The sequence below is a fragment of the Gordonia jinhuaensis genome (assembly GCF_014639795.1).
GTDB lineage: Bacteria > Actinomycetota > Actinomycetes > Mycobacteriales > Mycobacteriaceae > Gordonia_B > Gordonia_B jinhuaensis.
Genome location: NZ_BMGC01000001.1, coordinates 173,015 through 288,357 on the forward strand (window position 1 = coordinate 173,015; position 115,343 = coordinate 288,357).

104 protein-coding genes and 1 riboswitch (1 of these 105 cut by a window edge) are annotated in these 115,343 nt (G+C 66.8%); of the genes, 41 read left to right on the forward strand and 63 right to left on the reverse strand.

The genetic code is table 11. From position 1 onward, the window contains the following. From IEW22_RS00735 to metX, 4 genes are all read left to right on the forward strand, one after another. Positions 1 to 397: the 3' portion of a MarR family winged helix-turn-helix transcriptional regulator gene (locus tag IEW22_RS00735; RefSeq protein ID WP_188584657.1), read on the forward strand. The gene continues 95 nt to the left of window position 1, outside the view; the window shows 397 of its 492 coding nt (coding positions 96-492); the start codon falls outside the window, past its left edge; it ends in the stop codon at positions 395 to 397. Next, on the forward strand, positions 394 to 1,836 hold the full coding sequence (locus IEW22_RS00740) for an MFS transporter (protein WP_188584658.1): 1,443 nt from the start codon (positions 394 to 396) through the stop codon (positions 1,834 to 1,836). The genes IEW22_RS00735 and IEW22_RS00740 overlap by 4 nt, the downstream gene beginning before the upstream one ends. A gap of 155 nt (positions 1,837 to 1,991) precedes the next feature. Further along, positions 1,992 to 2,109: riboswitch (SAM riboswitch) on the forward strand. A gap of 67 nt (positions 2,110 to 2,176) precedes the next feature. Further along, a complete protein-coding gene (locus tag IEW22_RS00745; protein WP_188584659.1) occupies positions 2,177 to 3,505 on the forward strand; it encodes a bifunctional o-acetylhomoserine/o-acetylserine sulfhydrylase in 1,329 nt (442 codons plus the stop codon). A 2-nt stretch (positions 3,506 to 3,507) separates the two neighbouring features. Continuing rightward, positions 3,508 to 4,650 carry a homoserine O-acetyltransferase MetX gene (metX, locus tag IEW22_RS00750; protein ID WP_373284109.1) on the forward strand — a complete coding sequence of 381 codons (1,143 nt, stop codon included), beginning with the start codon at positions 3,508 to 3,510 and terminating at the stop codon, positions 4,648 to 4,650. Positions 4,651 to 4,696: 46 nt separating this feature from the next. Here the strand turns inward: metX and IEW22_RS00755 are convergent, their stop codons facing one another. The 4 genes from IEW22_RS00755 to IEW22_RS00770 all read right to left on the reverse strand — a co-directional run bounded on the left by IEW22_RS00755 (position 4,697) and on the right by IEW22_RS00770 (position 8,704). Further along, positions 4,697 to 6,292, reverse strand: coding sequence for an Hsp70 family protein (locus IEW22_RS00755; RefSeq protein WP_188584661.1), 1,596 nt, complete (start codon positions 6,290 to 6,292; stop codon positions 4,697 to 4,699). Between the two features lie 308 nt (positions 6,293 to 6,600). Then, entirely contained in the window at positions 6,601 to 6,864 is a 264-nt protein-coding gene (locus IEW22_RS20440) for a DUF3017 domain-containing protein (protein WP_373284110.1), read from the reverse strand. 243 nt (positions 6,865 to 7,107) lie between these two features. After that, positions 7,108 to 7,977 carry a bifunctional methylenetetrahydrofolate dehydrogenase/methenyltetrahydrofolate cyclohydrolase gene (locus tag IEW22_RS00765; protein WP_188584662.1) on the reverse strand — a complete coding sequence of 290 codons (870 nt, stop codon included), beginning with the start codon at positions 7,975 to 7,977 and terminating at the stop codon, positions 7,108 to 7,110. A 109-nt stretch (positions 7,978 to 8,086) separates the two neighbouring features. Further along, positions 8,087 to 8,704 carry a pentapeptide repeat-containing protein gene (locus IEW22_RS00770; RefSeq protein ID WP_188584663.1) on the reverse strand — a complete coding sequence of 206 codons (618 nt, stop codon included), beginning with the start codon at positions 8,702 to 8,704 and terminating at the stop codon, positions 8,087 to 8,089. Positions 8,705 to 8,846: 142 nt separating this feature from the next. On the opposite strand from IEW22_RS00770, the gene IEW22_RS00775 reads away from it, so the two are divergent. Then, on the forward strand, positions 8,847 to 9,302 hold the full coding sequence (locus IEW22_RS00775; RefSeq protein WP_373284111.1) for a tRNA (cytidine(34)-2'-O)-methyltransferase: 456 nt from the start codon (positions 8,847 to 8,849) through the stop codon (positions 9,300 to 9,302). Between the two features lie 71 nt (positions 9,303 to 9,373). Here IEW22_RS00775 and IEW22_RS00780 read toward each other — a convergent pair whose 3' ends face one another. Continuing rightward, positions 9,374 to 9,589: a DUF167 domain-containing protein gene (locus tag IEW22_RS00780; protein WP_373284115.1), complete on the reverse strand. Its 216-nt coding sequence runs from the start codon at positions 9,587 to 9,589 to the stop codon at positions 9,374 to 9,376. A 91-nt stretch (positions 9,590 to 9,680) separates the two neighbouring features. Next, a complete protein-coding gene (locus tag IEW22_RS00785; protein ID WP_188584664.1) occupies positions 9,681 to 12,977 on the reverse strand; it encodes an error-prone DNA polymerase in 3,297 nt (1,098 codons plus the stop codon). A gap of 87 nt (positions 12,978 to 13,064) precedes the next feature. On the opposite strand from IEW22_RS00785, the gene IEW22_RS00790 reads away from it, so the two are divergent. The 3 genes from IEW22_RS00790 (at position 13,065) to IEW22_RS00800 (ending at position 15,999) form a co-directional block, all read left to right on the forward strand. Beyond that, positions 13,065 to 14,354: a low temperature requirement protein A gene (locus tag IEW22_RS00790; protein WP_188584665.1), complete on the forward strand. Its 1,290-nt coding sequence runs from the start codon at positions 13,065 to 13,067 to the stop codon at positions 14,352 to 14,354. A gap of 249 nt (positions 14,355 to 14,603) precedes the next feature. Continuing rightward, a complete protein-coding gene (locus IEW22_RS00795; RefSeq protein WP_188584666.1) occupies positions 14,604 to 14,879 on the forward strand; it encodes a GlsB/YeaQ/YmgE family stress response membrane protein in 276 nt (91 codons plus the stop codon). A 37-nt stretch (positions 14,880 to 14,916) separates the two neighbouring features. Next, entirely contained in the window at positions 14,917 to 15,999 is a 1,083-nt protein-coding gene (locus IEW22_RS00800) for an alanine racemase (RefSeq protein ID WP_188584667.1), read from the forward strand. Between the two features lie 33 nt (positions 16,000 to 16,032). Here IEW22_RS00800 and IEW22_RS00805 read toward each other — a convergent pair whose 3' ends face one another. The 5 genes from IEW22_RS00805 to IEW22_RS00825 form a co-directional block, all read right to left on the reverse strand. Next, positions 16,033 to 16,788 (reverse strand): DUF998 domain-containing protein, encoded by a 756-nt coding sequence (locus IEW22_RS00805; protein ID WP_188584668.1) that lies wholly within the window; start codon positions 16,786 to 16,788, stop codon positions 16,033 to 16,035. A gap of 155 nt (positions 16,789 to 16,943) precedes the next feature. Then, positions 16,944 to 18,128 (reverse strand): serpin family protein, encoded by a 1,185-nt coding sequence (locus IEW22_RS00810; protein WP_188584669.1) that lies wholly within the window; start codon positions 18,126 to 18,128, stop codon positions 16,944 to 16,946. A gap of 256 nt (positions 18,129 to 18,384) precedes the next feature. Further along, positions 18,385 to 19,905 carry a flavin-containing monooxygenase gene (locus IEW22_RS00815; RefSeq protein ID WP_229742051.1) on the reverse strand — a complete coding sequence of 507 codons (1,521 nt, stop codon included), beginning with the start codon at positions 19,903 to 19,905 and terminating at the stop codon, positions 18,385 to 18,387. Between the two features lie 86 nt (positions 19,906 to 19,991). Beyond that, the gene (locus IEW22_RS00820) at positions 19,992 to 21,584 is read right to left on the reverse strand and encodes a DNA polymerase Y family protein (RefSeq protein WP_188584670.1); all 1,593 of its coding nucleotides are present in this window, start codon (positions 21,582 to 21,584) and stop codon (positions 19,992 to 19,994) included. Next, entirely contained in the window at positions 21,584 to 22,615 is a 1,032-nt protein-coding gene (locus IEW22_RS00825) for a hypothetical protein (RefSeq protein ID WP_188584671.1), read from the reverse strand. The genes IEW22_RS00820 and IEW22_RS00825 overlap by 1 nt, the downstream gene beginning before the upstream one ends. 277 nt (positions 22,616 to 22,892) lie before the next feature. Between IEW22_RS00825 and IEW22_RS00830 the strand changes: the two genes are divergently transcribed. Then, entirely contained in the window at positions 22,893 to 25,595 is a 2,703-nt protein-coding gene (locus IEW22_RS00830) for a LuxR C-terminal-related transcriptional regulator (RefSeq protein ID WP_188584672.1), read from the forward strand. 67 nt (positions 25,596 to 25,662) lie between these two features. Here IEW22_RS00830 and IEW22_RS00835 read toward each other — a convergent pair whose 3' ends face one another. Continuing rightward, positions 25,663 to 26,379 (reverse strand): CPBP family intramembrane glutamic endopeptidase, encoded by a 717-nt coding sequence (locus IEW22_RS00835; RefSeq protein WP_188584673.1) that lies wholly within the window; start codon positions 26,377 to 26,379, stop codon positions 25,663 to 25,665. Positions 26,380 to 26,468: 89 nt separating this feature from the next. Between IEW22_RS00835 and IEW22_RS00840 the strand changes: the two genes are divergently transcribed. Further along, the gene (locus tag IEW22_RS00840) at positions 26,469 to 27,827 is read left to right on the forward strand and encodes a serine/threonine-protein kinase (RefSeq protein WP_188584674.1); all 1,359 of its coding nucleotides are present in this window, start codon (positions 26,469 to 26,471) and stop codon (positions 27,825 to 27,827) included. A 30-nt stretch (positions 27,828 to 27,857) separates the two neighbouring features. On the opposite strand, the gene IEW22_RS00845 is transcribed toward IEW22_RS00840, so the two are convergent. The 3 genes from IEW22_RS00845 to IEW22_RS00855 form a co-directional block, all read right to left on the reverse strand. Beyond that, on the reverse strand, positions 27,858 to 28,628 hold the full coding sequence (locus IEW22_RS00845; RefSeq protein ID WP_188584675.1) for a LuxR C-terminal-related transcriptional regulator: 771 nt from the start codon (positions 28,626 to 28,628) through the stop codon (positions 27,858 to 27,860). After that, on the reverse strand, positions 28,625 to 29,899 hold the full coding sequence (locus IEW22_RS00850) for a PspC domain-containing protein (RefSeq protein WP_373284116.1): 1,275 nt from the start codon (positions 29,897 to 29,899) through the stop codon (positions 28,625 to 28,627). The genes IEW22_RS00845 and IEW22_RS00850 overlap by 4 nt, the downstream gene beginning before the upstream one ends. Positions 29,900 to 29,969: 70 nt before the next feature. After that, a complete protein-coding gene (locus tag IEW22_RS00855) occupies positions 29,970 to 30,332 on the reverse strand; it encodes a hypothetical protein (RefSeq protein WP_188584677.1) in 363 nt (120 codons plus the stop codon). 205 nt (positions 30,333 to 30,537) lie between these two features. Here IEW22_RS00855 and IEW22_RS00860 point away from each other — a divergent pair, with 205 nt between their 5' ends. Beyond that, positions 30,538 to 31,914, forward strand: a complete 1,377-nt coding sequence (locus tag IEW22_RS00860; protein ID WP_188584678.1) for a PspC domain-containing protein — start codon at positions 30,538 to 30,540, stop codon at positions 31,912 to 31,914. Continuing rightward, entirely contained in the window at positions 31,907 to 32,131 is a 225-nt protein-coding gene (locus IEW22_RS00865) for a hypothetical protein (RefSeq protein WP_188584793.1), read from the forward strand. Before IEW22_RS00860 ends, IEW22_RS00865 begins: the two co-directional genes overlap by 8 nt. 21 nt (positions 32,132 to 32,152) lie before the next feature. Here IEW22_RS00865 and guaA read toward each other — a convergent pair whose 3' ends face one another. After that, complete coding sequence (gene guaA, locus IEW22_RS00870) at positions 32,153 to 33,751, reverse strand: glutamine-hydrolyzing GMP synthase (protein ID WP_188584679.1); 1,599 nt, start codon at positions 33,749 to 33,751, stop codon at positions 32,153 to 32,155. Positions 33,752 to 34,174: 423 nt separating this feature from the next. Here guaA and IEW22_RS00875 point away from each other — a divergent pair, with 423 nt between their 5' ends. From IEW22_RS00875 to IEW22_RS00885, 3 genes are all read left to right on the forward strand, one after another. Next, entirely contained in the window at positions 34,175 to 35,413 is a 1,239-nt protein-coding gene (locus IEW22_RS00875) for an MFS transporter (protein WP_229742053.1), read from the forward strand. 74 nt (positions 35,414 to 35,487) lie between these two features. After that, the gene (locus IEW22_RS00880; protein ID WP_229742054.1) at positions 35,488 to 36,726 is read left to right on the forward strand and encodes an aminopeptidase P family protein; all 1,239 of its coding nucleotides are present in this window, start codon (positions 35,488 to 35,490) and stop codon (positions 36,724 to 36,726) included. A 15-nt stretch (positions 36,727 to 36,741) separates the two neighbouring features. Continuing rightward, the gene (locus IEW22_RS00885; RefSeq protein WP_188584680.1) at positions 36,742 to 37,533 is read left to right on the forward strand and encodes an IclR family transcriptional regulator; all 792 of its coding nucleotides are present in this window, start codon (positions 36,742 to 36,744) and stop codon (positions 37,531 to 37,533) included. A 28-nt stretch (positions 37,534 to 37,561) separates the two neighbouring features. On the opposite strand, the gene IEW22_RS00890 is transcribed toward IEW22_RS00885, so the two are convergent. The 3 genes from IEW22_RS00890 to guaB form a co-directional block, all read right to left on the reverse strand. Beyond that, positions 37,562 to 39,367, reverse strand: coding sequence for a GMC family oxidoreductase (locus IEW22_RS00890; RefSeq protein WP_188584681.1), 1,806 nt, complete (start codon positions 39,365 to 39,367; stop codon positions 37,562 to 37,564). Positions 39,368 to 39,436: 69 nt separating this feature from the next. Further along, positions 39,437 to 40,579, reverse strand: coding sequence for a GuaB3 family IMP dehydrogenase-related protein (locus IEW22_RS00895; RefSeq protein ID WP_188584682.1), 1,143 nt, complete (start codon positions 40,577 to 40,579; stop codon positions 39,437 to 39,439). Positions 40,580 to 40,651: 72 nt separating this feature from the next. Then, the gene (guaB, locus tag IEW22_RS00900) at positions 40,652 to 42,163 is read right to left on the reverse strand and encodes an IMP dehydrogenase (protein ID WP_188584781.1); all 1,512 of its coding nucleotides are present in this window, start codon (positions 42,161 to 42,163) and stop codon (positions 40,652 to 40,654) included. A gap of 367 nt (positions 42,164 to 42,530) precedes the next feature. Between guaB and IEW22_RS00905 the strand changes: the two genes are divergently transcribed. Continuing rightward, positions 42,531 to 42,920, forward strand: coding sequence for a DUF5319 domain-containing protein (locus IEW22_RS00905; RefSeq protein WP_188584683.1), 390 nt, complete (start codon positions 42,531 to 42,533; stop codon positions 42,918 to 42,920). 121 nt (positions 42,921 to 43,041) lie between these two features. Here IEW22_RS00905 and IEW22_RS00910 read toward each other — a convergent pair whose 3' ends face one another. The 3 genes from IEW22_RS00910 to IEW22_RS00920 form a co-directional block, all read right to left on the reverse strand. After that, positions 43,042 to 44,055, reverse strand: coding sequence for an anti-sigma-D factor RsdA (locus tag IEW22_RS00910; protein ID WP_188584684.1), 1,014 nt, complete (start codon positions 44,053 to 44,055; stop codon positions 43,042 to 43,044). Then, positions 44,042 to 44,626, reverse strand: coding sequence for a sigma-70 family RNA polymerase sigma factor (locus tag IEW22_RS00915; protein ID WP_188584782.1), 585 nt, complete (start codon positions 44,624 to 44,626; stop codon positions 44,042 to 44,044). Before IEW22_RS00915 ends, IEW22_RS00910 begins: the two co-directional genes overlap by 14 nt. Positions 44,627 to 44,783: 157 nt before the next feature. Then, entirely contained in the window at positions 44,784 to 45,641 is an 858-nt protein-coding gene (locus IEW22_RS00920) for a hypothetical protein (protein WP_188584685.1), read from the reverse strand. A gap of 542 nt (positions 45,642 to 46,183) precedes the next feature. Here IEW22_RS00920 and IEW22_RS00925 point away from each other — a divergent pair. Next, a complete protein-coding gene (locus IEW22_RS00925) occupies positions 46,184 to 46,480 on the forward strand; it encodes a WhiB family transcriptional regulator (protein ID WP_188584686.1) in 297 nt (98 codons plus the stop codon). 152 nt (positions 46,481 to 46,632) lie between these two features. Here the strand turns inward: IEW22_RS00925 and IEW22_RS00930 are convergent, their stop codons facing one another. The 4 genes from IEW22_RS00930 to IEW22_RS00945 all read right to left on the reverse strand — a co-directional run bounded on the left by IEW22_RS00930 (position 46,633) and on the right by IEW22_RS00945 (position 51,716). After that, on the reverse strand, positions 46,633 to 47,682 hold the full coding sequence (locus tag IEW22_RS00930; protein WP_188584687.1) for a lipoyl protein ligase domain-containing protein: 1,050 nt from the start codon (positions 47,680 to 47,682) through the stop codon (positions 46,633 to 46,635). Positions 47,683 to 47,784: 102 nt separating this feature from the next. Further along, entirely contained in the window at positions 47,785 to 49,398 is a 1,614-nt protein-coding gene (gene groL / locus IEW22_RS00935; RefSeq protein ID WP_188584688.1) for a chaperonin GroEL, read from the reverse strand. Positions 49,399 to 49,539: 141 nt separating this feature from the next. Further along, on the reverse strand, positions 49,540 to 49,842 hold the full coding sequence (groES, locus tag IEW22_RS00940) for a co-chaperone GroES (protein ID WP_188584689.1): 303 nt from the start codon (positions 49,840 to 49,842) through the stop codon (positions 49,540 to 49,542). 224 nt (positions 49,843 to 50,066) lie between these two features. Beyond that, positions 50,067 to 51,716, reverse strand: a complete 1,650-nt coding sequence (locus IEW22_RS00945) for an MFS transporter (protein ID WP_229742055.1) — start codon at positions 51,714 to 51,716, stop codon at positions 50,067 to 50,069. Positions 51,717 to 52,011: 295 nt separating this feature from the next. On the opposite strand from IEW22_RS00945, the gene IEW22_RS19905 reads away from it, so the two are divergent. Together IEW22_RS19905 and IEW22_RS00955 are read left to right on the forward strand one after the other, a co-directional pair. Next, positions 52,012 to 52,374, forward strand: coding sequence for a MarR family winged helix-turn-helix transcriptional regulator (locus IEW22_RS19905; RefSeq protein WP_229742074.1), 363 nt, complete (start codon positions 52,012 to 52,014; stop codon positions 52,372 to 52,374). Between the two features lie 161 nt (positions 52,375 to 52,535). After that, positions 52,536 to 53,828: an MFS transporter gene (locus IEW22_RS00955; RefSeq protein ID WP_188584692.1), complete on the forward strand. Its 1,293-nt coding sequence runs from the start codon at positions 52,536 to 52,538 to the stop codon at positions 53,826 to 53,828. A 116-nt stretch (positions 53,829 to 53,944) separates the two neighbouring features. On the opposite strand, the gene tsaD is transcribed toward IEW22_RS00955, so the two are convergent. From tsaD to IEW22_RS01000, 9 genes are all read right to left on the reverse strand, one after another. Next, positions 53,945 to 54,976, reverse strand: coding sequence for a tRNA (adenosine(37)-N6)-threonylcarbamoyltransferase complex transferase subunit TsaD (tsaD, locus tag IEW22_RS00960; RefSeq protein ID WP_188584693.1), 1,032 nt, complete (start codon positions 54,974 to 54,976; stop codon positions 53,945 to 53,947). Next, on the reverse strand, positions 54,973 to 55,461 hold the full coding sequence (gene rimI / locus IEW22_RS00965; RefSeq protein WP_373284112.1) for a ribosomal protein S18-alanine N-acetyltransferase: 489 nt from the start codon (positions 55,459 to 55,461) through the stop codon (positions 54,973 to 54,975). The genes tsaD and rimI overlap by 4 nt, the downstream gene beginning before the upstream one ends. Continuing rightward, a complete protein-coding gene (gene tsaB / locus IEW22_RS00970; RefSeq protein ID WP_188584694.1) occupies positions 55,458 to 56,141 on the reverse strand; it encodes a tRNA (adenosine(37)-N6)-threonylcarbamoyltransferase complex dimerization subunit type 1 TsaB in 684 nt (227 codons plus the stop codon). Before tsaB ends, rimI begins: the two co-directional genes overlap by 4 nt. An 80-nt stretch (positions 56,142 to 56,221) precedes the next feature. Continuing rightward, positions 56,222 to 56,674 (reverse strand): tRNA (adenosine(37)-N6)-threonylcarbamoyltransferase complex ATPase subunit type 1 TsaE, encoded by a 453-nt coding sequence (gene tsaE / locus IEW22_RS00975; protein WP_188584695.1) that lies wholly within the window; start codon positions 56,672 to 56,674, stop codon positions 56,222 to 56,224. Between the two features lie 64 nt (positions 56,675 to 56,738). Continuing rightward, positions 56,739 to 57,866: an alpha/beta fold hydrolase gene (locus IEW22_RS00980; protein ID WP_188584696.1), complete on the reverse strand. Its 1,128-nt coding sequence runs from the start codon at positions 57,864 to 57,866 to the stop codon at positions 56,739 to 56,741. Beyond that, positions 57,863 to 59,038: an alanine racemase gene (alr, locus tag IEW22_RS00985; protein WP_229742056.1), complete on the reverse strand. Its 1,176-nt coding sequence runs from the start codon at positions 59,036 to 59,038 to the stop codon at positions 57,863 to 57,865. Before alr ends, IEW22_RS00980 begins: the two co-directional genes overlap by 4 nt. Positions 59,039 to 59,306: 268 nt before the next feature. After that, a complete protein-coding gene (locus tag IEW22_RS00990; RefSeq protein ID WP_188584784.1) occupies positions 59,307 to 60,764 on the reverse strand; it encodes an NAD(P)H-hydrate dehydratase in 1,458 nt (485 codons plus the stop codon). 120 nt (positions 60,765 to 60,884) lie between these two features. Further along, positions 60,885 to 62,747: a glutamine--fructose-6-phosphate transaminase (isomerizing) gene (gene glmS / locus IEW22_RS00995; protein ID WP_188584698.1), complete on the reverse strand. Its 1,863-nt coding sequence runs from the start codon at positions 62,745 to 62,747 to the stop codon at positions 60,885 to 60,887. A 176-nt stretch (positions 62,748 to 62,923) separates the two neighbouring features. Further along, entirely contained in the window at positions 62,924 to 64,843 is a 1,920-nt protein-coding gene (locus tag IEW22_RS01000; protein ID WP_188584785.1) for an APC family permease, read from the reverse strand. Positions 64,844 to 65,002: 159 nt separating this feature from the next. Here IEW22_RS01000 and IEW22_RS01005 point away from each other — a divergent pair, with 159 nt between their 5' ends. Then, positions 65,003 to 65,848 (forward strand): dienelactone hydrolase family protein, encoded by an 846-nt coding sequence (locus IEW22_RS01005; RefSeq protein ID WP_188584699.1) that lies wholly within the window; start codon positions 65,003 to 65,005, stop codon positions 65,846 to 65,848. Between the two features lie 21 nt (positions 65,849 to 65,869). On the opposite strand, the gene IEW22_RS01010 is transcribed toward IEW22_RS01005, so the two are convergent. From IEW22_RS01010 to IEW22_RS01045, 8 genes are all read right to left on the reverse strand, one after another. Next, the gene (locus IEW22_RS01010; protein ID WP_188584700.1) at positions 65,870 to 66,073 is read right to left on the reverse strand and encodes a hypothetical protein; all 204 of its coding nucleotides are present in this window, start codon (positions 66,071 to 66,073) and stop codon (positions 65,870 to 65,872) included. Then, entirely contained in the window at positions 66,070 to 67,578 is a 1,509-nt protein-coding gene (locus IEW22_RS01015; RefSeq protein ID WP_188584701.1) for a hypothetical protein, read from the reverse strand. Before IEW22_RS01015 ends, IEW22_RS01010 begins: the two co-directional genes overlap by 4 nt. Beyond that, positions 67,578 to 67,940, reverse strand: coding sequence for a hypothetical protein (locus IEW22_RS01020; RefSeq protein WP_188584702.1), 363 nt, complete (start codon positions 67,938 to 67,940; stop codon positions 67,578 to 67,580). The genes IEW22_RS01015 and IEW22_RS01020 overlap by 1 nt, the downstream gene beginning before the upstream one ends. A 212-nt stretch (positions 67,941 to 68,152) precedes the next feature. Then, on the reverse strand, positions 68,153 to 68,977 hold the full coding sequence (locus IEW22_RS01025) for an HAD family hydrolase (RefSeq protein WP_188584703.1): 825 nt from the start codon (positions 68,975 to 68,977) through the stop codon (positions 68,153 to 68,155). Continuing rightward, complete coding sequence (glmM, locus tag IEW22_RS01030; protein WP_188584704.1) at positions 68,974 to 70,326, reverse strand: phosphoglucosamine mutase; 1,353 nt, start codon at positions 70,324 to 70,326, stop codon at positions 68,974 to 68,976. The genes IEW22_RS01025 and glmM overlap by 4 nt, the downstream gene beginning before the upstream one ends. 268 nt (positions 70,327 to 70,594) lie before the next feature. After that, entirely contained in the window at positions 70,595 to 71,113 is a 519-nt protein-coding gene (rpsI, locus tag IEW22_RS01035) for a 30S ribosomal protein S9 (RefSeq protein WP_188584705.1), read from the reverse strand. Further along, a complete protein-coding gene (gene rplM / locus IEW22_RS01040) occupies positions 71,110 to 71,553 on the reverse strand; it encodes a 50S ribosomal protein L13 (RefSeq protein WP_188584706.1) in 444 nt (147 codons plus the stop codon). Before rplM ends, rpsI begins: the two co-directional genes overlap by 4 nt. A 213-nt stretch (positions 71,554 to 71,766) precedes the next feature. Continuing rightward, positions 71,767 to 73,188 carry a type VII secretion-associated protein gene (locus IEW22_RS01045; RefSeq protein WP_188584707.1) on the reverse strand — a complete coding sequence of 474 codons (1,422 nt, stop codon included), beginning with the start codon at positions 73,186 to 73,188 and terminating at the stop codon, positions 71,767 to 71,769. A gap of 300 nt (positions 73,189 to 73,488) precedes the next feature. On the opposite strand from IEW22_RS01045, the gene IEW22_RS01050 reads away from it, so the two are divergent. After that, complete coding sequence (locus IEW22_RS01050; protein ID WP_229742057.1) at positions 73,489 to 74,214, forward strand: glycoside hydrolase family 25 protein; 726 nt, start codon at positions 73,489 to 73,491, stop codon at positions 74,212 to 74,214. A 75-nt stretch (positions 74,215 to 74,289) separates the two neighbouring features. On the opposite strand, the gene IEW22_RS01055 is transcribed toward IEW22_RS01050, so the two are convergent. Next, complete coding sequence (locus IEW22_RS01055; RefSeq protein ID WP_188584709.1) at positions 74,290 to 75,234, reverse strand: 4-hydroxy-3-methylbut-2-enyl diphosphate reductase; 945 nt, start codon at positions 75,232 to 75,234, stop codon at positions 74,290 to 74,292. Between the two features lie 160 nt (positions 75,235 to 75,394). Here IEW22_RS01055 and IEW22_RS19910 point away from each other — a divergent pair, with 160 nt between their 5' ends. From IEW22_RS19910 to IEW22_RS01070, 3 genes are read left to right on the forward strand one after another with little or no spacing between them, the layout of a single operon-like run. Continuing rightward, the gene (locus IEW22_RS19910; RefSeq protein ID WP_229742058.1) at positions 75,395 to 76,387 is read left to right on the forward strand and encodes a lipid droplet-associated protein; all 993 of its coding nucleotides are present in this window, start codon (positions 75,395 to 75,397) and stop codon (positions 76,385 to 76,387) included. Further along, complete coding sequence (gene xseA / locus IEW22_RS01065) at positions 76,384 to 77,631, forward strand: exodeoxyribonuclease VII large subunit (protein ID WP_188584710.1); 1,248 nt, start codon at positions 76,384 to 76,386, stop codon at positions 77,629 to 77,631. The genes IEW22_RS19910 and xseA overlap by 4 nt, the downstream gene beginning before the upstream one ends. After that, on the forward strand, positions 77,628 to 77,951 hold the full coding sequence (locus IEW22_RS01070; protein WP_188584711.1) for an exodeoxyribonuclease VII small subunit: 324 nt from the start codon (positions 77,628 to 77,630) through the stop codon (positions 77,949 to 77,951). The genes xseA and IEW22_RS01070 overlap by 4 nt, the downstream gene beginning before the upstream one ends. 32 nt (positions 77,952 to 77,983) lie before the next feature. Here the strand turns inward: IEW22_RS01070 and IEW22_RS01075 are convergent, their stop codons facing one another. Then, complete coding sequence (locus tag IEW22_RS01075; RefSeq protein WP_188584712.1) at positions 77,984 to 78,550, reverse strand: DUF4245 domain-containing protein; 567 nt, start codon at positions 78,548 to 78,550, stop codon at positions 77,984 to 77,986. Positions 78,551 to 78,669: 119 nt separating this feature from the next. Between IEW22_RS01075 and glpX the strand changes: the two genes are divergently transcribed. From glpX to IEW22_RS01090, 3 genes are all read left to right on the forward strand, one after another. Further along, a complete protein-coding gene (gene glpX / locus IEW22_RS01080; protein ID WP_188584713.1) occupies positions 78,670 to 79,674 on the forward strand; it encodes a class II fructose-bisphosphatase in 1,005 nt (334 codons plus the stop codon). A 293-nt stretch (positions 79,675 to 79,967) separates the two neighbouring features. Next, positions 79,968 to 81,368: a class II fumarate hydratase gene (locus tag IEW22_RS01085; RefSeq protein ID WP_188584714.1), complete on the forward strand. Its 1,401-nt coding sequence runs from the start codon at positions 79,968 to 79,970 to the stop codon at positions 81,366 to 81,368. A gap of 141 nt (positions 81,369 to 81,509) precedes the next feature. Next, a complete protein-coding gene (locus IEW22_RS01090) occupies positions 81,510 to 82,193 on the forward strand; it encodes a PIG-L deacetylase family protein (RefSeq protein WP_188584715.1) in 684 nt (227 codons plus the stop codon). Between the two features lie 154 nt (positions 82,194 to 82,347). On the opposite strand, the gene IEW22_RS01095 is transcribed toward IEW22_RS01090, so the two are convergent. The 4 genes from IEW22_RS01095 to IEW22_RS01110 are packed head-to-tail and all read right to left on the reverse strand — an operon-like array spanning position 82,348 to position 88,146. Next, positions 82,348 to 84,201, reverse strand: a complete 1,854-nt coding sequence (locus IEW22_RS01095) for an ABC transporter permease subunit (RefSeq protein ID WP_188584716.1) — start codon at positions 84,199 to 84,201, stop codon at positions 82,348 to 82,350. Further along, on the reverse strand, positions 84,198 to 85,382 hold the full coding sequence (locus IEW22_RS01100) for an extracellular solute-binding protein (RefSeq protein WP_188584717.1): 1,185 nt from the start codon (positions 85,380 to 85,382) through the stop codon (positions 84,198 to 84,200). Before IEW22_RS01100 ends, IEW22_RS01095 begins: the two co-directional genes overlap by 4 nt. Further along, on the reverse strand, positions 85,379 to 86,494 hold the full coding sequence (locus IEW22_RS01105; protein ID WP_188584718.1) for an ABC transporter ATP-binding protein: 1,116 nt from the start codon (positions 86,492 to 86,494) through the stop codon (positions 85,379 to 85,381). Before IEW22_RS01105 ends, IEW22_RS01100 begins: the two co-directional genes overlap by 4 nt. Continuing rightward, on the reverse strand, positions 86,491 to 88,146 hold the full coding sequence (locus tag IEW22_RS01110; RefSeq protein WP_188584719.1) for an amidohydrolase: 1,656 nt from the start codon (positions 88,144 to 88,146) through the stop codon (positions 86,491 to 86,493). Before IEW22_RS01110 ends, IEW22_RS01105 begins: the two co-directional genes overlap by 4 nt. 184 nt (positions 88,147 to 88,330) lie before the next feature. Between IEW22_RS01110 and IEW22_RS01115 the strand changes: the two genes are divergently transcribed. Beyond that, complete coding sequence (locus IEW22_RS01115; RefSeq protein ID WP_188584720.1) at positions 88,331 to 89,722, forward strand: NAD(P)/FAD-dependent oxidoreductase; 1,392 nt, start codon at positions 88,331 to 88,333, stop codon at positions 89,720 to 89,722. 74 nt (positions 89,723 to 89,796) lie between these two features. After that, a complete protein-coding gene (locus tag IEW22_RS01120; protein WP_188584721.1) occupies positions 89,797 to 90,231 on the forward strand; it encodes a VOC family protein in 435 nt (144 codons plus the stop codon). 11 nt (positions 90,232 to 90,242) lie between these two features. Here IEW22_RS01120 and IEW22_RS01125 read toward each other — a convergent pair whose 3' ends face one another. From IEW22_RS01125 to IEW22_RS01145, 5 genes are all read right to left on the reverse strand, one after another. Next, positions 90,243 to 90,929, reverse strand: coding sequence for a L,D-transpeptidase family protein (locus tag IEW22_RS01125; protein ID WP_308421340.1), 687 nt, complete (start codon positions 90,927 to 90,929; stop codon positions 90,243 to 90,245). Positions 90,930 to 90,936: 7 nt separating this feature from the next. Continuing rightward, a complete protein-coding gene (locus IEW22_RS01130; protein ID WP_188584722.1) occupies positions 90,937 to 92,241 on the reverse strand; it encodes a PhoH family protein in 1,305 nt (434 codons plus the stop codon). Between the two features lie 274 nt (positions 92,242 to 92,515). Beyond that, positions 92,516 to 93,379 carry an acyl-ACP desaturase gene (locus IEW22_RS01135; RefSeq protein ID WP_188584723.1) on the reverse strand — a complete coding sequence of 288 codons (864 nt, stop codon included), beginning with the start codon at positions 93,377 to 93,379 and terminating at the stop codon, positions 92,516 to 92,518. A gap of 127 nt (positions 93,380 to 93,506) precedes the next feature. Beyond that, positions 93,507 to 94,832, reverse strand: a complete 1,326-nt coding sequence (gene glyA, locus IEW22_RS01140) for a serine hydroxymethyltransferase (RefSeq protein WP_188584724.1) — start codon at positions 94,830 to 94,832, stop codon at positions 93,507 to 93,509. 47 nt (positions 94,833 to 94,879) lie between these two features. After that, positions 94,880 to 96,085: a DUF885 domain-containing protein gene (locus tag IEW22_RS01145; protein ID WP_188584725.1), complete on the reverse strand. Its 1,206-nt coding sequence runs from the start codon at positions 96,083 to 96,085 to the stop codon at positions 94,880 to 94,882. A 217-nt stretch (positions 96,086 to 96,302) separates the two neighbouring features. Between IEW22_RS01145 and coaA the strand changes: the two genes are divergently transcribed. Further along, on the forward strand, positions 96,303 to 97,226 hold the full coding sequence (coaA, locus tag IEW22_RS01150; RefSeq protein ID WP_188584726.1) for a type I pantothenate kinase: 924 nt from the start codon (positions 96,303 to 96,305) through the stop codon (positions 97,224 to 97,226). A 51-nt stretch (positions 97,227 to 97,277) separates the two neighbouring features. Here the strand turns inward: coaA and IEW22_RS01155 are convergent, their stop codons facing one another. Beyond that, positions 97,278 to 98,045: an NmrA family NAD(P)-binding protein gene (locus tag IEW22_RS01155; RefSeq protein WP_188584727.1), complete on the reverse strand. Its 768-nt coding sequence runs from the start codon at positions 98,043 to 98,045 to the stop codon at positions 97,278 to 97,280. A gap of 59 nt (positions 98,046 to 98,104) precedes the next feature. Continuing rightward, positions 98,105 to 98,887 (reverse strand): isoprenyl transferase, encoded by a 783-nt coding sequence (locus IEW22_RS01160; protein ID WP_188584728.1) that lies wholly within the window; start codon positions 98,885 to 98,887, stop codon positions 98,105 to 98,107. Between the two features lie 127 nt (positions 98,888 to 99,014). Between IEW22_RS01160 and trhA the strand changes: the two genes are divergently transcribed. Continuing rightward, positions 99,015 to 99,713: a PAQR family membrane homeostasis protein TrhA gene (gene trhA, locus IEW22_RS01165; RefSeq protein ID WP_188584729.1), complete on the forward strand. Its 699-nt coding sequence runs from the start codon at positions 99,015 to 99,017 to the stop codon at positions 99,711 to 99,713. Between the two features lie 69 nt (positions 99,714 to 99,782). Here the strand turns inward: trhA and IEW22_RS01170 are convergent, their stop codons facing one another. Continuing rightward, the gene (locus IEW22_RS01170; protein ID WP_229742059.1) at positions 99,783 to 100,901 is read right to left on the reverse strand and encodes a 3-deoxy-7-phosphoheptulonate synthase; all 1,119 of its coding nucleotides are present in this window, start codon (positions 100,899 to 100,901) and stop codon (positions 99,783 to 99,785) included. A gap of 533 nt (positions 100,902 to 101,434) precedes the next feature. Between IEW22_RS01170 and IEW22_RS01175 the strand changes: the two genes are divergently transcribed. Continuing rightward, positions 101,435 to 102,295, forward strand: coding sequence for a 3-hydroxyacyl-CoA dehydrogenase (locus tag IEW22_RS01175; RefSeq protein WP_188584730.1), 861 nt, complete (start codon positions 101,435 to 101,437; stop codon positions 102,293 to 102,295). Positions 102,296 to 102,444: 149 nt separating this feature from the next. On the opposite strand, the gene IEW22_RS01180 is transcribed toward IEW22_RS01175, so the two are convergent. Genes IEW22_RS01180 through mca form a run of 3 tightly spaced genes read right to left on the reverse strand, consistent with a single transcriptional unit; the run spans position 102,445 to position 105,771 of the window. Beyond that, positions 102,445 to 104,487, reverse strand: a complete 2,043-nt coding sequence (locus IEW22_RS01180; protein WP_188584731.1) for a thioredoxin domain-containing protein — start codon at positions 104,485 to 104,487, stop codon at positions 102,445 to 102,447. Further along, positions 104,462 to 104,896, reverse strand: coding sequence for a hypothetical protein (locus IEW22_RS19915; RefSeq protein ID WP_229742060.1), 435 nt, complete (start codon positions 104,894 to 104,896; stop codon positions 104,462 to 104,464). The genes IEW22_RS01180 and IEW22_RS19915 overlap by 26 nt, the downstream gene beginning before the upstream one ends. Continuing rightward, the gene (gene mca, locus IEW22_RS01190) at positions 104,893 to 105,771 is read right to left on the reverse strand and encodes a mycothiol conjugate amidase Mca (protein WP_188584788.1); all 879 of its coding nucleotides are present in this window, start codon (positions 105,769 to 105,771) and stop codon (positions 104,893 to 104,895) included. The genes IEW22_RS19915 and mca overlap by 4 nt, the downstream gene beginning before the upstream one ends. A 117-nt stretch (positions 105,772 to 105,888) precedes the next feature. On the opposite strand from mca, the gene IEW22_RS01195 reads away from it, so the two are divergent. Further along, positions 105,889 to 106,347: a DUF4307 domain-containing protein gene (locus IEW22_RS01195; RefSeq protein ID WP_188584732.1), complete on the forward strand. Its 459-nt coding sequence runs from the start codon at positions 105,889 to 105,891 to the stop codon at positions 106,345 to 106,347. A 180-nt stretch (positions 106,348 to 106,527) separates the two neighbouring features. Further along, a complete protein-coding gene (locus IEW22_RS01200) occupies positions 106,528 to 107,310 on the forward strand; it encodes an LppP/LprE family lipoprotein (RefSeq protein WP_188584733.1) in 783 nt (260 codons plus the stop codon). Positions 107,311 to 107,355: 45 nt separating this feature from the next. Here the strand turns inward: IEW22_RS01200 and IEW22_RS19920 are convergent, their stop codons facing one another. Further along, positions 107,356 to 107,694 carry a hypothetical protein gene (locus IEW22_RS19920; protein ID WP_229742079.1) on the reverse strand — a complete coding sequence of 113 codons (339 nt, stop codon included), beginning with the start codon at positions 107,692 to 107,694 and terminating at the stop codon, positions 107,356 to 107,358. Here IEW22_RS19920 and IEW22_RS01205 point away from each other — a divergent pair. Together IEW22_RS01205 and greA are read left to right on the forward strand one after the other, a co-directional pair. Next, a complete protein-coding gene (locus tag IEW22_RS01205; RefSeq protein ID WP_229742077.1) occupies positions 107,630 to 108,352 on the forward strand; it encodes a queuosine precursor transporter in 723 nt (240 codons plus the stop codon). The genes IEW22_RS19920 and IEW22_RS01205 overlap by 65 nt on opposite strands. A gap of 257 nt (positions 108,353 to 108,609) precedes the next feature. Then, positions 108,610 to 109,104, forward strand: a complete 495-nt coding sequence (gene greA / locus IEW22_RS01210) for a transcription elongation factor GreA (protein ID WP_188584734.1) — start codon at positions 108,610 to 108,612, stop codon at positions 109,102 to 109,104. 191 nt (positions 109,105 to 109,295) lie between these two features. Here the strand turns inward: greA and IEW22_RS01215 are convergent, their stop codons facing one another. Beyond that, positions 109,296 to 109,970 (reverse strand): 3-phosphoshikimate 1-carboxyvinyltransferase, encoded by a 675-nt coding sequence (locus IEW22_RS01215; protein WP_188584735.1) that lies wholly within the window; start codon positions 109,968 to 109,970, stop codon positions 109,296 to 109,298. Then, complete coding sequence (locus IEW22_RS01220) at positions 109,957 to 110,862, reverse strand: Lrp/AsnC family transcriptional regulator (RefSeq protein WP_188584736.1); 906 nt, start codon at positions 110,860 to 110,862, stop codon at positions 109,957 to 109,959. Before IEW22_RS01220 ends, IEW22_RS01215 begins: the two co-directional genes overlap by 14 nt. Positions 110,863 to 111,090: 228 nt before the next feature. Between IEW22_RS01220 and IEW22_RS01225 the strand changes: the two genes are divergently transcribed. Genes IEW22_RS01225 through IEW22_RS01245 form a run of 5 tightly spaced genes read left to right on the forward strand, consistent with a single transcriptional unit; the run spans position 111,091 to position 115,317 of the window. After that, on the forward strand, positions 111,091 to 111,948 hold the full coding sequence (locus IEW22_RS01225) for an ABC transporter substrate-binding protein (RefSeq protein ID WP_188584737.1): 858 nt from the start codon (positions 111,091 to 111,093) through the stop codon (positions 111,946 to 111,948). A gap of 4 nt (positions 111,949 to 111,952) precedes the next feature. Beyond that, positions 111,953 to 112,681, forward strand: a complete 729-nt coding sequence (locus IEW22_RS01230; protein WP_188584738.1) for an amino acid ABC transporter permease — start codon at positions 111,953 to 111,955, stop codon at positions 112,679 to 112,681. Further along, entirely contained in the window at positions 112,678 to 113,448 is a 771-nt protein-coding gene (locus tag IEW22_RS01235; protein ID WP_308421341.1) for an amino acid ABC transporter ATP-binding protein, read from the forward strand. Before IEW22_RS01230 ends, IEW22_RS01235 begins: the two co-directional genes overlap by 4 nt. 37 nt (positions 113,449 to 113,485) lie before the next feature. Continuing rightward, positions 113,486 to 114,442: a C-terminal binding protein gene (locus IEW22_RS01240; RefSeq protein ID WP_188584739.1), complete on the forward strand. Its 957-nt coding sequence runs from the start codon at positions 113,486 to 113,488 to the stop codon at positions 114,440 to 114,442. Continuing rightward, positions 114,439 to 115,317, forward strand: a complete 879-nt coding sequence (locus IEW22_RS01245) for a sugar phosphate isomerase/epimerase family protein (protein ID WP_229742061.1) — start codon at positions 114,439 to 114,441, stop codon at positions 115,315 to 115,317. The genes IEW22_RS01240 and IEW22_RS01245 overlap by 4 nt, the downstream gene beginning before the upstream one ends. Positions 115,318 to 115,343 lie beyond the last annotated feature (26 nt).

Sequence of the window (115,343 nt, forward strand, 5' to 3'; positions counted from 1 at the left end):
GACCGGTATGCAGTTCAGCCGCTACCGCATCCTGCGACGTCTGCGCGGCGGTCCACTGAGTCTGGGCCGGCTCGCCGAGAGTGCCTCCATGGACGCCCCGGCCACCACCGTGGTGGTCAACGACCTCGAATCGCGCGGACTGGTGGTGCGTGAGGCCAGTTCGGTCGACCGACGACGCAAGACCGTCTCACTCACCGACGCCGGTCGCGACGTACTGGCGATGGTCGCCGAGATCTCCGATCCGGCACCGCCCGAGTTGACCCGCCTCGGCGCCGAGGATCTCCAGACCCTCGTCGACATCCTGCGACGGGCCGGTGAGCAGACGAAGCCGGCCGAGGAGACCGGACCGGCCCGCACGACCACGACAGGCGATAACACCAAGGCAGGCGCCCGATGAGCGAGACCATCACCGCCACCGGCAGCGCAGCGAGCGGCCGCGACGCACTCACCCCCCGCCGCAAGACGATCATCCTGGCGACCTGCTGCATGAGCCTGCTGATCGTCTCGATGGACATGACCATCGTCAACGTGGCGCTGCCGGCGATCCACCGCGACCTGTCGGCATCGATGTCGAGCCTGCAGTGGGTGATCGACATCTACACGCTCGTCCTGGCGAGTCTGCTGATGATCTCGGGCACCACCGCCGACCGGTTCGGACGCAAACGCGTGTTCCAGATCGGTCTGACGATCTTCGCGATCGGGTCGCTGCTGTGCAGCCTCGCCCCCACCGCCGGCCTGCTGATCGGCGCCCGCGCGGTGCAGGCCGTCGGTGGGTCGATGCTCAACCCGGTGGCGATGTCGATCATCACCCAGGTGTTCAGGGATCCGCGTGAGCGCGCACGTGCGGTCGGCGTGTGGGGTGCGGTCGTGGGCATCTCCATGGCGGTGGGCCCGATCGTCGGCGGTGCGCTCATCGAGTACGTGAGCTGGCGTGCGGTGTTCTGGATCAACCTGCCGATCTGCGCTCTCGCGGTGGCACTCGCTGCGATCTTCATCCCCGAGTCGAAGTCGACGACCACGCGGACGCTCGACCCGGTGGGTCAGGCATTGGCCATCATCACCCTCGGCGGACTCGTCTACGCGCTGATCGAGGGGCCGGGTCTGGGCTGGAGCTCGCCGGTGACGATCGGCGTGCTCGTGATGGCCGCCGCGGCCTGCGCCACCTTCATCTGGTGGGAACGTCGGGTGTCGGATCCGTTCATCGATCTCGGCTTCTTCCGGAGTGTGCCGTTCTCGTCGGCGACCGTAGTGGCGATGTGCGGCTTCGCCTCCTACGGCGGTTTCCTGTTTCTGATCTCGCAGTATCTGCAGAGCGTGCGCGGGCTGTCGGCGATCTCCACCGGCCTGATGCTGATCCCCCTGGCTGTGACGACGCTGGTGTTCTCCCCGTTGTCGGGGCGACTGGTCGGGCGATACGGGACGCGCCCCTCGCTGGTGGCCTCCGGCGTATTCCTGCTCGTCGGCGCCGCACTGTTGACCACCGTCGATGCTCACACCAGCACCTCGATGTTGCTGGTGACCTTCGGTGTGGTCGGCGTCGGGATGGGACTGATCAACGCGCCGATCACCACGTCGGCGGTCAGCGGCATGCCGCGCGACCGAGCTGGTGCCGCCGGCGCCGTGGCCTCGACCAGTCGCCAGATCGGCGTCAGCATCGGTGTCGCACTGGCCGGTTCGATCACCGGAGCGGTCGCCGCACAGGCGGCCGGAGACGCCTTCGCCGACGCCATGCGTCCGATGTGGATGGTGATGATGGGTCTGGCAGCGGTCATCGTCGTCCTGGCCATCGTGTCGACGACACGCCGCGCCGTTGCGACCGCCTATGTGGAGGACTGACTACGTGGAGGACTGGCCCGAGCCGACACGTGCCCCACGGAGGAGAGCCGACCCGGCACGACCGTTCCGGGGAGACTGATCGGCGCGAAACGCTGTGATCAGCGTGAGCGTGACTCTTTTCGGACGGCGCGGGCGATGTTATATCCTGTTCGCCAGGTCATGAGTTGTCAGCGCGAAGCCCCGGCTTGCTGACCGGCAACCCTCCTTCCGCGGTGGGGTGCTCCGGGTGATGACCGGGTTGTGGATGCGAGAGCTCCACGGCAAGCGCGGGTCCGAAGGTCGGACCCCTGGGGTATTCACGTACCCCGACACCGACCGACGAAAGAGACGTACCGAAATCATGTCCGACGCATCAGTCGACTCACACGCTGTCGACCCCACCTCGTGGGGATTCGAGACCAAGCAGATCCACGCCGGCCAGACATCAGATCCGGTCACCCATGCGCGTGCTCTGCCGATCTACCAGACCACCTCCTACACCTTCGACGACACCCAGCACGCCGCAGACCTGTTCGCGCTGGCTGCTCCGGGCAACATCTACACGCGCCTGATGAACCCCACGAACGACACCGTCGAGCAGCGGCTCGCCGCGCTCGAGGGCGGTGTCGCGGCATTGCTGGTGGCGTCGGGTCAGGCCGCCGAGACCTACGCGATCCTCAACATCGTCGAGGCCGGCGGACATGTGGTGTCGAGCCCGCGGCTCTACGGGGGTACCTACAACCTCCTGCACTACACACTGCCCAAATTCGGTATCGAGACGACCTTCGTCGACGATCCCGAGGACCTGGATTCGTGGCGGGCGGCCATCCGACCGAACACCCGCGCGCTGTACGGCGAGACCATCTCCAACCCCAACAACGAGATCCTCGATCTCGAGGGCATTTCCGGTGTGGCACACGACAATCAGATCCCACTGATCGTCGACAACACCGTCGCGACGCCCTACCTCCTCAACCCCATCGCCCACGGCGCCGACATCGTGGTGCACTCGGCCACCAAGTACATCGGTGGCCACGGCACCGCGATCGGCGGCGTGATCGTCGACGGCGGCAATTTCGACTGGCGCGCACAGCGCGACGGCGTGGACCTGTTCCCCGGCTTCACCCAGCCCGACCCGAGTTATCACGGGGCGGTGTTCGCCGATCTCGGCGCACCCGCGTTCGCACTCAAGGTCCGGACGCAGCTGCTGCGCGACACCGGTGCGGCACTCGCACCGTTCAACGCCTTCTTGCTCGCTCAGGGCCTGGAGACACTGAGTCTGCGCGTGGAACGGCATGTGTCCAACGCACAGGCCGTCGCCCGCTTCCTCGATGCCAACGACCAGGTGGAATCGGTCGCCTATGCGGGCCTGCCGAGTTCTCCGTGGTACGAGCGCGGTCGCCAACTGCTACCCAAGGGGCAGGGCGCGGTCATCGGCTTCGAGATTCGCGGCGGCGTCGAAGCCGGGAAGCGATTCGTGGAGGGATTGACCCTGCACAGCCACGTCGCCAACATCGGTGACGTGCGCTCATTGGTGATCCATCCCGCCTCGACCACACACTCCCAGCTCTCCGGCGAGGAACAGCTCGCCGCCGGGGTGACCCCGGGCCTCGTGCGCCTGTCGGTGGGGATCGAGAACATCGACGACATCCTCGCCGACCTGCAGCAAGGGTTCAAGGCCGCGCAGTGACCATGACCGTCGAGCCCCGCGCACTCGCCACGAGCGGAAACGATTGGGAAACAGTTCCCGACGGCCGCCTCGTGTCGGTGCGCGTGGGCTCGGTGGATCTCGACGGCGGCGAGCGCATCGACGACGTGACGATGGCGTTCCAGAGGTGGGGAAAGCTCTCACCGGAGCGCGACAACGTTGTGCTGACGCTGCATGCGCTCACCGGGGATTCGCATGTGACCGGTCCGGCGGGGCCCGATCAGCCGTCACCGGGCTGGTGGGATGGCCTGGTGGGCCCAGGATGTGCCGTCGACACCGACGAATGGTGCGTCATCTCGGCCAACGTCCTCGGCGGTTGCCGCGGGTCCACCGGCCCCGGGTCGACCGACGGTCAGGGACGGGTCTGGGGATCGCGCTTTCCCTCGATCTCCGTACGGGATCAGGTGCGCGCCGAGGCGGCCCTGCTCGACGTGCTCGGCGTGACCGAGGTCGCTGCGGTGGTCGGCGGGTCGATGGGCGGCGCCCGCGCGCTCGAGTGGGTGGTGGAGTATCCGCAGCGGGTGCGCAGCGGGTTGATCCTCGCGGTCGGCGCTCGCGCCACCGCCGATCAGATCGGTACGCAGACAACGCAGATCGCGGCCATCACCGGTGACCCGAACTGGCACGGCGGCGACTACCACGGCACCGGCGCCACGCCGGCCACCGGGCTGGGGATCGCGCGGCGGATCGCACATCTGACCTATCGCGACGAAGCCGAACTGGACGAGAGATTCGCCAATTCCCCTCAGGGACATGAAGATCCGCTGCATGGTGGCCGCTACGCCGTGCAGAGCTACCTCGAGCACCAGGCTGACAAACTCGTCAGCCGGTTCGACGCCGGCAGCTATGTGGTGCTTTCCGAGGTGCTCAACAACCACGACGTGGGACGCGGTCGCGGCGGTATCGAGGCGGCGCTGGGTTCGTGCCCGGTCCCGGTGGTGGTCGGTGGTATCGACTCCGACCGGCTCTACCCGTTGCGGCTACAGCAGGAGATCGCCGCCTTGATGCCGGGCTGCGTCGACGGCCTGCAGGTGATCCACTCGGACAACGGCCACGACGGCTTCCTCACCGAGTACGACGCGGTGGCCGATCTGCTCAAGCGCACGATGGACCTTGCCCGCCGCTGATCCCCTGCTGCTCGGTGCGGTGCGGTGCGGTGGGCGTGGGGCCGGGTCAGTGCTGTGCTGCCGGCCACCAGGGCGGCAGCGGCAGCCAGGCCGGCCAGCCCTCCGGGGTGGCGGGCGCGACCGGGACAGGACTCGACTGATTCGGGTCACCGGTGGCGCCGTCGCCGCCGGGAGTTCCCGATCCGTTGCCCCCGTTGGCATCCGGGCTCGGTGACGGCTCGGCATCCGAGGGCCCCGGCGAGCTCGGCCCAGCCGACGTGGGCGGGGTCGACGATGTGGGAGGCTGCGAATCCGACGTGCTCGGCGGAGTCGACGACGGCTGCGAGGGCGATGCGGATCCCGAGGGACGCGCCTGCGGGGCGAGCGGTGCGTCCGCGGCCTCGGGCGCGTGTGCCTGCGGCGTCAGCGTCATGGTGGGCACGTCGGTCGGATCCGTCGGCCCGAGCTGCTTGGTGGCCCAGGAGGGCAACCCCTGATCGGCATCGGGGTCACTGTGGCGTGACGTCGCCTGTCCGGCGCCTGCGGAGGTGGGTACGGGCTGGTGCGTCTGGTGACCGGTGGCCTGCGCCTGCGACGAGGTGTCGGTCTGTCTCGCCGCGGCCGACACCTGCGGTGACGGTGTACTCGCGTCACTGGTGTGTACGAGTGAGGATCCGACCGCATAGGCAGTGGCCAGCGCAGCGATGACCAGCGCGCCGAGCAGGGCCATCGGCACCAGGGTCACGCCGCTGCGACCACGACGACCGCCGATGAACTCGGTACCCGCGGGCGACCCGACGGTCTGGGCGGCGAGTACCGCCGCACCGCGCGACGTGACCGATTCCGGTGCGTCCGGGACGATCACCGGCAGGCTCAGCCGATCGGCGATCGTGGAACGCACGGCATCGATGTTGGCCAGACCACCGATCAACAGCACGGCGCCGGTGGCCTCGGTCAGTTGCGACTCGATGACCGCGGCCGCATCGGTGGCGGCGGGTGACACCACGGTGTCGAGCATCGACGACGAGAGCGCCAGTGTGTCGCGGGCACCGGAGACGTGTACGCGCGTCGGCTTCGCCGCGGACAGATCTTCCTTGGCCGTGCGGATCGCCGATACCAGTGCGGCGCGATCGGCACCTCGGGTCTGCGGCGTCTGCTCGGAGACCGTCCGCGAGAGGACCATCTGCGAGAGCTTCGTGTCGATGTCGCGCCCGGCCAGCACACGCGAATGTTCGACGGGGCCGGTCGTCCCGTTGGTCGCGTCGACGGCGAACATCGTCACATCGGTGTCACCACAGTCGGCGACCAGAACCGTGCCGTACCGGTCGACCTCGCCGGCGTCGGTGGCCCAGGCGGCAACCGCTTCGGTGTGCGGGACGAGCGTGATCCGTCGACGGGTGCCACCGCGGCTGGTGATCAACTTGCGCTGTTCCTCGGTGCCGTAGGCGACGCAGATGCCACCGACCCCACGACCGCGCGCCCGCGCCGCCTCGACCATCAGGTCGATACCCGACCCCAGACGCGCCGACATCGCGAGCCCGTCATCGCTGTCGATGTCGATGACCCGCTGGTCGAGATCGGTGCGCCCGGCGTCGTCGAGGGTGCGGAGGGTGAAGTGAATCATCCCGCCGCCCACGTCGACACCAAGGAAGGTAGTTGTCATGGCTGTGTCTGCTTACGTCCCGTCTCTCTCGTGGCGTGTCGCCGGCACCCTCTCGGGTGTTACCGCCCGACCTGTTCCCCACTGCTGATGCGCTCGGTTACCGCTGAGCGCCGGATACCGGGATCGGCTGGTCCGGCGCGAGGGGGTGCGCAGTCGCCGTCGCGGTGCAACACCGCGGACACGCTGTCGATTGCGGATCGATGTCCGGCTGTGTCGAACGGGTCAGTGACCCCCGTCCGGCGACCTCCGCGCGTGGTCTGGACGGCGGTCGCTGCGGGTTACACACCCGCGTCGTGACCCCATCGTAATCAATTTGTACCCAAAGAGTCGATAGATGTGGCCAACCACAACACCAGCGCCCCGCACACGGCGAGCGAGACGACGTCGGCGACACGCCCTCTGACCTGTAACAAACCAACTCGGGAGGTCGGCAGCACGGCGCGCATCACAGCAGCGACCAAAGCCGCCGATCCGAACACGAGTGCACCACGCCGCCACCGATCGACCAAGAGATAGACCGCTGCCACTGCGATGAGACACATGACGATGAGAAACGGGATCTGGACGAGCACCGCGCGCGTCCGACGCACGCGACGGATGTGTGCGGCGCGCTGGACTGCGGCCTCCGACCTCACAGTCCCGTCGTCGCGGTTGCGTTCACGTTCATGTGCGGCCATCTGCTGTCGAATCCCCATATGTGATGTCTCCCCTATATCAGGAGCCCGTAGGTGAGGAACGCGTATGTGGGGACGCTACCTCGGATGTCGTCGCATGTGATCCCCACACCAGCGACACCCGCGATCATCATCGTCGGCTCACACGGATGCCGAGGTCGCCGCGAGCGCCGCCTCGGCGGCCTCCACGACGTTGACCAGGAGGAAAGCACGGGTCAGCGGACCGACACCGCCCGGATTCGGCGAGACGGCTCCGGCTACGTCCCACACCTCGGGTGCGACATCCCCGACCAGTCCGTCTGCGGTACGGCTGACACCGACGTCGATCACCGCAGCCCCGGGGGCCACCATGTCGGCGGTCACCAGATGCGCGACTCCCGCCGCCGCGACGACGATGTCGGCCCGGGAGACCTCGGCGGCGAGATCGCGGGTACCGGTGTGGCACAACGTGACCGTCGCGTTCTCACTGCGCCGCGTGAGGAGCAGGCCGATGGTGCGGCCGATGGTGATCCCGCGGCCGATGACGGTCACCCGCGCACCGGCGATGGGGATGTCGTAGCGCCGCAGGAGGTGGATGACACCGCGCGGGGTGCACGGCAGCGGGGCCGGTTCGTTGAGCACGAGCTTGCCGAGATTCACCGGGTGGAGTCCGTCGGCGTCCTTGGCCGGGTCGATGCGCTCGAGTGCGGCGTTCTCGTCGAGATGCCCCGGCAGCGGTAGCTGCACGATGTATCCGGTGCAGGCCGGGTCGGCGTTCAACTCGTCGATCACGGCGTGCAGCTCGTCCTGGGTGACGTCGGCGGGCAGCTCACGGGCGATCGATGCCATCCCGACCTTCGCGCAGTCGGCGTGTTTGCCGCGGACGTAGGCATGCGATCCCGGGTCGTCACCGACGAGGATCGTGCCGAGGCCGGGGGTGACACCTGCGTGCTTGAGTGCCGCCACGCGGTCGACGAGGTCGACGAAGATCTCGTCGCGGGTGGCTTTGCCGTCGAGAATTCGTGCTGTCACGGCGTCCATTGTTCCATCCCGGTGTTCCGCCTCGGCCATCACGCCGTCCCGGCAGCGCGGACGCCTCGGCGCGGTGCCCCGAGCGGGCATTCCCGCACCAGGTCACCGATCAACTCATCGGCGTGCCGTCCCACAGCCGCAGACCGTGGGCGAGCGCGAAGTCGATGGCCTGGTCGGAGTCGACCTTCGCGCCGGCCACACGCGCGGAGAGCCACAGCGCGACGGGGATCTTCGCGCCACGCAGATCTGCCTCGTTGAGGATCGTGTCCCCCGCCCGGACCCCGGTGAGGTCGGCGCCGCTGAGATCAGCGCCGGTGAGGTCGGTACCCGAGAGGTTCGCATCGGTGAGCCGGATGCCGGCAAGTGCGGCACCGGCCATCTTGAGCCCACCCATCGACACCATCGACAGGTCGCAGTCGACGAACTCGATGGGTCGCATCAGACAGTTGTTGAACGTCGAACCCATCAGCGAGCAGTCGGTGAACACCGCTGCGGGCAGATGAGTGCCGTCGAAGGTGCAGTTGCGAAAAGCGCTCGACCGCAACGACGACCGGCCGAGGTTCGCGCGGGTGAAGTCGCAGCCGGTGAAGGTGGTGCGCAGTGTGGACAACTCTGCGAGATTGGCGTCGACAAAAGTGCAGGAGATGAATTCGTCATCGACGAACTCCCGCTGCACGAGGTCTTCATCGTCGAATGTCTCGTTCTCATAGGTGCTGCTTGTCGCCATACCTGCGATTCTGCCCGAAGCCGCAGACACTCCCGCCCTAGATGTCGGACCCTGCGGGATCATCGCTACGCCGTCCGGCCGCCGACTCCACGACGATTTCGGTCCGGTGACCCACTCGGGCATGCTCTCAAGGGTGTTCCGCATGCTCTTCTTCGAACCCCGTATCCCCCAGAACACCGGCAATGCCATCCGACTGGCCGCCAACACCGGCAGCGAACTGCATCTGGTTCAACCACTGGGATTCGACCTGTCGGCCGCCAAGGTCAAGCGGGCCGGGCTGGACTATCACGACATGGCGTCGGTCACGGTGCACGCCGACCTGTTGACGGCATGGCAACACCTGCGACCCGAGCGGGTCTATGCCTTCACCGCACACGCCACGCGATTCCACACCGACGTCGCCTACCAGCCCGGCGACGTGCTGCTGTTCGGACCCGAGCCGACCGGACTTCCCGACGACGTCCTCGGCGACCCCCACGTCACCGACCGCCTGCGCATCCCGATGCGGGCCGGTGCGCGATCGTTGAACCTGGCCAACTCCGCGAGCATCGCCGTCTACGAGGCGTGGCGTCAGCAGGGATTCGGCGGGGCTGTGTAACGCACCGCGCGGTGGTATGACCTCGCGCACCGCGCGGTGGGATGACCCCGCTCAGGCGAGGCGGGAACCGATCAGTCGATGCGGAACCGTTTGATGCGCGCAGTCGCACCGCCGATGAGGCTCACGCGGCTCTTGGGCACACCCAGGTGTCGGGCGATCACCTCGCCGACCGCCTTGTTGGCACGCCCCTCGGTGGCCGGCTCGCGCACGTAGACCGTGACCGTGCCGTCGGGCGCGGTCTCGACCAGAGGCCCCTTACGGCTTCCCGGTTTGACCGTGACGGTCATCGTCTCCGGAATCCCGGACTCCTTTGACCCAGACTCGTTGGGTGTGCCCGGGTTGGGCGTGTTCTGCCTCGGCGTGTTCTTCTTGGCCATGTCACCGCCAGTTCCGGGATCTGCTGCCGACCTGCAGGTCCATACGCTGCAGACGATCTGCCACCACGGTCACCGCCCCCTCGGCATTCTGAACTCGCCCGCGGATCATCAGGGCCGACGCCTCCTGCGCGAGTCTGCGGTAACGCGCCCACAGGCCCACCGAACACACCACGTTGACCATCCCGGTCTCGTCCTCGAGGTTGACGAAGGTGACCCCGGATGCCGTCGCCGGACGCTGACGATGTGTGACCGCACCGGCGACGAGAACTCGTGATCCGTCCGGAACCGACAGTAGCCCGTCGGCCGGGGTCACCCCCATCGCCTGCAGGCGGGGACGCAAGAACTGTGTGGGATACACCGTCGGGGTGACGCCGGTGGCCCAGGCGTCGGCGGCGGCGAGCTCCACATCGGAGAAGCCCGGCAATGTCGGTGCGGTACTCGCCGAGACCAACGGCAGCCGGTCGCTGCGTTCACGTGCCGCCGCACCGGCATCCCAGAGCGCCTGCCGCCGCGACACCCCGAAGCACCCGAGTGCCCCGGCGGTCGCCAGCGCCTCGAGTTGTCTGGTGGTCAGCTCGGTGCGGCGCGACAGATCCGCGGCATCGAGATAGTCACCGTGTGCGCGCCGCTCGTCGACGATCCGCACGGCGACCTCCTCGCCGATGTGACGGACCGACGACAACCCCATACGCAGCTGTGTCCCCGCCTCTTCCAGATCGGCATGGGCCGAGGAGAGGTTGACATCGGGTCCGTGCACCACGACGCCGTGGCGACGGGCATCGGCGACCAGCGACTGCGGCGAGTAGAAGCCCATCGGTTGTGCGCGCAACAGTCCTGCGCAGAACGCCGCCGGGTGGTGCAGCTTGAACCACGACGAGTAGAAGACCAGTGAGGCGAAACTCTGCGAATGACTCTCGGGGAAACCGAAGTTCGCGAAGGCGGCCATCTTCTCGTAGATCCGGTCGGCGAGTTCGCCGGTGATGCCGTTGGTCTGCGCCATGCCCTGGTAGAAGCGCGCGCGCAGCCGCTGCATCCGCTCGGGTGAGCGTTTGGATCCCATCGCCCGCCGCAACTGGTCGGCCTCGGCGGCGTCGAAACCGGCCACATCGACGGCCAGCTGCATCAACTGTTCCTGGAACAGGGGGATCCCCAACGTGCGCGCCAGCGCTGCTTCCATCGACGGATGCTCACAGCCGGGGTCCTCCTGGCCGTTTCGACGACGGATGTAGGGGTGCACCGATCCGCCCTGGATGGGTCCGGGACGGATCAGGGCCACCTCCACCACCAGGTCGTAGAACTTCCGGGGTTTGAGCCGGGGCAGGGTGGCCATCTGGGCTCGTGACTCCACCTGGAACACCCCGACCGAATCCGCCCGGCACAACATGTCGTAGACACCCTGCTCGGAGAGGTCGAGTGCGGCCAGATCCACCTCGACGCCGGTGTGCTCGGCGACCAGATCGATCATGTAGTGCAGTGCGGAGAGCATGCCGAGACCGAGCAGATCGAATTTGACCAGACCTATTGCTGCACAGTCGTCTTTGTCCCACTGGAGAACGCTCCTGCCCTCCATCCGCGCCCACTCGGTGGGACACACGTCGGCGATCGGCCGGTCACAGATCACCATGCCGCCGGAATGGATCCCCAGATGCCGTGGCATCCCGCGCATCTGGGCGGCGAGGTCGAGGACCAGCTCGGGAACGTCGTGGTCGGCCCCCTCGGGCACCTCACCGGTCCAGCCGTCGACCTGTTTGCTCCAGGCGTCCTGCTGACCCGACGAGTAGCCGAGCGCGCGCGCCATGTCGCGCACACTCGACCGGCCGCGATAGGTGATCACGTTGGCCACCTGGGCGCTGTAGTCGCGTCCGTATCGGCGGTACACATGCTGGATGGCCTCTTCACGCCGGTCGGATTCGATGTCGACATCGATGTCGGGGGGACCGTCGCGTTCGGGCGACAGGAACCGCTCGAACAGCAGTTTGTTGGCCACCGGATCGACGTTGGTGATGCCGATGGCAAAGCAGACAGCCGAATTCGCCGCGCTACCACGACCCTGACACAGGATGTCATTACGCTTACAGAAGTCCACGATGTCGTGCACGACCAGGAAATAGCCTGGGAAATCGAGGCTTTCGATCACCGCGAGCTCGTGTTCGATCTGGGCGTAGGCCTTCGGGTTGTGTTCGGGGCGACCGTAGCGATGCGCGGCTCCGCGCATCGTGAGTTCACGCAGCCAGCTGGTCTCGGTGTATCCGGACGGCACGTCGAAGGGCGGCAGTTGCGGTGCGATCAAACGCAACTCGAAGGAGCATTCGCGCGCGATCTGTGCGGCGGTGTCGATGGCGTCGAGATGATCCGGCATCAGCAAGGCCATCTCGTCACCACTGCGCAGGTGGGCACCGCCGAGCGCCGGAAGCCATCCGCTCACCTCGTCGAGCGTCATCCTCGACCGGACTGCGGCCATGGCCATCGCGACCCGCCGGCGAGTCGGTCCGGCGAAGTGCGCGCCGGTGGTGGCGACGGTGGCGATCCCCCGCTGCGCGGCGAGGTGTGCGAGTGTGGCGTTGCGTTCATCGTCATCAGGGTCGCCGGTGACCGTCAGTTCCACCACCACATTGTCGCGACCGAATCTCTCCACGAGGATGTCGAGTTCACGCCCGGCCGCCTGCGGGCCGCTGCGGGCCAGCGCTCGGCGCACCGACCCCTTGCGACATCCGGTCAGGATGAGCCAGTCCCCTCCGGCGGCGTTCTCCAGATCGTCGAGTTCATAACGAAGAAGGCCTTTTTCGCCGGCGGCCATATGGGCTGCGGCGATCTGACGCGAGAGTCGCCGGTACCCGTGTTCACCGCGTGCGAGCACCAACAGGTGCGGTCCGGGCGGGTCCGCCACTCCGGTGCGGGCGGCATCGTGTTCGAGGGAGAGCTCGGCACCGAACACCGTCGGCAGCGCCCACTCCCTCGCCGCCTCGGCGAAGCGCACCACTCCGTAGAACCCGTCGTGGTCGGTGAGCGAGAGCCCCGTGAGCCCCAGCCGCACCGCCTCGGTGACCATGTCCTCGGGCATCGACGCGCCGTCGAGGAAGCTGTAGGCACTGTGGGCGTGCAGTTCGGCGTAGTCGACCGTCGAGGTCAGGCGCTGCAGTTCGGGCGGCTCGAAGGCGCCACGTTTACGCGACCAGGCCGGGCTGTCTCCCCCGTCGCCGAGGAAGCCCAGATCGGTACGCCCGCCGGAGGGCGCACGCCCCGACAGCACCCGTTCCATCTCCGACCAACTGCGCGGCCCGGTACCGAAGCCCGACATGACCCCACTGTATCGAACATGCGTTCTAGATCAAACGGGATGGCCGGCCATTACCATCCCCTGCGGAGCCGACCAGCGAGGGATGCCATGACGACGTCACCGGGACAGCAGTTCTACCAGCACGGATTACGCAGAGTGACCGGCCGAGACACCGGCGAACGCCATCGCGCAGCGAGCGTACTCGAACTGTTCTTCGACCTGACCTTCGTCACTGCTTTCGGCACCGCCAGCTCGCAGCTGGCCCACGGGATCGCCGAGGGCCACAGCGGTGGCGCCACCATCGCATTCCTCATCGCCGTCCTCGCGATCGTCTGGGCCTGGACCGGCTACACCTGGCTGGCCTCGGCGTTCGACAACGACGACTGGCTGTTCCGGCTGCTCACGCTGGTGCAGATGGCCGGTGTCATCGTCCTCGCGATCGGCATCCCCTCGTTGTTCCGGTCGATCGAGGAGGGCCACCATTTCTCCGGCACGGTGATGGTGGCCGGCTACGTGGTGATGCGCGTGGCGGTGATCGCCCAGTCGTTACGGGTGGCGGTCGACGATCGCGACCATCGCGGGCTGGCGATCACGAGCGCACTGGTCGTGGCGGTCGCACAGTGTCTCTGGGTTCTGTTCATCCTGCTCCCGCTGTCCCTCGAGGTGTCGCTGGGCCTGATCGTCGTGTTCTGGCTCATCGACCTCGCCGGACCGCTCGTGGCCGAGGCGTGGAGCAGACGGCACGGCGCCGGCGGATCACCGTGGCATGCACACCACATCGCCGAGCGATACAGCCTGCTCGCCATCATCGCCATCGGTGAGACCATCACCGGCACCTTGGCCGCCGCGCAGGAGATCTCCCAGTCCTCGGGTTGGACCACCGACGCGGTGGTGGTGATCGCCGTCGGCGTGCTGATCTCGTTCGCCCTGTGGTGGACGTACTTCCTGATCCCGTCGGGGCCGGTACTCGACGCACGACGCGACAAGGTGGCGCCGTGGGCATACGGACACTCCGTGCTGTTCGCCTCTATCGCGGCGGTCGGAGCGGGTCTGCACGTGACCGGATACGTCTACGCCGAGGACTTCCACGTCAGCACCCTGACGGCAATCATGTCGATCAGTATTCCCGTGCTGGTGTTCATGATCTGCATCTATGCACTGCACACCTGGCTGGTCGGCAGTGTCTCCCGCAACCCCGCACATGTCATCACATTCGCCGCACCGATCGCGGCCTCACTTCTCGCCGCGGCCGGGTGGCCGCTGTGGGCCTGTCTGCTCATCGTCGCCGCTTCGCCGGTCGCCGTGATCATCTCCTACGAGTTGTTCGAATGGCGTTGGCTGGCAGCACAACTCGATGAGGCACTGGCCCGCGGAGGTGATGCGCGGATCTCCGGTTGACGCTCGCATCCACCTCGACATCAGGCCGGCAGCCCCCACGATCACCAGACCGGAAATCGATCGACTCGAGGCAGAAACGATGATGCCAACCTGCACATCGTGATGTTGTGATCGCAAATTGTCATCGATTTCCCATCCCTGCCATGAATAGCGATCCGGCTCTTGTACATTGATCTGGCGACCACGCCGAGCAACGCGCGTACGCACGGGCCGCGGGTATCGACCCGCGACATCTAGGGGGCGCGAAAAATGCTTGGAACAATCATCAGTGCCATTGTCGTCGGTCTCATCATCGGCGCACTCGCACGTCTGGTGATGCCGGGAAATCAGGGCATCGGGGTCATCATGACCATCGTGCTGGGATTCCTCGGATCACTGATCGGATCATGGCTGTGCTATCAGTTCGGCTACAGCAACAGCAACGGCGGATGGAAGGTCATCCCCTTCATCGTCGGAATCGTTGTCGCAGTTGTCCTGATCGCGATCTATGTCCGGCTCACCGGGGGTAAGAAAGCCGGCGTCTGACGCCGTCATGTCAGTTGTCCGGCACCTGCTGTCGGACATGTGCACAGGCCACCTGCCCACTAGGGTGTGGCCTGTGCACACCCCGTTTCTGGCCCTCGACGATGCCATCACGACCCGCAATGTCGAGTCCATGGCAACTCACGCACGTGACCGCGGCCTCGATCTGCGGCCACATGCCAAGACCCACAAGATGATCGAACTCGGCAATCGCCAGATCGATTCCGGTGCAATCGGATTGACGGTGGCAACGATCGGCGAGGCAGAGGTGTTCTCCGCCGCCGGTGTCGACGACCTGTTCATCGCCTATCCCCTGTGGCTGACTCCCGAGACCGCGTCGCTGTTGCGGCAGATCTCCGACCGGGCGCGCCTGCGGGTGGGGGTGGGCTCGATCGACGGCGCCCAACAACTCGCCCGGCTGGCCACCGACACACCACTGTCGGCGATGATCGAGCTCGACAGTGGTCATCATCGCAGCGGAATCGATCCTCACGAGGCCGGTACCGTGGCCGACGTCCTGGCTGACGGCGGCATCGAGGTGATCGGCGTCTTCACCTTCCCCGGGCACTCCTATGCCCCGGGCTCTCCGTCATCGGCGGCCGCTGACGAGGCGTCCACGCTCGCCGCGGGTTCAGAAGCGCTGCGCTCGGCCGGATGCGAGCCGATCGTCCGATCCGGCGGGTCGACACCGTCGGCGGCCTTCACCGACGCCGACGTGACCACCGAGATCAGGCCCGGCGTGTACGTGTTCAACGACGCCCAGCAGGTCGAGCTGGGCACCTGCGGACTCGCCGATGTCGCGCTCACCGCATATTCGACCGTGGTGCAACGAGACGGCAACCGGGCGATCGCCGACTCCGGGTCGAAGATCCTCGGCGCCGACCGCCCGAGCTGGACCACCGGCTTCGGGCGTGTGATCGAGGACCCCGACGCGCGGATCGTGGCACTGTCGGAGCATCACGCGACGATCGAGTTCAGCTCGACGGCGCCACCGCCGGGCACGATCATCCACACGGTGCCCAATCACGTGTGCACTGCGGTCAATCTCGTCGACCGGGTGGCGATCACCACCGACGGCGAGATCACCGGCTGGTGGGACGTCGCCGCGCGGGGCAGATTCTGACGAGTCGCCCACCACGATGGCTCGAGGAGACGTTCAGTCCCGGGTCTGCTCGAGCGCCGGGCCGACGGCGTCGGCGGCCACCGGAGTGGGCGACCCATCCGGCCCCGGATCGGTGCGACGTGAGCGCAGCCACCGCGCACCGCTGATTACCACGATCGCCGGCCAGATCATCTCCGCGAAGATCACCACCCGCTCCGAGAGTCCGAGCAGTCCACCCTGGTCCGCCTCGTAGAGCACCCAGGCGAGCAATCCGATCATCGCGAGCGTCACGGCGACCCCGGCATAGGGGCGAAAGGTGAACGGGACTGCGGCAGATCGGCTGCTCACCGTCAGCGGCCAGATCGCCAGCAGTACCGCCGCGGTCGACGTGGCGGCGATATGTATGGCCGACATCCCCGGAAACGAGTTCCACGACACCGGAAATGCCGCCACGACGAACGCGCACAACCCGGATGAGGCCAGCACGCTGCGCGACACGCGCCGCACACCCCGCAGCCCTAGCCCGGTCAACAGCAGACACAGTCCGCTCCACACGAATCCGGCGGTCATGATCCCGGTGACCGGACGGTCGGCGGCCATCACGCTCATCGTCTGCCTCAGCGGACTGTATCCACTGTGCGCACCGAGCAGCACATGGGCCGCCAGCGCTGCGGCAGCCAGTCCGATCGGCGCGAGAATCGCCGACGCCACCGCCCAGTCACGTACCGACAGTCCCGCCGACAGCTGCTGCAACTGCCGTGCGCCACCGGTCGATCCGAGCAGTCCCCACCCTGAACCGGCCATGCTCATGACACAACCTCGCGATCCCTCGACCACCGCAGTCGGACGCGCCGCCGACGGTTCTCCACATCCTTAGGTGTATCGCGCAACTCGCGGAGTTCATTCCCCAGACACGTAGGTCGGGAGAAACGTAGGTCGGGCCGCTGCGCGGATCGGTCGTGCTCTCAGGCCGAGGGATCGGCGAGCACTCCCATGAACAGCGGGAGCCCGGTGGCCGTGTCGACGATCTGATACACGAACGGATGGTCGGCGACGATCGCCGGGCCGGGCGGCAACATCGTGGGCATCATGTCGACCTGAGTGGCGGATGCGGCGACGGTCCCCTTCTCGCCGACGGTGATGGTGGAGTCCTGGGCAACCGCGTTGACCATCACCGACGGATTGATCTCGTCGAGATCGGCATCGGCGGTGAACATCGTGGTGATCCCCATCTGGGTGAGCACCGGTTTGAGGTCGAGCGAATCGGTGACACTCCAACGGGGCAGCGTGAAGGTCACCGACTCGTCACGCGCGGCATGCAGATCCGCCGCGACCTTCGACAACACCGTGTCCGTGGCGACCGAGGCGATGGTGGAGGCGCCTTCGCTCGTCGCACCCTTCTCGGTGGGCACCACGATCTGCATGGCCAGTCCACCGCCATAGGGCAACTGCGCGGCCACATAGGAGTCGGTGCTCACCAGCCTGCCCGTGGTGGTCTGATGCATCAGATCCGCCTGCACCACCGACCCGTCGGCGCGCGTGAACGACGCCTGCCCTGTCGAACCCGGCGAGAAGGGATGTGCCCAGGCGGCTGCGAGGAACACCGTCGACAGCAACGACATCCGCGTGTCGCTGTTGTCATCGGTGGGAGTGGAGTCGATGAGATCGCCGGTGTTGACCGCGAGCCACTGGTTGATCGCCGATCGCGCTTGTCCCGAGGCGAAGTCGACCGGGTAGACACCGGTGTCATACGAACTCGCCAGAGTCTTCAGATACCGCTCGCCCACGGGCAGGGTGTGATCGATGAACGCGGCAGCAGCCTGATTGAGCACCGGGGGGTTCGGCGGGTTCTGCTGATCGACCTTGCCGGGATCTCCCTTGAGCGCGTCGAACTGGCCGATCAGTGCGGCGAAGGTCGTCGGATCAGTTGTGCCCAGAGCAGAGTCGAGTTCGTGTGCGGTCTTTCCGCCGGCACCGGCTCGCACCATCGCGAGCGCGACCCGCGCGGAGAACGGCGAGACGACCACATTGTCGACATGCCCCTGGGCATAGGACGGTGCGAGCAATCGCACACCGAGCGTCCGCGTCCCCGCGACCGCGGCCTCGAGGTGATCGCCCACCTCGTCGACGCCCACCTGCTGGAAGCTCACGTCGGGCGCCTTGCTCAGTTGGGCATCACGTGAGAGTTCGCTTCCCCCGGATGAATCGGCACAACCTGCCGCAGATCCCAGGAGCGCGGCGACAATCACCATCCGCAGGGCCGTTGTTCTCACAGTCCATCGCACAAGAGTGGAGGGTATCCCCACGCGATGAGTCCGGCAGGGATGAGGTGAGCCGCGGAGAGGTGAGAGGCGCGGGCCGACCGGGGGCGGCGATCGCAGGTGGGCGATGTCAGCAGCAGAGATGTCAGGAGTAGAGGTAGTCGCCAAGGGGAAATCGCGACGCCTCGCGGTGGGTGGTGATCGTCGATGTGGGCCGCAGGAGCGCCGCCTCGGAATGCTGGTTGAAGTAGTAGCTGTGGGCACTCGCGCAGCGGCCGGCGTAGAAGACCGAGTCGCCGAGCCGATCGGTGACGTGGTCGAGGAACTCCCGATTGGCCTGTTCGCTCACCTCGAAGGTGCGCGCACCTCGCCTGCGCACCTCACCGAGGAGACGGGCCATGTGCTTCATCTGCGCCTCGATCGTGGTGAAGTACGACAGTCCGCTGTACGAGTAGGGACTGTTGAGGCTGAACATGTTGGGGAACATCGGCATGGTGATGCCCTCGTATGCCTGGAAACGTGCGTCGCGCCACCACTTTCCGAGGTTCTTCCCCTCTCTGCCGATCACCTCGAAGGCCGGGAAGTTGACGTCCCAGATGTTGAATCCGGTGGCCAGCACGAGGGTGTCTATCGGGCGGGCGTGTCCGTCGACGGTGACGACCGCGTCGGAGGTGATGTGGTCGATCGGCGATGTCTCGAGGTGGACGTTGCGCTGATTGAACGCGGTGAAGTACTTGTTGGAGAAGGTCGGTCGCTTACACCCGAAATCGTAGTGCGGTGTCAGTGCGCGACGGGTCTGTTTGTCGTGGACCGACAGTCGCAGGTGCACCCGACCGAGGACTGCGGCCATCCGGTTGAGTGGCTTGGCCTGGCGGAAGCGCAGAACACCGATCACCATCAGCGCCTCGAGAATGGTGGTGTTGATCGCGCGCCCGATGCGCTGTGTGACCGGGATGGCCGCGAACATCCGTTGCATCAGACGCGGGATCGGGAAATCGGGTTTGGGCACCACCCAGATCGGCGTGCGCTGGTGCACGGTGAGTTCGTCTGCGACAGCGGCGATCTCGGGGACGAGCTGTACCGAGGTCGCGCCGGTGCCGATGATCGCCACCCGTCGGCCGGTCAGGTCGAGGTCGTCGGGCCAGTCGGTGGTGTGGACGATGCGCCCGGTGAAATCGTCGATACCCGCGAACGGCGGTGTGTAGGGCTGTGAGAGAAAACCCGTGGCCGTCACCAGGTATCGGCCCGTGTAGACCTCACCCGCAGCGGTGGTGACCCGCCACCACGAGTTCTCCTCATCCCAACAGGCCGCGTCGACGACGGTCGAGAACCGCATACGCTCACGCAGCCGGTACTTGTCGGCGACATGTTCGGCGTACTGCTTGAGTTCTGCGCCCGGCGCGAACAGGCGCGACCAGTAGGGGTTCGGCTCGAACGAGTACGAGTAGGTCATCGATGCGATGTCGACCGCCAGGCCGGGATATCTGTTCACATGCCAGGTGCCACCGAGGTCGTCTTCGCGTTCGAGGATCACCGTGTCGGACAGGCCGAGCCGGTCGAGTTCGATGGCCGCACCCATGCCACCGAATCCCGCGCCGACGATGATGGCGTCGTGATCAGGAGCGCTCGGCGATGATGCTGTCGGGAACATATCGGGTTGGGACATATGAGCAGTCTAGACGTTTCCTGTGACCTGAGTCACAGGAAATTCTTGACTCGCAGTGTTCAGCACGGTCATTCGGTTCACCACGGTCATTCGTACACACCCTCCACCACCCATGCGGACCTCTCGTGGCGCAGTAGGAGCGCCCGGGAATCATCGAGCAGCACCTGCGCCCTGCTCGTCACCCCGTCATTGCCTGGCATCCACCACTTCTCATCGGCCGACCAGGGGCCGGTCCACCACCGCACCGACCAGCTGCGGCGTCCCCAGCACAGGCTCACCGGATCGGCACTGAAGCCGCCGCGGGTGGTGACGCGGACCGGCGACCCGGCGGCATCGAGCACCTCGACGGGTTCACTGCTCAGCACGGCCGGCGAGGGCCCACCGAGGCGTCCCGGCCACGGCAGTGACGGATCGCGGGCCGCGGCGGGTTCATCGCCCAGCGCCACCATCGTCACCTGCTCTGCGGGGCCGCGGCCACCACTGCGCACCGGCACCCGCACGGCGTCACCGCCGAGCAGCCCCTGGACCCGCACGAGTGCACGACGGACGCGTTCCTGTGTCTCGTTGTCCGACGGCAGCCCCGCCCCCGAGAAGCCGTACTGCATCTCCGCGGCATCGATCACCTCCACCGGTTCCAGACGCAGAACCGCGATCGGGGCGTCCGGGCGCGGCGCGTTACGTCCCGACATCCACCCCTCGAGTTGCCAGCGGATGCGATCGGCCGTGTCCTCGGGCGTCATCGGGCGCACACACCGCCAGGTGCGTGCATACGACGTCGCAGATGCGGTGACGGCACGAACGGTCAGTCGGGTGCAGGCAACGTTCGCCGCGAGAAGCCGTTGATGCAGATCGTCGGCGAGGCGGCGCCCGACGAATGCGGCGGCCTCCACGAACTCCAACAGCGGATCGCAGCGGTACTCCACCACCAGATCGGCATCTGGTCCACGGGCCGACACCGGTCTGGTGGGCAACGCCCGAGCCGACCGGTGCGCGACCACCGCATCGGTACCGAACCGGGTGGACACGTCGGTGACCTCGAGTGCGGCGAATGCCCCGATCGTCCGGATTCCCATGCGCCACAACAGATCGATCAGCTCGTCCCGATCGGCGACACCGTTGGGTCCCGCACACAGCACCGGCTCACATCCCAGTTCCGACACCGCCAGCGGCGCCAGGAACTCCCGGCCGCCTCCGGGATCGACCAGGCGAGCATGCCGCGCGGCGAGCACTGCGGTGAACACCTCATCGGCGATCCCGGTCTGCGACTCGACCCCGCATGCCGACACCACGTCGATGACCCGCTCGGCGATGTCGGCCTCCGAGCCGAAATGTCTGGTGGCTCCGGAGATCGACATCACCATCAGCCCAGGCCGCATCACCTCGACCGCAGGGATCACGTCGGCGACCGCGGCCAGCACCGGTTCGAACATCCGCGCACTGCGACCCGCGTCGTCGACCGTCACGTACAGATGGGGACAGATCGCCTGGACCTCCCGTTTACGCATCCCCCGCCGCACACCGGCCGCGCGGGCAGCGGCCGAGCAGGACAGCACACGACCACCCGACAACACCGCGATCGGCTGCTCCGGTGACAGATCTTTCTCCGCACCCGCGGCGATGGCCGGCCAATCAGGACACCACAGGGCGAGCACGCGCGGGGCCGACACCTCCCTGGCCATCAGTTGGCCACCCGCAACCGGGCACCCGACGGCGCCTCACGGTCCAGGCGTTCGCCGAACGCTCCGGTCGTCTCGCCCGCCCCGGTCGTCTCGCACACCCCGGTCGCCTGCCCGGTCCCCCCGTATGCGGATTCCCGCAGGGAAGGAGCGTAGAGGGCAGTCCGCTCGCCGGGCATCCATTCCACCTCGATCCGGCGGGTGGCGACACCTCGGCCGGCGGCCTCGACGGTCAGCGTGAGCCCGGTGATCCGGCCACCGTGTCCGGACGAGCCATCTCCCGACGACTCCCCTCGTCCGGACAGATCGGTGCGATCAGAAGCCTGCCGCCCGGAAACAGGATCATCGAAAGCGGGACCACCACAGACCGGTGTGCGGCGATACGCCTGTACCCGTCCGGTCACCGTCAACTGCGCACCCGGCCAGTGTCCGTCCATGGCCACCAGGACCGCGCCCTTGCTGCGCAGTCTGGCCATGATGACCCGGGCCCGAGACGGGGTCAGGTGTACGCCGCGCAGACTCAGCACCACCACGTCGAGACCGTCGAGCAGGATGGAGGCGATCTCCAGCGGGTCGGTTCCCGGACAGCCGATGACCGCGATCCGGGACAGATCCGCCCCCATCTCGTCGGCGGCGAGAAGCCCCAGATCCGACCGTCCGACGATCGCCACATGCCCCCCGCCCGCAGTGACCGCGGCGATCATCGACAGCAGGACCGATCGGGCCCCCGACATTGCGACGACCGTGCCACGCACCATCCCGCCGGCCGGCAGTACCGCCGACAGCGCCGGGGGCATCTCGATGACCTGCCGATCGAGCACGTCGACACCGACGCCGACCACCGACCGCTCACCACGAGCCATCTCCGACTGGTGCACAACACTTTTCGCGGTACGCACCGCGGACATCGCGGCCAGCTTCGACCGCAGATCGGCCAGTACCGCCCCGGTACCCGCCTCTCCCGAGGCGTCATCTGTCGAGCCCGGACGACCACCGTCGCCGGATGTGAGACCTCTGATCACCCGTGCAGTCATCACACGTCCTCCCCGCCTCACACCACTGTGTGAGGTCACCCGTCACCGTCACGTTCCACGTCATGCGAACGAGTCGAGGGGAAGATGCGCGCCGGGAAGGAGCGGCAAACACGACTTCGAACATGCTTTCGTATGACGATAGGGATCGGGTCCGACAGAATCAACACCGAGGATCGCCACCACCGAGGATCACTCGCTATATCCTCGACAACGCCGTCGCCGGGACACAGGAACCCGACGGCCAGCTCTACCGAGGTCACCACCCTGCGAGGTCTCAGTGCCACGAGCATGGCCATTCGTCGGTCGAGATGTCGAACTCGACCGGATCGTCCATACGGTGCTGCGCACCCGACGACCGGTCGCGCCGAGCAACCCGGAACCCACCGGCATCCCCACCACCACCGGCGGGGTCCTCCTCAGCGGCGAGTCGGGACTCGGCAAGACCCGGCTGGCCACCGAACTCGTCCGTATCGCCGCCCATCGCGGATTCCGGACGCACTGGCTGACCGCGACCGATGCCATCCGTGACGTACCGCTGGCGGTATTCGCCCGCTTCACCCCCATCCAGTCCACCCCCGCCCGATTCGTGACCACCCCCGCTGATCCGCTCCAGCGGATCACCTCGCTGATCGATGCCGTCACCGCCGATGCCTGCCGGCGTCGCATGGTCATCGGGATCGACGACGTGCACCTGCTCGACGACCAGTCGGCCTTCGTGGCCGGTGAACTGATGACTCGCGGGATCGCCACGCTCGTGCTCACCGTCCGGACCGGGGAAGTCCTGCCCGGACCGCTCGATGCCCTGTGGCGCCAGGGCGCACTGCAGCGCTGTGAACTCACCCCGGTCGGACCGCCCGAGGTGCGCACGATCCTCGAGGAGGCGGTCGGGGGCCCGGTGGACTCCTACACCGTCCAGCGGTTCTCCGCGATGTCGGGCGGGAACCACCTGCTGCTGCGCCAACTCGTCGAGGGCGAACTGACCTCGGGCAGGCTGGCTCCGGTCACCGGGGTGTGGACATGGACCGGACATCTCACGGTCTCGCCGACCATCCGCGACGTGATGCGCAGCCGGCTGGAGAAGGTGGACGACAGTGTCGCCGAACTCATCGACCTGCTCGCCCTCGCCGAACCCCTGCCACAGCAGCTGCTTGTCGATCTCGGCTACCGCACACAACTCGAACACGCCGAGGACCACGGCATCGTGGTCGTGCGCACCGACGGCGACCGGGAGCTCGTCGGGTTCGCGCACCCGCTGATCGGCGAGATACGCAAGTCAGGGATCGCGACGTTGCGTGCCCGACGTCTGCACCGCATCGCGGGAACGGCGCTGCTCGATGCCACCGACGAATCCGATTTCGTCCGCGCGGTGGTCCACCTGCTGCAGTCCGACATAACGCCCTCGGTCGCCGAGATCTTCGACGCGGTACGTACCGCCACCCAGATCGGCGCCCCCGACGTGGCACACCGCATCGCCATGGCCGGTATCGCACATCCCGAGATCGGCGACAGGTTGCTCGAGATGGTCACCACGCTGACCGCGCTCGGCTACGGCGACGAGGTGGCCGCCGTCATCGCCGACACCGACGACGACATCGTCAAATCCACCCCGATGTGGGACATCCTGCGAGCGGCGAACCTGACCTGGAACCTCGGTGAGGCCGTCGAGTCGCTCCGCGTGCTCGATGCCATCGACCTGTCCGCCACCACCGCAGACCAGCGTCTGCATCGTCACGCACTCGCGGCGATCCGCGCCGGGACACTGAGCGTGCTCACCCGCCCGCAGAGCGCGCTGGAGAGTCTGGCCCGGGTCCGGTTCGACGAGCTGCCCGACTATCACGCACTGATCGCCTCGGCGGCACAGGTGAGTGCGTACGGAAGTCTCGGCGATCATGCGGCGGCCGGCCGTGCGGCCGCTTCGGGGTTTGCGATCCTCGCCCGCGCATGGCAGACCGCACATCTGCGACCGTGGTTCACCGCTGTCTGGGCACGAGCGGCCCGCCTCGCCGGGGACATCGACACATGTATCACCGATGCCACAGCGCTGCAAGAGATCTCACGTGGACACACCATGCCGTCCACACTCGGCGCGGACTTCCAGATGGGGCATGCTCTCCTCGCCGGCGGACAGCCGGAGGCCGCGATCGGTGCTCTCACCGATGTGCTGGCCGCATTGTCCCGGTATCAGGGGATCACCACGGGCATCCGCCCTGCCGTACTCATCTGGCTGACCGAGGCGTACGCGCTTGCCGGACAACCCGTTCGGGCACGCGTGACCCTCACCGAACTCGAACGGGTGATGCCGCCGGACTTCGCCTTCATGTCCAGTGGTCAGGCACTCGCGACGGCGTGGACTCTGGCCGCGGAAGGGCAGCTCTCGGCAGCGTCGAGGATCGCATCCGATGCAGCCGAACTCGCTCGCGCACATGGACTCCCATCCCATGAGGTGAACGCGCTACAGGTGCTCGTCCAATTCGGCGACCCCCGCCCGCGCGAGAGGCTGAACGAACTGGCCTCGACCGTCGGGGGACCGCGCGTCGTGGCCGCGGCATGTCACGCAGAAGCACTTGCCTCCGGTGACGGCAACCGACTGCTCGTCGCCGCGCAACGGTATTCCGACATGGGAGACCGGATCGCCGCCGCCGACGCACTGGCAGCGGCGGTCGCGGCATTCCACCGCGCCGAACTGCACGGCAGCGAGATGTCGACGCGCGAGCGGCTCGCACATCTGCTCGCCGACTGCGGTCCGATCGACACGCCCGCGATCCGCGCGACCGACATCGGCGTGGAGTTCACCCGCAGACAGCACGAGATCATCGAACTGATCGGGCAGGGTCTGACCAACAAGGAGATCGCCCAGCAGCTGTCACTGTCGGTGCGATCGGTGGAAGGGCATATCTACCGGGCCACCCAGCGCGCCGCCGTGACCAGCCGCGAGGAACTCGCCACGCTGATCCGGCGTCCCGGCGCAGACCGCTCCTGACGAACCGCCGGGCGAGCAGCGACCTCCCGGGCACGATCTCCCGGGCACCGATCGCCCGGGCGGGCGGTCACCCCCCGAATCGCCACGCCAGCGCCGAGGCGAGCGCGCCCGAGGCGTTGAGCGACCAATGCACCATGATCGGGGCCAGCACGCTGTCGGACCGCAGCCGCAGCCAGCAGAACACGAGTCCGGCGAATGCCGTTGCGATCACGGCACCGACGATGCCGATCATCTGGGCGAACACACCCGAACCCAGTGCACCGCTGAGACCGGAATTGCCCGCGGTCAGCCCCAGCGACGACACCACATGCCACATACCGAACAGCAGCGAGTCGACGATGACGACCCCGCGCACGCTCAACACCCGGCGCAGCGCCGCGAACAACACTCCCCGGAAGATCAATTCTTCGGGGATCGCGGTCTGCAGCGGGATGATCACGAAGGCCGACAGCAGTGCCGACGAGACGTCCTTGTACCGGTCGTTGAGCATGAACGACCGAGTCCAGGGCACGATCGCGACGATCACCACCACGACCAGGATCAGCAGTGCGATCGCCGCACCCAGGCGCAGGCCCGATCCCATCTGCGAGCGCGATAACCCCAACTCCGCCATCGTCATGCCGCTGACCCAGCAGATCACCACGAGTGCGACCGCGGCGATCGGGACCACGAGATCGTGTACGACCGAATGAATCCAGTGGTTGCCCACATTCACCGCGACGAGTACTGCGATCACCGCCGCCACGGTGAGCCAGCCGCGGACTGCACTCTGTGGACGCCCCATTCTGACGAGACTAGGACCTGCGACCGCCGATCACCGCGCGACCCGGCGACGATCGTCGTCGCCGTACCCGTTCCGGCGTTCCGGGCATTATGGTCATACCCGTGAACGCCCCACTGCAGCGCCGCCCCACGCCCGGGCCCGACCATCTGGTCGCCGGGCGCTACCGGCTACGCAGACGGATCGGCGGCGGCGGTATGGGCGCGGTGTGGCTGGCACACGACCAGCTCCTCGATCGTGATGTGGCGGTCAAGCAGGTGCTGTCCACCGAGGGACTCACCCCCGCCACCGCCGCGGAACTCCGCGACCGCGCACTGCATGAGGGTCGACTCGCCGCACGACTGGCACACCGCAACGCCGTCGCCATGCACGACGTGGCACTCGAACGCGGTGAGCCGTGGCTGGTGATGGAGTACGTGCCCTCTCGCAGCGTCGCCGCAGTGCTGCACCTGGTCGGATCGCTGCCTGTGGCGCAGGCCGCGCAGATCGGTGCGCAGATCGCGAACGCGATGGTCGAGGCGCACCGAGCCGGGATCCTGCACCGCGACATCAAACCGGGCAACATCCTCATCGCCTCGGGCGCCGAAGCCGGACTGGTCAAGATCACCGACTTCGGTATCGCACGGGCCACAGACGATGTGTCTCTCACCGACTCGGAGGTGATCACCGGGACCCCCGCCTTCTTCGCCCCGGAGGTCGCCCGCGGCGACGCACCGACCGAGGCCTCGGATGTGTACTCGCTGGGCGCCACGGTGTACACGATGGCCGAGGGCCGGCCCCCGTTCGGCATCGACGAGGATTCGATGGTGTTGCTGCATCGGGTGGCCCGCGGTGTCATCACACCCCCCACGCGGTCGGGCGATCTGCGCGACGGTTTGCTGGCGATGCTCGAACCGAGCCCGGCGCGGCGTCCGACCATGGCGCAGGCGCGCGACATGCTCGTGGCAGCGGCGGCCGGGCCCAACGGGTCGGCCGCCCGTGTGCTCACCGAACGCATTCGTACCCTCGACGGCACGATTCCCAGCTGGGCGCGCTACGGCATGCATCCCGATCCGGCCACCCACGACCGGATCAACAGCGCGTCATATCGCCGCGTCGGCACGACATCCACCGGTCCCTCGAGTGGTCCCGGCTCGTCCACAGCCGCCGGCTCGTCGACCGGCCACCGATCTGGCGGTGGTGAGAATCCGCCATCGGCGACGGGCTCATCGCAGCCCAGAGACTCCTCCCCGCACCGCCGCCACGATTCGCCGCCCGGTGGTCCACGCGCCGACCGATCACGGTTGTCGGCCACGGTGCCGGATGTGGTGCCGATGCCCGAGCCCTACATCCCACCCAGGCCAGACGATGTCGCGCCGCGCGGCATCTCCCCCACCACGGCGACGATCGGGATCGGCGCGGTGCTCGTACTCCTCCTCGTCCTCGCCGTGATCCTGGCGCTGACGCTCTGAGACCGAACACCCCCGCCGGATGCGATCCGGTCAGTCGATGTGCCGGGTTGCGGCCCACCTGGTGAGCGCATTCCGGTTGGACTGCTGCGTCTTCCGCAGAATGTTGGAGGCATGTGTCTCGACGGTCTTGATCGAGATGAACAGGTCCTCGGCGATCTCCCGATAGGTGTATCCGCGTGCCAGCAGGCGCAGTACCTCCATCTCACGCCGGGTCAGGGAGTCGAGTTCGGGGTCCAGTGCGGTCTCGGGCACCGGCGAGCGACCGGTGAACGAGTCGAGTACGAAACCCGCCAGCCGCGGACTGAACACCGCATCACCTTCTGCCACACGCGAGATCGCGTCGGCGAGTTCGGGTCCGCGGATCGTCTTCGTGACATATCCGCGGGCGCCGGCGCGGATGGTCGCGATGACGTCTTCGGCGGCGTCGGACACACTGAGCGCGAGGAACACCGGGGCCGACCGTCCGCGTGCCTGCGCATCCGAGATGTCCCGGCGAGCCGGTCGGGCCGACCCCAGCCGCTCGGTCACGCCCCGCAGCACCGCGACACCACCACCCGCGGGCATGTGCACGTCGAGCAGCACCACATCCGGTGTCGCCGAAACGATTCCGGCCACGGCCTCGGCCACACCACCAGCCTCCCCGACCACCCGGATACGGGGGTCGGCGGCCAGTTCGCTGCGCACGCCGGATCGGAACACCGCGTGGTCGTCGACGATGAACACGGTCGTCTCAGTGGCCTCGATCCCGTGGACATCCTCGGTGTGATCGCCGGTCGGTTCGGCGTGAGGTGTGTGGCTCATCCACGGTCTCCTCTAGTGTCCCGGTTGCCCGACACCGGCTCTGCGGTGGCGGCTTTCTGGTCTGATCCGACCTGTTCGCCTGTCTCGGCCCGCGGCATCACCATCTCCACCTCGGTGCCCCGGCCCGGCGCCGACTTGATGCGCACGCGGCCGCCGCGACGCTCGAGCCGTGACCGGATCGACTTGTCGATCCCCTGACGGTCGTCCTCCACCGCCCCCGGATCGAATCCGATCCCGCGATCACGCACGAACACGGTCACCGTCTGCGCCTCCACCTCTGCGAACAGATCGACCGACCGTTGCCCGGAGTGCTTGGCCGCGTTGACAAGTGACTCGCGAATGGCACCGAGCAGTGCCGGCCAGCGGGCGGCATCGGCGACGTCGTCACCGGTGCTGACGTCCCCGACGGTGACGACCTCGACCTCGATGCCATAGGTCTGTTCCACCTCGGCGGCCAACTGACGCAGTGCGGCCGCGAACGAGTCACCGCCGCCACTTCTGTCCCCGAACAACCACTCCCGGAGCTGTCGCTCCTGGGCTCGAGCCAGTCGCGCGACGTCCTCGGGACGGTCGGAGTGCTTCTGGATCAACGCCAGCGTCTGCAGTACCGAGTCGTGCAGATGCGCCGCGATCTCCTCGCGTTCCTCGTTGCGGATGCGAGCGGCGCGTTCGGCGTTGAGTGTCCGCCACATCCCGAGCCACAGCGGGAAGGTCAGCAGGACCACACCCGCCAGGGTCGCGGCGACGGCGACCAGGGTGAAGTCCAGCCCGCCCACTCGCCGGTTTCCGACAAAGACCACCACGACCAATCCGGCGATCACCGCGACCGTGCCACCGACGATGCGGATCCAGGTCAGCAGCGTCCACGCGAATACGGATGTGCGTCGGCGACTTCCGCCGTACACGTCGAATTCCTGCCACACCAGCGACGCCCCGACGGCCACCACCACCAGCGGGATGAGATAGCGCGCCGCGCCGCCGGATGCGGCGAACGCGACGACCGACGCGGCGACCACGCCGAGGATCGCCAGACCGTAGGCCTGGCGACGTTCTACCGGTGTGGGCGGATCGACGTCGTCCCCGACGGGGCAGAAGAACCACAGCAGTGCGTATGCGGCGATCCCGGCCCCGGCCAGCGCCGCGAGGACGACGAACACCACCCGCACCCGCACCACGTCGATCCCGAGGTGATCGGCGACGCCGCCGGCGACCCCCGCGATGACTCGTCCGCCGTCACGGCGAACGATGCGGTCGGTGCTCACAGCGTCGATGGTGACATGTTCACCCGGCCGGGGACATCAGGGAATCCCCGGAGTTCCTTCCCGGGGAACGGCGTCGCCGTCACGTTCGCTGCCCGTCCACCTCGATGAAGTCCTCCGGGACAGGGAACGGGATCTCGAAGGTCGGTGCAGACTCGCCGATCGCGTCGGTCACTGCCGTCGTCACCACCACCCGCGTGTCGTCGAGTTCGACGATCCGCACCCGCAGCGGACCCGACTCGGACTGCCACCAGAAGCGCGCGGTGAGAAAGCGCAGGCCCAGGTCGTCGAGTATGTCCTGCGCCTCATCCCACTCGGTCACCGTCGCCACCACCCGACCCAACCGGTCGATGACGACGAGGCGACCCGGCACCGATTCCATGTCGATCCAGCCGACGAGTTCGCCGTCGGATCTGCGATGAGCTATCCAGTGTTCGGCAACCATGTCACCGACCCTAGAGACAGACAGGGGTTCACCTCACGTCGTTTTTCGGCCCGTGATCGGTTTTTCGGCCCGTGATCGCCGAAGCGCCGCGCGGAGAACTGCTGTGCGACCAGAAAGACCGGCCGTCCAGAAGGATCGGCACGGCCAGAAAGATCAGGGTGTCACCCGATACCGCGCTCAGCGAATGCACGTCAGGATTGCGGTCATGGTCACCTCGAAAGACCTCGAACGCCTCTGGGAGACACGGCCTGTTCGGTCTGATCGCGAATCCACCATCGGTGGTGTGTGTGCGGGCATCGCCCGGCGTTACCGGGTGGACCCGACCCTGATCAGGGTGGCCTTCGCCGTCGCCGCGCTGTTCGGCGGGAGCGGCGCCGTGCTCTACCTGGTCTGCTGGATCGCTTTCCCGTCACAGCCGGACCTGTCAGGACCGGACCTGTCAGGAGCAGAATGGGACGGCTCAAACGAGAACATGGGCGGTCCACATGGCCCGCGGGATCCGCTGCAGCAGTGGCGGTCTGACCGCCGAGATCGCCGCGCACGACGCGACGCCCGACGACGCGGCCGTGGTCGGCGCGATCACCACCGCGGTGGCCGCCCACCCGCCCTTGTCGTGATCGCCGCCGTCGTGGTGATCAGCATCGTGTTCACTCCGCACTTCGCCTGGGGTACCGGATTCTTCGTGGGTGTTGCGCTGATGCTGCTCGGCTGGTGGCTGCTGTATCAGCGGACGCCGCAACCGGTACCGGGCACCGGTGCCGACACCATCGGCATACCCACCGACCCGTCGGTCTCCCCCGCCCCCGCCGGACCAGAGTTCGATCCGGCCACGCCAGGCAGCGCCCCCGCCTCCATGACCTCCACGGTCCCCGCCACCTCCACACTCTCGACGACCTCCGACGAGGCGCGGGTACTACGCGACAGGCAGCCACCGAGCTGGGATCCGTTGGGGGCCGCGCCGTTCGCCTGGGATCTGCCCGCCCCTGAACCTCTCGTCAGCGCACCCAAGGAGTCCGGTCGCCACACGGTGACCGTGGTGTCGATGGGGCTGGCACTGGTGGTGGCCGCGGTGTTGACCGCGACGGCCCTGCTGGGGGTCGAGGCGCTGACCCCCCTGCGCATCTGTTCGGCCGCACTGACGGTGCTCGGCGGCGGCCTGCTGATCGGTTCGATCGTCGGTAAGAGCAGGGGGTTGATGCCGATCGCGGTGCTGCTGTCCGTCGCCGTCGTGATCATCGCCCTCGTCGATCACCTCGGGCCCATGCCCTCAGGTGGTGTGGGAGACCGCACCTGGAGTCCCACGTCGATGGATCAGCTGTCGCAGTCCTACGAACTGACCGCCGGAAGTGCCCGGCTGGACCTCGGTCGACTCGACCTCACCACCGACGCGCACATCGACGTGCGTGTCGGGCTGGGCGACGTCATCGTGACGGTTCCTCGCGACGTCGCCGTCACCACCAGGTGCGCAACCCCGGTCGGTGACGTCTCCTGCATCCCGTCGGACTCGCCGTCCGCACACAGACCGCGGTTGACGATCGACGCACACACCAACGCCGGACGAGTGGAGATACGACGTGCCTGACCCCACCACTGCACACACCGCACCGCCGCGGCGGCGGTTCGCCCCACTCCACGCGGCCGTCGCGGTGATCGTGCTGGTGATCGCCGGCTGGGGCCTGGCCGGCGGCAGCGGCCTGCGCGAACTCACCGTGATCGCCTGGAGCCTGGTCGGGCTGGGCGTGCTCGCCGGACTGGCGCTGGTGATCAGTGGAATGGGCGCAGTGCGCCGACGCCGGTGACCCGGTTCGGCGCGCTGCCCGTCACTCCCATTCGATGGTGCCCGGCGGCTTACTCGTCACGTCGAGCACCACGCGGTTGACCTCGGCCACCTCGTTGGTGATGCGAGTGGAGATCTTCTCCAGCACGTCGTAGGGCACCCGCGTCCAGTCCGCCGTCATCGCGTCCTCACTGGACACCGGACGGAGCACGATGGGGTGTCCGTAGGTGCGGCCGTCGCCCTGAACGCCCACACTGCGCACGTCGGCGAGCAACACCACCGGGCACTGCCAGATGGTCGAGTCCAGGCCGGCGCTGGACAGTTCTTCGCGCGCGATCAGATCGGCCTTGCGCAGGGTGGCCAGCCGTTCGGCGTCGACCGACCCGACGATGCGGATGGCCAGGCCCGGCCCGGGGAAGGGCTGGCGGCCGACGATCTCCTCGGGGAGTCCGAGCTCGCGGCCCACCGCCCGCACCTCGTCCTTGAACAGCAGTCGCAGTGGCTCGACAAGCTCGAATTCGAGATCCTCGGGCAGTCCGCCGACATTGTGATGGCTCTTGATGTTCGCGGTCCCCGTGCCGCCGCCGGACTCCACCACGTCGGGATAGAGGGTGCCCTGCACCAGGTAGTCGACCTTCTGCCCGGATGCCGCGCGATCGCCGAGGACCTCGCTGACCGCACCTTCGAATGAGCGGATGAACTCACGGCCGATGATCTTGCGTTTGGTCTCGGGGTCGCTGACACCCTTGAGTTCGGTCAGGAACGTCTCGGCCGCGTCGACCGTGACCAGACGGGCGCCGGTCGCGGCGACGAAGTCGTTCTGCACCTGTTCGCGTTCGCCGGCGCGCAACAGGCCGTGGTCGACGAACACACACGTCAGTCGGTCGCCGATGGCCCGCTGCACGAGAGCCGCGGCCACCGCCGAATCGACACCACCGGACAACCCGCAGATCGCCAGCCCGTTCTCACCGACCTGCTCGCGGACCTGATCGATGAGTGTCTCGGCGATGTTCGCGGCGGTCCATGTGGGCTCGAGGCCGGCGATGTCGTAGAGGAAGTGCGTGAGTACCTGCTGACCGTGCGGGGTGTGGATCACCTCGGGGTGGTACTGAACCCCTGCCATCTGGCGCTCGAGGTTCTCGAAGGCCGCGACCGGCGCACCCTCGGTCGACGCGGTGACGGTGAAGCCCTCCGGTGCCCGCTGCACGGCGTCGTTGTGGCTCATCCACACCGGCTGTTCGGCGGGCTGCCCGGCCAGCAGCACACTGTCGGTCTCGGTGACCCGCAACGGTGTGCGTCCGAACTCACGACCACCGGTGTTGGCGACCTCGCCGCCCAGTGCGGCGGCCATGCACTGATAGCCGTAGCAGATACCGAACACCGGGACGCCCAGATCCATGAGCGCGGGGTCGATCGAGGGCGCATCCTCGGCGTAGACCGACGCCGGACCACCGGACAGGATCAGTGCGGCCGGGTTCTTCGCCTTGATCTCGTCGACCGTTGCCGAATGCGGGATCACCTCGGAGTAGATCCGCGCCTCACGCACCCGCCGCGCGATCAGCTGCGCATACTGCGCGCCGAAGTCAACGACGAGGACCGGGGCGACGTTGTCCGGGGTCTGGACCGCCTGCGTATCTGTCACCGGTCCAGTTTAGGCGGTCGAGAACACTGCATATACATATGCCGTTTGCGTCATGCCAGTTGCATATATAGCAACCACAGACGACAGGCCACCCTCCATCTCCCGCGGCCGTCCAGCGAGATGAGCCCGTAGTAGCCCGCCGCAAATAGCCCACAACGTCGGGTAACTCGATGTTAACGCCAGGCCATCAGCGTTTACATGGATGAAGCCTGGCGCCGGTCTAGTCGCTCTATCGTCAACTCAGTTGCTGATTATGCAACTCCACAACTTCCCTGATCCGACCACCGTGAGGAACCGGCAATGGTGACCACTCCCCTCGGGCGCACACCTGCATCCACCACGACGGAGACCTCGGCCACGGCGATGAATTCACGACACCCCACGACCCCATCACACGGCGCGACAGCATCTCGCGGTTCAGCCGTGCGGGCGAGTGCCATCGGGAACTTCGTCGAGTGGTTCGACTACGGCGTCTACGGCTACTTCGCCGTGGTCATATCGCGAGTCTTCTTCCCGGACTCGGATCCGAGTACCGCACTGTTGCTGACGTTCGGGCTCTTCGCGATCTCGTTTGTCGTCCGCCCGATCGGGGGGATCTTCTGGGGCCGGATCGGTGACCGCATCGGGCGGCGCACCGCGCTGTCGGCGTCGATTCTGGTGATGTCCACATCGACATTCCTCGTGGCCCTGCTGCCCTCATACGAGGCGATCGGGTTCGCCGCGCCGCTGATGCTGATGGCGCTGCGCATGATCCAGGGCTTCTCGGCGTCCGGCGAGTATGCGGGAGCGGCGGCTTATCTGTGCGAGTACGCACCGCGGGGACAACGCGGTCGCTACGCAGCAGTGGTTCCCGCGTCAACGGCGGGCGGCCTACTTCTGGGATCACTCCTCGCGGCTGTCCTCACCGCGGCACTGAGCACTTCTCAGCTCGATTCCTGGGGGTGGCGGATTCCCTTCCTGCTCGCCGCACCGCTGGGACTGGTCGGTCGCCACATCCGACTCACACTGGCGGACACGCCCGAATTCGTCGAGGCGCAATCCGAGACACCGGAGGCAGAGTCGCCCCTGAGTCTCGTGCGTCGGCCCCGTGCGCTGATCCTGGCGCTCGGTGCAGCGCTTCTCAATGCAGTGGGCTTCTACGTCGTGCTGAGCTACCTGCCGACATATCTCACCGAGGAAGTGGGGCTCGACTCGACGAAATCCTTCATCTCCTCGACGGTCGCCCTCATCGCCTACATCGGTCTGGTCTTCGCCACCGGCACCCTGTCAGATCGCCTGGGCCGCAGGCGCACACTCGCCATCGGGTCGGTGGGATTCATCGCCCTCAGCGTGCCCGCCTTCGCCCTCCTCGGCGTCAGCGGTTTCGTCGGCATCGTAGTGATCCAGGTCGCCATGGGTGCCGTACTGGCTTTCAACGACGGCGTGCTGCCCTCGTTCCTGGCCGAATCATTCCCCACCGCAACCAGATACACCGGTTTTGCGTTCTCCTTCAACGTGGCCAACGCGGTGTTCGGCGGTACCGCACCCATGGTCGCCACACTTCTGATCTCACAGACGGGCAACAAGATCGCGCCAGCCTGGTACCTGATGGCCGCCGCACTCGTCACCCTCGTGGCCGTCGCCCGCGCCGCCGAGACCGCCCACCACCCACTTCGTCGCTGACGCCCCGGGCACGATCCGAGTCCGCACGCTCACAACACACAACACGCCCACAACAACACAACAGAAAGCCGAGAATGACGATGAACATCTCCACCACCGACCGAGTACGAGATTTCCCGAACGGCGACAAAGCTATTCGCACCTTTTCCGACGCGGAGTTCGAGCGCCGGCTCACACAGCTGCGCACGATCATGTCGGCGCAGGGCATCGATGCGGCGATCTTCACCTCCTATCAGAGCATCAAGTACTACAGCGACTTCCTCTACACCGCGTTCGGGCGTCGATATGCCCTGGTCGTCACCGCCGACAGGCAGGTGGTGATCTCCGCAGCCATCGACGGCGGCATGCCCTACCGGCGTTGCTACGGCGAGAATCGGATCTACACGGATTGGCAGCGTGACAACGACATCCACGCGATCCGTGAGTTACTGCGCGAGAGCGCACCCACCGCCCGTGTCGTCGGCATCGAGGATGACTTCGTCAGTCTGGACTACCGCGACAAACTCGCCGCAGCTCTCGGAGATCGGATTGTGCTGCGTGGAATCTCCGCGGCGGTGATGAGGCAGCGAATGATCAAGTCCGCCGAGGAGATTCAGTTGATCACCGACGGCGCGCGAATCGCCGACCTCGGCGGTGAAGCCGTGCGCAACGCGGTCAGTGAAGGCGCGTGCGAGTGGGAGGTCGCCGCCGCCGGAACCGCCGCGATGGTCGCCGAGATCGCCGCTGCCCACCCGCATTCCGAGATTCGCGATTCATGGGTGTGGTTCCAGTCCGGAATCAACACCGACGGCGCACACACCTGGCCGACCACGCGCACGGTCGAGCGCGGAGACATCCTCAGCCTCAACTGTTTTCCGATGATCTCGGGGTACTACACGGCACTGGAACGCACCCTGTTCTACGGAGAGCCCGACGCCAGATCACTCGAACTGTGGGAAGCCAACCTGGCAGTGCACTACCGGGGACTGGAACTCATCACCCCCGGGGCACGCTGCTGCGACATCGCCGACGAGCTCAACAAGGTCTACGCGGAATTCGGCCTGCTCGAACACCGTTCGTTCGGATACGGTCATTCGTTCGGTGTCCTGTCACACTATTACGGCCGTGAGGCCGGATTGGAGTTGCGGGAAGACATCGAGACCGTCCTGATGCCGGGGATGGTGGTGTCAATGGAGCCGATGATCACCATCGGAGCCGATCAGCCTGGCGCGGGCGGCTATCGCGAGCACGATATCTTGGTCGTGACCGAGACGGGTGCCACCAACATCACCGGATTCCCGCTGGGCCCCAACCACAACATCATCGACGCCTGAGCCGGAGGAAGCACTGTGACAGCGAGCGCCGAACCGACCGAGTCCAAAGGCGGGTTGAGCGCACTCCGCAACGGTGTGGCGGTTCTGCGGGCGTTCTCGACCGAACGCCCACTGCTCGGTGTCACCGAGATCGCCGAGCAGACCGGGATGCACAAGTCCAGTGTGTCCCGGCTGCTCGCCGCTCTGGAGGACGAAGGGATGCTCGACCGCGACACCGACAGCCGAAAGTATCGGCTGGGACTGGGATTGGTCACCCTCGCCGGGCCCATCCTCGGTGAGATGGATGTGCGCCGCGCTGCCCGCCCGGTGCTGCGTGCGCTTCGCGATCAGACCGACGAGACAGCTGCGCTCATGGTCTGGTCGAACGACGAGTCCGTCTGCGTGGAACAGGAACCCAGCAGACGACTCATCAAGCATTCGACCCCGTTGGGGATCGGATACCGCACCGCTCTCAGCGCCTCGGTCATGGCCTTCATGTCCTCGATACCCACACCGGCGGCGCTGGATCTTCTCGAGACGGGGCGACTGACCCTGGCCGACAACGATCCCGTCGGTCACCGGCGGTATCTCGACCGCGTGCGTGAGCAGGCTGACCGCGGCTGGTTCGTCAACGACCGCGCGACCGCGATCGACGAGGTGGGCGTCGCAGCACTCGTCCACGACTACCGTGGCGACGTCGCCGGAGCCGTCCTCGTCGCGGCACCGAGTTATCGAGTGACCGCGCAGGAGATCGACGATTTCGGACATGCGGTCAAAGCCGCCGCCGACGAGGTCGCGCAGCGGCTGGGCTTCGCCGAGCAGAGCTGAACGGGGTTCGCAGCGGGGCTGAACAGCCCTAGTTGGCCACACCCTCCCGCGCCGGGCGCCCTGCTGCGTTTGCGGTCCCTGCTGCGTTTGCGATCTCTGCTGCATTCCCGACCGCCACGATCGGCAACCGCAGCGCCCCGTATGCGTCCGCAGGCACCATCGGCGACGTCGGGGCGACCGGGGCGATGCGCTCGTAGGGGCGCCCCTGCTCGGGACGGGTGTCGGCCTCGCCCTTGTTCGGCCACAGCGACATCGCCCGTTCGGCCTGCGCACAGATGGTCAGCGACGGGTTCACCCCGAGGTTGGCGCTGACGGCCGCGCCGTCGGTGATGTGCAGCGTCGGGTAGTTCCACACGCGGTGATAGGGGTCGATGACCCCGGTGGCCGGCTTGTCGGAGATCACGCATCCACCCAGATAGTGCGCGGTGAGCGGCATGTTGAGGATCTCACCCCAGGTGCCCCCGGCGAGTCCACGGGGGAATTTCGCGGCGGTACGTTCGGTGGCCTCGTTACCCGCCGGGATCCACGTGGGGTTGGGCTCACCGTGCCCCTGCTTGCTGGTGACCCGGCGGAACGGGCCCACCTTGCGCACGAAGGTGGTCAGCGAGTTGTTGCGATTCTGCATGACCAGCAGGATCACCGTGCGCTGCGACCAGTGACGCAGGTTGATGAGCTTGAGGAAGGCACTGGGATCGGCGACGAGCTTGCCGAGCAGTTCGGCGGCGCGCTGCCGACGTGTGCCGCCCTTGGTCAGGAAGGTCTGCAACAACCCCATCGCATTCGATCCCTCGCCGTACCGCACGGGTTCGATGTGGGTGTCGGGATCGGGGTGGAACGACGAGGTGATCGCCACCCCCTCGGTGAAGTCCTGGTCGGGATCGTAGGTGCGGCGCATCGCACCGAGGATCGCCTCGGAGTTGGTGCGGGTCAGTACGCCGAGCGCGTCACTGGCCTGCGGGAGCCGGTCGCGCTCCTTGGCCATGTGCATCAGCTTCTGGGTGTTGTAGGTACCCGCAGCGATGATGAGGTGATCGGCGGTATAGGTGCGCTTGCGCGCACGAAGCGGACCCCAGGAACCGGTGCGGACGGTGTGGACCTTCCAGCCGCCGTCTGCGGTCTGCTCGAAATCGGTGACGGTGGTGCGGGGCATCACGGTGGCACCACCGCGTTCGGCGAGGCCCAGATAATTCTTGAGCAGCGTGTTCTTGGCACCGACCCGACAGCCCGTCATACACGAGCCGCATTCGGTACACGCGGTCCGGTCGGGTCCCACCCCACCGAAGTACGGGTCGGGCACGGTCTCCCCCGGTGCGCCCTGTCCGCCGGTCTTGGCTCCGAAGAACACCCCGACGGGAGTCGAGACGAAGGTGTCACCGACACCCATCTCCTCGGCGACCTCGCGCATGATCGCGTCTGCGGGCGTGAACGTCGGATTCTGCACCACGCCCAGCATCCGCCTGCCCTGTTCGTAGTACGGAGTGAGCTCGGATTCCCAGTCGGTGATGTGGTTCCACTGCGGATCGGTGAAGAACGGGGTGGGCGGCTTGTAGAGGGTGTTGGCGTAGTTCAGCGACCCACCGCCGACGCCGGCGCCGGCGAGCACCATCACGTCCTTCACGGCGTGGATCCGCTGGATGCCGAAGCAGCCGAGCTTCGGTGCCCACAGGAACTTGTTGAGGCGCCAGCTGGTCGTGGCGAAATCATCGTCGTCGAACCGCGTCCCGGCCTCCAGGACACCGACGCGGTACCCCTTCTCCGTGAGGCGCAGTGCGCTGACCGATCCGCCGAATCCTGAACCGACAATCAAGACATCGAAGTCATGGTGGGCTGCCATGCGACGATTCTAACGCCCGTTGTCACAGTCGGTGACGCCGGTCTCACGCATCGCCACCGACCAGGGTGATCACCCGTGGACGGCCAGCCCGACCTTCTGGAACTCCTTGAGATCGGAGTACCCCGCCTTGGCCATCGAGCGACGCAGTCCGCCGACGACGTTGAGGTTGCCGTACGGATCGTCGGTGGGTCCGTTGAGCACGGTGTCGAGACTCGGACGCTCCTCGTCGGTCTCCACCTGCAGGAATGCACCGCGCGGCATCGACGGGTGCGCCGCGGCCGAGGGCCAGTACCAGCCGTGGCCCGGCGCCTCGGCGGCCAGCGCCAACGGGGTACCCAGCACCGCGGCGTCGGCACCGCAGGCGATCGCCTTGGCGAGGTCACCGGAGGTGTGGATGTCACCGTCGGCGATCACGTGGACGTAGCGTCCACCGGTCTCGTCGAGGTAGTCGCGACGGGCGGCTGCCGCGTCGGCGATCGCCGTGGCCATCGGGACTCCCATCCCCAGTACCTCGTTGGTCGTGGTCGCGCCCTCGGTCGCGCCGTAACCGACGATGACCCCGGCGGCTCCGGTACGCATCAGATGCAGGGCGGTGCGGTGATCGCAGACGCCGCCGGCCACCACCGGAACGTCGAGTTCGGCGATGAACGTCTTGAGGTTCAGCGGCTCGTCGTCGGCATGGGAGACGTGCTCGGCCGAGATGATCGTCCCGTGCACCACCAGCAGTTCGACACCTGCCTTGAGCAAAGTGGGCGTGAGTTCCTGCGCGTGCTGAGGACTCACCCGCGCAGCGACCGTCACGCCGGCGGCGCGCACCCGCGCGATCGTCTCGCCGAGCAACTCGGTGTCGATGGGTGCGGCGTGCAGTTGCTGCAGCTTGCGGATCGGGGCGGTCGGGTCGGGATCCTGTGCGGCCAGCGCGGTGACCTCGGCGATCTTGGCCTCCACATCGCGGTGGCGGCCCCAGAGTCCCTCGGCGTTGAGCACACCGAGCACACCGAGCTTGCCCAGGGTGATCGCGGTGTCCGGCGACACCAGCGCGTCGGTGGGATGAGACAGGATCGGCGCCTCGAAGCGGTAGGCGTCGAGCTGCCAGGCCGTCGACACCTCCTTCGAGGAGCGCGTACGACGCGAGGGGACGATGTCCACGTCCTCCAGCTCGTAGGTCCGGCGGGCGATCCTGCCCATGCCGATGTCGACGAGATCTCGCACCGAAGCGCCTCTCTTCTTCTCACAGGAGATCCGGCCCGGAGAACCCGGACCGGATCACAGGTCGATCAGTTGTCAGCGTGAATAGTAGTTGGGTGCTTCAACGGTCATCGTGATGTCGTGCGGATGGCTCTCCTTGAGGCCGGCCGCGGTGATCTGCACGAAGCGCGCCTCCTGCAGCGACTCGATCGTCGCCGAACCGGTGTAGCCCATGGCGGCGCGCAGCCCGCCGACGAGCTGATGGACGACCTGTCCGAGCGGTCCGCGGTAGGGAACCCGCCCCTCGATGCCCTCGGGGACCAGCTTCTCCTCGGCGAGCACGTCGTCTTGGAAGTAGCGGTCCTTGGAATACGACTTGCCCTGACCGCGTCCCTGCATCGCGCCGAGCGAGCCCATCCCGCGATAGCTCTTGAACTGCTTGCCGTTGACCAGGATCAGCTCACCGGGAGCCTCGGCCGTGCCGGCGAGAACCGAACCGAGCATCACCGTCGACGCGCCCGCAGCCAGCGCCTTGGCGATGTCGCCGGAGTACTGGACCCCACCGTCGGCGATCACGGGGACGCCGTGGGGCTTGCAGGCGGCGACCGCTTCCATCACCGCAGTGATCTGGGGTGCACCCACACCGGCCACCACGCGGGTGGTGCAGATGGAACCGGGGCCGACACCGACCTTCACCGCGTCGGCGCCCGCCTCGACCAGGGCCGCGGCCGCCTCGCGGGTGGCGACGTTGCCGCCGACCACCTGGATGCGGTCGCCCGCCTCGGCCTTGAGCTTGCTGACCATCTCCAGCACGAGGCGGTTGTGCGCGTGGGCGGTGTCGACGATGATCACGTCGGCCCCGGCATCCGAGAGCGCCATCGCACGCTCCCACTGGGAATCACCGGTGCCCACGGCGGCACCGACCAGCAGCCGGCCATCGGAGTCCTTGGTGGCATACGGGTGCTGCTCGGTCTTCACGAAATCCTTGACCGTGATGAGTCCGGTGAGCTTGCCGTTGCCGTCGACGATCGGCAGCTTCTCGATCTTGTTACGGCGCAACAGACCCAGTGCGGCATCGGCCGACACGCCCTCCTGGGCGGTGATGAGCGGTGCCTTGGTCATGACCTCGGCGACCGGGCGGTTCTGGTCGACCTCGAACCGCATGTCGCGGTTGGTGATGATGCCGACCAGCTCGTCGTTGTCATCGACAACGGGCAGCCCGGAGATGCGGTACCGGGCGCACATCGCGTCGACCTCGGCGAGGGTGTTGGTGGGCGAGCAGGTGACCGGATTGGTCACCATCCCGGCCTCCGAACGCTTGACCGTCTCCACCGCCGAGGCCTGCGCCTCGATCGACAGGTTGCGGTGCAGCACGCCCATACCGCCGGCGCGGGCCATCGCGATCGCCATCCTGGACTCGGTGACCGTGTCCATGGCCGAGGAGACCAGCGGCGTGCGCAGCCGGATCTCCCGCGTCAGCTGCGAGGAGGTGTCCACCGCACTGGGGATGATGTCGGAGGCGGCCGGCAACAGCAGCACATCGTCGAAGGTCAGTCCGAGCATGGCGACCTTGCCCGGGTCGTCGCCACCGGTGCGTACCGGGGCCACCGGATGTCCGGTGTGCCCGGTGAACTCGTTGCTGGTCGTCCCGCTCATTGCTCGCCCTCCGCAATCGTCGGCGTCGCCGTGCCGCCGACTCGTCGTTCGTGGTTGTCCGTGCCTGCATGGTCCGTACGTCCATCGTGATGACGTACGTGGTGATGGTGTGTATTCCTGCCGGCGCATTCGCGAACAGTCGGACACGGCCCGGGGTTGCACATCATCTTATAAGGGCGGCAACAACCGGCCGCACACGGCGATTCCATGCGTGTGAGCGCGTTCACCCCCAGCTGAACGTGCGCCCCCGTCGACGACACCGCGAATCCGACGCGCCGCTGGGTGGCGCGGTCGGATACGGCTTGTCTACGGTGGATGTGTGCGTGATCATCTGCCACCCGGATTACCGCCGGATCCCTTCGCCGACGACCCGAGCGACCCCTGCGCCGCACTCGACGCGATCGAGCCGGCTCAGCCCCTCGACGCCGCCGAACGGCTCGCCGTCGAAGAGGATCTCGCCGATCTCGCGGTCTACGAGGCGTTGCTGTGCCGTCGGGGTGTGCGCGGACTGGTGGTGATGTGCGACGACTGCCAGCAGGACCACTATCATGACTGGGACATGCTGCGGGCCAACCTGCTGCAGCTGCTCGTGGACGGCACCGTCCGGCCGCACGAGCCGGCCGTCGACCCGTCCGCTGACGCCTACGTCACGTGGGAGTACTGCCGCGGCTACGCCGACGCCATGATGAACCCCGTCGACGAGGACTGATCACCCGGACATCCACAGCCTCGTCAGAACACGAGCAGACGCGACAGCGGGCGGCGACCAGATGGTCGCCGCCCGCTGTTGCGTCTGTGCCCGCATTCTCGGGCCGGCAACCCGCTGCGACTCAGTTGTAGCCGCTCGGAACGTAACTGGTCGACGAGGACGACGAGGCCGGGATCACCGGCGGCACGACGAGCACCGTGGTGTCGGGTGTGGTCGGCGGCGGGACCTCCGATGTGGGCGTCGGCGTCGGTTCGGTGGTCGTGGTCGTCGGCGGGGTGCTGGTGCTCGGCGCGCTCGACTCGGTCGAGGGTGCGCTCGATTCACCGGTCGAGGCCCCCGTGGTGGTGCTCGGCGCCTCCGATGTGGTGCTCACGCCGTCGCCACCGGTGGCAGGTGACTTCGGATTCGAGCCTGCGGGCGCCGTGGTGATCGTCGCGAGCAGTTTGCTGATCCGCGACGACATCGCGTCGCGGGTCCCCCGGTCGGATACTTTGCCCAGCCGCTTCTCGGCGCGGTCGACATAGGACAACGCGGCGCCGGTCTGCCCCGCGTGCAGCGCCTGCTCGGCGCGGTCGAGGTCGTTGCCGACCTCCGAGGATGCCAGCGTCGAATCCGCTTGCTTGCTGAACATCACCTGCTTGACGCTCCACAGCGGGTCACCCGGACTCGCACTGTGCGAAAGCGCGGTCAGGCCGCCGAAGGCGACGATGATCAGCGCCGCGGCCGCACCCACGAATTTGATCACCCGCATGCTGCGGCGATGTGCGGCGACACGCTGTCGGCGGGCCGTCTCGAACTCGACGTCCTCGAGGGTCGGGTGGCCGGTGTCGGGTTCGGCCAGGATCTCCTCACGCCACTCGCCGAGCAGGTCGACCAGCGCTCGGTCGTCTGCGGTGCTCGCACGCACCGGGCGATCGGCTATCAGAGCGTCGATCAGCTCGTCGGTCGCGTTGACCGCACTCAGATCGGCCGGTGAAGTGTCGTCGGCCACCCCTGTGTCATCCCATCCCCCCGAGCCCTGCCTGGTGCGGTCACCTCGACCGCGATCAGCCCCGCGGCGTGCACCGCCTGCGGTGAAGTCGTCGTGACCGGAAGAGTGCGGCCGGCGCCGACGCGCGTCATCAGCGTCGTTCATGCCAGTCACCTGCTCTCTGTATCTCGGCCTTCAATTTGGTCAGCGCCCGATGCTGGGCGACCCGGACGGCACCCGCGGTGCTGCCGGTTGCTGCGGCGGTCTCCTCTGCCGACAACCCGACGATCAGTCGCAGGACGAGAATCTCGCGCTGCTTGTCCGGCAGGATCGCGAGCAGTTCCTTCATGCGACGAGTCGCATCGGAGTCGAGCGCGAGTTGTTCGGGGCCCTCGTCGACGTCCACGGCCTCCGGCAGCGCGTCAACCGGATCGGCCTTGACCCGGCCGGCTGCTCGATGCGCGTCGGCGACCTTGTGGGAGGCGATCCCGTACACGAAAGCCATGAACGGGCGCCCTTGATCGCTGTATCGGGGCAAAGCCGTCATGACTGCCATGCACACCTCCTGCGCAACATCGTCGGCGGAGTGCGAATGACGTTCCCCCGCACCCACCCTGGCGCGGCAGTAACGCAGCACCAGGGGCCGAATACTCTCTAATACGTCGGAGAGAGCGGTCCGGTCGCCATGCACTGCGGCACCGACGGCGCGGTCGAGCTCGTCACCCGTCAGTATCATCGTCGACTTTGCTCTCCGCGTTACGTCAGTGTTTTGCCAGAATTGTGTGGTGCGCGTCGCTGCGGCCATCCCGTTCGGCAGGGAGAACCGTTCCGGGCGCGGCACCTGCCGGGGCGGGCGCCTACCCGGGCGTCAAGCTTAGCGAGTGAAAAGGCGATCACCGCTCACTCCCGCAAGGCAGGTCGTGCAGGAGCGCTCGAGCGGCGTGCGCGATCGGCCCCAGCCCGAGCGCGACGGCGCCGGCGTGAGCCTGCTCAGCGAGCTCATACGCCTGGCGATGCCGACCTCGAGCCGATTCGGCCGCGGCGCGGATCATCACACTCTTCACTCGGTGTCGCACAGACGGCCCCACCGCTGCCAGATCGCAGGCGCGACCCGCGTGTTCGGCGGCCTCGTCGAAGGATCCGCAGCCGTCGAGGTATCCCGTGTAGAGGTGATATTCCGCCGCGAGCCAGTGCGCGCGCACCGCCAGGCGCTCGCCGGTGATCCACAGGGCAACCAGATCGTGGGACAGGCGGTCGGCCGGTTCGTTTGCTGCGGGGCCCACCTCTGATCTCATGACGACGCGCGGATCGCGGTCGCCGGGACATCGTGCGGCGATCTCGGCATCGAGGGTGCTCATCAACCGCCGACACGTGGTGAAGTCGCCGTAGCCCAGCGCGTCGGCAGCGACCCCGACCAGCGCGTCGGCACGTGCGGCGTGTCGCAGTCCCGCGCGATCGGCTCCCCCACCTTCGCTCGCCGACAGCCTCAGTGCACGTGAGTCCAGTGGCGCCGCCTCACGATGGCGACCCTGCTGACGCAACAACGACCCCCGCGTGCTCAGCGCCAGCGACACCGTCAGATCGTCGCCCCGGTGGTCGCCGACCATGCCGTCCAGCACATGAGCGGCCATCGCGAAACGCCCGGTCGCCCCGAGCACCACCGCGCGATACCACTGCTCAGCCACGCGCTCGTCGGATGCAGTCCGCCCGACCTCGGTGCCGGACCCGAACGCGCTGTCGATGAGAGTCACAGCGTCATCGTGCCGACCCGACGATTCGGTCTGCCGCACCGGGGTACATCAGATGTCAGGCGAACGAGCGAATCATCCCTCAGATGGCCGATTTGACGAGAAATTAACCTGGCTCGGAAAGCTCGAATCACCGTTCAGAGTTAATGGAAGATAGACACGATATTTCTAGAATGTTTCGAATCGGTGTGATCGACACCATTCGCACCACCGCCGTCCCGCCTCGCGAACAACGACCAGCTGGTCTCAGATCGTAGCCCCGGACAGCGGTTTTCGCTCATTCACAGGGATGACGGCCAGGCGATCGACCGCGGCACGAACGACACGATCGCACCTATTCTGCCGTTAACATTGCCGGAATATTTGTCAGTTTTGTCCGCACTGACACGGATGTTGACTCATTTTCAAGCGTCTGCCTAATGTGTGGCTGTCGCAGGAAACAATGGCGTTCCTTCCGAGACCGACCAAACCGGACAACGGTACGGTTCCGGTCGCTTTCCACCCACATGCCCGACCGAGTCAGGGCACGTTCAAGGGAGCAGCACATGCCTCAGCCGAACCATCTACCAGGGCCGAACGCAGATATTTGGGATTGGCAGATGAAAGGGTTGTGCCGCGGGGTCGATTCCTCGATGTTCTTCCATCCTGACGGAGAACGCGGCCGGGCGCGCGCCCAGCGGGAACGCCGAGCCAAGGAACTGTGCCACCAGTGCCCGGTCATCAGTCAGTGCCGCGAGCATGCTCTCGCCGTCGCCGAGCCCTACGGCATCTGGGGCGGGCTGTCGGAATCCGAGCGTGGAATGCTGATGAAGCGCGGCGTCGGACGCCGCATGGCCGTCTGACCCCTCCGGTCGGCCAGCACGAGCAGATGCCGCACCTGCGATAGCCCAACTATCTGCGGCGGCAGCATCACACAAGCACACCAGCACAGTCGAACCCCGGCGCCGATCTCGCGCCGGGGTTCGTCATATCTGGGCAGATCCCACTCAGCAGATCACGGCACGCGGTGCAGCCACGCGTCGGTGTCGAACTTGGTGCGGACGAGCTCCTGTGCCTCGGCATACTCCTCGTCGGTGACGCGCCCGACGCTTGCGCCGTGGAGCTTCTGGAACGTCTCCATGAACCGGTCGATCACCTCGGCGCGCGGGAGTCCGGTCTGGCGGCGCAGCGGGTCGACCCGCTTGGCGGCCGACGTGGTGCCCTTGTCGCTGAGCTTTTCCCGCCCGATCCGCAACACCTCGGTCATGGCCGCGCCATCGATGTCGTAGCTCAGAGTCGCGTGATGCAACACTCCCCCGCTGGCCAGACGCTTCTGCGCGGCACCGCCGATCTTCCCCTGCGGACTCGCGATGTCGTTGAGAGGTTGGTAGGTGGCGGCCACCCCTAGTGACCGCAGCGCCTGCAGCGCCCAGTCGTCGAGGAATTCGTAGGAGTCGGCGAAGGTCATCCCCGCCACCAGTGACGCAGGGACGTAGAGCGAGTAGGTGACGATCTGCCCGGCGCCCATCATCATCGCGCCGCCGCCGGAGATGCGCCGCACGACTTCGAAGCCGTGGCGCGCGGCCCCCTCGGGGTCGACCTCGTTGCGATAGGACTGGAACGAACCGATCACCACGGCGTTGGTGTCCCACTCCCACATGCGCATGGTGGGGACACGACTCCCGTCAGCAACCCGGTTGGTGAGGACCTCGTCGAGTGCGAGATTCATCTGCGGCGACACCGCATGGTCGTGGATCACCTCCCAGGAGAAGTCCTCCCAGCCCGCCGCGGTCACCAGCGCGCGGCGGACCACGGTACCCACGGCCTCCGGGGTGAACCCGAGCATCTGCGTTCCCTCGGGCAGAGCCGACCGCACAGCCGCGGCGATCGCCTGCGAGTCCGCTTCGGTAGGCAATCCCTCGAGTGCGGCGTTGATCGCCGCGAGGGCACTGTCGGGTTCGAGGAAGAAGTCGCCGGCCAGCGCGACATTCGCCAATCGTCCGTCCCGCACGTCGAAGTCGACCACCACGAGTTTGCCGCCGGGAACCTTGTACTCACCATGCATGCTGTGTGTAACAACGAGCCCCGCACGGAACATCCGTGCGGGGCTCGCCTGTTTCGGGTGCGCGCTTCACGCGCGTATGCACCGCTTCATGCGCGTATGCACTCAGTGTGCGTGTGCGTGTCCCCCCGGTGCGGGCTCGTCGGCCGGCTTCTCCACCACGGCACTCTCGGTGGTGAGGATCATCCGCGCGACCGAGGCCGCGTTGATGACCGCCGAGCGGGTGACCTTCACCGGATCGATGACACCCTCACCCACGAGGTCGCCGTATTCCAGTGTGGCAGCGTTGAACCCGGTTCCGGGGTCGCCCTCGGCCACCTTGGAGGTGACCACGGCGCCGTCGACTCCGGCGTTGGCGGCAATCCAGTACAGCGGCGCCGACAGTGCCTTGCGGACCACCTCGATGCCCAGCGCCTCGTCGCCCTCGGAGGTCTCGGCGAGTCCGTCGAGGACAGCGGCTGCCTGCACGATGGCAGAACCGCCGCCGGGGATGACTCCCTCTTCGACGGCTGCCTTGGCGGCAGCGACCGCGTCCTCGACGCGATGCTTGCGCTCCTTCATCTCCGTCTCGGTGGCAGCACCGACGCGGATCACCGCGACGCCACCGGAGAGCTTGGCCAGCCGCTCGGCGAGCTTCTCGCGGTCCCAGTCGGAATCGGTGTTCTCGATCTCCCTGCGCAGCTGCTTGATGCGGGCGTCGATGGCCTCGCGGCTTCCGCCACCCTCGACGATGGTGGTGGAGTCCTTGTCGACGACCACGCGGCGTGCCGAACCGAGCAGGTCCAGCTCGGCCTCGGCGAGTGAGACGCCGATGTCGGAGCTGATCACCGTGCCGCCGGTGACGATGGCCAGATCCTCGAGGAAGGCCTTGCGGCGGTCACCGAAGAAAGGTGCCTTCACCGCGACCGCGCTGATGGTCTTGCGGATCGAGTTGACCACGAGGGTCGACAGCGGCTCGCCCTCGACATCCTCGGCGACGATCAGCAGTGGCTTACCTGCCGAGACCACCTTTTCCAGCAGCGGCAGGAAGTCGGGCAGCGAGCTGATCTTGTCGCGGTAGAGCAGCACGAGTGCGTCCTCGAGGACCGCTTCCTGCTCGTCGACATCGTTGATGAAGTACGGCGAGAGGTAACCCTTGTCGAACTGGACGCCCTCGGTGATCTGCAGCTCGGTGTGCAGACCCGAGCCCTCCTCGACGGTGACCACACCGTCGGCGCCGACCGTGCTCATCGCCTTGCCGACCATCTCGCCGACCTCCTCATCGCGCGAGGAGACGGTGGCGATCTGCGAGATCGCCTTCTCACCGGCGACGGGGATGGCGTGGGTCAGGAGTTCCTCGGACACCGCCTCGGCCGCACGGCCGATCCCCGAACCGAGTGCGATCGGGTTGGCACCGGCTGCCACGTTGCGCAGGCCGGCCTTGACCATCGCCTGGGCCAGCACGGTGGCGGTGGTGGTGCCGTCACCGGCGACGTCGTTGGTCTTGGTGGCGACCGACTTCACCAGCTGTGCGCCGAGGTTCTCGAAGGGATCTTCGACCTCGACCTCACGGGCGATGGTGACGCCGTCGTTGGTGATGGTGGGGCCACCGAAGGCCTTGGCCAGCACCACATATCGGCCGCGCGGTCCGAGCGTCACCCGGACCACGTCGGCTACTGCATCGACGCCACGCTCGAGGGAGCGGCGCGCCTTCTCGTTGAATTCAAGTTCTTTGGCCACGAAACGGCTCCTTGAAGGATTGCGGTGATCGGTCGATCACGGCTGGGGTCCCCGAGTGCACAACAGCCCCGGAACCCCGCGAGGGGAACCGGGGTTGTTGAGGTGTCAGGGTACGGATTAGGTGATCCGAGACGATCCGACTTACTTGGAGACGACCGCGAGGACGTCGCGGGCCGACAGGATCAGGTACTCCTCGCCGTTGTACTTGATCTCGGTGCCGCCGTACTTGCTGTAGATCACGGTGTCGCCCTCGTTGACGTCGACCGGAATCCGCTTGTCGCCCTTGTCATCCCAGCGTCCTTCGCCCACGGCGATGACGGTGCCTTCCTGCGGCTTCTCCTTGGCCGTATCCGGGATCACGAGGCCGGAGGCGGTGGTCGTCTCGGCTTCGACAGCCTGGACGAGGATCTTGTCCTCAAGCGGCTTGATGTTCACGCTCGCCACGATGATGAGCCCTCCACTTAATAGAGTCAGTAGTTGAACGTTCGTGGCATCGCGCGTGTGCTGATCCCGTCGTCGCGGGTGCCGGGACCGTGCTCGATGCCACCTAGCACTCTATACATCCGAGTGCCAGCACTCAAGGGCTGGGCCTGCAAATTCCGGCCAACCGCCCATCACCGATCCCCCGGCCGCTCGGACGTGCCCCGTCACGCCTGGACCGCCTCTGATCAGCACCCCTCGCACACCGCCTCGCGGGCGGCTGTCTCATCGTCGCGCGCAGGTGCCGACGGCGTCGACTGGGCGCCGACCAGTTGCAGCGCCGGGCGCCGACGTCGTTCGAGGAACAGGACCACCAGCGTCGCCGCGAATCCGACCCCGGCAGCCGCACAGATGACGGTGATCGCGGTGGCCGCTCCGGGAGCGAGCGCGCCCGGGGCCGCCGTGCCGTGTGCGCTGGAGAGAATGGCGGTGACCACTGCCAACATGATCGCGCCGCCCACCTGGATGCTGGTGTTGACCAAGCCCGAAGCGAGACCCTGCTCGTCGTCATGGACGCCGGCGGTGGCCTGAGAGTTGATCGCCGGGAAGCACAATGCGAATCCGATCCCCAGCGCCACGATTGTCGGCAGCAGGAATACCGCGTAGGGCATATGCGGACCGGCGCGCAGGAACCACAGATATCCGGCGAGGAAGGCGGCCAGACCGACTGCGATCAGCGGGGCGGTCGGCACGCGGTCGAGAACACGATCCATCTTCAGTGCACTGCCGACGACCAACAGTCCGGCGGGCAGGAAGCCGAGCGCCATCGCGATCGGCGACCAGCCGAGGGTGTCCTGTAGATACAGCGTCACCAGGAACTGGAACGAGACGTACGCGCCGAACATCACGAACGCTGCGATGTTGGCGTGCACGACAGCGCGTGAACGCAGGATCCCCAATCGCACCAGCGGATGGGCGTGACGGCGTTCGGTCACCACGAAGGAGATGGCGAGGATCACGGCGACGGCGAACGACGCGATCGTCGTCGGCGAGGTCCAGCCGACATGCGGCGCCTGCACCACCGCGAAGACGAGCAGCAACAGCGCGGCAGTGCTGGTCACGGCACCCAGCGCGTCGAAATGCGACCACCGCATCGGCTCGACGGCGGTGACCGGGATGACCCGCAGCCCCGCGACCAGCAGGATCAGCGCCACCGGTCCGGGAAACAGCAATGTCGCCTTCCAGCTGAGTTCGGTGAGCAATCCGCCGAAGACCAGTCCGAGGGAGAAACCGCTGGCACCGCACACCGTGTAGATCGACAGCGCGCGGTTGCGAGCCGGCCCCTCGGCGAAGGTGGTGGTGATGATCGACAGCCCCGCGGGCACGGTGAAGGCTGCGGCCACACCCTTCACGAAGCGCAGTCCGATGATCAGCAGGTCGATGTTCACCACGGCGGTGAGCACCGAGGCCACACCGAACACCGCGAGCGCGCCGAGAAACACCCGCCGACGCCCGAGCAGATCGCTCGCCCGTCCGCCGAGCAGCAACAACCCGCCGTAACCGAGCACGTAGCCGCTCACGATCCACTGCAGTTCGGTCGAACTCATGTGCAGATCGGCGCCGATGGAGGGCAGTGCCACCCCGACCATCGAGATGTCGAGCCCGTCGAGAAACAACGCCCCGGCGAGGACGACGAGCAGCAACCAGATCCGGCCCGCCCAGCCGCGCGCGCCCGTGACATGCAGCGCCGGGTCCGACTGGTCGGGCTGACCCGACTGGTCGGGCGGGACGGGTGACGTCGAGCGGTTGGATGTCGTCGGTGCCACAGACGGATGTCGAGTGGTGGGGGTCGGCGGGACAGGTTCTCGGCGGGTGGAGCGTCGCAATGATCGACTCATGAACCGAACTATATGCAGTTGCATTCAATGCGTCTACATATTTTTGTAATGCATAGTTTGCACGTGCATCTGCTAGAATGCGGCCATGGCACACACAGGCTCACAACGAGGTGACGCCGCGATCGCCGAGGTTCTCGACTCCCGATCGCTCGACGCCAGATCTCCCGCCAGCGACACAGCGGACCCCGACTCCCAGGCCGGCGACACAGCGGCCGACGGGCATGTCACATCCGACCGTTCGGACCTCGCCTGTTCGGACCTATCCGATGCCCACCTCGCCACCCAGTGGCGAGAGCTGGGCGTGCGGTATCACCGTCTGCAGTGCGCGATCGACCGCGCACTGCAAGCCGACGCCGACATCACCTCCAGTGAGTTCGAGGTGCTCGAACTGCTCGTGGGCGCCGACGCCGGAAAGATGCGGATGAGTGAGCTGTCCGGACAGGTCCACCTCAGTCAGAGCGCGCTGTCACGACTCGTCGCCGGCCTCGAGAAAGACGGGCTGGTCACGCGCACGATGTGCGCATCCGACCGCCGGTCGGTGTTCACCGAGCTGACCGAGACAGGCCGTCAGCGATACACACAGGCGCGTCCTGTCCAGCGCGCGATACTGCGCGCGGATCTGGCGACCTCACACCGCTTGTGCGGCGGCAACGGATAGTCGCCTGTGCGGGGGCACCGGATGGTCGCCGCACCCCACGCTTGACTCCCCCTCGGCGTTGACATCCGCCGCGAGCGCTTGCTATATCTCATGGGCCAGCACTACCAGGCCCTCACTTCATCCGCGAAGTGTTGCACGCGAGCCAGCCATCACGAATGGAGATGTCGGCTGACCGCCCCTGGTTCCTCCCCAGAATCAAGGGCGTATCACCATGCCAGACAACATCATTCGCACCGCGTCCATCCACCGGCCCAGCACTGATCGCCGCCCCCGCACTGATCGCCGCACTGGTGGCCGTTGCCGTCATCTCGGTGTCGTGTTCGATCGAGGGCAACGGCATGGCCGTGGTCGGCCTGGCGATCACCCGGGACTTCGGCGCGCCGAAGTACTACCCGTGGATCTCGACCACATTCCTGGTCGCGTCGATCGTCGGCGTGCTCGTCGCCGGACGTGTCCGCAGCGCAGCCGGCGAACGTCGCCTGCTCCGCGCAGGTCTGGCACTGGCCACACTCGGAGGACTGATCGCAGCGGCGGCCGGCAGCATCTCGATCTTTCTGTGCGGCAGGGTGATCGCGGGTGTCGGCATCGGGGCACTGACCGCGGTCGTCTATCAGCTCGCCACCTCGCAGCGCGGATACGCCGCGCGCAGTGCGATTCTCGGCGTCATCACCGCATCACTGGCGATCGGGTCGGCGCTCGGCCCTCTGGTCGGCGGCGTGTGCGTCGGCGGGTCGTGGCGGATGTTCATCGCCGCGGTCACCGTCGTCGTTGTGACAGCGGGAATCGTACTGGCACAGGCGACCCCGGCCTCCACCGACGTACCGCGTCGGCGGTCTGACCTCCCGACGAGGTGGATGGTCGCCGTCTCCATCGGCGCGGCGGCGGCCGCGGCCGCACATCTCATCGAGTCATTCACGCGGCCGGGTTTTGCCATCGCGATGGCGGTCGCCGCCGCAGCACTGATCGCCTCGATCATCACCGCACTCCCCCGCTGGTCGCGCACCGCCCGATGGGGACTCTGGGTGGGCGCATCGACGCCCGCACTCGTCGCAGTGGCCACATTCGCGCTCGGAGGTTTTCTGGGGCAACGACATTCGTCGATGATCGTCGGTTGCGCGCTGGCCGCGGGTGTCACCGGCTGGCTCATCGGCAGCATGTGGCGGCCGGCGGTCTCGATGCGAGCGGTCACGGCCTGGTACGCGGTGGTCCTACCGCTGAACGCAGCATGTCTGACCGTCGCCACTCTCATCGGCGCCGAATTCCCCGCGGTCGCCGCCTATACGTTCATGAGTCTGGTCGCCGGCGTGGTGACGCCCTCGGCCCAGGCACATGCCACCGCGAGCGACACCGAATCCGCGCTGAGTACCTCCACGGTTCTCAACGCCACGATCGCCCTGTGCGGCGCGGCCGTGATGGGGATTGCGATGACCACGCCGATACTGGCCCTGCACTAGTCGCATCGGGTCCGCTCGAGTGTCGGGACGCCGATTTCCCCTGGCAATACTTCAACCCACGCAACAATTCAACCCACGGAATACTTCAACCCCACGTATTACTCCACCCCGACGGATCACTTCACCCCGACGGTCACCGGCAATCCTGGGTCGGTCGACACCGTGAGGTCTGACGGCTGGGCGCCGCCGGCGATCAGGTGTGCACCGTAGGTCGCGATCATCACGCCGTTGTCGGTGCACAGCCGAGGCTTGGGGACTCGGAGTGTGACGCCGGCGGCATCGCACCGCTCCTGGGCGAGCGACCGGATCCGCGAGTTCGCGGTGGCACCCCCACCGAGAACCAGTGTGTCGACACCGGTTTCGTCGATCGCGCGCATCGCCTTGCGGGTCAGCACATCGGCGACCGCCTCCTGGAACGAGGCGGCCACATCGGCCACCGGCACCTGTCGTCCGGCGCGCTCACACGACTCGACGTAGCGCGCCACTGCGGTCTTGAGTCCGGAGAACGAGAAGTCGTACGGCGCATCGCGGGGGCCGGTCATCCCGCGGGGGAACTCGATCGCGTGCGGATCTCCGTCGCGCGCGAGTCGATCGATCACCGGGCCGCCGGGATACCCCAGGCCGAGCAGTCGGGCGACCTTGTCGAAGGCCTCCCCCGCCGCATCGTCGACGGTGGTGCCGAGTTCGCGGATCGGCTTCGACAGTTCGTCGACATGGAGCAGGTGGGTGTGGCCGCCGGACACCAGCAGCGCCACACAGGGGGTCATCGGTCCGTGTTCGAGGGTGTCGACGGCGACATGACCACCGAGATGGTTCACCGCGTACAGCGGCACATCCCACGCTGCCACATAGGCTTTCGCCGCGGCGACGCCTACCAGCAGGGCGCCGGCGAGGCCGGGGCCGATCGTCACGGCGATCGCATCGGGCCGATCGACACCGGCTGCCTCACGCGCGCGACGCATGGTCGGCACGATCGCCTCGAGGTGTGCACGTGAGGCCACTTCGGGGACCACTCCCCCGTACCTCGCCTGCTCATCGACGCTCGAGGCCACCTCGTCGGCAAGCAGCGTGGTGGTCCCGTCGTCATTCCACTCGACGATCCCCACACCGGTCTCGTCGCACGAGCTCTCGATACCCATCACCTTCACAGCGAAGCCACCTTCACGTCCGAGCTGCCGGCACCGACGGCCCGACGCCGCATGGTGTACGCGTCGGCACCGCTGGGCTGGTAGTAGTTCCGTCGAATACCGAGAACGTCGAAACCGTTGCGCCGGTACAGGTCCAGCGCCACCTCGTTATCGGTCCGCACCTCCAGGAAGACCTCGGCGTGCGCGGCGTCGGCCACCGCCAACAGCTCCGACAGCAGTGCGCGACCGTATCCGTGACCCTGATGGGCGGGGTCCACACCGATCGTGTGGATCTCACATTCGAGTGACCCCGGCCGACCGAGCAGGGAGATCCCCGCATAGCCCACGAGTTCACCCTGTGGCGTCCTTGCAGCGAAATATCTGTTGTGCGGCGCGGCGATCTCGGACGCGAAAGCCTCTGCGGGCCAGGGTGAGTCGCCTGGAAAGAGCATGCGCTCCAGCTCTGCGCAGCGCATCACGTCGGCATCGGTGAGCGCGTCGATCACCTCCTGCCACCCGCCTGTTCACGCTCGGCGAGAGTCAACGCATCGGGCCGACGCAGATACCACGGCGTCAGCGGTCCGGTCGCGGTGTCGGTGAACGCTGCCGCGCCCGAACTCGCGACGAGTCCGACGACGGTGGGCACCGAGGGCGTCTCTGCGTAGGGACCGAACTGCTCGGCCTGCTCACGCCAGCCCGCGACGTGGTCGATCTGCTGCCCGGCGAGCTCCTCGGCGACGGCAGCAGGCGCCTGCACCGACGGGCCGTGGGTGCGGACGTGATCGACATAGCGCGCGTAGTAGATCTCGCGGCGGCGCGCATCGGTGACCACCAGGAGCGATCCCGCCGGCCCGGTAGCGGCGATCGCGTCGAGGGAACAGACACCATGGGCAGGGATACCCAGCCCGTCGGCGAACGCCTCACCGGTCGCCATCCCCACGCGCAGTCCGGTGAACGGACCCGGACCGCAACCGACGATCACCGCGTCGAGGTCGCTCTTGTCCACGCCGGAGTTCGCGAGTGCCTCCACGATCATCGGGGTCACGATCTCGGCGTGTCCGCGAGCACGCTCCACACTCAGTTCGCACCGCACGTCCACATCGGCGATCGACTCGGGGGGACGGGACACCTCACCGATACCCACGACGACCGTGGGGGTGGACGTGTCCACAGTCAGCAACAACACGATGTTCCAGACTACCCGTGAGCAGGGTTGCAGTGCGTTCGGGCGGCCGGGCACACGGACCGGTGCGCCGCGAGCCACGCTCAGCCGTCGATCCACTCCCAGTGTGCGGTGCGCACATCCGATTCCGGTTCGCGCCGCAGCGACACCAGGAGATGGCGTTCGGCGAGACGTTCGGCCAGACCGGTCCCCCACTCCACGACCACCACCGCGTCCTGCAGATCGGTGTCGAGGTCGAGCGCATCGAGATCGTCGAGGCCGGTCAGCCGGTAGGCATCCACATGGACCAGTCCCACGCCGCCGTTCCGGCTCGCGCGGTGTTCGCGGGCGATGATGAAGGTGGGCGAGGAAACGCGTCCAACGACGCCGAGTCCGGCCGCGATTCCCCTGGTCAGTGCGGTCTTTCCGGCACCGAGCGGCCCGTCGAGGATCACCAGGTCACCGGGGTGCAACTCCGCGGCCAACTCCGCACCCAGCGCCTCGGTGTCGGCCACCTCCGGCAGCGTGCGCGTCTGCGCCGCACGATGGTCGCTCACTGCTCGTCACTTCTCGACTCGTCACTTCTCGACGCTGTCCGGCGCGGATCCTGACGGTCCCTGTTCACCGGCGATCCCTGTTCACCCGATCGACGACGCGGCCGATCGCGTCGTCAACGGCCTCGGGTGTCTCCAACGGCAGCAGGTGGCCGGCGTCCCGCACCCCGATGAGTTCGCAGCGCCCACCCAGCGCCGAGGCCGAGTCGACGACCTCCGACAGCGGATTGACCCGGTCCTCATAACCGCCGAGCACCACGGTCGGGACCCTCGACAGTTCAGCAAAACCCGATCGGTCCTCGTATGCGGCCAATTCGGCGGTGAGCGCCAACAGGGTCTCGGTAGGCGTCGCCGCGATCATCGACTCGACGAAACGGACCAGTTCAGGTCGATCGGCCGGATGCGCCAGACTCATCGCGCCGAGATGACTGGCCACCACATTGGCGGTGAGCGGCGCTGCCGCGGCAGTGACACCCGAGGGCAGTGTGCGCAGGGCGAAGCGCAGCAGTTCCGCGGGCGCACTGCTGAGTACCTGCCCGTTCTCGGTCGCGCGTCGACCACTGACGAAGGGGCTGCACAGTACGGCTCCGGCCACCCGGTCACCGATCATGTCGGGATGCGCACCGGCCATGGCCAGCGTGACCGACGCACCCATCGCCTGACCCACCACGATCACCGGTCCGGTGGGCACGACCGCCCGGATCACCGCTGCCAAGTCGGATGCGAGTACCGCGATCCGGTACTTGTCCGGGGAGGAGGTCGCGGAGATCCCATGCCCCCGCTGGTCGTAGAACACGTGGCGGACCGGCCCCGGGTCGGCCGGCGGGGTGGTGCCCGGCATCGCGAGGAGCTCGGACTCGGCCCCGTCATCTGCGGACACGTCGAGCTCGTCGAGTGCCGGGCACGACGTCGTGACGCGATGGTGCCAGACCGACATGCGCTGGCAGTACCCGTTGACATAGACGATCGTCACCGGGGCGTCGAGGTCGCCGCTCTCGCGCACGCACAGCGGTGTGCCGTCGTCGGCGACCACGATGCTCGCCCGTTCGCGGTAGATCCGTCCGTAGTCACCGATCGTGTCGGGGTCCACGAAGCGGCCGGTGACCGCCTTCGCGGTGGCACCCACGGCCGAGGCACCCAGGGCCGCGGCCCCAGCGGCCCCGCCGATCACGTCGAGACGATCCGAGGTGTTCATCGCGGCTCCTGAGTCGGATCGTGCGATGGGGATCGGTGAGCCGGTGACCGGCGGTCGACGGGATCGTCGATGTAGGTCCGGACGCGGCGACCACGGATCCCCGAGATGATCTCGTAGTCGATGGTGTCGGAGGCATTCGCCCAGTCCAGAGCCGTCGCCCCTCCGTCGGCTCCGGTGCCGAACAGCTCGGCGCGGTCACCTTCACCGACCCCACCACCGTCGGGTCCGAGGTCGACGACCACCTGATCCATGCACACCCGCCCGACGCTGGGGAACATCCGCCCGTTGATCGACACCGCGAACTTGCCCGCGATCGCGCGCGGCACGCCGTCGGCGTACCCGGCGGGCAGGATCGCGATGGTCGTGTCCCGCGGCGTCACCCAGGTGTGGTTGTAGGACACCCCGCTGCCGCGGGCGAGATGTTTGACCAGGATGACCTCGGCGGTCAGGGTCATCGCCGGAATGAGCCCGAAGTCACCGATGTGCGGTAGTGGAGTGCGGCCGTAGACGGCCAGACCCGGGCGCACCATGTCGCGCGCGAGGTCCGGGCGAGCCAGCGCCGCAGGCGAATTCGCGATGTGTTCGACCGTCGGCGCTACTCCGAGGCGACCGAGATCGGCACGGCATTGGTCGAGCCGTGCCACCTGCTCGTCATTGAGTCGGTGGTCTACCTCATCGCCGCGCGCCAGATGCGACATCAGCGAACCGAATGAGATCGATTCCTCGGCAACCGCTTTGGCCACGAGGTCACGTGTGGTCTCCCACTCGTCGGGTGCGACACCGCTGCGGCCGAGACCGGTGTCGATCTTGAGTCCCACGCGCGCGGTCTTCCCCGACTGATGGGCGGCGTCGATCACCGACGCCAGCACGCGCGGTGAGGACACCGCGACCTCGATGTCGGCGTCGATCGCCGGCCCGAAGTCCAGATCAGAACTCAGCAGCCAGCAGGTGATCGGTGCACCGATCCCCGCCTCGCGCAATGCGAGCGCCTCGGGCAGGGTCGCCGTGCCGATCGCGCATGCACCGGCCGCCAGCGCGGCCCGCGCCACCGGCGCAGCACCGTGTCCGTAGCCGTCTGCCTTGACCACGGCCATCACGTCGGCGCCCGAGCGATCGCGCAGCACACCGATGTTGTGAGCGACCGCGCCGAGGTCGATCCGTGCATGCAGCATCGGCTCTGTCGTCGTCGGCCCTGTCATCAACGGCCCTGTCATCAACGGCCCTGTCGTCATCGTCCCTCGCTCGCGGTATCCGCGGTCGACGCAGTCACTGACCTCGCCACCTTCTCGTCCTCGCCCCGACAACGCCGGTCCTGCCGATCCCGACTGCGTCGGGGATCCCATTCTCCTCCTCGGTGGTGCGACGCCGGTGTCACGCTGCTCACGAACTGGTCGGCCCGGGCCTGGGCGGGCCGGGCGAGAGCACGTCGGATGCCGTCGGTCATGCGGGGGGCTCCGCGACTCCCCGCAGTGACACCACATCACCGGCCAGCAGCGCCCGCAACGCCGGTGACACACCCGCCACCAGCTGCGATGCGCCGATCGGGGCGCCTCGTGCGGCCATCGCGGCGGCCAGCGCGTGAACTCTGGCGGCCGCTGCCGCGGCCAGTCGGGGTTCGAGTCCGGCCGCGAGCAGCGATCCCGCGATACCCGAGAGCACATCTCCGGCGCCGGCGGTCGCCGACCACGAGGTACGGGCGTCGTTGGCGATCACCTGTTCGGCGCGGTCATCGGCGATCAGCGTGATTCGCCCCTTGAGCAGCACCGTTGCACCGAGATCGGCCGCGAGCCCCCGTACCGCGGCGAGCCGGTCGGTACCCACCTCGTGGCCGGCGAGACGCTCAAACTCGCCGGCGTGCGGGGTGAGCAGGGTCGGTGCCGTGCGGGAGCGGACGAGATCCGGGCGGCGGGCGAGCACCGTGAGGCCGTCGGCGTCGACGAGTACCGGCAGATCGGTGCCGAGAATGCGTTCGAGCAGCTCCTCTGCGGCATCGTCGGTGCCTGCGCCGGGCCCGATCACCCAGGCCTGCACGCGGCCGGTGGAATCCAGGTCGGGTGCCGCGATGACCTCCGCATGATGGGACACCACTTCGCCGGCCGCCGACCCGCAATAGCGCACCATCCCCGATGTCGCCGCGACCGCGCCGCCGGTGCACAGGATCGCCGCACCCGGATATTTCGCCGATCCCGCGATGATCCCGGTGACACCCTGGGTGTACTTGTTGTCGTCGGGCCCGGGGATCGGCCACATCGCGGCGACCTCGGCGTCGGAGAGTTCCACCAGGTCAGGAACCGGGTCGGTCAGGCCGATGTCGACCACCTCCACCCGCCCGCACGACGGGGCGGCGAGGATGTGGGCGTGCCGACGCATTCCGAAGGTCACCGTTGTCGCCGCAGACACGCTCGGTTCGTTGACCAGACCGGTATCCGCGTCGACGCCCGAGGGCACGTCCACCGCCACGATCGGGGCGGTGATCTGCGCGAAGACTGCTGCCGCCGCCGGACGCAGCGGACCGTGCCCGCGCAGGCCGACGACCCCGTCGACGGCGACATCGATATCGGAGGGCAGCGTCGAGACCACCCGGCCGCCCGCCTCGGTGAACGCCGCGCGACCGCCCGGGTGTGCGTGATCGGGATCGAGCAGGACTGCGCTGACCGACACACCCCGACGTGCCAGCGCGGCACCGGCATACAGGGCGTCACCGCCGTTGTCGCCGGATCCGATCACCAACCCCACCCGACGCCCGTACACACCGGACGTACGGGCGAGCAGCTCATCTGCCACCACATGCGACAACCCGCCCGCGGCGCGGCGCATGAGAACACCGGAGGTGAGCAGCGCGCCGGTGTCCTTCTCGGCGTCACGCACGGCGTCAGCGGTGAAATAACCGATCACGATCGGCGATCTCCTTCTGTCGACGATCCGGCTGGTGTGTTCCCCGACCGTCCTACCTGAACGTCCCGACACGATGTCGATCGGATGCGGTCGCCAGTGCGATGGATGACTGGTCGCTACCTCTCACTCCACCGTCACGGATTTGGCGAGGTTACGCGGCTTGTCGACGTCATAACCCCTGGCCTGCGCGACGCTGGCCGCGAAGATCTGCAGCGGGATGGTGGACACCACCGGCTGCAGCAGCGTGGGCACCGCCGGGATCTCGATGAGGTGGTCGGCGAACTCGCGCACCGCATCGTCGCCCTCCTCGGCGATCACGATGGTGCGTGCGCCACGCGCTTGGATCTCGCGGATGTTGCTGACCATCTTCGAGTGCAACAGCACCCGACCGCGCGGCGACGGCATCACCACGATGACCGGCAGCCCCTCGTCGATGAGGGCGATCGGCCCGTGTTTGAGCTCCCCTGCCGCAAAGCCCTCGGCATGCATGTAGGCGAGTTCCTTGAGCTTGAGCGCCCCTTCGAGTGCGACCGGGTACCCGACGTGACGGCCGAGGAACAACACCGTGGGGTTCTGGGCGAGGTCGCGCGCAAGGTCACGCACCGGTTCCATCGTCGAGAGGACCTTCGACACGGCCTCGGGCATCCGCTCGATCTCGCCGAATTCGCGCGCGACCTCGTCGGAGTATTTGGTGCCGCGCGCCTGAGCCAGCGCGAGTCCGACCATGTAGGTCGCGGCGATCTGAGCCAGGAAACACTTGGTCGACGCAACCCCGATCTCGGGGCCGGCGTGGGTGTAGAGCACCGCGTCGGACTCGCGAGGGATCTGGGCGCCGTTGGTGTTGCAGATCGCGAGCACCCGGGCCTTCTGGTCCTTGGCATGTCGCACGGCCTCGAGGGTGTCGGCGGTCTCACCCGACTGCGAGATCGCGACCACCAGCGTGGACCGGTCCAGAACCGGGTCACGGTAACGGAACTCACTGGCCAGTTCCACCTCGACGGGCAGTCGGGTCCAGTGTTCGATCGCGTATTTGGCGAGCAGCCCCGCATGGTAGGCAGTGCCGCAGGCGACCACGAAGACCTTGTCGACATCACGCAGTTCGTCGTCGGTGAGGCGCTGCTCGTCGAGAACGATGCGTCCGTCCACGAAATGCCCGATCAACGTGTCGGCGATGGCCTGCGGCTGTTCGGCGATCTCCTTGAGCATGAAGAAGTCGTGTCCGCCCTTCTCAGCGGCCGCGAGATCCCAGTCGATGTGGAAGGGTTTGCCGATGCCGGCCTCACCGTCGAAGTCGGTGATCGTGTAGTCGTCGCGAGTGATGACCACCACCTGGTCCTGACCGAGTTCCACCGCATCGCGGGTGAACTCGATGAATGCGGCGACATCGGAGCCCACGAACATCTCACCGTCGCCGACGCCGACCACCAGCGGGGTCGAACGTCGGGCCGCGACGATCGTGTCCGCGTGATCGGAGTGGGTGAACACCAGCGTGAACGCACCCTCGAGGCGGCGCAGCACCGCATATGCCGAGGCCACGAAGTCGCCCGCGTTTTCGCCCTGGGCGTATTCGACCTCGAGAAGATGCACCGCGGTCTCGGTGTCGGTGTCAGAGGTGAACTCCACACCCGCACGCTCGAGCTCGGCGCGCAGCGGCGCATAGTTCTCGATGATGCCGTTGTGGACGACCGCGATCTTGCCGTCGGTGCTCACATGCGGGTGGGCGTTGCGATCGGTGGGACGACCATGCGTGGCCCACCGGGTGTGCCCCATCCCCGTGGTGCCCTGGAAGTGCTCACGACCCACTGTGGCCAGCTGCTTGTCCAGATTCTCCAGACGTCCGGCCTTCTTCTCCACGGCTGTATGCCCGTGGCCGTCGAGAATCGCCACTCCCGCCGAGTCGTACCCGCGGTACTCCATCCTGCGCAACGCTTCGACCACCACGTCGAGCGCGTCGCGCTTGCCCACGTAACCGACGATTCCACACATAGGTTCACAGAGTACTTGGACGTTGCGCCAACCCGGAAAGCCGATGATCAACGTCGCATCACGAGTTCACACTGGTTGGATCTCGTCGACCGCCCTACCCGCACCGCCAGCTGTGCGATGTGCGGCTGTGAGATGTCACAGTCCGGGGTGCGTGCCACAGCTCCCAGCCGATACCGCTAGCCGATGTGGACGAAGGGCCGCCGATCGAGGTCGGTTTCGGCGCGTCGCAACACCTCACGGGTGGTCACGGCGACCTCGCCCACACCGAAGAACAAGAATTTGAGCAGGTTGGTGATCGGGTTGCCCTCACTCCATTCGAAGTACACGTTCGGGATCACCCCGAACTCGTCGCGGATCGCCAGCAGAACTGCGGCGATCGTGTTGGGGACCGCGGCGGAGTTGACCCACAGAATCCGGTACACACCGTCACGCACGCGACCGTGGACCACGATGTCGGTCTTGAACTCCGAGGAGTCCTTCACGTTCACCTCGAGGAAGACGATCTCCTCGCTGGCCGGGATGTGACTCTCAGCCCGCTGCTGGAGCTCCTTCTGCTGGTATTCGCGCAGCGACAGGTCGTCGCAGTCGTGGGTGACGATCTGGATCGAACCGGTCTTGGCGGCCTCGCTGAGGATCTCCCGCGCGGTCTCGTCGAAGGTGACCCCCGTCGAACGCAGCTCGAACGACCGGTTCACCCGCGACGCGAGCGACACGATGATGATCAACGCGATGAAGAACGAGGCCACCTGCACGCCTTCGGGCCGCTCGATGATGTTCGCGATCGTCGTGTAGATGAAGACCAGCGTGATGACGGCGAAGCCGATCGCCATCCCCCGGTGATGACGACGCCGCGCCGAGAGCGTCGCAGCCACCGACGCCGACGTCATCAGAACCAGCACGCCGGTCGCGTATGCGGCGCCCTGCGCGTCGACCGATGCGCGGAAGTAGATGGTCACGCAGAAGGCCAGCAGCGCGAACACCAGCACCAACGGCCGCACTGCACGCGCCCATTCGGGCGCCATCCCGAACTTCGGCAGGAACCGGGGAACCAGATTGAGCAGACCGGCCATCGCCGAGGCGCCGGCGAACCAGAGGATCAGGATCGTGCTGATGTCGTAGACGCTGCCGAATCCCGCGCCGAGGCGCTCATGCGCCAGATAGGCCAGCGCTCGACCGTTCGCATGTCCACCGCTCTTGAACTCGTCCTCGGGGATGAGCACGGTGCAGATGATGCTGGAGGCGATGAGGAATGCGCTCATGATCAGCGCTGCGGTGGTGAGAAGTTTTCGCGCCCCGATGATCCGCGTCTTCGGATAGGCCGGATCGTCGTCGGGTGAACCCTTGATCTGCGGCATCACCGAGACGCCGGTCTCGAATCCGGACAATCCGAGTGCGAGCTTCGGGAACACCAGCAAGGCCAGGGCGATGATCATCCACGGACTTCCGTGTTCGGCGGTCATCGCATGTTGCCAGTCGACGACGAGATGACCGGCCCGGGCGATGCCGATGATGCCGTCGATCACCACCACCAGGTTGAGCGCGAGATACACGCCGACGAGGACGACCGCGACCATGATCGCCTCGGCGAAGCCGCGCAGGAAGATGGCCGCGAGCAGTCCCAGGAAGATCAGCGTGATCAGAATCGTGTAGTGGCTGAAACCCTTTGGTATCAGGGGATTCTCCACGAAGTGCGCGGTCGCGTCGGCCGCCGACAACGTCATGGTGATCAGGAAGTCGGTGGCGGCGAAGCCGAGCAGCACGAGCACCAGCAGCTTGCCGCCCCATCGGGGAAGCAGCCGCTGCAGCATCGCGATCGAGCCCTCACCGCGCGGTGATTCACGCGCCACGAGCCGATAGACCGGCAACGCGCCGAACAGCGTCAGCGCGACCAGTACGAGAGTGGCGACCGGAGCGACCGTCCCGGCCGCCAGCGCTGCGATTCCAGGCTGGTATCCCAACGTCGAGAAGTAGTCGACACCGGTGAGGCACATGACTTGCCACCACGAGTGCGTGTGCTCCTCGTCGCGTTGACGACGATGAGGTCCTGGCTGGTCGGCAGGTTCTTCGGAGATGTCGGCAAGCAACCACTGCCGCATTCGGACCGACACGGTGCTGTGCGCCACGACGGAATCGTGCCACCACAAAGCGCATATCGCCAAAGATCGGCAAGTGATGGGTAAGAGAGTCTCCAGCGACGTCAAAACGACGGGCGCAGCACAACGGAATCGCCACGCAGATGGCATAAGGTTCTCGACGTGGCGAAGGTGAAGAAGCTGATGGCCCAACTCGCGCGGCGGGGCCCGCACAAGATCCTCACCGGGGATCTCGCGGTGGCCGGTCTCCCCGGTCGCGTGTACACCCCGGAGAGCGGATCATCGCTGCCCGCCGTGGGGCTCGCGCACGGCTGGATGATGAGCAGTCGTCATCACGCCGGGCTGATGGAACACCTCGCGTCGTGGGGCATCGTGGTGGTGGCACCGGATACCGAACGTGGTCCGCTGGGATCCGACCACGGCCTCGCCCAGGATCTGTCGACGGCTCTGACCGTCGCGACCCGAGTTCGCCTGGGCCCCGGACAGATCACCGTCCAGCCCACGCAGGTCGGTGTGGTGGGACACGGATTCGGCGCCTCGGCGGCGGTGATCGCCGCCGCCACCGACGACCGGATCGTGTCGTTGAGCGCGTTGTGGCCGGCCAGCGGGAGCAAAGACGAACTCGACGCCGCGCGGACCTACGACTCGTCGGCGCTCATCCTGGCCGCCCCGGGCGAACTCGACACACTGCCGGGCAATGCTCTGGCCCTGCGCAGGGCCCTCACCGGCGACCAGGTGGCATTGCGTACGGTCCCCAAGTCGACGTCGATGACCTTCGTCGACGGATATACGTTGCGTCGCTCACTCACCGGTCAGAAGCGCAACCGTTCGGCGAACCGCCAGGCCCGCGCCGCGCTGACCGGTTTCATCCTGGCCACCGTCGCCGAGGATTCGACGTATGCGGACTTCGCCGACCCCGACACCGACCTGGGCAAGCTCGTCACGGTCGATCCGGAGGAGCTCGAGGACGACGGGCTCGATCCGGTGAGCCGGCTGCTCAAGGCCTGATCACCGACCTGGCCCCGGGCCTCATCGGCAGGCGCTGGCCGATGGGCCTGCGCGGTGGCTGTCGGCGTCGGACTCGTCGCGTCGAGATTCCTCGTCTGGCGACTCGTCGCCCGCACGCGCAGAACCGTTCTGGGCTGATGTCCGTCGACGGTAGGCCTCGCGCAAGGCGTCGATCCGGCTGCGCGCCGCCGCACCGACAGCCTCGATCTGATCGGCTTCGTTCACCTGTCCCCCACGGTCGCCAGGGTCACCGCGTCGACCTCGACATCCCCACCAGAATCCCCGGGATCGCCTCCGCCGGTGCCGCCATCGCCGCCCGCAGCCGAACCGGTGGGCGCTGGACCGTCGCCTGGGCCGGGCGCCACCGCGATGTCCTCCGTCACCGACCCGCCATCGGACATCGGGTCGATCCGACCGGAATCCGACGGGCCGCCGGTTGATATGTCGCTGTTCGGGGAATCAGTATTCAGGGCATCGCTGTTCGGTGAATCGCTGTTCAGGGCATCGCTGTTCGGTGAATCGTCGATGCCGGTTCCCGGTGCCGAACCGCTGGGGCCGACGACACCCGTTCCGGCCGACGAGGGCGCGATCGGCGCGACCGGTGCGGTGAATGCCTGTGCCCGAGCCTGATCGGCGACCTGGTCGGCAGAGTAGTCGGGGCTCGGCGGTACATCCGACGAGTCGCCGCCGCCGTGCGATGCGCCGTTCAGACCGTCGTGCGGGGGCTGGAGTGGTTCGCCGAGATCCGACGCCTGCGGGTGCACGCCGACCGACATGTTGACGTCGGAGAGATTCAATGGCCCACCCGAATCCACGTGCATCGACACATCGGTGGGTGAGGTGACCGTCGACGGACCGGATGACCCTGCGGCACCCGGGTCGGTGGCCGCCGCGGCCTGAGAATGCGTCTGTGTCTGCGGCGCGGTCACCGGCTCGTCATTCCCACCCGAGTCCGCATTCTGTTGCGGGCCAACCGGATCGTGTGACCACAGATGGTGTGCTGTCGAAATACCGGCACCCGAGCCGGAGACGTTGTCGGGCACCGCAGCCGACGCGCTGGTCGGCGACACGTCAGCTACCGAAGACAGGACACCCGGTGACGAATGTTGCTGTAGAACAGCAGCATCGGCAGCCTCATGCGATACATGCGGGGCACTCTCCAACAGCTGACCGAGTCGCGTCAGCACGTCGTTGAGGATCTCCATGATCTCCGACAGTGCTTGCACGGCAACGTCACCGACCTGGTTCATCAGCTCGGCGCGAGCGACCAGCTCCAGCGGATTGGGCGTCTGGTCGCCGGCGGTCGCCTCGATGACCGCCGAGTATTTGCCTTCCAGCACCAACTCGGTGGCCGGGGCGGCTTCGGCGAGGGCTGCCGCGACCGCGGCGACGACATCGATACGCGTCTCGGCACGCCGGGCCACCTCACCCAGGGAATCGGAGATCGCCTCGCCGGTCCGATCGGGCCAGGCAGCGCTGAGCCGCGAGCGGTGTCCGTGGGAGTCGAGATTGGCTTCGGCGGCGATCGCCACCGCGCGAGCGACCAGCTCGGCATCGTGTCGCAGATCCGACGGCTGCAGTGCCTCCCCGGCGTCGAATCGTGATCGGACGGTCCCGATGGCCGGCAGCATCGGACGGGTCTCCGGCGGCAGCGAGGCGCACCACGTGTCGAAGCGCTCGAGTCCGGCGATCGCGGCGGCGCGCAGTCCGGCGAGGCGGTCGGCACCCATCACGGACTCCCCTGCGGTGACCACGACGTGGCGGGCGCTCCCGCGCGGGTGATGTCGGCGGCGGTCTGCTGGTCGGCTGCGACGAGTCGGGTGGCCGAGTCGGTGACCGCCTGCGACCAGCGGCCCGAGTCCTGCGCGATCGACGTCAGCGCGTGACCGACGTGCGCGAGTCCGTGTCGATAGGCGACGAGTCGTTCCCGCAGCACCTCGTCGATCGATTCGTCGTCGGCGGGAGCCCCGGCCCGGCACTCACCGATCCGGCGTGCGATCTCGCCGATCTGGGCTGACGAGTCCGAGACATCTCGCGCGACGTCGAGGACATCGGTGACGTCGACCTGCAACCGCCCGCTTGCCCCGTCCATTCACATCACCGCCCCGTGACTCGTGCCGCATGCCGTTCGTGCTGCAGAACCGCGACTGTTCCCCTGTCAGATACTTGGACGTTCCTGCGCCGCGATCGGTTCCATTGTCACGAGATCCGATCACATGCACCAGGGATCCGATCACATGCGCCCGGCCGAGCCCCGTGAGACCTCCCGGTCGACGGGATCTTATGCCAGTGAAAGTATCGCGGTCAGAGTATCGCCGCAGCAGTCAGGATGCGCACGAGACCGTCGGGACGTTGCTCGATCGGCAGCGGCTCGACCTCACCGAATGCACAACCGAGCGCCATCGCGCCGCCGTCGGCCTCCGCGCTGTCACCGACCATCAATGTCGCATCAGTGGCCACGTCGAGGGCGTCGAGCGCATGCCGGAAGATGCGTGCACGCGGCTTGGTTGCCCCAACCTCGTATGACAACGACCACGAGGCCACCAGGTCGTCGAGTCCGTAGAGCGCGAACACCTCACGCAGATCGAAGGCGATGTTGGACACCACACCCACCTTGATCCCGCGCGCGGCGAGTTCTCGCAGCACCTGCGCGGTGTCGGGGTAGGGCTGCCATGCGCTCGGCGTCCGGATCAGCTCGTAGAGCTTCTCGGCGTGCGGATCGGTGATGCCCGACCCGCGCAACACCGCGAGATAGGCCCGCCGGTGCTGCGCCGGATCGAGGTCGCGCTGCTCCCACGCCTGGCGCTCCTCGTCGGTGAACGCCACCGGCTCACCGGTCGGCGCGGTCATCCGACGGATGATCTCGGCCTGCGCGGTGATGTGCAGCGGCTCACCGGCGTCGTCGGTGACTCCCTCGAACCATTCGTCGCGTTCGGTGAACCGGAACAACGTGCCGGAGAAGTCGAAGAGAACGGCCTCGAACGGCCCCGCGCCGGGTGGGTCGATGCGGTCGGGTGCGGTGTCGACCGGTTCGGGTCCGCCCTGCTCGCGCGCGGCGGCATCGGCGACTGCGGCCTCGACGTTCTGCTCGACCGCACGCCCCGCGTCTGGCCGCTCGTGTCGGCTCATCGTCCCGCCGCCGCGACCACTCGGGCGATCCGTTCGGCGACAGCCAGTGCACTCGTCTCGGTCGGCGCTTCCACCATCACGCGGACCAGTTGTTCGGTTCCTGAGGGGCGCAACAACACTCGCCCGGTGTCGCCGAGCTCACGGCTGGCCTCGTCGACCGCGAGGAGCACCTCGTCGGAGCTCGAGACGGTCGCCTTGTCGGCGACGGCGACATTGATCAGTGTCTGCGGCAGCGACGTCATCACCGACGCCAGATCGGCCAGGCTGCGTCCGGTCACCGCCATCCGCGCCATCACCGCCAACGCGGTGGCCAGGCCGTCACCGGTCGTCGCCGCAGTGGGCATCACGATGTGACCGGACTGCTCGCCGCCGAGCGAGTAGCCCCCGCGGCGCAGTTCCTCGAGGACGTACCGATCGCCGACTGCGGTGGTGCGCACCGTGATCCCGGCCTCGCGCATCGCCAGATGCAGACCCAGGTTGCTCATGACGGTGGCGACGAGCGTGTCGTCGACCAGTGCGCCATCGTCCTTCATGCCGAGGGCCAGGATGGCCATGATCGCGTCGCCGTCGACCATCGAGCCCTGGGCGTCGACGGCGAGACAGCGGTCGGCATCGCCATCGTGAGCGATCCCCAGGTCGGCGCCGTGGGCGAGGACGGCCGCGCGCAGCGACTCGGGGTGGGTGGAACCGCAGTCGGCGTTGATGTTGAGGCCGTCGGGGGTGTCGTGCAGACCGATGACGGTCGCACCGGCGCGCCGATATGCCTCCTCGGCCACCTGCGATGCCGCACCGTTGGCCGAGTCGACCACCACGGTGAGTCCGCTCAACGACACCGGAACCGCAGCGAGCAGATGTGCGATGTAGCGTTCGGCGGCGTCGGGGGCGGTGGAGATCCGCCCGATGCCCGCACCGGTCGGGCGCACCTCGGGCCTCTCGATCTCTGCCTCGATCTCGTCCTCGAGACTGTCGGCGAGCTTGTGCCCGCCACGCGCGAACAACTTGATTCCGTTGTCGGGCATGGGATTGTGTGACGCCGAGATCATGATGCCGAAGGCGCCGTCGAGTTCGGCGGTGAGGAACGCCAGCGCCGGCGTCGGCACCACCCCGACCCGCACGGCGTCGACGCCGGAGGCGGCGAGTCCGGCACAGACCGCGGCCTCGAGCATCTCACCGGATGCTCGGGGGTCGCGCCCGATCACCACCACCGGATGTTCCCCGGGTCGGGCCACCGCATCGTCGCGTCGCGCCAGAATCTGCGCGGCCGCGCCGGCCACTCCCATTGCCAGTTCCGGCGTCAGGTCGGCATTGGCCAGACCCCGCACCCCGTCGGTGCCGAACAAACGTCCCATCAGACTTCCTTGGTGATGTACGCGCTCGCGCCGGATTCTGGCGCGGGCACACAGTCATCGTGCACATGACGATGATGCGCATGTGGCGGTCGCGGCCCAGCTGCACTGGAACACCAGTCTGCATCACTGGAACACCGATTCGTGTGACCCGGCATACGTGCCTGTCACGAATCAGACTGTCACGACCCGAACTATCGTCAGGCAGACACAAAAGAGCCGGCCGGACGTCCGAGGACCTCCGGCCGGCTCGTTCGCATCGAGAACAGTATCAACGCTTGGAGTACTGCGATGCCTTTCGTGCCTTCTTCAGGCCGTACTTCTTACGCTCGACCGCGCGGGCGTCACGGGTCAGGAAGCCGGCGCGCTTGAGGGCCGGACGATCCTCCGGGGTGACCTCGATGAGCGCACGGGCGATCGCGAGACGCAGCGCACCGGCCTGGCCGGACGGGCCGCCGCCGCCGAGCTTGGCGTGGATGTCGAACGACTCGGTGCGCTCGACGGTCACCAGCGGAGCCTTGATCAGCTGCTGGTGGACCTTGTTGGGGAAGTACTCCTCGAGGCTGCGGTTGCCGTTGAGGGTGAACTGCCCGGTGCCGGGGACGAGGCGCACACGCACGATCGCCTCCTTGCGGCGACCGACGGTCTGGATCGGGCGATCGATGTTGATCGGAGCGACCGGGGCCTCGGCGACCACGACCTCTTCCACGACATAGTCGTCAGGAGCGGTCTCCACGGCTTCCTCGATCACGACGTCCTCAGGAGTCAGGTTCTCGTCGGGTGCGGTCACTGGGCCACCTGCTTGATCTCGAAGGGCACGGGGCGCTGGGCCGCGTGGGGATGGTTCGGGCCGGCGTACACCTTGAGCTTGGAGCTCATGGCACGACCGAGCTTGTTCTTGGGCAGCATGCCGATGATCGCCTTCTCGACGACGCGCTCGGGATGTGTGGCCAGCAGCTCTGCGGTCGTCCGCGTCGACAGACCACCCGGGTGTCCGGAGTGCCGGTAGTTGAGCTTGGTCTCGGCCTTGTTGCTGGTCAGAGCAACCTTCTCGGCGTTGATGATGATGACGAAGTCGCCGGTGTCGACGTGGGGTGCATAGGTCGGCTTGTGCTTGCCGCGCAGCAGAGTCGCACTCTGCACGGCGAGACGGCCGAGCACCACGTCGCGGGCGTCGATGACATGCCACGTACGCGTGATGTCACCGGCCTTCGGGGTGAAGGTAGACACTCGAGTAGTCCTAACGTCTTGTGTTGCGGGTGCCGGTCAGATGCAGTGGCCGAGGATTCCCGGCGACCGACATGGACCCGGGGCTCGGCTGCCCGTCCCACCACGTACCGACATCACAGCCGGACGGTCAGGGATCGGGTGCCACGCACCAGCGGTCCAGACTACGCGAGCGCGTCGCTCGAGGTCAAAACGCCGCCCAACGGTCGGCGCAGGTCAGGGCGACTCATCGACCTCACCGACATCACGATGGAGGCCGCCCTCGGAGTCGACGGCCACGCGCAGCGAACCGATCGCCAGGCGGCAGTGCCGTTCGATCGACTCCCCCGCGTCGCCGGCCTGGCAACCGACGCTCACCTGCATACGGTCGCCGACCAGCACGTACCACCGCACCTGTCCGCCCGAGCCGGGGATCTCCCGATAGCTGATCACCGCCCGCCCGGCGTATGTCGTGGCGGGAGAGAAGTCGTCGATGTCGACGTCGCGGCGCTCGGCGATACGCGCACGCAGACTCGCCGCGACCGACGCCTGGGTGGCGTCGCGACGGATCTGGGATTGGATCACCACGATGCGACGACCGTCGTGACCGTGGGCGTAGACCGTGCGCGCGGCGGCTCCGGCGGGTGCGCTCGGCGGACCGTCCGAGCGCACCACCCACTCTGCGGGGGCGAGCATGCGGACCCGCCCGAGTGAGACGGGGCGGACATGGTCGGTGTCCTCGGTCGACCCGGCGCCGTGACCAGCAGACACCGCCGCGATCACGCCGACAGCCGCAGCGAGAACGGCAGTCGCACGCACCCGGTGCCGCACCGACCTCGCGCGCGGGCGCGCGTCGGTGTCGGCGGCGGCCCGGAACGCCCGCACCGGGGCACGACCACCGAATCGCCGGATCACCTCGCGACGCACCGCGACAACCGGTCCGACCCGGCAGGCCAGCGCGAGTTCCCCCAGGAGTTCGAGACGACGCCCGCTGCCGTCGGATTCGGCATCGGTATCGGTGTCGGTGTCGACGAGCACCACCTCGACGTCGTCACCGAAGATCGCCGGATCGGCGAACACCGGATCTGCGGCGATCCGATCGGCGAGACGCCGGCCGGTCACAATCTCATCGACGACGCGAGTACGCACCACATCCCAGCCGGTTACCGGGTCGCGCTCCACGCGATGGATGTCGAGCCGTTCACCCTGATGCTCGATGACCACCGCCGCACGCATCCAGGAGTCGCAATGGGTGTCGGCGATGACCACCGCTCTCGGTACCACCGCCACCACGCACGACACCGCGTCCAGACCGCTCAGCGCTCGCCGTCGGATCGGGCCCCACACCGTGGGCGCCGCCACCAGGATCGGCATGTCGTGGTGTACACCCGCACGGCCCAGCACCTCGCTGATCACCCTCGTCCACGCCTGCACCGCGTGCTCCATGTGGCCGTCGACGGCCACCACCGCGAGGTCGATATCCGCCACCAACCGCGAGACATCCCGCGACACCACCCGCTCGGACGCCTCATCCCGGACGGCCGCCGCTTCTCGCACATCTGCGGGCGACTCGGCGCACAGCGTGGTCACCCGCCCACCGGCGATGTCCACCACGTGGGCGCTTCGGCCGTCGAACAGCCGCGAGGTGAGAACTGGCATACCGAGCACATCGGTAGTATCGCCACACCGCGAGAGTCCGTCGTCGCGATTCATTCACGTGAGCGACGGTCGGCCATCACGAATTCGACACCACGCGATCGTCAATTTTCTTTTATCGTGTTCATCGTGTCGCTGAAATCGCATCGGTATCCCCAGTCCCGCCCGATGACAGATGCACCATGTGCCACAGCGCACGCATCCGTCCCGGAACCCTCAGGCGTAGCACTTTCCGCACAGGTCGCCGCCCCGCGCCGCCGACACACTCGGCGTGGATGGCTCCGTCGAGGTCTGCTCACCGCCGTGGCGGTGGCTGCGGTGACGGCAACGGCGATACCCGCGTCGGCCGCGCCGAGTTCGGTGGGTCCGGATGTGTCGAGCTGGCAGCACACCGGCGGGGCACTGATCAACTGGGGTGCGGTTCGCGCCGCCGGCCAGCACATGGCGATGGTCAAGGCCACCGAATCGGACTGGTACGTCAACCCGTATTACGTACCCGACGCCGTGGGTGTGAAGGCGTCCGGACTGATGCTCGGCACGTATCACTACGCCGACCCGAGCAAACCCGCCGCCGCACAGGCCCTCTTCTACGCCGGCGTCGCACTCGGACAGCGCGGTCCGCAGACGCTTCCGCCGGTCCTCGACCTCGAATCCTCGGGTGGCCTGTCACCGGCCGGATTGGCTGCCTGGTTACGCGAGTACTTCGCCACCCTCGAGGGCATCACCGGGCGCAAGACGATCATCTACACCTATCCCACGTTCTGGAACACCGCGATGGCCGGCTCGAGTGCCTTCACCGACCACCCGCTGTGGATCGCCTCGTACAACGGCGGCAGCGCGCCGACTCTGCCCCGAGGGTGGGGTGGCTGGACGTTCTGGCAGTACACCGACAACGGACGACTGCCCGGCATCAAAGGCGGAGTGGACCTCAACGCCTACAACGGCACCATCCCGTCGCTGTACGCCATGGGCAACAACATCGGCGGATTGAGCTCGGGATCGCTCGGGTCGGCAGGTTCCTCGTCCTGACCGACACGTCCAGAACCTGCACGTCCGACTCTGCTTGTCCGAACGTGCAACCTCGTCGAGCCGGGCCCAGGGCGGTCAGGCCCGCGAGATCCGCAGCTGACGCGGGAGCGCGAAGGTGATGGTCTCCTGGGCAGTGGTCACCGTCTCGACGTCGGAGTAACCGCGCTCGGCGAGCCAGTCGAGGACTCCGCGAACCAGGATCTCGGGGACCGACGCACCCGAGGTCACACCGACGTTCGACACCCCCTCGAGCCACGCGGGATCGACGTCGGCGGCACGGTCGACCAGATAGGACGCGTTCGCGCCGCTCTGCAGCGCGACCTCCACCAGTCGCTGCGAGTTCGAGGAGTTCTGCGACCCGACCACGATCACCAGATCACAGCGCGGTGCCATCGCCTTGACCGCGACCTGCCGGTTCTGCGTGGCGTAACAGATGTCGTCACTCGGCGGATCGGCCATCTGCGGGAAACGCTCCCGCAGTTTCGTCACGGTCTCCATCGTCTCGTCCACCGACAGCGTCGTCTGCGACAGCCAGATGACCTTCGACTCGTCACGAACCGTCACATCGGCGACGGCGTCGGGTCCGTCGACGAGATGCACACGATCAGGCGCCTCCCCGGCCGTGCCCTCCACTTCCTCATGACCCTCGTGGCCGATGAGCAGGATGTCGTAGTCGTCGCGCGCGAACCGCTTGGCTTCCTGATGCACCTTGGTGACCAGCGGACAGGTCGCGTCGATCGCCGACAGGTTGCGCGCCTCGGCCGATTCGCGCACCGCCGGTGAGACACCGTGAGCCGAGAACACCACCACAGACCCCTCGGGCACCTCGTCGGTCTCGTCGACAAAGACAGCGCCCTGCTCGCTGAGGGTGTCGACCACGTGGCGGTTGTGCACGATCTCCTTGCGCACGTAGACCGGTGCGCCGTGTCTGGCGAGTGCCTGCTCGACCGTCTGGACGGCCCGATCGACACCGGCGCAGTATCCGCGCGGCTCGGCAAGGAACACCCGCTTGTCTGTCATGGCCACCAGACTACGGCCCCGCCTGCGGTCTCGGTGCTCGCCGTCGGTGCGCTGCATTCACGACGCCATTCACGTCGCCGTGAGATGCCGCGAGGCGGCGTGCCGGGCGTGTCGGGGTATTGCCTCGTCATCGTGCGCCCGGATGAGGCAAGGTGGTGGCATGTCCCGACTTGCCCTGTTGAGCCATCCCCCGTTTGCGGCACGAGTCGCCACCGGGGCCGTGGTCACCGCCATCGAGGAGACCCGCCGCCTGCCCAGTGTCGCCATCGCCTTGCCGATGACCGCGCTCAGTCAGGCGTTCCAGGTGGCGATGCGTGTCCAGCAAGGCATCGCCGAACTCGCGATCAAGGGCGACGAGACCCTCGACGCCCTGTTCGGCACCCAGGACGACCAGCCCGAATGGGCGCGATTCGACGACATCGATTCCTACGATGCCGAGCCGTTCGATGAGATCGTGGTTTTCGATGTCCGCTATTCCGAGACTGCGGATTCCGACACTGCGGGCTCGCCGACGTCGGATTCAACGGATTCCGACGAGTCCGACTACGACGAGTACGCCGCCGAGGCCGCTGACCTCAAGGCCGGTGCGCAGGGTGAGGTGGCCACCGCACACGAGTACGAGGGCCTCCTCACCGATACCGATACCGATACCGATACCGATACCGATACAGCTGATACCGAAACCGCCGACGCCGAGAGTGCGGACCCGGGTACTGCGGGATCGGCACCGGCGGCCACCGGTCGCTTCGCGCTATACAGCAGCGCTCCGGTCGGAATCGACCCGAACACCGGTGGGTTCGTCACCGGCGGCGACCGCGCCGATGCCGCCACCGCCGACGACGACATCGACGGGGACATCCTCGACAGCGACCCGAGCGATGGGGATCTGCTCGACGAGGAGGCCGCCGGGAAGGCGCAGGCCGCCGAGGCGGAGGTCGGACTCGTCGAGGACGAGGTGCCGATCATCGTCGCCGAACTCGACTACGACGAGCTGACCCTGGCGCAGTTGCGAGCCAAACTCCGTTCGGTCTCCGCCGACGAGCTGGTCACCCTCGCGCAGTACGAGCGTGACCATCGCGCGCGCGCGCCGTTTCTCACCATGCTCGACAATCGGGTCATGTCGGCGCAGGCCAAGCGCGACGCCCAGCGGTGAGCGGACCGAGTTCGCCGGACAACCCGTGGCCGGTACGCACCGTCAACACAAAGATCGGCGACTGGATCCACAAGCTGGGTCAGGTGTGGGTCGAGGGTCAGATCACCCAGCTCAACCGGCGTCCCGGCACCAAGACCGCGTTCATCGTGCTGCGCGATCCCTCGGTCGACATGTCGATCACGCTCACTTGCAAACCGCAGGTACTCGACCGTGCCGACATCCCCCTCACCGAGGGCAGCAGGGTCGTGGTCTCCGGGCGCCCCACCTTCTACGCGGGCCGCGGGACGCTCTCACTGGCCATCACCGACATCCGGCCGGTCGGGATCGGCGAGCTGCTCGCCCGACTGGAACGACTGCGTAAACTGCTTGCGGCCGAGGGCCTGTTCGATCCGGCACTCAAACGGCGGTTGCCGTTCCTGCCCACACGGATCGGACTGATCACCGGTCGCGCCAGTGCGGCCGAACGCGATGTGGTGTCGGTGTCGCGGGACCGCTGGCCGGCCGTTCGCTTCGACGTGCGCAACACCCCGGTGCAGGGTCCTACCGCCGTGCCCGCGATCCTGCGGGAACTGGAATCCCTCGATGCCGACGAGTCCGTCGACGTGATCATCATCGCCCGCGGCGGCGGCAGCACCGAGGACTTGTTGCCGTTCTCCGACGAGACACTGTGCCGTGCGGTTGCGGCGTGCACCACACCGGTGGTCAGCGCCATCGGCCACGAACCCGACATACCCCTGCTCGACTACGTCGCCGACCGGCGCGCGGCCACACCCACCGATGCCGCCAAGATCGTGGTCCCCGACGTACTGGCCGAGCAAGCCCTGATCGCCGAGCTGCGTCACCGCTCCGCGCAGGCGCTGCGCAATTGGGTGCGCCGCGAACGTCACGGTCTGGATTCTCTGCGCACCCGACCGGTACTGGCCGACCCGCTCCGGATGGTCGAGATGCGCGCCGAGGAAATCGAGCGCCATCGGCACGCTCTGCGCCGCGACGTCACCCGCCTGGTCGACCACGAACACCGCCATCTCGAACACCTCTCAGCGCGGTTGTCGACACTGGGTCCGGCCCAGACACTCGCGCGCGGGTACGCCGTGGTGCAGCGGGTCTCCGGGGCGATGGCGGCCGTGCAGGCCGACCCGGAGGTGGTCACCTCCGTGGCGGACATGCCGATAGGGTCGCAGCTGCGTATCCGCGTCGCCGACGGCGCGACGCACGCTGCAGTGATGGGAGTCGAGAAGAAGTGAGCACCGCCAGGCCCACCGGGGCCGCGTCGTCGGACGAACCGACCCCGGTCGAACAGCTCGGTTACGAACAGGCCCGCGACGAACTCGTGACGGTGGTGCGCACGCTGGAACTCGGCGGCCTCGATCTCGATGAGTCGTTGACGCTGTGGGAACGCGGTGAGGCGTTGGCCAACCGCTGCGAGGAGCACCTCGCGGGCGCGTCAGCCCGAATCGAACGCGCACTCGGAACCGACGATGATCCCGAGGAGGATTCCGAGGACGATCTCGCCGAGGAGATCGACGACGACATCGACGGATTCGACGACCCCGACGAGGAGTAGCCGGAACCCGTGGCGGTCAGGCGCCGTGGCGGTCAGGCGCGGGCGGGAAGCGGCTTCGCGGCCAGCACCGCCTGCGCCAGGGTGCGGAAGTCGGATTCGGATGCCTTGCCGTACAAGCCGATCCGCACGTCGCCGAGGTTGCTGATCCAGATCGACTTGTTGTCGTCGGCCGAGTAGCGAACCCACTGGGTGCCGCCCGCCTGCGTCACCCCGTCGCCGATCACTCCGGTACCGCCGAGATAGGTGACCAGCGACTCCTCCGATGCGGAGGTCTGGCTCAGCTGGATGTAGATGCCGTCGGCGGTCAGGTAGCCGGAGTTGCTCACCCGCCCGTCGTCCATGGCATCGCTGCTGCCAGAGTTCGGCTTCCAACCCGCCGGGGTGGCCGGCAGGCGAATCGGGAAGCTCATCGAGGTCGCATCCGCATGCAGCGCCGCCGACACGTCATATGCAGGGGTTTTGTCATCCTTGGCGGTTCCCGAGAGCCCCACCGAACAGTTCCCCGACACCACCGCGATGATCGCGCAGATGATGATCAGCGGCACCAGCGACCAGACCATGTCGCGACTGTCGGTGAGAAGACGGGGTTTTGCTGCCACGCCGTCGAGTATGTCACCTGCAATTGTGTGTCCGGCCGGTCGGCGGTCGTCGCGGCCGACATGACAGGATTGGACGCACTCAGTTCGTAGCCGAACCACGTCCTCAGGAGGCGCCTGTCATGTCCGAGCCCACCCGTTCCTCGCAGGCCCCTGACCGGAACCTGGCCATGGAGCTCGTCCGCGTCACCGAAGCCGCCGCTCTGGCCGCCGGCCGCTGGGTGGGCCGCGGCAACAAGATCGGCGGTGACGGCGCCGCTGTCGACGCGATGCGCGAGCTGTTGTCGACCGTCTCGATGCAGGGCGTGGTGGTGATCGGCGAGGGCGAGAAGGACGAGGCCCCGATGCTCTACAACGGTGAACACGTCGGCAACGGCGAGGGCCCCGAGGTCGACGTGGCCGTCGACCCGATCGACGGCACCACGCTGATGGCCGAGGGACGCCCCAACTCGATCGCGGTGATCGCGGTGTCCGAACGCGGCACGATGTTCGACCCCTCGGCCGTGTTCTACATGGAGAAGATCGCCGTCGGACCGGAGGCGAAGGGATCGATTGACATCAACCAGTCGGTCCAGTGGAACATCGAGTCGGTCGCCAAGGCCAAGGGCATCGACGTCGCCGACATGACCGTGGTGGTGCTCGATCGTCCGCGGCACGCCGATCTCATCTCCCAGATCCGCGCCGCCGGCGCCAAGATCCGCCTCATCTCCGACGGTGACGTCGCCGGTGCAATCGCCGCCGCCGGCGAGTACAGCTCGGTCGACATGCTGATGGGTATCGGTGGCACGCCCGAGGGCATCATCACCGCTGTCGCGATGAAGTGCATTGGCGGCGAGATCCAGGGCAAGCTGTGGCCGAAGGACGAGGCCGAGCGTCAGAAGGCGCTCGACGCCGGCCACGACCTCGACCGGGTGCTGGGCACCGACGATCTGGTGAGCGGGGAGAACATGTTCTTCGCCGCGACCGGCGTCACCAACGGCGACATGCTGCGCGGGGTCACCTACCGCCCCACCGGCGCCACCACCCGCTCGCTGGTGATGCGCTCGAAGTCGGGCACCATCCGCACCATCGAGAGCGTCCATCAGCTGGCCAAGCTGCGCGAGTTCGCCTCGGTTGACCTGGGCTGAGCGACCGACTGGGCTGGGCGACCGACTGGGCCCGATCGGCATACGGTCACATCTCGAGCCGCCTCGTGTCCTCGTGGACCGGGGCGGCTCGTTCATAGCCGGGCCTGCCCGGGCCGGACACGTCTGCTCGATGTCGTCGAGCGTCCAGCCGATCTCCCTGCTCGACCACACCCGCATCCGGCCCGGCGTCTCCTACGTCACACCGGGGCACGGGCCTGGTTTTTCCCTCTACCTGGGCAGGTAAATTTGCACGAGGTTGCCCTAACTCACAGTCGAGACGAAGGATCCACAGAATGACCGAGCAGCAGTTCCGGATCGAACACGACACCATGGGCGAGGTGAAGGTTCCCGTCGACGCGCTGTGGCGGGCCCAGACCCAGCGCGCCGTCGAGAACTTCCCGATCTCCGGCCGCGGACTCGAGCGCACCCAGATCCGCGCCATGGGCCTGCTGAAGGCCGCCTGCGCCCAGGTCAACAAGGATCTCGGACTGCTCGATGCCGCCAAGGCCGACGCCATCATCGCCGCGGCCAAGGAGATCGCCGACGGCAAACACGACGACCAGTTCCCCATCGACGTGTTCCAGACCGGCTCGGGCACCAGCTCGAACATGAACGCCAACGAGGTCATCGCCTCCATCGCCAAGGCCAACGGCGTCGAAGTCCACCCCAACGACGACGTCAACATGTCGCAGTCGTCGAACGACACCTTCCCCACCGCCACGCATGTCGCGGCGACCGAAGCCGCGGTCACCGACCTCATCCCAGCGCTCGAACATCTGCAGAAAGCGTTGTCGGAGAAAGCAACCCAGTGGCGTGAGGTGGTCAAGTCCGGCCGCACCCACCTGATGGACGCCGTTCCGGTGACCCTCGGTCAGGAGTTCTCCGGCTACGCACGGCAGGTCGAGGCTGGCGTCGAGCGCGTCACGGCCGCGCTGCCGCGGGTCGGCGAGGTGCCGATCGGCGGTACGGCGGTGGGCACCGGCCTCAACGCCCCCGACCATTTCGGCACGAAGGTGGTCGCCGAGCTGGTCAAGCTCACCGACGTTTCCGAGATCACGCTGGCCGCCAACAACTTCGAGGCCCAGGCCGCACGTGACGGACTGGTCGAGCTGTCGGGCGCACTCAAGACCATCGCGGTGTCGCTCACCAAGATCGCCAACGATGTGCGGTGGATGGGTTCGGGTCCGCTGACCGGACTGGGCGAGCTCCGCCTCCCCGATCTGCAGCCGGGCTCCTCGATCATGCCGGGTAAGGTCAATCCCGTTCTGCCCGAGGCAGTCACACAGGTCGCCGCACAGGTGATCGGCAACGACGCGGCAGTCACCTGGGGTGGCGGCAACGGCGCCTTCGAGCTGAACGTCTACATCCCGATGATGGCGCGCAACGTACTCGAATCGCTCAAGCTGCTGACCAATGTGTCGCGACTGTTCGCCGATCGCTGCATCGCCGGACTCGAAGCCAACGAGGAGCGACTCAAGACGCTTGCCGAGAGTTCGCCGTCCATCGTCACCCCTCTCAACAGCGCGATCGGCTACGAAGAGGCCGCCGCGGTGGCCAAGCAGGCCCTCAAGGAGGGCAAGACGATCCGTCAGACGGTCATCGATCGAGGGCTGATCGGCGACAAGCTGACCATCGAGGAACTCGACAAACGCCTCGACGTTCTCAAGATGGCCAATCTGGACCACAAGCGCTGAGATCCTGACCGGCGCAAGCCTTCACGCGAGACGGGCGGGTGGCACCTCAACGGTGCACCCGCCCGTCTCGTGTCCACGCATGTGGTGTCTGGCCGGCGAATCCACCCGCCAGAGTGAGCGCGTGGGGCACAATCGGCAGACATGAGCGAACTGCGCGACTTCCCCACGGATTTCTCCACCGCACTGGTCCTCGTCGCACACCCCGACGATCCCGAATACGGTCCCGCGATCGCTGTCGCCCGCTGGACCAGCGAAGGCAGAAGGGTTGCCTACGCGCTCGCGACCTCGGGTGAGGCAGGGATCGAGGGTATGAGCCCGCAGGAGGCCGGACCGTTGCGCGAAGACGAGCAACGGGCGTCAGCGGCTGTGGTCGGGGTGGTCGAGGTCGAGTTCTGGGGCTTCACCGACAGCAACATCCACAACTCGCCACACCTGCGCGAACGCATCACCGAGACCATCACACGGATCGGACCTGAGCTGGTGGTGACCACCTATGGCGGGGCGCAGTGGGCACCCGACAAACCGAATCAGCGCGACCACATGGAGTTCGCCGCGGCGGTGACCGACGCCTACGACGCGATGACCTCACCACCGCGCTACCTGTTCTGCAACGGCCCCGAGGCGACCCACACGCTCGACGTCACCGACCACTACAGCACCGCAGTCGCCTCGCTCGCCGAGCACAAGGTGTATCTGTCGGTCCTTGATCCCGACACCTCGGTCGCCGATCAGGCCAGGGCACAGGTCGATTCGATCGCCCCGGTGGGCGACGACGGCCGCAGGCGAGTGGGATTCCAGTTGTTGCGCAACGCTGCGGCGGATTGACCACCCGACCATACGACGATGCCGGTGGATACCACCCCACATGGGTATCCACCGGCACCATCCTCGTCATCAGACCCTCCCCCAAGGGCCGATGAGGTCACTGCGCGGGCCGAGCGGCCCGAGTCCGAGGGTTCCGCGCGAACGCGCGTACCGACTACGTACCCATCATCTTGGCTATGGACGTGCTGTCCTCACCGGTCTTTCGCAGAATCAGCCCTGTGACCCCGAGCACCACCAGCGTCAGCAGCAGCATCAGTGTCGACATGGCCGCAATCTCGGGCTTCAACGCAATGCGCACCGTCGAGAAGATGTACACCGGCCACGGCGTGTAACCGGGCTGCTGGACGAAACTCGAAATGACCACGTCGTCGAGGCTGAAGGTGAAGGCCAGCAGCATGCCGGCGATGATGCCGGGCATGGCGGTCGGCAGGATCACGTGACGCAGCCGCGCCAGCGGTTTCGCGTAGAGGTCGGCCGCGGCTTCCTCGAGGGCCGGATCGAGTGCACTGACCCGCGCCCGGACGATGAACGTGACCACCACCATCGACACCGCCGCGTGCGAGATCACCAGTCGCACGAGGCCGTTGTTGAACGGCACCAGATTCCAGTCCACACCGAGGGTGACGTACCAGGGCAGGAATGCGATCGCGTTGGCGATATCGGGAGTCACCAGGGTGATCGTCAGCAGCGCGGTCAGACCGATCCCCCACCAGCGCCGCTTCTTGCTGGCGCCCAGCGCAATGCCGGCCAGTGAGCCGAGCACGGTCGAGACCAGCGCCGAGAGCACCGCCACCTCCAGCGAGGTCTTCACCGACGACATGATCGTGTCGTTGCTCAATGCGCTGGAATACGAACCGAATCCGAAGCCCTGGAAGGAGGCGAGGACGCGTCCGGTGTTGAACGAGTAGACGATCATCACGATGATCGGCAGGAACAGGAACAGGTAGACCACCACCGACCACGCCTTGAGACCCAGGGTGTACCAGTCGACGTCGGTGCGGGCGCGCTTCATCTGCATACGCGGCAGGGCGTCGGAATGCACGCCCGCCGTCTTCTGGATCGGCACGTTGAACACCGCACGGTCGAGCCAGGTGACGATCAGCTTGATCACCACCGCCACGATCGCGACGATGAGCAGCACCACGAGCATCAGCGCCACGGTCATCGCCGAACCCAGCGCCCAGTTCTGAGCGGTCTGGAACTGGCTGGCGATCATCTGTCCGGCCATGGTCCCCTTGGCGCCGCCGAGCACCTCGGGTGTCACGTAGTCGCCCATCAGCGGGATGAACACCAGCAGACAGCCCGAGGCGATACCCGGGGCGGCCAGCGGCAGCGTGATGCGGAAGAACGTGGTCACCCGGTTGGCGCCGAGATCGCGGCTGGCCTCACGCAGCGGACGACCCGCGCGATCCATCGCCACGAACAACGGCAGGATCATCAGTGGCAGGTAGTTGTAGACCACGCCGATCTGCACCGCGGTACGCGTGTACAGGATCTCCAGCTCACCCCCACCGGCCGACTGGATCAGCTTCGACAGCCATCCGGTGGGCGACAGGGTGATCTGCCAGCCGATGGTACGGACCAGGAAGTTGGTCCAGAACGGGATCATCAGCAGGGCGATGTAGAGCCCGCGCCGCGACGGCTTGGACTTGACCGCGAGCCAGTAGGCGAACGGGATACTGACCACCAGCGCCAGGATCACACCGGTCACCGCGATGGTCAGGGTGTTGACGAAGGTCGAACGGTACTGGGAGCCGAATGCCTCGGAGTAGCGCCCCAGGCTCAGATGATCGGTTGCGTAGGTGGTGAATTGGTCGGGTTTGTAGCCGAAGCTGTACCAGATCACCAGCGCCATCGGGATGGCGAAGAAGAACACGATGTAGGCCCAGGCCGGGAAGGTCAGCCCGCCGACACCGAACAGCCGCTGGCGAAGCGGCGCCTTCGGGGTCGGGACGTGTTCGGGCTCTTCTGGCTTGGAGTGTTTCGGGGCGGGAAGTGTTGTCGTCATTGCGCGCTCCTGGCCTGCATCTCGTTGACGATCTCGGTACGTTGCTGCGTGGCCGAGTCGATCGTCGCGGTGGTGAGCCGCGCGACCACCTCATCGGGCGGGAACAGCAGATCGGCGAAGGGCAGATTGTCCTTGCGACCGCGCTCGGAGAGCCCCTTCACGCCGGTCTGGTAGCCGATGTACTGCATCTCGTTGTAGGAGATCTCGGGGTCGAGCATCATGTTGATGAACGCATGCGCCGCACCCGGGTGCTGGGTCCCGTGGACGATCGCGAAGTTGTCGTTCCACAGATTGGCTGTGGGCAGCGGGTAGACGAATCCCCACTTGTCGGGGTTCGGCTCGTTCATCAACGCCAACCGCGCGTCACCGTTCCATGCCTGCAACAGCGTGAACCCGCCACCGGCGACCACCGTGGTGATCGACGAGTTGTACCCCTTGATGGTCGGGGCGAGCTTGTCGAGCAACAGACTGCGTCCGGCCGAGAGGTCTTTCTGATCGGTGGAATTGGGGTTGAGGTTGAGGGCACCCATCGCGATGGAGAGCACCTCCCAGGGATCCTCGAGCACGCTCGTCTTGCCGCGCGCAGGCCCCATCGCCAGCGATACGAAGTCGCCCCACGAGCGCGGGGTGGTCTTGATCACGGTCTTGTCGTACATGAAACCGGTTGTGCCCCAGTCCTTCGAGGCGCCGTGACGAGAGTTCGGATTCCACGGCGGATTGAAGAACCGCGGCTCCAGATTCTTTAGGTTGGGAACCTTGGCGTGGTCGAGTTCGTCGAGCAGATTGTGTTCGACCATCTGGGGGATGTACACGCCGGTGGGCACCACCACGTCGTAGCCCGACGTGCCACGAGCGGCCGCCAGCTTGGCGATCATCTCCTCGTTGGATCCGAACGAGTCGACCTGCAGTTTGATGCCGAACTTCTTCTTGATCGACTCGAGGTCGTCGGGGTTCTCGTAGTCACCCCAGCTGTAGTAGTTGAGCCGGTCCTCGATCTTGTCGGTGAGCTCTGCCGAGGGCGCCACCTTGTGGTCGGGTGCGCAGGCCGACAGCGCCGCACCCGCACCCACCACTCCGATGCCCGCGAGCAGACTGCGCCGGGTGATCCGGCGGACCGAATGTCTGGGAGCGAGTGCGCGGACCATTCCCGGGTCGTCGCCACCCCGTGCAGGCCCTCTCATTTCGAGAACACCCGGGTATCGGCGCCGGCGAAGGTGCAGCTGACCCGCTGCCCCTCGGTCAGCGGCGGGAAGTTGCGGGTCGCACCGCGCACCAGGATATCGGTGCCGGCGTCGGTGGTCACCACCACCTGCGTGAGGTCGCCGAGGAAGGAGATGCCCTCGGCCACACCGGAAATCGAATTGTCGGCGTTGCGCAGGTCCTCGTCGGACTCGGCGAACCAGATGGCTTCCGGACGGATGGCAGCCACGAGATCGCCGGCCATGTCCTCGACGTCGTCGGCGACCTTGAAATCACCGTCGGTGGTGGGCAGGCGACCGTCACGGAAGGGTCCGGTCACGTCGAAGAAGGTCTGCTTGCCGATGAAGTCGGCCACGAAGCGGTTGGTCGGGTGTGCGTAGATGTCCTGCCCCTCGCCCACCTGCGCGATATGACCTTCACTCATCACCACGATGCGGTCGCTCATCGACAGCGCCTCCTCCTGGTCGTGGGTGACGAAGATGAAGGTGGTGCCCAGATCCTTCTGCAGGAGTTTGAGTTCGATCTGCATCTCCTCGCGCAGCTTGCGGTCCAGGGCGCTCATCGGCTCGTCGAGCAGCAGTACGTCGGGCCGGTTGGCCAGTGCGCGGGCCAGGGCGACACGCTGCTGCTGACCGCCGGAGAGCATGGCCGGCTTACGGTCGGCGAAACGTGTCATCTGCACCATCTCCAGCGCCTCACTCACGCGCTGGCCGATCTCCACCTTGGCGACCTTGCGTTGGCGCAGACCGAATCCCACGTTCTGCGCGACCGTCATATGCGGGAACAACGCATAGGACTGGAAGACGGTGTTCACCGGTCGCCGCTCCGGCGGCACGTCGATGATCGACTCACCGTCGAGGGTGATGTCACCCTCAGTGGGCCGCTCGAAGCCGGCGAGCATGCGCAGCAGCGTGGTCTTCCCACACCCCGAGGGACCCAGGAGCGACACGAATTCACCTGCGGCGACGTCGAGATCGATGTCGGTGACGGCGACGTGGCCGTTATCGTAGACCTTGGTGATCGATTTCATCGACACCGCGCCACGTGACGCCGAGGTCTGCTCTTTCTGTGCAACCTGTGCGGTGGTGGTCATTGCTCGGTCCTTTCGTAGACGATCACGCCGTCGGCGACCGTCAAATCTGTGCCTGTCTGCCAGAGCTCTGTCAGTGGTTGTTCGAACGGGTTGCGATCGGCGACAACGAGATCGGCGTTGGCACCGATGCGGATCTCACCCGAACCGGTTCGCCGGTTGATCCAGGCCGATCCGCTGGTGTAGGCAGCCAGCGCGGTCGCGACATCCAGAGACTCCGCGGGCAGCAGCGCCTCGACGTCCTCACCGGGCGGCATGCGGTTGACCGCGACCGAGATCGCATGCCAGGGATCAGGTGTCGAGACGGGCCAGTCCGAACCCATCGCCAGATGCGCCCCGGTGGCGGCCAGTGAGGCGAACGGGTAGTGCCACTGGTAGCGCTGTTCGCCGACGACCGGCAGGACCAGGTCGATCATCTGCTCGTCGTTGCATGCCCACAGCGCCTGCATGTTCACCGTGACGCCCAGCCGCGCGAAGCGAGGAACGTCGGCCGGTGCGACCAGTTGCAGGTGTGCGATGTGGTGGCGACCGCCGGTGATGCCGTTGGCGATGCGCGCCGCCTCGACCGCATCGAGGGCCACCTTCACCGCGCCGTCACCGATGGCATGGAAGTGGACATCGAGTCCTGCAGCGTCACAGGCGATCACCGCTTCGGCGAGAACCTTCGGATCGAAGTAGGCCAGCCCGTGGCCGGTCGGTGCGCAGGCACACTCACCGCAGTACGGCTCGTCCATCAACGCGGTCTTGTTCTCCACCACACCGTCGACCATGATCTTCACCGAGTGCATGCTCCATCGCCCGCCCGCGGCGGCATCTTTACGACGGACGAACTCGGCGACCACATCGGCCACGTCACCGACCGTCGTCGGACGCGGCAACCACGACGCACCCACCACTGCGGCGGTCAGCAGTCCGTCGCTCTCGTGCTGGGCATAGGCCGACGCCAGGTCGGCCATCCCCGGATAATCGCCGACGATGGCCTCCTGCCAGCCGGTGATCCCGTAGGAGTGCAGCAGCTGCTGCGCGGTGACCAGACCGGCGATCTGCTCGGCGAAGGTCGATGCGGGCAGGATGCGCGAGACCAGGTCCATGGCACCCTCGTGCAACGTGCCGGTCGCCACACCGTCGGCGTCGCGCTCGATCCGCCCGTCCGCCGGATCGGGGGTGTCCGCGGTGATCCCGGCGAGTTCCATCGCCCTGGTGTTCACCCACGCCCCGTGGTGGTCACGGTTCATCACGAAGACCGGGCGGTCGGCGACCACGGTGTCCAGACTCGCCGCGGTCGGGCACCCCCCGGCGAAGTGCGCCATCGTCCATCCCGAACCGACGATCCATTCGCTGTCGGTTCGCGCGGCGTAGTCGGCGACGAGTTGGAGAGCCTGCTGCTCACTCTCGGCACTGGTGAGGTCACAAGCGTTGCGATCGACCCCGGCCGAGAGCGCATGGATGTGGGCATCGGTGAAGCCCGGATGGAGCAGTCGGCCCGCGAGGTCGAACTCCTCCACGCCGGGCAGTTCGGCGCGCACGGCGTCTGTTGTGTCGAGTGCGACCACACGACCGTCGCGGATGCCGACGGCCAGGCCAGGTTCGAGTAGTCGGTGTCCGTCGAAGATCGGCCCTGAATGAAAGATGATGGAAGGCAATGGAGTTGCCATGTACTGGTAATCCCCCACGGTGTCGTGCTGGTCGGTCTGTCGCGCTGGAGCGCTGTCCCACAATCCACCATTGCGGCGCTTTTCGTGGTGTAACGACACGATCTTGACTGATTTAGTCGTCGAATGTGAATTCGACGACTAATTTTTAATCTGCGCGCAACATTCGGTCGACTACCGTGTGGACATGCGCAACGGCGACGTCTCGTACTGGTACTCCGCACTCGACCCGATCACACCTCGACCCGCACTCGACCGCGACATCGATGTCGACATCGCGATCGTCGGCGGTGGGCTCACCGGATTGTGGGCCGCCTATTACCTGCGGCGAGCCCGGCCGGATGCGTCGATCGCGATCATCGAGAGTCAGTTCTGCGGTTTCGGAGCCTCCGGACGCAACGGCGGATGGCTCTCCGCCGAGGTTGCGGGCAACCGCGCCAACTACGCGCGCATCGCCCAGTCTCGGGGCCGCGACGGTGCTCAGGCCAACCGCGCGCTCACCGCGACCATGCGCGACGGCGTCGACGAGGTACTGGCCCGTATCGCCGAGGAGGGTATCGACTGCGACGCGGTGAAGTCCGGCGTGATGCACGTGGCACGCTGCCCAGCCCAGGACGAACGGCTCGGCGAGGCATTCGACCACGAGAGACAACTCGGCGCCGCCGACTGGGAGCTGGTGTCGGGAGCCGAGTTGTCGACCCGGTTGAACGTCGCCGGCGCCGTGCGGGCGATGTACTCACCGCAGTGCGCGCGGGTTCAGCCGGCCAAACTCTCGCGTGGGGTCGCCGATGCCGTCGAACGGTCCGGTGTCGCGATCTATGAGCAGACGACCGCCACCACCATCGCGCCGCGCCGGGTGATCACCGACCGGGGTGTGGTGACCGCCGAGGTCGTGCTGACCTGCCTGGAGGGGTTCACCGCGAGCGTCAGCGGTCACCACCGCGATCTGCTGCCCCTGAACTCGTCGATGATCGTCACCGAACCGCTGCCCGAGGATGTGTGGGCGCAGATCGGCTGGGACGGCAACGAGCTGCTCGGGGAGATGGCACATGCCTACACCTACTCCCAGCGCACCGCCGACGGGCGGATCGCCTTCGGCGGTCGCGGTGTCCCCTACCGCTACGGATCCTCGATCGACGACCGCGGCGCCACCCAGCAGCGAACCACCGACTCACTCATCCGCGCGCTGCACGACTTCTTCCCGGCCGCCGCAGACGTGCCGATCGCGCACACCTGGTGCGGTGTCCTCGGCGTGACCCGCGACTGGTCGGCGTGCATCGATTTCGACCAGACCACCGGGATCGGGTCGGCGTCGGGATATGTGGGCTCGGGGCTGACCACCACCAATGTCGCCGGACGCACACTGTGCGACCTGGTGACCGGGCAACGCACCGAACTCACCGACCTGCCGTGGGTGGGTCACCATGCCCGCAAGTGGGAGCCCGAACCGCTGCGCTATCTCGGTGTCGCGTCGATGTATGCGGCCTACCGCACCGCCGACAAGCGTGAGCTGGCCAGCAGCTCGGCGACGACCGACGTGATCGCACGGGTCGCCGATGTGGTGTCCGGACGCGAGTGAGCGGCGCCGGGCGTCCTGGAGCGTGTCGGTGCCACACGTCACACTGAATTGATGACGACACGATCCCGGCGCCCATGAGCACACGAGTCCAGGTCACCTTCGACAGTGCCGACCCGGCCGCGCACGCCGCGTTCTGGGCGCAGGCCCTCGGCTACGAACTCGAGCCCCCACCGGACGGCTTCGCGTCCTGGGATGAGGCCCTCGATGCGTGGGGTGTACCGCCCGACCACCGCAACGACCGCTCCGCGCTGGTCGACCCGGCGGGTGAGGGTCCGCGTCTCTTCTTCCAGAAGGTGCCCGAACCCAAACAGGCCAAGAACCGCGTCCATCTCGACCTGAGGGCGGCAGCGGGTACGGACGTCGAGGCCCGGATGCCCGCGTTGGAAACCGAATGTGCGCGACTGGTCGCACTCGGGGCCACACGCGTCGCCCGACACGAACCCGATCGCACCTCGGGCGGCTTCATCGTGATGCTCGATCCCGAGGGCAACGAATTCTGCCTGGACTGAGGCGCGGCCGCTCAGCCCAGCGTCGGCAGAACCGACGGCGCGGTGGCGTTGACGCCGATCGTGATGTGCGGCAGCTGGGTCGGATCGAGCCAGCGCAGCACCTGACGCATCTGGTCGCGGCCGATCGCGACGCAGCCCCAGGTGGGTTGACCGTCGGTCACATGCAGGAAGATGCCCGAGGCATGTCCGGGGATGCGCAACGGATTGCTGGCGATGTTCACCGCGTAGTCGTAGACCGGACCGGAATCGTAGAGGTTCTCGCTGCCCGGACCGGGACTGTTCGGTCGGACCACATGCAGGTTGTAGGTGGGTGACGCAGGATCCTCGTCCCACCAATCCTGTTCGGTGGCACGGAAATACGGCAACGTGGTACCGGGATTCGGCAGTCGCCCGAAGGCCTGGTCGAGGGCGAATGTGCCCGCCGGGGTGCGGTAGACCCCGTCGGCGGCGACACCGACACCCAGTGCGCCGACGTGGGCACTCGTGGGCCCGATGACGGCCGTCCAGCCGATCCCGTCGCGCCGATAGGCGGTCAATGTCGCGACCGTCGACGACGCCGTGGGCACACTGACCACGATCATCTGCCGCGAGATCATCGCCGCCGGATCGGGTTCCGCCCGCGCGGGCGCCGACGCGAAGGCCGTGCCCGCCGCGATCATCACGATCGCGGCGAACACGGCCAGCACGCGGGATGACACGCAGACCTCAGTACGCGGCACCCGGGGCGAACTCCTCGAGCATCTCGGTGACCAGCGCCGCGATCGGCGACCGCTCGCTGCGGGTGAGGGTGATGTGTGCGAACAGCGGGTGCCCCTTGAGCTTCTCGATGACCGCGGCGACACCGTCATGGCGACCCACGCGCAGGTTGTCGCGCTGCGCGACGTCATGGGTGAGCACCACGCGTGAACCGGTTCCCAGGCGCGACAACACCGTCAGCAGCACATTGCGTTCCAGGGATTGCGCCTCGTCGACGATCACGAACGAGTCGTGCAGCGACCGGCCGCGAATATGGGTGAGCGGCAACACTTCCAGCATCCCGCGGCTGAGCACCTCCTCGATGACCTCGGTGGAGGCGAGCCCTTCGAGTGTGTCGAACACCGCCTGTGCCCACGGCCCCATCTTCTCTGCCTCCGAGCCGGGCAGATAGCCGAGCTGCTGCCCCCCGACCGCGTAGAGCGGCCGGAACACCACGACCTTGCGGTGGGTGCGCCGTTCGAGAACGGCTTCGAGCCCAGCGCACAGCGCCAGCGCCGACTTACCCGTTCCCGCTTTGCCTCCCAGCGACACGATCCCCACACTCTCGTCGAGCAGCAGATCCAGCGCCACGCGCTGCTCGGCCGATCGGCCGTGCAGACCGAATGCCTCCCGATCGCCCCGCACCAGTTGCACGCGCTTGTCGGGGCCGACTCGTCCCAGTGCACTCGACGAGTTGCCCAGCAGCCGGATCCCGGTGTGACAGGGCAGATCTCGCGCGGTGTCGAGGTCGACCACACCGTCGGCGTACAGCTCGTCGACCACCGCGGAGTTCACATCGAGCTCGGTCATCCCGCTCCACCCCGAGACCACCACGTCCTGCGCGTGGTACTCGTCGGCGGCCAGTCCCACCGCACCGGCCTTGACGCGCAGCGGGGTGTCCTTGGAGACCAGTACGACGTCACGGCCTTCGGCCCGAAGATTCAACGCGCACGCAAGGATTCGCGAATCATTGGTATCGGTCCGGAATCCGGCCGGCAGAACCGACGAATCGGTGTGGTTGAGTTCGACCTGCAGTGTGCCGCCGGCGGTTCCGATCGGGACGGGCAGGTCGAGTCGACCGTATTCCAGTCTCAGATCGTCCAGCAGACGCAACGTCTCCCTCGCGAACCAGCCGAGTTCGTGATGGTGACGTTTACCCTCGAGCTCTCCGATGACGACCAGCGGGAGAACCACCTGGTGTTCATCGAATCGGGTGACCGCCCATGGGTCGGAGAGCAGTACCGACGTGTCGAGGACGTAAGTGCGTGTGGTCACGTGGGCTCCTAGTCCGTACGGCTCCCGCACAGACGGACGTTGCCGGACCGGTCGTCTCGAGTGTCCACCACAACCCGGCCGTCAAGGCCGAGCGCCTGAGTGTCACCTCAGGCGGGTGAGACGAGGACCGGGGCCGGTCCCCTCGCGTTGCGCTCACACACCACGATCTCGAACCTCCCGGACGGACCACTTCTGCGCGGCCCGTCACCCGTCAACCTACGCGCGCCGACACCGCTTCGCCGCGCGCAGAGCAGGTGTGTCGGTGAACATCGGGTTACGCAGCCGCACCCAGGATCTGCTGTCGAGCATGCTCGCCGGATTCGGACAATCCGCCCACTCCCTCGAGTGACAGCGCCGACACGAAGTCCGCCGCGATCGCGCGCGTGACCTGCGCGGACGAGTAGTCGGCGAGCAACGCGCGCTCGTCGTCGAAGTCGGCGACGTCGTAACCGATCGGCTGAGCATCCGAGAGCGCGCGCTCGATCGCGAACACGGCCTTCTCCGGATCCGCGGTGAGCCCCACATTGAGGAAGGCCAAGAAGTTCGCGGCCTGCAGGGCGTCGTCGCCGCGGATCTTGCGCAGTACGGTCGCCAGTTCGGTGTCGTCGACGATGGTCAGCAGCCGGTCGATGAACTTCACACACTGCAGTTCGTGCAGCGCCAGCAGCGCCAGCACGTCGAGCGGGCCGAGCTTGTTGCGCAGGTCGCTCTCCTGCCGATACCCAGCGGTGACATGGATGAGCCGCCGGTTCTCCGCGTCGACCGGATCGATCAGCCGCCGCACGACCAGGAAATCGCGCAGCGCGATCGCGTGTCGATCGTCCTCGGCCGTCCAGGTGCCCGTCAGTCGTCGCCAGTCCGAGAAGTTCGGGAAGTACAACGCGATGATGCGGTGATAGGACGGCAGATTGTCCTTGGTCAACAACAGCGCGAGGAAGGCCGCACGCAGCTCCGCGTTGTCGGTTCCCTCCTCGGCGGTGAAATCCTCCCCGTCGAGGAACGCGAAGTTCTTGCCCGCATCCCACGGAATCCAGTCATGCGGATTCCACGGCGTCGCCGCCGCGTCGTGCTCGTCGGCCAGCTCGGGCAGAGCCTTCTCCAGAGCGATGATCAGATCGTCGTCGGTTATCGAACTCACCCGCACGAGCTTAGAGAACTCCATGCGCGCTGTGAAACGGACCATCTTCATCGCTGTGAATGTCACAACCGACACCCACCACGAACACCGCACACGAGCTGCGCGGGCTGGTCGCCTGCCAGTGCCGTCAGGACAGCTGACCCGCAGTGCTGAGCAGTCCCCAGCTCTCCAGGCCGTCGTAGAGCGGGAAGTCGAGTGCCAGTGCCGACACCCGGGCACGCAGTCCGGGAAGGTCCACCTGCTTGCCCTGCGCGAGTGCGGTGCCGATGATGTCGGCCACCTCGGTGAACTCGGCGGCACCGAAGCCACGGGTCGCCAGAGCGGGCGTACCGATGCGCAGCCCCGAGGTGACCATCGGCGGACGCGGGTCGAACGGGACGGCGTTGCGGTTGACGGTGATCCCGATGTCGTGGAGCAGATCCTCGGCCTGCTGTCCGTCGAGTTCGGAGTCGCGCAGGTCCACGAGCACCAGATGTACGTCGGTGCCGCCGGTCAGCACCGAGACACCCGCTGATTTCACGTCGTCGGCGAGTAGTCGGTCGGCGAGGATCTTGGCGCCCTCGACGGTGCGGCGCTGGCGGTCGGCGAATTCCGGGGTGCCGGCGATCTTGAGTGCCACGGCCTTGGCGGCGATCGCATGCATCAGCGGGCCGCCCTGCTGGCCGGGGAACACCGAGGAGTTGAGCTTCTTGGCCCAGTCCTTCTTGGCCAGGATCATGCCCGAACGCGGACCGCCGAGCGTCTTGTGAATCGTGGTCGACACCACGTCGGCATAGGGCACCGGATTGGGATGCAGCCCTGCGGCGACCAGACCGGCGAAGTGGGCCATGTCCACCCACAACAGCGCTCCGACCTCGTCGGCGATCGACCGGAAGGCCTCGAAATCGAGGGTGCGCGGATAGGCCGACCAGCCGGCGACGATCACCTTGGGCTTCCCGGCGATCGCGAGCCGACGCACCTCGTCCATGTCGATGCGGAAGTCTTCCTTGCTCACACCGTAGGACTCGATCTCGTAGAGCTTGCCCGAGAAGTTCAGCCGCATGCCGTGGGTGAGGTGTCCACCGTGGGCCAGCGACAGACCGAGCAGCTTCTCACCCGGCTCCATCATCGCCATCAGCACCGCCTCGTTTGCCGAGGCACCCGAATGGGGCTGGACGTTGGCGAAGTCGGCACCGAACAGGGCCTTGGCACGGTCGCGGGCGATGTCCTCGACGACGTCGACGTACTCGCAGCCGCCGTAGTAGCGGCGCCCCGGATATCCCTCGGCGTACTTGTTGGTCAGCACGCTGCCCTGCGCCTGCAGCACCGCACGCGGGACGAAGTTCTCCGAGGCGATCATCTCGAGGGTGTCGCGCTGGCGGGCGAGCTCACCGTTCATCGCAGCCGCGACATCAGGATCGAGTTCGGCCAGCGAAGCGGTGCGCACGTCGGTCGTGCGGGGCGACTCAGTCATGCGGGTCAGTCTATAAGGCCTCGCTGAGCGGCTGACAGGCGCGACTGCTATGCCGTCGCGAGTTCGGCCCGCAACAGTGCCGGGGTGAGCGGCTCGTCGAGCAGCCGTCCGAATCGGCGCAGCCGATCACCGTGCGGATCGGCGTCGAGCCAGGTCTCGAGTAGCCGGTAACCCTCCACGTAGGTGGAGATGTAGGCGCGCCACAGCGGCGACGACAGGAACCGCAGTGTCTGCCGGGCTCGTTCTCCGGAGTTCAACAGCCACCTCTGCAGGTAGGCGATGACCTCGTCGGGCGTCGCGCCCCGGTCGTGCAGCAGCAGCGCGGCATCTTGGCGGACGGTCAGGAGTTTCGCGGTGGCTGCGGAAATCCGTTGCGCACGTTCGGCATCGAATCGCAGTCCGAGGTCGGCGTAGATCTCGGCAGCCCAGGTGAACCTGTCGACACCCATCGCGGCATCCAGGGCGTGGTCGGCCAGCCCCTCGGCCATCAGGCATTGCGGGGTGTTCACCAGGAAGATGGTCTGCTCGTCCTGGCCGTCTCCGACGAGAATCTGCTCCTTGCGGCAGTGCTCGGTGTGGTGACCCGGATAGGCCTCGTGCGCGATCAGGTGCGGTAGCGCCGACATGTGTTGGGTGAGATCACCGTTGATCGCCACACGCGATCGATAGGACCCCAGGTAGTAGTTGAAACCCGACCAGGGCTTGTCCGACACCACCTCGAAATCGACGATCTCGGAGTCGGGCAGCGGATATGTCCCGCGTACGCGCTCACGCAGCGCGCCGCTGAACGCCCGGACACAGTCGTCGATCCGGTCGGCGGGGATCTCGTCGCGCCGGCGCCACGCGGCGAATCTGTCGGCGAGGGTGCCGGTGCCGTCGAGTACGTCCTCGAGCTCGCGATGGGCCGCGCGGTAGGCGTCCTCATCCCCCATCTCGATGTCGACGTCGAAGTACGCCGCCACCTCGTCGACGAAGTCGATGTCGTCGCCGGCGAACTTGCGCGCCGAGCATTCCAGCGCGCGCAGATGGCTGGAGACGAAAGCCGCTCGGTCATCCGGCAATGCCGAACCCGCCACCTCGGAGCGCAAGGCCGACGCCCGGGCGGCGAGTTCGCGGGGTGCGGGTGCAGGTGCGTTCATCACCTCGGCGCGCAGACGGTCGGGGCCGGTGTAGGCGTCGACGAATCCCTCTTCGAGTCGGTCGAAGGACAGTCCGAGCCGCAGGTATTCCTCGATGATCGGTGATGCGCTCACCGGTCAAAACTAGCGCCGGGACGAGCCGTCTGCGCAGACACCCGTACACACCACACGGCGGCGACAGGGTGTGCGGACACGACATGGCCGCACAGGGGTGCACCACCGACGATGCGACAGCGGTGTGAGGCTCCGGAATGCCGAACCCATGCCGAACACGACACGAAACCCACCCCGGGCACTCCACCGGATGTCACGATCCATAAGACTGTGTGACATGCATGACCCGAGTCCGTACATCGAGCTGCACCGGACCGAGTGGAAGAAGCTGGGCGAGACGATGCCCCGGGTTCTCGACGAGGGAGAGTTGACTCGTCTGCGCGGTATCGGCGAGCAACTCGACCTCGACGAGGTGGCCGAGGTCTACCTGCCGCTGTCGCGCCTGATCCATCTGCAGGTGGAGGCACAGCAGAAGCTGTACTCGGCGACGGCGACCTTCCTCGGCGAGAGCCTGCACGATCAGCAGGTGCCGTTCATCATCGGCGTCGCGGGCAGTGTCGCGGTCGGCAAGTCGACCACGGCTCGCGTACTGCAGGCGCTGCTGTCGCGGTGGGACACCCACCCAACGGTGGATCTGGTGACCACCGACGGATTCCTCTACCCGACCGCAGAGCTCGAACGTCGGGGAATCCTGCACCGCAAAGGGTTTCCCGAGTCCTACGACCGGCGCGCACTCTTACGGTTCGTCACCGAGGTCAAGGCGGGCGCCGATCATGTGACGGCGCCCGTCTACGACCATCTGACCTACGACATCGTGGCCGACGAGGCCATCCACATCCGTCGGCCCGACATCCTGATCGTGGAGGGGCTCAACGTCTTACAGACCGGTCCACGCCTGATGGTGTCGGACTTCTTCGACTTCTCCATCTATGTCGACGCCCGCACCGAGGACATCGAGGACTGGTACGTCAACCGGTTTCTGACGATGCGATCGACGGCGTTCGCCGATCCGGACTCACACTTCCACTCCTATGCCGACATGTCCGACGACGACGCCAAGGCACGGGCGCGTGAGTTGTGGAACACCATCAACTACCCGAACCTCGTGGAGAACATCCTGCCCACCCGGCCCCGTGCGACGCTCGTGCTGCGCAAGGACGCCGACCATTCGGTGAATCGCGTTCGGCTTCGCAAGCTCTGACCGTGCGCCCCCGGCGGCCCAGTCGGCGACGGCATGAACAGGTGACGAGCGTCAGCGTTCGGCGAGCCACTCGTCGAAGGTGACGGTTGCCGTCACGGTGCCGGCCGAGGGCAGCAACCCTCCGTTGCGCAGCGCCTTGCCGCCGATGTTGACCCCGATCACGCGACTCGGTTCGCCCCGCTTGTCGGCGATGGCGCGCGAAAGGTCGACGATGTCGTGACGCTGCGGACCGGCGATCGACACGTCGGTGTTCATCTCGCTGCCCACCGACTCGGTTCCGACCATCTGCGCAAGTGCACCCACTGCCTCGCGCATCGCCAACGGTGCGATCTGCATATGCGGGACGAAAGCGACCGGTCCCACTCGCACCTGCGAGAGCATCGACTCAGCCAGCTCGAACCACTGGGCGGAGTACAGGAAGGACACCGGCGGTGATCCCGCATCCGCGCGGCTGCGGTAGACCTTCTCCTGCCGAGCCTTTCCCGCGTAATAGCCGAAATGCGCGTTCACCTCCGGTGTCGACGCATTGATGATCGACAGACAGATGATCCGCTCGACACCCGCCGCAGTTGCCGCATCCGCGACATGTGCCGCGACATCGCCGAAGAACTTCTCGGCCACATGACGTTTCGTGGTCGCGACGTTGGTGCAGTCCACCACGATGTCCGCGTCGGCGAACGCCTCGGGAAGCCCACTTCCGGTGGACGCATCGACACCGGAGCCGCGATGGGCAGCGACAACGTCGATGCCCGAGCTCGAAAGAGACTGTGCCAGTTGCGACCCTGCCGCACCGCTGGCACCGAGTTCCACGACCCTCATCGGCATCCTCTCGATCGGCGGTCACCATCGACACTACTGCGCCCCGCCCGCCTGGGCGGCTACTTGCCGAACCGACGACTCCTGGCCGAGTAGTCGCGCAGAGCGCGAAGGAAATCCACCCTGCGGAACTCCGGCCAGTAGGCGTCGGTGAACCAGATCTCCGAATACGCGCTCTGCCACAGCAGGAATCCCGACAGACGCTGTTCGCCCGAGGTGCGGATCACCAGGTCGGGATCAGGCTGTCCCTTGGTGTAGAGATTGCGGTCGATCCCCTCGACGGTCACCGCATCCACCAGATCGTGGGCCGCGGAACCGTCCATGATCTTCTCCGACAGCAGCGACCGGACGGCGTCGACGATCTCCTGCCTGCCGCCGTATCCGACCGCCACGTTGACGTTCATCCCGGTGCGCCCGACGGTCCGCTCCTCGGCGGTCTTCAGCCGGGAAGCCACCCGTTCGGGCAACTGATCCATCGTGCCGACGATCTTCACCCGCCAGTTGCCGTCCGGTGCGGAGATCTCGTCGACGATATCGGGGACGATCTCCATCAACGCGTCGAGTTCGTCAGAGGGCCTGCCCAGATTCTCGGTCGAGAGCAGGTAGATGGTGACCGTGTCGATCTCGAGCTCGGAGCACCAGCGCAACATGTCGGCGATCTTGGCCGCGCCCACGCGATGGCCGTGGCTGACATCCTCGAATCCCGCCTCACGCGCCCAGCGGCGATTTCCGTCGCAGATGATGGCGATATGCCGCGGATTGCGGGTGGGGTCCATGAGCTGTACGAGACGTCGCTCGTAGACCCGATACAGCGGGCCACGCACACGGTCCGGCAACAGCTTCACATCAAGCCTCGATCCTCGAGCTCATCTACGGCAACGCCAACCAACGATACGGGTCGACCGAGTCCGGCGACGAGCCGCGATGGCGCGACATGCCCGAATACACAAACCTACGGTAGCGTAGGTTCACATGACCGAGGCGACTGCGGCCACTCCCGCGCCGATCCCCCACGGCGAGGTGGACGCCGACCTGCGTCCACGGATGCGCGGCTGGATACATCTGTACGCGGTGGTGGCGGCGGCCATCGCCGGAACAGTCCTCATCGTCGTCACCGCCTGCCTGCGCAGCATTGCCGACACGGTGGCGGTGACCGTGTATGTCGTGACCATATGCGGCGTGTTCGGCGTCAGCGCGACCTATCACCGACACCTCTGGCGCACCGCACGCACGCGAATGTGGACGAAGCGCGGCGACCACTCGATGATCTTCGTGTTCATCGCCGGCACCTATACACCGTTCTGCGTGGCCGGACTGCCCGCGTCCACGGCCGCGGTCGTCTTGACGATCGTCTGGGTCGGGGCGATCTGCGGCGTGCTCCTGAAAGTCTGCCGGCCGACATCCCCCCGATGGCTCGGGGTGATCCTCTACATCGCTCTGGGGTGGACGATCGTGGCGGTGGCACCCGAGCTCGCCTCACGCACCGGCGCCACGGTGATCGTGCTGCTCGCGGCGGGCGGTGTCCTCTACAGCGTGGGCGGCGTGCTGTTCGCCCTGCGTCGCCCAGATCCGTGGCCGCACACCTACGGACACCACGAGGTCTTCCACACCGCGACGGTCATCGCCGCATTACTGCACTACATCGCGGTGTGGCTGGTGGTCTTCGGCTGAGGCTCTACCCCAGTCCCCACTCCTGTCCGCAGCGTCCGTACGCCCGCCGGCACCGGACATGGAAACGGGTCAGCGTCGCATTCCCACGCGCCCGGCGATGCGAGTGGCCGAGTCGCGAGCGAACCGGTCGATCAACGTGCGGGTGGTGGCGAAATCCATGCACTTGTCGGTGACCGACTGTCCGTAGGTCAGCGGGCGGGCATCCGGTGACTGCGCGCCTGCCACCAGGAAGCTCTCGAGCATCACACCCGACACCGGTGCACCAGCTGCGACCTGCTCGGACACCGAGGCGGCCACCTCGGCCTGGCGGAGGTGATCCTTACCGGAGTTGGCGTGGCTGCAATCGATCATCACGGTTGCGGGCAGACCAGCCTTCGCCAGCTCGTCCGCAGCGGCGGCAACCGACTCCGAGTCGAAGTTCGGTCCGCGCGAGCCGCCCCGCAGGATCACGTGACAATCCGGATTCCCCAGGGTCTCCACCACGGCACCGTGACCGAAATCGTCGACCCCGAAGAACACATGCTCGGCCGCGGCCGCCGTGGCGCCGTCGATCGCCACCTGGACTCCGCCGTCGGTGCCGTTCTTGAAGCCGATGGGCATCGACAAGCCCGAGGCCAGCTGGCGGTGCACCTGCGACTCGGTGGTCCGCGCCCCGATCGCACCCCAGGCCACCGTGTCGGCGATGTATTGGGGGCTGGTCGGCTCGAGGAACTCACAGCCCACCGGCAGTCCGAGGTCGATGATGTCGAGCAGCAGCGACCGCGCCGCGCGCAGCCCGCGTTCCACGTCGAAGGTCTGGTCCATCCCCGGGTCGTTGATGAGACCCTTCCAGCCGACCGTGGTGCGTGGCTTCTCGAAGTACACACGCATCACGATCTTCAGCCGGCTCGCATGTTCGGCGGCCAGCGGCGCGAGCTGACGCGCGTAGTCCAGCGCCGCCACCGGATCGTGGACGGAGCACGGGCCGACCACCACCAGCAACCTGTCGTCCCGACCGGCGAGGATGTCGGCGATCTCGTCGCGATCACGGGCGACGGCAAGGGCCCGACGTGCGGTCAGCGGCAGTTCGGTGTGCAGCTGATGAGGTGTGGGGATCTCCCGGAAGGTCTTGATCCTGCGGTTCGACGTACTGGTGTGCAGTGCGGTGGAACTCGCCGAGTGGGCGCCGGCCGGATTGATGACGGTCATGAGAAGTGGTGTGCCTTTCGGTCGTGCTCGCAGGGCACTGACTGCTGTCTCCGGCGCCCTGACATGAAAAAAGCAGCGACCGGGTGGTCACTGCTCGGGGCTCCGGGTGCTGGGTCGCGGCGCGCTAGCTGAACGCTCCATCGACGGCTCCACCCGGAGCCTCGATAAAGCGCCAATAGGCACGTGCAATTGCGATCACGAGGAAGCACGTTACCACGTGCCTCCGGCGGCGCCACCGGCTTCACCTCATCCGCAGGATTCGCCCATCGACACAGAGTCGACGGCGCAACGCTTCGTCGGCGCTGTCGGCGTCGGCATCGGCTCGATGTCGTCAAGATCACCTCGCTGCCGAACCCGCTCCGCAGAACCTGACATTCGACTGTCCGACAACATGTTTCGAACGCCCCTGCATCGACGCCACACCACCATCGCACCCACAGAGGGGAACGAACAGCTCCACCAGAGCGTTACACCTGACGAAGGTAGGGAATGGGAAAGCCACCCTCCATCCGCCGCACTCACAGGAGGCAGCAATGACGGACATCTCGAAGGTCACGGTTCTCGGTACCGGGGTTCTCGGTTCACAGATCGCCTATCAGGCGTCGTATGCCGGGTTCGACGTATCGGCCTGGGACATCAACGACGACGCGATCGCGGCAGCGAAGCAGCGCTACCAGAAGCTCGCCGAGACGTACGAACAGCAGGTAGACGGCGCCAAAGACGATGATCGCGCCACCAAGGCGGCCGAGTCCATTCACCTCTACACCGACATCGCCGAGGCCGTCGCGGACGCCGACCTGGTGATCGAGGCCGTTCCGGAGAACCCCAAGATCAAGGAACAGACCTGGACCGAGGTCGGCAAGGCCGCTCCGGCCAAGACCATCTTCGCGACCAACTCCTCCACGCTGCTGCCGAGCAGTCTGATGGAGTACACCGGACGGCCCGAGAAGTTCCTCGCCTTGCACTTCGCGAACATGCTGTGGGTCAACAAGACCGCCGAAGTGATGGGCACCGCCAAGACCGATCAGCAGGTCTATCAGACCGTGGTCGATTACGCCTCGAAGATGGGCATGGTCCCGATCGAGGTGAAGAAGGAGAAGGCCGGGTATGTGCTCAACTCGCTGCTGGTGCCGTTGCTCAACGCGGCATCGGAGTTGCTGATCGACGGGGTCGCCGATGTGGAGACCGTCGACAAGACCTGGCGACTGGCCACCGGCGCACCCCTGGGACCGTTCCAGATCTTCGACGTCGTGGGATTGACCACCGCCTACAACATCTCGGCTGCGTCTGAGGACCCCAAGCAACGCGAATTCGCCGACTACCTCAAGACCAACTACATCGACAAGGGCAAACTCGGTGTGGCCACCGGCGAGGGGTTCTACAGCTACAGCTGAGGCTGCGCGATCTCTCCGGATGAGACGCACGGGATCGGATGCACAGGATCGGACGCACGGGGCACTCGAATCGCCAACCCGTGGTGTTGCGAATCAAATTGGCTGCGAATCAAATTGGCAGAGAACATGATTCGCCACCAGGTGTCGGGTCACCGCGTCAGCGACGCATCCAGTTCGGCGAGTTCGGTCACCGGCAAATCACAGGTGTGTCCACGGCACACATAGGCCGCATCCGAACCCGCCACCGGCCCGCGGCCTGCCAACAGCGGCAGGCTGTCGGGTCGGCCGCTCACCACGACCGCTCCGCCGGGGGCCCGTCGGCGCGCTGCTGAGGCCACCCGTCCGTCGCTGTCCTCCCCCTCGGCCACGGCGACCTGGATCGGTCCGGCCACCAACGCCTCCGCGACAGCCAGCCAGTGGCCGGCCGCACGCGGGGCCCGCTCCAACAACACCCCGGCCCGCTGGACCGTCGTCTGCGCGAGTCCTTCGTAGCGCGAGGCGCGCCCCAGCGGCGCCAGCAACGACCCCAGCATCAGCGCCTCGGCCATCAACGAGGCCCCCGACGGAGTCGCGGTGTCGGTGGGATCCGACGGCCGGGTGATCGGCGTCTGCGCCGACGCCGGCGCATCGAACCACACACCCTCGCGATTCTCGTCGGCGAATCTGTCCACCGTGGCGTCGAGGATGTCCAGACCTACGTCGCGCCAACGCCGTTCGCCGGTGACTGCATGCAGGGTCAGCACGGCGGTCGCCAGCGCGGCGTGATCATCGAGCATTCCCGGAGGGTCGCCGGCTACACCGTCACGCGACGATCGGCGCACCTCATCGTCGACGACGTTGGCCGCGAGCAGGCTGTCGGCTGAGCGCGCGGCCAGATCCACCCACTCCCGATCATCGAGTCCCCCACCGGCTTCGGCGAGTGCGGTGATCGCCATCGCATTCCACGCCGTCACCACCTTGTCGTCGCGGCCGGGCGACGGTCGCTGCGCACGAGCCGCCAGCAAGCGTCGACGAACCAACGAGTACCGCGACGTGTCCCCCACATCCTGTGCCAGGGTCAGCGTGGAGGTCCCGTTCTCGAAGGTACCCTGCTCGGTGACGCCGAAAACCTGCGCCGCCCACACCCCGTCGTCGTCGCCGAGCACGTCGACCAGTTGCGCCGGTGTCCACACATAGGTCAATCCCTCGACCCCGTCGGTGTCGGCATCGAGCGCACTGGCGAACCCGCCCGTCACCGACAGGTCGCGGCGCAGGAATTCGATGATCTCGGCAGTCACCCTGCGACACAGAGCATCTCCGGTGGTCCGGGCCAGGTGTGCATACACCCGCAGCAGCTGGGCGTTGTCATAGAGCATCTTCTCGAAGTGCGGCACCTGCCAACGCCGATCCACCGCATAGCGGGAGAAACCACCACCGAGCTGGTCGTAGATCCCACCGCGCGCCATCGCCGAGAGCGTCCGCATGACGGTATCGGCTACTGCGGAATCGCTGGTGCGTTCGGCGTGGCGCGCAAGTCCTTCGAGAATCGCCGAGGGCGGGAACTTCGGACCGGGAAACTCCGGAGGCTCACCGAAACCGCCGTGATCGACATCCTCGTCTCGGCGAATCGCCTCGACCGCCTCGGCGAGCAGATCGGACCCGATCGCGCGATCGGAACCGGGCAGCCCTGCCGAGGTCGCCACGATATGGGCACTCACCCTCGAGCCGACCTCATCAGCTTCGTCGCGCCGCTCGGTCCATGCCTGGGTGATGGCATGGAGTATCTCGGTGAACGACGGCGTCGACGCCGAGCGCACCGGAGGAAAGTAGGTTCCGCAGTAGAACGGATCACCCGAGGGGGTGAGAAAACAGGTCATGGGCCAGCCGCCCTGACCGGTCATCGCGACCGTGGCGTTCATGTAGACGGCGTCGATGTCGGGCCGCTCCTCACGGTCGACCTTGATGCACACGAAATTCTGGTTCATCACCGCCGCCACCGCGGGATCCTCGAACGATTCGTGTGCCATCACGTGACACCAGTGGCAGGAGGAGTAGCCCACCGACAACAGGATCGGCACGTCACGCCGGGCGGCGCTCGTCAGTGCCTCGTCGCCCCACTGTTGCCAATGCACCGGATTGTCGGCGTGTTGGCGCAGGTAGGGGCTGGTGGCCTCGCCGAGGGTGTTGCTATCGAGCCTGTCCTGATCGGTCATCGGAGCCCCGTTCTGAGGAGGCGCTCCCGAGACCCGCCGGCGCGTTCTCACCGCTGCGGCCGGCATCGAGAACATCGGTGGATGAGTCCGAGTCGCTCCCGGGCTCACTGGTGGACGGTGTCCGCGGCCGACCGGTCGCCGACGAACGAGCGTCGGTGGCCGTGCGGTCGGTGGCTTGGCGGTCGGTGGCCTCGTCGAGTTCCTGATCCGGTCCGGGATCTGACGGGTCGAAATCCTTGGGGAGTTTGCGCAGCCGCTTGTTCATCGACCAGATCAAGAAGACCGTGGCCACCAACAGCACCACGATGATGAGCAGTCCCAGCGGCGAGGCCTTGCCGAATTCCGGTCCCTGTTGCTGGTCGGAGGCCGCGAGGATCGTTCCGGCGGCGGCAACCACTGCATGGGTCATGACTTCACACTTTCAGGGTCCAACCCCTCGGCCACGACACCGGCGAACAGGTCGGTCTCGGGCAGGGCGGTGGGGACCCGGGTTCTGGCCAACTCGAACTCCTCGGTCGGCCACAGGCGTTTCTGCCATTCCAGGGGAACGGCGAAGAACATCCCGTTCGGGTCGATCTGGGTGGCGTGCGCACGCAACGCCTCGTCACGCTGGGGGAAATAGTCGGACACCTCCACCTGGGTGGTCACCCGCCCCATGATGTCGCCGCGGCTCGGATCCCACTTCGACAGCCACTCGGCGAACGGACTCTCCTGGCCGTTCTTCTCGAACTCGTCGGAGAACAGCACCATCCGGTCGCGGATGAATCCGTGTGTGTAGTACAGCTTCTGGACCACCCACGGCTCACCCGCATCCGGGAAGGCCTCCGGGTCGCCGGCGAGCTGATAGGCGGCCATCGACACATCGTGATCGCGGATGTGGTCGGGGTGCGGGTAGCCCCCGTGCTCGTCGTAGGTGATCATCACGTGCGGGCGAAACGTGCGGACCACCCGGACCAGCGCCTCGATCGCGTCATCGATCGGAATGTCGGCGAACGACCCCTCCGGGACCGGCGGCAGCGGGTCACCCTCGGGTAGACCGGAGTCGACGAAACCCAGCCACATCTGTTCGACTCCGAGCGCCGCGGCGGCCTTGGCCATCTCCTCCTTGCGGATCTCTGGCATGCGCTCTTTCACACCGGGAATGTCCATCGCCGGATTGAGCACGTCACCGCGCTCACCGCCGGTCAGCGTCACCACCAGCACATCGTTGCCCTCGGCGGCGTATTTGGCCGTGGTGGCCGCACCCTTGCTCGACTCGTCATCCGGGTGGGCGTGCACCGCCATGAGTCGCAATCCGCTCACATAAGGTCCTCTGCTGCTCGCAGCACCCACCGTCTCCACAGTTACGAGCAGGCGGGTGCACTTCTCGACTGTCGCTGTTCACATGGTAGGTATGAACGCATGGTCGGCGTGAAACGGGATGGTCAGACCGGTGGCGCGTCGGTGCAGCCGCCGGCTGGTCGCTACCCCGTCGAGCGGTCGAGGTCGAGTCGGCGACGCTGGTTCATCGCGCTGTCGATACTGGTCGTGATCGCCGGGCTGATCGTGGCCTGGGTGGGATACAAGAGTCTGTCGGACGCACCCGTGTCAGGCAGCGGCACGGGCTACGAGATCGTCGACGACTCCACCGTCGACGTGCAGTTCACTGTCACCCGGTCCGACCCCTCCAAACCCGCCGCATGCGTGGTGCGGGCGCGTTCCAAGGATGGCGCCGAGACCGGACGCCGCGAAGTGCTGATCCCGCCGAGCCAGGACTCGGCCATCGGCGTCAAGACGACACTGCGCACCTCCGAGCGCGCCTTCGTCGGCGAGGTCTACGGCTGCAGCATCAAGGTGCCCGACTACCTCGTCGCCGGCTGATCGCCACTCGCGCGCCCGCCCGCACCGCACCGCAGAGTCCGCGCGCGGCGTTCTGAACAGCACGTTCGCATCCGATGCCACATCGAGATGTCCCTGTGACTAACGACCCAGCGGGTCACCAGCGACCTCACAGGTGTCAGGCCGACGCATACGCACCGGCCCACACCATCGGAGGCCGCAGTGAACCCCTTCCCCCAGCGCACCACCCGACGCATCGCGATGGCACTCCTCGCGGTGTCCACTGCGGTCTCCCTCGCCGCCTGTTCGGACGACTCCACCTCATCGGCACCGAAGGCATCATCGGCACCGAAGGCATCGATGGCAGGTGCAGCCGATGCCGCCGCGTCGAGCGCGCCCGCGGTCACCACCACCGTGACCGCATCGGCCTCTGCCCGGCAGGAAGCGGCGCAGGACGGATCCGGGTCCGGCGCCGACTCGGCGGGCGGGTCGGGTTCAGGCTCTGGCGCCGGAGCGGGTTCGGCAGGAGGATCCGACGACGCCGACGGCGGTAACTCCGGAAGTGCTTCGGGTTCAGGAGAATCCGATTCATGTGCAGTCCCCGGCGGCGCCTCGGCCGCGGTGTCGAACGCCATCGCCCAGATCGCGCCGCCCGACTCGGTCAGGTCGTCCTACTGGGTCCCCGACGGACAGTCGAATCTCGACGGCTGCTCGGATCTGAGTTACGCGTCGCTGACCATCAACGGCGCCACCGGCAGCTCGCCCGACCAGTTGCTGCTGTTCCATCGCGGCGTCTTCCAGGGCACCGGCATCAAGTGTGATGTCGCCTTCCAGGACATCACCGGTTCCACCTCGGACTCGGTGAGCGTCGATTACCGCTATATCGTCGGCGATGAGCCCAACGCCTCACCACAGGGTTCGGCGCCTGTCCGGTTCGTGTGGAACGGTTCGAGCGTGCAGATGGAGGGAAGCCTGCCCGAGCAGGTGACCTTCGGTAAGTGCTGAACGGTTGGGCCGGTCACAGAGCCATAGGCGGCCGTGGGCGCGAGCTCATCGCGTCACGGCACCCGTCGCCGAGCGCGCATAATCGACCCCCGTGAACAAGACAACCATGAACGACGACAGCCCGAACAGGGCTGGCACGTCTGGGCAGCCGGTTCGCTCGCAGATCACCTCGACCTCTGCGAACGAGCCGGCGGACAACCCAGACTCCTCGACCACCGCCCCTGCCAACAACTCTGACAACTCCTCTGACAACCCCGACTCCCCCGCAGAGACTGGCTCGGCGAAGTCCGGCACCCGGGCCGAACCCGCCTTCGCGCGGCTGAACAGCCAGTACTTCACAATCCTTGTCGCCCTGTTCGTCGGCGTGATGATGATCAGCAACATCACCGGCACCAAGGGCGTCACACTCTTCCCTGGGCTGAACTTCACCCTCGGCCCCCTGCAGGTCCACGGAATCGTCACCGACGGCGCCTTCTACCTGTTCCCGCTCGCCTACGTCCTCGGTGACGTAATCAGCGAGGTCTACGGCTTCAAGGCGATGCGGCGGGTCATATTCAGCGGCTTCGCGGTTCTGTTGCTCGCCTCGCTGTGCTTCTGGATCACCATTCACTTGCCCGCAGCGGACTTCTACACCGGCCAGGCAGCTTTCACGACAGTCGCCGGTGTGGTGCCGCAGTTCCTGCTCGCCGGCCTGTCGGGGTATGTGGTGGGCGAATTCCTCAACTCGTGGGTGCTGGTCAAGATGAAGCAACGCTCAGGCGAGCGCCGGCTCTGGGCACGGCTGATCGGGTCGACCGTGGTGGGCGAACTGTTCGACACCGTGGTCTTCTGTGCGATCGCCGCATCGGCGCTCGGCATCTCCACCTTCAGCGATTTCCTCAACTACACCGTTGTCGGCTTCGTGTGGAAGTGCCTGGTAGAGATCGCGGTGATGCCGATTACGTACCTGGTGGTGGCTCGCCTCAAGCGCGTCGAACCCAGCTATCAGGATGCACTGCGCAGGCGTGCCGAGGCAGGCGTCACGCCCATGCCGGCCGTGTGACCGACAAGCCTCCCGCACCTCCTCGACGGGGCGGCCGAGCCCGCTCGCCGGGCACACCGATGCGTCTGATCAGCCGACACTGCGTATGCACCGGGTGAATCTCACCTGCACAATCGTGATCCGTGCGATAGACTGTGCGGAACACACGGCCCCGGCAGGGGCCGTGTTGCTTCGTTTATGAGCAGTCCCCGCGCGTAGAACTCGCGTGGGGATCGGGCCGGTCCACGCCGGAGCGGACGACCAGAAGGAGTACGACGATGGCCGACACTCAAGTCACTTGGCTGACACAGGAGTCCCACGACCGCCTCAAGGGTGAACTGGACTCACTGATTGCCAATCGTCCGGTCATTGCCGCCGAGATCAACGAGCGTCGTGAAGAGGGCGACCTCAAGGAGAACGGCGGCTACCACGCCGCACGTGAGCAGCAGGGCCAGGAAGAGGCACGCATCCGCCAGCTGCAGGAGCTGCTGAACAATGCGAAGGTCGGTGAGGCACCGACGCAGTCGGGTGTGGCACTGCCCGGGTCGGTCGTGACCGTCTACTACGACGGCGACGAGAACGACACCGAGACCTTCCTCATCGCCACACGCGAAGAAGGTGGCCAAGACGGCAAGCTCGAGGTGTACTCGCCGAGCTCGCCGCTCGGTGGTGCACTGATCGACGCCAAGGTCGGCGACACCCGCGAATACTCGGTGCCCAGCGGTGCGATCGTCAAGGTGACACTCGTCAGCGCCGAGCCCTATCACGGATGATTCTTCCGGGGGATGATTCTTCCGAGGGGATGATTCTTCCACGGCGATGTTCTTCGTAGGGGGCTGATCCTCCCTCGGGGCTGACTTTCGCGAGGACCCAGCCACTCAACCGCCGACTCATCGGCCCGGCCACGCACACTGCGTGGCCGGGCCGATGTCGTCCGTGGGGATCTCAACGAAGGTAGGGGATCTCAGCGAAGGTAGTCGTACGGGAGTCTCGCACTCCCCGGCATCAGGTACTCGTCGGCGGCGAGCATCCGCAACCACAGGGCCGTCAGCCCCGGCCTCTGCTGCTCCGCTTCACTCCACCTCCTCAACGCCACACGCGACCTCACCGAGGCCACCAGTCCGGCCGGCCCCCACCCTCCGCGACAATCCCACTCGATGCGCTCGGATGCGCCGGGCGTCACCGCCACCGTCGCTCCCGCCGCCTCCGCGATCCCGCCGCATGCCCCGATCCGTTGCGCGATCCGCCGAGCGGGCGCGTCCCCGACGTGAAGACGCACCTCACCGGTCGCATACATCCCCGCGGTCGCGATCACCGCCGCGATACCGGTGTGGCCGACCAGATCCCACTCACCGCCCGACAACCGCCCACCGGTGGAGCGTGAGGTGGCCGTCAGACCGTCGGCGGAGGCCACCACGTAGGCACCCATGTCGTCCCAGATCTCTCGAAGCCGCCGATCCCCGGCCGCTCCCCTCGGCCAATTGCGTACCAACACCGTGCCCGACGAGAGCAACCCGGCACTCACCACCGCCGCCGCAACCCCCAGATCGACCGAACCCGAGGAACTCTCGGGCACCGAGATACGCGACCGGATGGGATGGCGCACTTCCGGCGCATACCAGTCGTCAGCGTGTGACATCTGCCATCTCTCCCCCGATCGGATACCGGTAGATCTCCTTGACGCTCTCCAGATGGACCCAGCTGTCGAGATGGGTGACCGGCCGTAGCGCGCGGACGCGGTCGAGTACACCGACCACATCACCGAGTGCCGGACAGTCGACCGTGGCCAGCAGGTCGTATCTGCCCACGGTCGCTGCGAGAAAACGCACCTCCGGAAAGGCGTCCAGCATGGCCCCGGCCTCGCGCACCGTGCCTCTCACCCGGATGCCGAGGCCTACATTCACCCGCCGGTCCGGACCCGGCGCATCGATCGCCCCGATGCGCACCACACCCGAGTCGAGCATTCGCGTCACTCTCGATCGCACCGTACCCACCGAGACCGACATACGTTGTGCGAGTTCGGAATACGTGAGGCGACCATCCACCTGCAACTCGTCGAGCAGACGAAGGTCGAGTGCGTCGAGGTGTACGTCATCGACACTGACCGGCCGCAGGACGTCGGAGATGAGATCGGTGTAGACCAGGGTTTCGGTCGAGAGCACCCCGTCCATCAGCCGAATGGAATCGAGCACCGCCGCCAGCGCCGCCTCGGATGAGGCCCGCACCTCGGCGATCACCGGATACGAACCACTCGCCAGTGTGACGAACGGGATCTCACGGCGCCCGGCGAGCTGACGGCTCACATGCTGCGCCTGGGTGTCGGTCGCGATCGACACATGCGCCAGTGAAGTGAAGCCCAGCGTGTGCGGGTGGATCACCCCGACGATGTGCAGTCGCGAACTCTGTACGAGCGCGGCAAGCCGTTTCGATGCCGTCGTCCGCGAGATTCCCAGCCGATCGGCGAGTTCGACCGCCCCGAGCCGACCGTCGGAGCGCAGCTCCGCCACGATCCGCTCCTGGAGTGGATCCATACGCCCCTGACGCACATCATCGGAACTTAACAATGAAAATCGTCCCCTCCCCGCACACATATTGTCAGAACGAAACACATTTTCACCGCAGTCCGCGTCGCCATTCAGTGCGATCAGTTGTCGTATTTTCAGTATCCCGTACGCTCACTGCAAATCTGTAGTTGAGTCCGGCTCGTCGTGATCATACGGTTCGCATCAACATCTCCGCAGCCCCTACAGGAGTTCCCCATGACATCGAAGAGTCGAATGACCCGTCTGTGCGCGGGCATCGGCACCATCGCCACCGCCGTCGTCGTCCTCAGTGCCTGTGGGTCGTCGGATTCGCAGTCCACCGCCGCCTCGGGTAGCGCACCCGCAGGCCTGATGAAGTCGGGAACACTGTCGGTGTGCACCGATCCCGAATACCCGCCGATGGAGTACCTCGACAACGGGAACACCGCCGAGCCAACCGGTTTCGACTCCGACGGTGCACGCGCACTGGGCAAGCTGTGGGGCCTGGATGTCAAATTCGTCAACGTCTCCTTCGACGGACTGATCCCCGCACTGACGGCCAAGCGCTGCGACATCACCTGGTCGGCGCTCTACATCAGCGACGAACGCGAGAGGGTGGCTGACGGAACGGCGTTCATGAAGACAGGCCCGGGTCTGCTGGTGCGCACCGGCGACACCTCGATCAAGAGCACCGCCGACCTCTCCGGCAAGACCGTCGCCGTACAGAGCGGTGGTGCCAACGAGCAGACACTCAAAGACCTGTCCGCCAAGTTCACCTCGGAGGGCAAGTCGGGCATCACAATCCAGGCCTACCCCAAGACCGCCGAGACCGTGGCGGCTGTGACCAACGGCAAGGCCGACGCACTCATCGAGACCGACGTGGCGATCGTCGACATGGTCGACAAGTCGAACGGCAAACTCGTCGCGGTACCGGGGATCTTCGACGCGCAGCTGAAGTTCGGCGTCTACACCCGTAAGGGGTCCGAGCTCACCGCCGCCACCGAGAAGGGCATCACCGAACTGGTGAACAACGGCACACTGCGCGAACTGGCGACCAAGTACGGCCTGAACCCCGACAGCATCGTCGCACCCTGACGCCATGGACTTCGACTGGAACATCTTCACCGACGCGCTGACGTCGAGTGCCTTCATGCACGGCGCACTGCTGTCGATCGCGCTGGCAGTGGCCTCGATGATCGTCGCCTCGCTGATCGGCTTCGTCGTCGCGCTGCTACGGATTTCGTCGCGTCGCGTCGCCACCGCCGTCGGTGGGGCGTACGTGTGGTTCTTTCGGGCGATCCCCACCTTGCTGGTGCTGCTCCTCATCTGGAATGCCGGTCCTCAGTTGTTCCCCGCCCTGCGCGAGAGCTGGTTCACGCCGTTCATCGCGGCATTGATCGGGTTCAGTGTGGTCGAGGGCGCCTATATGGCCGAGATCCTCCGCTCGGCACTGCTCGCCGTCGACGACGGACAGCATCTCGCGGCGCGGGCGCTGGGACTTCCGCCGCACAAGGTACTGTTCAAAGTCGTTCTGCCGCAGGCGATCAAGGTGGCCATACCGCCGAGCGGGAATGAGCTGATCGCAATGCTCAAGTACACCTCGCTGGCATCGGTCATCTCGCTGCGGGAGTTGCTGACCACGGCACAGGCGCAGGTGTCGGTCACATTCCGCTACGCGGAGTACTACACCGCGGCCCTGGTCTACTACCTGGTGATCGTCAGCGCCCTCATGATCGCCCAGCACGCGATCGAGCGGCGGTACCGATGGGTGTCCAACGGCCGCGTGTCGTCGTCGGATGCTTCTGTCCGAGTGGAGGTTCCGGCATGACCGGCACACCGGTGTTGGAGGCGGTCGGTCTGCACCGCACCTATGGTCAGACCGAAGTCCTCAAGGGTGTGGACTTCTCGGTCGACAAGGGACAGGTCAAAGCGCTGCTGGGGCCGTCCGGGTCGGGCAAGTCGACGATCCTCCGGCTGATGGCTCTGCTCGAACATCCCGACTCCGGCGACATCCTGCTCAACGGCAAACAACTCGGTGTCACCTCCACCTCCGACGGACGAAGCCGCCGGCTGCCCGAACGCAAGCTCGCCGTACAGCGTCGTGACATCGGCATGGTTTTTCAACGGTTCAACCTGTTCGCCCATCTCGACGTCCTGCACAACGTCACATTGGCGCTCACCGAGGTCTCCGGGATCCGCAAGGCGGCCGCGGTCGATCAGGCGACCGCGATGCTGGAACGGGTCGGGATGGCCGATCGTCTCCACCACTACCCGGGCGAGCTGTCCGGCGGTCAGCAACAGCGCGTGGCGATCGCCCGCGCGCTGGTGCTCAATCCCACGGTCATGCTCTTCGACGAGCCCACCTCCGCACTGGATCCCGAACTCGTCGGTGAGGTCCTCGAGGTGATGGAAGCACTCGCCGACAGCGGCATGACCATGGTGGTGGTCACCCACGAGGCGCGGTTCGCGCGTCGTGTCGCCGACGAGGTCATGCTCTTCGACTCGGGGACCATCGTCGAGGTGGCTCCGCCCGAGGAGTTCTTCGACAATCCGCAGCATGACCGCACGCGACAGTTCCTGGCGAAGTTGCACTGATGAGCCGTACTCCCCGGCTGACTCGAGCAAGGTCGTGATGAGCTCTTCTCCACTCGCCGTCTACACCGACGCTGACGACGTGGACCTGGCATACGGGACCGATGTGCTGGGCGCACACGGGTTCCGGGTGCTCAACGTCGGCAGCCGCGACCCCCGCCAGATCCTGCGGTCGGCCGCCGACGCGGACGCATTGCTGGTCGGATACGCCGAGATCGACGACGAGCTGATGGCCGCAATGCCCAACTTGCGCATCATCTCCCTGCTGTCGAGTGGTCACGACCAGGTGGACGTCGCGGCAGCCACCCGACGCGGAATCTGGGTGAGCACGGTCGGGCACCCCGCCGTCGACGAGGTGGCCACCCACGCGTGGATGCTCGCCCTGGCCTGTACCCGCCGACTCGGATTCTTCATCGACAAGGCGAACCCGCGTGACTGGGATGCCCGCCCACAGCCGGCACCGCGGCGGCTGGCCGACCTCACCGTGGGGATCGTGGGAATGGGGGCGATCGGGTCGCGGGTCGCAACACTCGCCGCACCCGGGGTGCGCCGGGTCGTCGGCACCGACTCGGCCGGCCTCGATGAGGTTCTGCGCGCCGCCGACATCCTCATCGTCTGTCTGCCGCTGACACCGCAGACGCGCGGGATCATCGACGATCGCGCATTGTCACTGCTACCGACGGGTTCCCATCTGATCAACGTGTCACGCGGAACCGTCGTCGACACCGACGCCGTGGTCACCGCACTCGAGTCAGGCCGGCTCGCCGGCGCGGGACTCGACGTCTTCGACACCGAACCACTGCCCGCCGATCATCCGTTGACCGCCAACCCTGCGGTGATCACCACACCGCATGTCGCCTACCTCTCCGACGCCAGTGAAGCCGAATACGTGCGGCGTCAGGCTGACGCGGTGGTGTCACTCTGGCGCGACGGCACACCGCTGCGCGCGATCAACGACCTCACCGAGCCGGTGTCCACCTCGAAAGGCATCTCATGACTCTGTACTGCTATCAATCGATGTGGGCGATGGAGGACCTCCCCCGCCACGGTCCCGAATGGTCACTGGACGAGAAGGTGTCGCGCATCGCCGATGCCGGCTACGACGGCCTGGCGGTCGATCTCGGTGCACGCAAACGCCCCGCGGCCGACGCACTGGCACCGCTGGTCGGCGCCCACGGATTGCGTTCGGCGGTGCTGGTCTTCGCCGGCAGCGACGCCGACATCGCCGATGCCATCGGCTACTGCCGCACCATCGGCGCCGACTGGATGATCTGCTGCGCCAAGCTCTTCGACTTCGACGTCGCGGCCATGTCGGCCACCGTGCAACGCTGGCACCGGATGTGCGCCGACGCGGGGATCACCTTCGAACTCGAGACCCATCGCAACACACTCACCGGCGACATCCGCTTCACCCAGATGCTCCTCGGCGCACTCGATCCCGAGATTCGACTCGCAGCCGACCTCTCCCACTATGTGTGTGCCCACGAGATCCCCGATCCGCCCGACAACTCCTACGAGGAGCTGATCGCCAGCATTCTCGAGCGGGCGGGATCGGTCCAGGGGCGCATCGCCACCCGGGCCCAGGTCCAGGTGCCGCTCGACAATCCGATGGGCGCGATCTGGATCGACACGTTCCGCCGTTGGTGGGCACAGGGTTTCGAGGCGATCCTCACCCATGATCGGTCTGCGCCGCTGCGATTTCTCACCGAGTTGGGCACCACGCCCTACGCCATCACCGACCATGACGGGCAGCAGATCAGCGATCGCTGGTCGGAATCGCTGACGCTGATGGCGTGGGCCCGTGAGATCGCCGCAGATGTCCAGGCGCATTCCCGCCCGGATCGCACCTCCACCGGCTCGACCGTCGCATGAACACCCTCCCCTCCGAATCCCAGTGA

Bases quoted from the DNA above. Each gene is read 5' to 3' on its own strand.
- IEW22_RS00740 (WP_188584658.1), top strand. From the start codon at position 394: ATGAGCGAGACCATCACCGCCACCGGCAGCGCAGCGAGCGGCCGCGAC.
- IEW22_RS00745 (WP_188584659.1), top strand. From the start codon at position 2,177: ATGTCCGACGCATCAGTCGACTCACACGCTGTCGACCCCACCTCGTGG.
- metX (WP_373284109.1), top strand. From the start codon at position 3,508: ATGACCGTCGAGCCCCGCGCACTCGCCACGAGCGGAAACGATTGGGAA.
- IEW22_RS00755 (WP_188584661.1), bottom strand. From the start codon at position 6,292: ATGACAACTACCTTCCTTGGTGTCGACGTGGGCGGCGGGATGATTCAC.
- IEW22_RS00770 (WP_188584663.1), bottom strand. From the start codon at position 8,704: ATGGCGACAAGCAGCACCTATGAGAACGAGACATTCGACGATGAAGAC.
- IEW22_RS00775 (WP_373284111.1), top strand. From the start codon at position 8,847: ATGCTCTTCTTCGAACCCCGTATCCCCCAGAACACCGGCAATGCCATC.
- IEW22_RS00780 (WP_373284115.1), bottom strand. From the start codon at position 9,589: ATGACCGTCACGGTCAAACCGGGAAGCCGTAAGGGGCCTCTGGTCGAG.
- IEW22_RS00785 (WP_188584664.1), bottom strand. From the start codon at position 12,977: ATGTCGGGCTTCGGTACCGGGCCGCGCAGTTGGTCGGAGATGGAACGG.
- IEW22_RS00790 (WP_188584665.1), top strand. From the start codon at position 13,065: ATGACGACGTCACCGGGACAGCAGTTCTACCAGCACGGATTACGCAGA.
- IEW22_RS00795 (WP_188584666.1), top strand. From the start codon at position 14,604: ATGCTTGGAACAATCATCAGTGCCATTGTCGTCGGTCTCATCATCGGC.
- IEW22_RS00800 (WP_188584667.1), top strand. From the start codon at position 14,917: ATGTGCACAGGCCACCTGCCCACTAGGGTGTGGCCTGTGCACACCCCG.
- IEW22_RS00805 (WP_188584668.1), bottom strand. From the start codon at position 16,788: ATGAGCATGGCCGGTTCAGGGTGGGGACTGCTCGGATCGACCGGTGGC.
- IEW22_RS00815 (WP_229742051.1), bottom strand. From the start codon at position 19,905: ATGTCCCAACCCGATATGTTCCCGACAGCATCATCGCCGAGCGCTCCT.
- IEW22_RS00820 (WP_188584670.1), bottom strand. From the start codon at position 21,584: ATGGCCAGGGAGGTGTCGGCCCCGCGCGTGCTCGCCCTGTGGTGTCCT.
- IEW22_RS00825 (WP_188584671.1), bottom strand. From the start codon at position 22,615: ATGACTGCACGGGTGATCAGAGGTCTCACATCCGGCGACGGTGGTCGT.
- IEW22_RS00835 (WP_188584673.1), bottom strand. From the start codon at position 26,379: ATGGGGCGTCCACAGAGTGCAGTCCGCGGCTGGCTCACCGTGGCGGCG.
- IEW22_RS00840 (WP_188584674.1), top strand. From the start codon at position 26,469: ATGGTCATACCCGTGAACGCCCCACTGCAGCGCCGCCCCACGCCCGGG.
- IEW22_RS00845 (WP_188584675.1), bottom strand. From the start codon at position 28,628: ATGAGCCACACACCTCACGCCGAACCGACCGGCGATCACACCGAGGAT.
- IEW22_RS00855 (WP_188584677.1), bottom strand. From the start codon at position 30,332: ATGGTTGCCGAACACTGGATAGCTCATCGCAGATCCGACGGCGAACTC.
- IEW22_RS00860 (WP_188584678.1), top strand. From the start codon at position 30,538: ATGGTCACCTCGAAAGACCTCGAACGCCTCTGGGAGACACGGCCTGTT.
- IEW22_RS00880 (WP_229742054.1), top strand. From the start codon at position 35,488: ATGACGATGAACATCTCCACCACCGACCGAGTACGAGATTTCCCGAAC.
- IEW22_RS00890 (WP_188584681.1), bottom strand. From the start codon at position 39,367: ATGGCAGCCCACCATGACTTCGATGTCTTGATTGTCGGTTCAGGATTC.
- IEW22_RS00910 (WP_188584684.1), bottom strand. From the start codon at position 44,055: ATGAACGACGCTGATGACGCGCGTCGGCGCCGGCCGCACTCTTCCGGT.
- IEW22_RS00915 (WP_188584782.1), bottom strand. From the start codon at position 44,626: ATGATACTGACGGGTGACGAGCTCGACCGCGCCGTCGGTGCCGCAGTG.
- IEW22_RS00925 (WP_188584686.1), top strand. From the start codon at position 46,184: ATGCCTCAGCCGAACCATCTACCAGGGCCGAACGCAGATATTTGGGAT.
- IEW22_RS00930 (WP_188584687.1), bottom strand. From the start codon at position 47,682: ATGCATGGTGAGTACAAGGTTCCCGGCGGCAAACTCGTGGTGGTCGAC.
- IEW22_RS00945 (WP_229742055.1), bottom strand. From the start codon at position 51,716: ATGAGTCGATCATTGCGACGCTCCACCCGCCGAGAACCTGTCCCGCCG.
- IEW22_RS00955 (WP_188584692.1), top strand. From the start codon at position 52,536: ATGTCGGCTGACCGCCCCTGGTTCCTCCCCAGAATCAAGGGCGTATCA.
- IEW22_RS00980 (WP_188584696.1), bottom strand. From the start codon at position 57,866: ATGAACACCTCGGATCGTCTCGACGTGATCGGCGGGGCCGCTGGGGCC.
- alr (WP_229742056.1), bottom strand. From the start codon at position 59,038: ATGCTGCATGCACGGATCGACCTCGGCGCGGTCGCTCACAACATCGGT.
- glmS (WP_188584698.1), bottom strand. From the start codon at position 62,747: ATGTGTGGAATCGTCGGTTACGTGGGCAAGCGCGACGCGCTCGACGTG.
- IEW22_RS01000 (WP_188584785.1), bottom strand. From the start codon at position 64,843: ATGCGGCAGTGGTTGCTTGCCGACATCTCCGAAGAACCTGCCGACCAG.
- IEW22_RS01015 (WP_188584701.1), bottom strand. From the start codon at position 67,578: ATGGGTGCCGACCGCCTCGCCGGACTGCGCGCCGCCGCGATCGCCGGA.
- IEW22_RS01020 (WP_188584702.1), bottom strand. From the start codon at position 67,940: ATGGACGGGGCAAGCGGGCGGTTGCAGGTCGACGTCACCGATGTCCTC.
- IEW22_RS01025 (WP_188584703.1), bottom strand. From the start codon at position 68,977: ATGAGCCGACACGAGCGGCCAGACGCGGGGCGTGCGGTCGAGCAGAAC.
- glmM (WP_188584704.1), bottom strand. From the start codon at position 70,326: ATGGGACGTTTGTTCGGCACCGACGGGGTGCGGGGTCTGGCCAATGCC.
- IEW22_RS01045 (WP_188584707.1), bottom strand. From the start codon at position 73,188: ATGCCAGTTCTCACCTCGCGGCTGTTCGACGGCCGAAGCGCCCACGTG.
- IEW22_RS01055 (WP_188584709.1), bottom strand. From the start codon at position 75,234: ATGACAGACAAGCGGGTGTTCCTTGCCGAGCCGCGCGGATACTGCGCC.
- IEW22_RS19910 (WP_229742058.1), top strand. From the start codon at position 75,395: ATGTCCCGACTTGCCCTGTTGAGCCATCCCCCGTTTGCGGCACGAGTC.
- glpX (WP_188584713.1), top strand. From the start codon at position 78,670: ATGTCCGAGCCCACCCGTTCCTCGCAGGCCCCTGACCGGAACCTGGCC.
- IEW22_RS01085 (WP_188584714.1), top strand. From the start codon at position 79,968: ATGACCGAGCAGCAGTTCCGGATCGAACACGACACCATGGGCGAGGTG.
- IEW22_RS01090 (WP_188584715.1), top strand. From the start codon at position 81,510: ATGAGCGAACTGCGCGACTTCCCCACGGATTTCTCCACCGCACTGGTC.
- IEW22_RS01095 (WP_188584716.1), bottom strand. From the start codon at position 84,201: ATGACGACAACACTTCCCGCCCCGAAACACTCCAAGCCAGAAGAGCCC.
- IEW22_RS01100 (WP_188584717.1), bottom strand. From the start codon at position 85,382: ATGAGAGGGCCTGCACGGGGTGGCGACGACCCGGGAATGGTCCGCGCA.
- IEW22_RS01105 (WP_188584718.1), bottom strand. From the start codon at position 86,494: ATGACCACCACCGCACAGGTTGCACAGAAAGAGCAGACCTCGGCGTCA.
- IEW22_RS01110 (WP_188584719.1), bottom strand. From the start codon at position 88,146: ATGGCAACTCCATTGCCTTCCATCATCTTTCATTCAGGGCCGATCTTC.
- IEW22_RS01115 (WP_188584720.1), top strand. From the start codon at position 88,331: ATGCGCAACGGCGACGTCTCGTACTGGTACTCCGCACTCGACCCGATC.
- IEW22_RS01120 (WP_188584721.1), top strand. From the start codon at position 89,797: ATGAGCACACGAGTCCAGGTCACCTTCGACAGTGCCGACCCGGCCGCG.
- glyA (WP_188584724.1), bottom strand. From the start codon at position 94,832: ATGACTGAGTCGCCCCGCACGACCGACGTGCGCACCGCTTCGCTGGCC.
- coaA (WP_188584726.1), top strand. From the start codon at position 96,303: ATGCATGACCCGAGTCCGTACATCGAGCTGCACCGGACCGAGTGGAAG.
- IEW22_RS01155 (WP_188584727.1), bottom strand. From the start codon at position 98,045: ATGAGGGTCGTGGAACTCGGTGCCAGCGGTGCGGCAGGGTCGCAACTG.
- trhA (WP_188584729.1), top strand. From the start codon at position 99,015: ATGACCGAGGCGACTGCGGCCACTCCCGCGCCGATCCCCCACGGCGAG.
- IEW22_RS01170 (WP_229742059.1), bottom strand. From the start codon at position 100,901: ATGACCGTCATCAATCCGGCCGGCGCCCACTCGGCGAGTTCCACCGCA.
- IEW22_RS01175 (WP_188584730.1), top strand. From the start codon at position 101,435: ATGACGGACATCTCGAAGGTCACGGTTCTCGGTACCGGGGTTCTCGGT.
- IEW22_RS01180 (WP_188584731.1), bottom strand. From the start codon at position 104,487: ATGACCGATCAGGACAGGCTCGATAGCAACACCCTCGGCGAGGCCACC.
- IEW22_RS19915 (WP_229742060.1), bottom strand. From the start codon at position 104,896: ATGACCCATGCAGTGGTTGCCGCCGCCGGAACGATCCTCGCGGCCTCC.
- mca (WP_188584788.1), bottom strand. From the start codon at position 105,771: ATGGCGGTGCACGCCCACCCGGATGACGAGTCGAGCAAGGGTGCGGCC.
- IEW22_RS01195 (WP_188584732.1), top strand. From the start codon at position 105,889: ATGGTCGGCGTGAAACGGGATGGTCAGACCGGTGGCGCGTCGGTGCAG.
- IEW22_RS19920 (WP_229742079.1), bottom strand. From the start codon at position 107,694: ATGTTGCTGATCATCATCACGCCGACGAACAGGGCGACAAGGATTGTG.
- greA (WP_188584734.1), top strand. From the start codon at position 108,610: ATGGCCGACACTCAAGTCACTTGGCTGACACAGGAGTCCCACGACCGC.
- IEW22_RS01215 (WP_188584735.1), bottom strand. From the start codon at position 109,970: ATGTCACACGCTGACGACTGGTATGCGCCGGAAGTGCGCCATCCCATC.
- IEW22_RS01220 (WP_188584736.1), bottom strand. From the start codon at position 110,862: ATGGATCCACTCCAGGAGCGGATCGTGGCGGAGCTGCGCTCCGACGGT.
- IEW22_RS01225 (WP_188584737.1), top strand. From the start codon at position 111,091: ATGACATCGAAGAGTCGAATGACCCGTCTGTGCGCGGGCATCGGCACC.
- IEW22_RS01230 (WP_188584738.1), top strand. From the start codon at position 111,953: ATGGACTTCGACTGGAACATCTTCACCGACGCGCTGACGTCGAGTGCC.
- IEW22_RS01235 (WP_308421341.1), top strand. From the start codon at position 112,678: ATGACCGGCACACCGGTGTTGGAGGCGGTCGGTCTGCACCGCACCTAT.
- IEW22_RS01240 (WP_188584739.1), top strand. From the start codon at position 113,486: ATGAGCTCTTCTCCACTCGCCGTCTACACCGACGCTGACGACGTGGAC.
- IEW22_RS01245 (WP_229742061.1), top strand. From the start codon at position 114,439: ATGACTCTGTACTGCTATCAATCGATGTGGGCGATGGAGGACCTCCCC.